Raw genomic sequence first — 112,308 nt, forward strand, 5'->3', positions numbered from 1 at the left:
AAATCCGCATGCAGGTGACGCCGGAATTCAGCCTGCTCGCTGTCGGTGCGCTGCAACAGACCAAGCGCCGCGGCTATGCCACGGTTCTGTTGAACGCCGCGCAGCTTGGCCGGGACGGGGCCGACATCTATGCGGCCGAATGGACTGCCGGGTCGACCAGCTTCACCGGCGCCACCGGCTATTATATCGACCGGGTGCTGCCCAAGGAGACCTTCAGCATTTTCGGGACCTATAAATTCCCCTTCGGCCTGAAGGCCAATGCCGGCATCAGCTATGTCGGGGAAATCAGCGGCATCGCGCCGGGTGCCGTGAAGGTTCCGGACTATGTCACGGCCCGCGCGTCGCTCAGCTACACGATCGACCGCTATACCGTCGACCTGTCTGTCGAAAACCTTACCGACAAGACCTATTTCTATCTTGGGCAGGACACCTACAGCGAAGTGGCGGCGATGCCGGGCATGGCTCGCGCATTCCACCTCCGCGTCGCAGCCCAGTTCTGACCGAGGGGCGTTCCGGGCACTGCACGGCCCGGAACGCCATTTCGTGCGGTGCAGCATAAAATCAAGAAAGCGAACGTTGCCGTCCATTCCCGAATGTCGCGCAGGATGAAACAATTCATGGCGGACCGGGAGCGGACGGCGAACGGGCCAGTCATGGAAATCTGGGATTGATCTGATGTCGAAAGTTTTGAACGACAGTTTCTTCGAGAGCATGAAAAGCTCGGTTCTGCCGGTGGACGAGGCAGAGATGCTGCCGCCCGCATGCTATACCGACCCGCAATTTTTCGAGTTCGAGAAGGATGCGATCTTCGCCAGGGAATGGCTGTGCGTGGGGCGCAAGGAATGGGTCGGCAAGCCGGGTGATTATTTCACCTCCATGCACATGGGCGAACCGATAGTCATAGCCCATGGCCGCGACGGTGAAATCCGCGCCATGTCGACAGTATGCCAGCATCGCGCGATGCTGGTCGCCGAAGGACATGGCAATACCCGTTCCTTCCTGTGCCCCTACCACCACTGGGCCTATGGGCTGGACGGCCAGCTGATCGGCGCGCCGGCGATGGAGCGGGCCTGCAAGTTCGACAAGAGCAAGATCAGCCTGCCCAAGTTCAAGGTCGAAATCTGGCTGGGCTTCATCTTCATCAATTTCGACCTGGACGCCGCGCCGCTCGCGCCGCGCCTGACGAAAGTGACGGAGGTGCTGGAACCCTATGATCTTGCCAATGCCGACACGTCCATGGACCTGGAGGAAGCAACCTTCCCATGGAACTGGAAGGTGATGTTCGAAAACAACAATGACGGCTACCACGCCAACCGGCTCCATGCCGGACCGGTGCATGACATCGCCCCGTCGGAATTGTGCGAATTTCCGCAGGATCTGCCGGAGGATACGGCCGGTTACTATCGCTACAATGGCACGGTCCACGCAGATGCGAGCTTCAATCCGACGCTTAAAGCCCTGCTGCCGACCTTCCCCAAGCTGACCGAGGCGGATCGCAATCGCCTGCTCTTCGCCAATGTGCCTCCGTCCCTGTCGCTCATCATCCGCAGCGACCTGGTCGCCTTCATCATCCTGCACGCCAACACCCACGACACCATCAGCGCCAAGCGCGGCTGGCTGGCGGCGCCGGGCGCGAGCCGGCAGCCCCTGTTCGCCGAACGGTTGAAGATCAACCTGGAAACCTCGGCCGAGATTGCCGAGCAGGACATTCATGTTGACGGATTGATCCCGATCGGCCTGCGTTCGCGCTATGCCGCGCGAGGGCGCTATTCCTGGCAGGAACAGGCCCAGCGCGAATTCAATGCCTGGCTGGTGAAGCGGTATCAGTCGGAATGGGACGCCCGCAAGGCGTGACGCGAAAGGGGACGACGCCTTCCCCGTCAGGGCAGGCGCTGGTCACATCGCCCGTTCGGACAGGCGGGGTGATGCTGGTCGGCGCCGCCTTGTTCATGGAGATGCTGGACGGATCGATCCTGACGACCGCCCTGCCATCCATGGCGCCCGAATTCGGCGTAGCGCCCGTTCAGCTCAAAATGGCCATCACCGGCTATCTGCTGGCGGTGGCGATCTGCATTCCCATGTCCGACTGGCTGGGCCGGCGGGTCGGCGGGCGAAGGTTGTTCATGGCAGCGCTTGCGCTGTTCGGTGCGACATCTGCGGCATGCATGGCCAGCCCCAATCTCGGCTTTCTCGTCATGACGCGCATAGTGCAGGGCGTGGCCGGCGCGATGATGGTGCCAGTCGGCCGGTTGCTGGTGCTGCGCGACCTGCCGAAAGGGGATCTGGTCCGGATCATCGCCATGCTGACCTGGCCAGCGCTGCTTGCGCCAGCTATCGCGCCGCCGCTCAGCGGACTGGTGGTCGAATATGCATCCTGGCGATGGCTTTTCGCCATCAACATTCCCTTCTGTCTGACCGCATTGGCGCTGGCGCCCTGGTTGTTGCCGCGATTGCCCCCTGAACGGCCGGTGTCGCTTGACTTTGCAGGCTTGGCGCTGTGGGTTGCGCTGGCGACGATGCTGGTGCTCGTGCTGGGCGATGCGACGCGCCTTGGGCCTTTGTGGACGGGAGTGGCGGTGTGCGGCACGGCGGCCATCGCCCATATGCTGTGGCGGCATCTGCGCCGCGCGGATCATCCGCTGCTGGACCTCACACTGCTCCGTGACCGCAGCTTCGCTCATGCCCTGCGGGGCGGCAGTGGCGTTCGCATAGCGATTTTTGCCAACCCTTTCCTGCTGCCGTTGATGATGCAGCTGGGCCTTGGTCTGTCGCCGGTCGATACCGGGATGCTGATGCTGATTGCGACAATGGGCAATATCGGTTTGAAGCCATTCACGACACCCTTGATGCATCGCTTTTCCTATCGCTCCATCCTGTTGGTGAACGGCCTGTTGTTGAGCGTGGGGTTTGGCCTGTTCGCCTTTCTTGACAAGGACACGCCCCGGCTGATTCTGATTGCGCTGCTGGTGGGTACCGGCATGGCCCGGTCGCTGCATTTTTCGGCGCTCAACACGCTGGCGTTCCGAACCGTTCCGTCCACGCACATGCCTGTCGCCAACATGATGTTCAGCGCCGTGATGCAGATGAACGCCGCGCTGGGCGTGGCGATGAGCGCGATGGCACTCCAGCTGTGGCCGGAATTGGCGGGCTCGGGTCATGGCGACGACATGGCGCCCTTCCGCTTCGCCTTTGCGCTGGTTGCGATCTGCACGCTTGCGGGGGTGCTTGACGTCCTGAAGCTGGAGCGCGAAGCCCGATCCACTCAACCTCTTGCGGAGATTCCATGACACCGGCACCTGCACTCTTCCTTGGCCATGGGTCACCGCGCGACGCGCTGAAGGATACGGCCAGTGCCCGGGCATGGGCCGAACTGGCCGGTCGTTTCCCGCGCCCACGCACGATCCTGTGCATATCGGCGCACTGGGAATGCAAGGGCGTGCTGGTCACGCGGGCGGAAAGCCAGCGCACCATCCATGATTTCTACCGCATGCCGGAGGAATTATACGCCATCCGCTATGACGCGCCGGGCGATCCCGACCTGGCCTTCGCTATCGAGGCGCGGCTGGAGGCGTTTCGCGCCCGTACCGATCTGGACAGCTGGGGGCTGGACCATGGCGCCTGGACGCTGCTGCGGGTGATGTATCCGGAAATGGATATTCCGGTGCTGCAACTCAGCATGGATGTCCGCCGCGACCCGGCCGGCCACCATGCCATCGGCCAGGCGCTGGCCGGGTTACGCGACGAGGGCGTGATGATCCTGGGGTCAGGCAATATCGTCCACAATCTGCGCGTGGAACGGCCGCGCGGCGATCATGTCTATCCCTGGGCACGAGCCTTTGACGATGCGGTTGTGGAGCGATTGAAGGCGGGCGACCATGCCGCGCTGATCGACTATGGTGGACTGCCGGGCGCGGCGGATGCGGTGCCGGAGAATGAGCATTATCTTCCGCTGCTCTATGTCCTGGGCGCCAGCCGTGACGGTGAGCGGCCGCATATCTTCAACCGGGAGATATTGTCGGCGGTGTCGATGACCTGCGTCGCCTACGGCATGGACTGAGGCCATTCGGGCGACGACCGGGGAACGGTCATCGCCCGCACCCCGCCCCTTATTTCTTGTCAGGCCAGATCCGTTCGCCCCGCGCCGGGAAGATGGAGCGCGGTATGCGCACATGCACGCCTTGCGTCCCGTCGACCACCTGCGTCACGGCAAAGTCGGAGGCGACGCTCATCAACGAATAGCCGTCTTCACGCGACAGATTCTGGTTCTCGGTCAGCAGACGCAGCATGTCGACGGACGCATTCTTCATCGCCGCGTCCAGATCCTCGCCAAAGCCATGGACGATCCAGTGTTCAGGCGTTTCGAGCAGTGGCGAGGGGAATTCGAAATCCTTGCGCAACACCACCTGCATCAGCACGTTCAGCGACGCCTCGATCGCGGTGCCGCTGATTTCGCCGTCGCCCTGGCTGATATGCGGGTCGCCGATGGAAAACAGACCGCCATCGACCTGCACCTTGTAGTACATGGTCGAGCCCGCGCCGATGCGCCAATTGTCGATATTGCCGCCATGCAGGCCGGGTGGGATCGTGCTGACGCGGCCATTGACCGCCGGAGCGACCCCCGCCGTGCCCAGATGCGGTCGCACCGGCACCCTGACGCCGTTCAGCGCCCTCTGACGGTCGCATTCGGGGCAGCGGGTGACGGTGCCGGGTGTCAGGTATTTTCCATTGAAATCATAGGCATAGCTTGCCATGGCGGTGTTGGTGTCGGGGTCGAGTTCATAGATGGTCACCCGTTCCTTCTCGTCAAACTCGGTATAGAGATGGCCCCAATTTGCGGCGAGGTTCGACCCGTGGCGGAAACGCGGCTGCATCGCCAGATACCGGACCTCCAGCATGTCGCCGGGCCTGGCCCCCTCGACATGGATCGGGCCGGTCATGATGTGAACGCCAGGTGTGCGGTCGGCCTCCGGCGTTTCGCGGAAGATGCGCCAAATCTTTTCGTCCATCAACAGGTCGGGATCGTCGCCGGCATGGTGGGTGACGGCCTCCGCCTGGATCAGGTCGCCCGAACGGATGCGCAGGGCAGGGGGCTGGGCCGGGTCGAAATAACCCCAATGCGTCGTTTCGGGCAGCGCCTCCAGATGATGGAGGGCGCCCGGGACGATTGTGGGGCGGACTTTGCCGGGTTCAGAGGTAAATGCCATGTCGGTTTTCCTGTGGATGGTCAGGCGGCTGCCAGCCTGAGCGTGGTCATGTCTATGGAACTGTACTGAACGAAATCGCAGGAGAAGCTGGCCGCGTCCCCCGGGTGGCGAGCGCCCAACACGTAAAGGAGCGGCAGAAAATGTTCGGTGCTGGGCAGGGCGTTGCGCATGTCCTGCCCCAGTTGTTCAAAGCCGATGACGGCGCCGCTGTCGTCACGCTCGATGGCGTCGCGTATGGCGGCGCCGAACCGGACGGCATAGTCGCGGGGAGCGGCGCTGTCGGTCCGGATCACGTCGCGCAAATTATGGACGATATTGCCCGATCCCAGGATCAGCACTCCTTCGTCGCGCAGCGGAGCGAGCGCCTGGCCGATGGCGAAATGTTCCCGCGCCGAGAGATTGGCGTCGATGCTCATCTGGACCACCGAGACATCGGCCTTGGGAAAGATCTTCATCAGCACCGACCAGCAGCCATGGTCGAAGCCCCAGCTATCGGTCTGGTGGATCATGCGCGGCGCCAGCAATCCTTCGATCCGACGGCACAGCGCGGCATCACCGCGTGCAGGATATTGGAATTCGTGCATGGCGCGGGGGAAGCCGCCAAAATCATGAATGGTCGGCGGATGCGCCTGCGCCGTCAGGCCGATACCCCGTGTCATCCAGTGGGCGGAGATCATCAGCACCGCCTGCGGCTTGGCCACGCCTTCCAGTTGAGAGCGCCAGGCGGCCGTGACGTCATTTTCCAGCAGAGCGATCATGGGTGTCCCATGACCGAAGAAGATCGTCGGCAACCGGTTCATATGTTTGCGTATCGCTCCCTGGAGGCTGGTGCTCGATGCGACGATAGAGCAGCCGACAGCGCGTGCGATTGGGATAGAACGCATTATTGCTTGACCTGAAGCGGGGCTGCATGGCCCATTCGGACCTAAGGGTCTTCTCTGATTGGGGCGTTTTGGGTCAAGCTGTTTCCTCGTATTCGTGACCGTTCCCATGGATCACTCGCTTCTCTCCGCGGTCAGCGCTGGGCTGCCGCATAATGGGGTCAGGAGAGCGGGATGCCTCAAGCTGTTTCGCGACCTTCGGCAAAGCCGAGAATCCGGACTCTCAACGAGGTCATTCCGCCCATCGTCCCCATGGGAACGACCGCTACCCGTCTCTTCAGGCGGGAACTGGTTTGTGTCTCCTCATGCTGCTGTGAACGTCGGTGACTTACCCCAGCGGAACTCGGCCTCATCGCTCCACATACGGTGCAAGATGACGGCAAGCTTGCGAGCCACGGCGACGCGGGCTTTAGCCATGCCGCGCCGCTGGGCAAGGCGCATACCCCACGCCTTTAGCGTCGACCATTTCTGGCAGCGCGTCAGCAGAGTATGCGCCGCCTCGTACAACGCGGTACGGGCGAGTTCGTCGCCACATCGGCTGATGCGGCCTTGGACATCCGTTTCGCCAGACTGGTAGCGACGGGGCGTGAGCCCGAGATGAGCGCCGACGTCGCGGGATCGTCGGAAGCGCTCGGGCAGATCGACCGTCGCCCGGAAGGTGAGCGCGGTCAGCGGCCCCACACCTGGCACCGTCATCAGCCGTCGGCATATCGGCTCAACCCTGACCGCTTCCAGCACGCGCTTCGTCAAATGCTCGATCTGGCGCACCATCACATCGAGCACCGCAAGCAGCGGCTCGATGATGTCGGAGATGGCAGGGTCGACTGACGCGAGTTCGCGGACCAGGCCGGCGAAGAGCTTGCGCGGCGGTGTTCCTAGCTTGAGTCCGACCTCGCGGAGTACGGCCCTCACCGCGTTCTCGATGTCGCGCTGCTTATTCAACATCGTCCGGCGTGCACCGAGCAGCGCGCGGGCCGATCGGCACGGCATGCTCTTCACGTGGACCACGCGATACCAACCAGTGCGGATGATCTGAGCCAGACCACGGGCGTCGTTACGGTCGGTCTTGTTGGGCATCGCACCCATTGCCGCTTTGGCCGCTCGCGTTTCGATGCACAGTGCCGGGAGGCCCGCGCGCGTCAGACCCTGATGCAGCCACGATGACAGCGAGCATGCCTCCAGACCAACGCGCTCGAAGCTCAGACCGGTAGCGGTCAACGTCTCGACCAGTGCATCGGGGTCACTGGCGGCACGAAGCTCACGGATCACTTTGCCCGTGTCATCGACAATGCAGATCGCCGTCTCTTCCAACGATACATCCAGTCCGGCATAATGGCGCATGGTTGCTCCTCCTCATGGTTGTGGCCGCTCGATACGGACCACGTCTTACCATCTGCGAGGAGCAGCCACCCCACCGACTCGGTGGTGAGCCCCAATCACCCCATCTGTTTGGAAATGCGCCTTTGGGCGCATAGCCGCACCAGCCCTCTCCCCCACCTGGCCACCCATATGATACTGCCGTTGGGTGGCCGGGTGGGGGAGAGGGCTGGTGCGGTGCCCGAAATGCGCTCTTCCGCGCATTTCCAAACAGACTCTAACTGCCTCAATTCTTGAACGGTCGCGCATGCCGCCCGCCGGCCCCTTGACCTGTGGCCGCATGCTGCAAAAGGTCGATGGGCAGCGAAAGAGGTCGTACCTTGCAGGATGTTATCGAAACCGAAGTGCTCAGCACCCGGATCATTGCCCATGATGTGAAATTGATCGAATTGGGTCGTATCGGCGGCGGGCCCTTTCCTGGCTTTGCGGCGGGTGCGCATGTCGATGTGCATCTGCCCGGCGGGCTGATCCGGCAATATTCGCTGTTGAATGCGCCGTCCAGCCTGGACCGTTATGTCATTGCCGTCGCGCGGGAGGCCAACAGCCGGGGCGGTTCGGCCTTCCTGCATGATGCGCTGGTCGATGGCGACCGGCTGACCATCGGCCTGCCGCGCTGCCATTTCCCGCTGGCCGGGGATTCATCCCACAGCATATTGATCGCGGGCGGCATCGGCATCACGCCGATCTGGTGCATGGCGCAGCAACTGATGGAGAGCGGCCGGTCGTTCCAGCTGCATTATGCCGCGCGGACCAGGGGGCATGCCGCCCTGCTGGACCGGATAGCGGCGGGTGCGCCGACCGCGCTCAATACCTATTTCAATCTGGAGGGCGACCCGCTGATGGACCTGCCCGCGATTATCGCGGCCGCGCCGGAGGGCAGCCATTTCTATTGCTGCGGTCCCATGCCGTTGATCGAAGCCTATCGCGCAGCCTGCGCCCGGCTTCCTGCCGAACGCGTCCATCTGGAACAGTTCGCCGCGACCCAGGCCGCAGCAACGGACGGCGGCTATACGGTGGAACTGGCAAAAACCGGCATCAGCATCGAAGTCACCGCCGGGGAGACGATATTGGATGCGCTGGCGCGGGAAGGGATAGCGATGAGCTATTCCTGCCGGGAGGGGATCTGCGGATCGTGCGAGACGGCGGTGATCGAAGGAACGCCGGACCATCGCGACGCCATCTTGACGCAGGCGGAACGTGCCGAGGGTCGCACGATGATGATCTGCTGCTCCGGGTCGCTGACTTCCCGGCTGATCCTGGACATCTGACCGGGGTCAGGCCGCCGCCAGCAGGTCGTCCACCTCATGCCGGTAGGGGCAGGCTTCGGCCGCGCCTTCCCGGCCGACGGCGAGGGCGGCGGCGGCCCCGGCGAAGCGTATCGCGGCGCGCATGTCCAGTCCCTGCGCCAGCGCCGCGGCAAACACGCCGCAGAAACAGTCCCCCGCGCCTACCGTGTTCACTACCGGCACCTTGATCGCGGCGAAGGCTTCATGGCCTTCCGCATCGACCAGCAGACAGCCTTGTCCGCCCAGCGTCACGATGATGTGGCGGAGCTGCCCGCCCAGAAGCTGTCGTGCAAGGGCGGCAATGCCCTGTGCATCGTGGGGCATGGTCGCGGCTCCGGCGAAGGCCTGGCATTCCGTCTCGTTCAGGATCGCGATGTCGGCCAGCGCCAGCAGCGCGCGGTGGTCGACCAGTGCAGGGGCGGCGTTCAGGATGCGGATGCCCGCGCCGGGGGACAGGAACATCGCCTCTATCGCGTCCGGCCGCGCCTCGAACTGGGTCAGCGATACCCGGACCGGCGCGGTAGCCGCGCGCAGGGCTTCGGCGCCGAAGGTCATGTTGGCCCCGGCATCGACGACGATGCTATTCTCCCCGTCTTCGCTGAGAGCGATAAAGGCCCGGCCTGTAGCGCTGTCCAGGCAGGTCGCCACGCCGCTCTCATCAATGCCGTCCTCGCGGAGCAAGGCGCGCAACGACCGGCCTGCTTCATCATCGCCGACCGCGCCCAGCATTTGGACGGATGCGCCGAAACGCGCCGCCGCGACCGCCTGGTTCAGACCCTTGCCGCCTGCCCCCTCGACCACTCTGCGCGCCGTGATCGTCTCGCCCGGTAGCGGCAGCGCCGCCACCTGCATCACGATGTCCAGATTGATCCCGCCCAAAATCGCTACGGTCACTATTGGATCCTTATCCTGCCAATATGCGCTTGTCGGGCGCGAACATGTCTTTGCGGACGATGGCATGAACACCCCAATTGCCGTCGGCCACCTGGGTTATGCCAAAGTCCACGCCCACCGAAATCAGGGAAATCGCTTCATCCTCGCTAAGACCGAAAGTCCCCATCAGAAAACGGCGCACCTTGCGAAAGGCGTCGCGCATGGCGTGATCGATCGATGATTTTCGATAGATGTCGCTCTGTGCGTTACGGCCCAGTTCTTCCAGATAATTGGGATGGCTGAACCCGGAAATTACCCATTCCTCCGCCGTTTCGATCAGCGGATAATTGATGTTGGCCAATGCCCTGCCCTGAATTTGCGTGCGCTTGTGCAGGATGATCTGGAAACGGCCGGTGAGCGAGCATTCGATGGCCGTCCCGCAGGCCTCGCCATCGCCCTGGCAGGCGTGGGGATCGCCCACGGACAGCAGGGCGCCCGGTACGGCGACCGGCAGATAGACGACAGATCCCGCCCCCAACCGCCAATTGTCCAGATTGCCGCCAAAGGAGGAGGGGGGTACGGAATCGACCAGTCCGCCATGGTTCGGCGCCAGGCCGATCACGCCGAAATGCGGCCGCACGGGAATTTCGATATCTTTCAATATGCCGAAATTCTTCAGTACCGTTGAATGGTCGACGGGCACGCCGGGATAGTCGATCCGCGGATGAACCACGCCGAAGGGGTCGGTCTGCGGTGTCCAGCGATAATTATAGACGGCACGGGCGCGCCGTCCGCCACTGTCGCGATCCAGTTCATAGATGGTGATGACTTCGCGCTCGCGCGGTTCGGTCAGCATATGCTGGTAATGGAAGCCCCAGAATGCGGCGGCGTTGCTGCCGAAAGCGCTGCCGTCAAATTCGGGATTGCGACAAGGACGCGGCTCGGTCGACAGGATGCGCACTTCCAATATGTCGCCGGGCCTGGCGCCCGCGACCGCGACGGGACCGGTGCAGATATGGACGCCAAAGCCCTCTCCCGCGCCCCGGCCGCAGGCCGACGCGTCCATCGGGCCTGCGCCGCGCCGGTCCACCGCCTTGCGTTCCGCCGTCCAGTGGAACACGTCCTCCGCCCCCGGATCGCCAGCGATCATCCGGTCATAATCATCATAGGCATGGTGGGTCAGCGTCTCTATGGTGACATAGTCACCGGAACGAATGTACAGCGCGGGCTTCAGGAAGCGGCTGAAATAACCCCAATGGACCGTTTCCGACGATATCGCGAGATGATGTTCGGCGGGGGGCTGCCCTTCCAGCTGCGCGAACTGCTTCTCTATATCCTCGATATTGTGGCCCAGCGCCTCTTCCTGCCGGTCGCCGTCGACGCTGGCGGGCTTGCCGCGCAGACGGGTGCGTCCCGACGGTTCCTCGCGCGTGTAGAGATGCGGACTCTTGCGATAGTCGCGCGGCGACACGCCGAATTCGTCGCGAAAGGTGCGGCTGAAATAGGCCGGGTCGGTGAAGCCCCAGCGATAGCATATCTCCGAGATGGAAAGTTGTTCGCAGAGCGGCGAGGCCAGGTCGTCGCGGCAATGTTCCAGCCGACGCGAACGGACATAGGTGCTGAACGTCTTGTCGAACGCCTCGAACAGCTTCTGAACGTTGCGGACGGACATGCCATATTCCTGCGCGATGTCGGACAGGCCCAGTTCCGGTTCCATCAGACGGCGTTCGATGGTCTGGGAAATGCGGTGCAGCAATCCGGCGCGCCGGCCGCTGATGCCGCCCAGCATGGTCACATTGCCCTCGTTCAGGAGATTGGCGGACACGAATTCGGCCAGCACCGTCTCTATCGTCTGGAACTGGCTTGCCTCGATCGCCCCCAGCCGCGAAGACAGCGAGACCAGCATGTCGCTGAACACTTCGGCCAGCGCCGATTCGCCGGATATGAGCTGGGGCACTTCGGGTATTGGCGCCAGCATCTGCGGCGTCAGCAGGTTCCGCGGCACGCGTAGCAGAAGAGCGCGGACATCGTCCTCGAAATGCATGCGGACGGGTTTGCGCGGGGCGCCGAACAGGAAATCGCCAGACAGCATCGCTATGGGCTCATGACCCGATAGCGTGCATGTCGCGCGGCCTTCGATCAACAACAGGACCATCGCCTTGGACGCGACCATGCGCGGGATCGTGAAAGCCTGAGCGCGCGAGGAGAGATAGGCATAATCCGTATCGCCCGGACTGGTGATCGCGGCGGCGATGCCGAAAAACTGCTGACCCGGCACGATCGACACATCGTCGATCCCGATACTGTTCAGCGCCTGGCACCAGCCGTCTTGCTTGTCCTGCTGCAGATAGGCTGCGGTTGAAAAATTCCAGAGCTGCATAGCGTCCCGTTCATGTTCTCCGCCGCTCCGCTGGTCATGGCCCCGACTGTCATCAGACCCCGGCCGTTACGGCGCGCGCATTGGCGATTCCGGCAGCATAGCGAGCCGCCAATGTCGAACACACCATCAATTGTATCTGATGGAAGATCATCAGCGGCAGCACGGCAGGGCCGACCAGCGCGGTGGGGAAGATCGCGCCCGCAATCGGCACGCCCGACGCCAGGCTTTTCTTCGACCCCGCGAACAGCAGCACGATCTCCATCTCGCGCGGCAGCCCCGCCAGCCGCGCCATGGCCAGTGTCGCCCCCAGCATGACGGCCAGCAACAGGGCATCGACGATCAATATGGCGACCAGGTCCGACAGGCCGATCTTCTGCCACAGTCCCTCGACAATGGCGGCGCTGAAGGCGGTGTAGACGACCAGCAGGATGGTACTGCGGTCGGTCCGGCCGACAAGCGAGCGGTGGCGGTCGACGAACGCGCCCAGAACCGGCCGGGCCAGATGGCCGAGGATAAAGGGCAGCAGAAGCTGGAGCGCGATCTTGCCCACCGCGTCGGCGGAGATGGCGGCCCCCGCCCCCGGCATCGAGAGCAGCCAAGCCGCCAGCAGCGGCGTCAGCACGATCCCTGCCAGGTTGGAGATGGACGCGCTGCATATCGCTGCCGGGACGTTCCCTCCCGCGATGGAGGTGAAGGCCACCGACGATTGTACGGTGGATGGCACCAGTGCCAGGAAGATGAAGCCGACGACGATCGGCGGCGTGAACCAGCCCGTTCCCATATGGCCGATGGCCACGCCCAGCAGCGGGAAGATGGCAAAGGTCGACAGGAATACCAGCATATGGGTGCGGATCGCGCCGATGCCGCTCTTGATCGCGGCGGTGGAAAGTTTCGCGCCATGGAGGAAGAAGAGCAGGGCGATCCCGGCGTCAGTGACGATATCTGCCCATTCTGCCGCTTCGCCCCGCACGGGCAACAGCGTGGCGGCGCTTACGGTCGCCAGCATGGCCAGCAGGAATGGATCGATGCGTAACGAACGGACGGACATGGGGTCTCCTATGACGCTGTGCTGCGCGGACCATCTGAATAGACGCATATCCCATCGCCTGTTTAGGGCTTAACGGATCGGTTCTTGGACCCTTGTGCCTGAATAAATGGACGGAGGCGGTCGACCCGCTCGAGGCGGCTTATCATCCCCGCCGCGCAGGTTAGGAAGCGGTGACTCGCCACCTCTCCCTCTTTGTACCTGACAGGTCAGACCATGCGCGCAGCCGTGCTTCACATGACAGGATCGCCCGATGTTCTGCGCATCGAGGATGTTCCGGCGCCCGTCCCGGCGGCCGGGCAGGCGCTGGTGAAAATCGGCGCCTGCGGCGTCGCCTTCCACGATATTGTGGAGCGCAACGGCACCTATCGGCGCGACATGCACTTCCCCGTCATATTGGGCTATGAAATCGCCGGTACGGTGGTCGAGGCCGGCGCCGATGTCTCCGGCCTGAAGGTCGGCGACCGGGTCTGTACCAAGGCCTTTGCATCCTGCGGCCGGTGTCGGCTGTGCCGCACCGGCCGGGAAACCAGCTGCCGCGAGCGCAGGGCGGTGCGGGGCGGCTATGCCGAACTGGCGGCCATCGACCAGGATGCGCTGGTGCCCATTCCCGACAGCCTGTCATTCGAACAGGCGTGCATGCTGGGGCCGACCGTGGGCGTGGCGCTCAATGCCGTGCGCGACGTCGCCCGCGTCGCCATCGGGGAACGGGTGCTGGTGACGGGCGCGACCGGTGGGGTGGGTCTGGCGGCGGTGCGGATCGCCGCGCTTGCCGGCGCGACTGTCGTTGCCGTTACGCGCAAGGCGGAGGCGCGTGAGATGCTGGAACAGGCCGGCGCGGACGAAGTGGTCGTCTGGGACGGCAGCGACAATTTCGGCAAGGCGCTTCATGCCGCGGAGCGGGCCGTGGATGTCGTCATCGACACGGTCGGCAGTCGCGTGTTCGAGGCGGGCTTCGCGGCGCTCGCGGTCCATGGCCGATATGCCTTTGTCGGCCAGCTTTTCGGCGAGGAGATCAGCATCAATCCTGCCCGGATATTCTTCAAGCGCGCACAATTGCTGGGCGTGGGCAGCGTTAGCCGCGTGCAGCTGGAGGATGCCGCCGCCCTTGTCGCGCGCGGCGACCTGACCCCGCCCGTCGCCTGTACATTTCCGCTGGAGGACATCGCGCGGGCGCATCGGCTGGCGGAGTCCGGCGCATTGACCGGACGGGCCGTCATCACATTCTGAGAGGAGAGAGACAATGGATCAGCCAAGGGGCCGGCAAAGGCTGGAAGCCATCTGGGCGCTGAGCGTCGAGAAGATGAAGGAGGTCGTGCGTGAATTGCAGGTGACCCAGGATGAACTGCATGCCGCGGGCGATTTTTTCAATCGGCTGGGTCAGAGCGGTATGTGCCGCAGCCTGTTCGACGTCGCGCTGGGCATGACCTCGGTAGAGGCGACGGGCGGGGCCGATCGCGGCACGCGGCCCTGCCTGGAGGGTCCCTATCATGCCCGCCATCCCGATCGCGCCGAGGGCAGGCTGTTCGATGGCCCCTCGCCGGAAGGCATGCCGCCCCTGCTGTTGACCGGACGCGTCACTTGCGACGACACGGGGCAGCCGGTGGCGAACGCGGAACTGGATTTCTGGCAGGCCGATTCCAACGGCCTGTACGACCGGAAGGGAGATCATCTGCGTGGCCGGCTGCGCACGGATGCGCAGGGCCGTTACGCGCTGCACACGGTGCTGCCCAATGATTATTCCGAACATGACCACGATCCCATTGGCGAACTGTTCCGCGCCATGGGCCGGCACAATACGCGGGCCGCGCATATCCACTTGAAGGCGTCGGTCGAAGGGCAGGTTCTGCTGACCACGCAGATCTTCATGTCGACCAGTAGATTCCTGGACAGCGACTATGTCGAGGGAGCCGTGACGGAGGAACTGACGGTCGGCCTGGAGCAGGATGGCGCGGGCGGCTATGTCGGCCGGTTCGATGTCCAGCTCGCCATGGCGGGGGCGGTCGTGGCATGATGAGCGCACCCGCCCGATTGCGCACCTTGATGGCGCAGGGGCCGGTGTTCGCGCCGGGCGCCTGCGACGCGTTCACGGCCAGGCTGATCGACCGGTCCGGTTTCGGCGAAGCGCTCTATCTGGGCGGCAATGCACTGGGGCTGAGCCTTGCCAAGGGGCAGCCGCTGGTCACGCTGACCGAAACGGCGATGCACGCGGCCGCCATCGGGCGGACCTCGAGCCGGCCACTGGTCGTCGATGCCGGGGCGGGCTTTGGCGACGTGCCGCATGTCCATCGCACCATCGTCGAACTGGAACAGGCGGGCGTCGCGGCCATCCATATTGATGACCAGCCCTATCCCAAGAATCCTGGCTATCACCGGGGAGAGGGCGGCATTGTCGCGCCGGAGCTGATGGCCGACCGGCTGCGCGTGGCGGCGTCGGCGCGGCGCGACCCCGCGCTGACGCTGATCGCGCGCACCGACACGTTGCGCGAAGGGGCGAGCCTGGAGGAAGCCATGGCACGCGGGCGCCTTTATATGGAGGCGGGTGCCGACGCGCTGATGATCCTGGACCTGACGCCCGACCGGCTGGCGGAGGTTCGCCGGGCCATGCCGGACGTGCCGCAGGTCTGGATCGGCGGCGTCGTGCCGCCCGTCCCGTCGCGCGATGATCTGGCGCAGGCGGGTTTCGCGCTGTCGCTCTACCCCTTCAACAGCATCGCCGCGATTGCGCAGGCGGTGGGCGACCTCTGGTCGCGGGCGGCGAGCGATGGCCGGATCGCACAGGAGGACGAACTGCTGCTGCGCATGCGCCGCGAACTGGCGGAGATCGCCGGGATGGAAACTTATTGGAACATTGCCGACGATCTGGCGGGTCGTCCCCGCCGCGGCGGGACAAGGAAAACACAATGATCGCTCCTCCCAAGGGGAAGACACTGGCCACCGTCGTTGCCGAAAAGGCGACGGCAAATCCCGCGCACCCCGCCATCCTTTATGGCGAAGAGGTCATCGGCTACGGCGCGTTGCGGGATATGGTCGAACTGCGCGCGCTGGCGCTGGATGCGTCGGGCATCCGGGCGGGCGACCGCATCGGCATCCTGATCGGCAATGAGCCGGAATGGGTCGCCATGGCGCTGGCTGCCGCAGCCGTCGGAGCAACGCTGGCGCCGCTCAACACATGGTACAAGGCGGGCGAACTGGCCTGGACCATCCGCCATTGCGGCCTCAGCCTGGTGGTCGCCGCCAGCCGCTTCCTCAACGCCGATTTCGCGGCGATGCTGACAGAGATCGACCGGGAGGGATCGGCGCCTTCCCTACGCAAGCTGGTCTTTCTGGGCGATGCCGTGCCGGGGTACGAGCGTCATGACGCCTTCGTCGACCGGGGCAGGGCCGCGAAGGCGGCGGGCGTGATGCTGGACCCGGAGGCCGTCGATCCGGACAGCCCGGCCTATGTGCTCTACACCTCCGGCAGCACGGCCGAGCCGAAGGGCGTCCTGCTCAACCATCGCGGCGTGGTGGAAAACGGGTTCGAACTCGGCCAGCGCCGGGCGATCGGGCCGCAGGACCGCACATGGCTGGGTACGCCGCTCTTCTACGCGCTGGGGGCGACCAACGCGCTGCCCGCGACCTTCACCGCCGGGGCCACGCTGGTCCTTCAGGGTGCTTTCGAGGCGGGGGCCGCCATCGACATCATCGAGCGGACGGGCGCGACCGTCTATTACGGCACCGGCAATATGAGCCGCGCGATCATCGACCATCCCGCCTTCACCCGCGCGCGCATCGCGACGCTGAAAAAGGGCAATGCCGGGCTGGGCGCGGAATATAAGCGGCTGACGCTGGTGGAAATGGGCATAGAGCAGGCGGTGCCCGCTTATGGCCTGACCGAAACCTACGGCAATGCGGCGGTCGGCCGCTTCGACGATCCGCTGGAGGTCAAGATGGCGACCGACGGCGCCGCCTTGCCGGGGCAGGAGATCCGGATCGTGGACCCCGAAAGCGGCGCGCCGCTGGCGGCGGGTGAGCTGGGCCTCATTCTGGTGCGCGGCAATGTGACGTCCGGCTATCTCGACAATCCGGAGGAGACGGGCAAGGCGCTGCGCCCGGACGGCTTCTTCGACACGGGCGATTTGGGGACACTGGACGGGGAGGGACGGCTGCGTTTCCACTCGCGGCTCAAGGAAGTCATCAAGTCGGGCGGCATCAACGTGTCGCCGGTGGAGGTGGAGCAGTTGCTGACCACCCATCCCGATGTGCGCGATGCCCATGTGGTCGGTCTGGACGATCCGGTGCGCGGCCAGCTGATCGTCGCCTTCGTCGATCCCTTGCGCCCCGTTGACGAGGCGGCGTTGAAGGCCTTCGTCAAGGAACGAGCCGCTGCGTTCAAGGTGCCGCATCATGTCTTCCTGCGTAGCGAGGCGCAATTGCCGCGCCTTGCCACCGGCAAGATCGCCAAGGCGCGGCTGAAGCAGGAAGCGGCGGAGATGCTGGCGTCATGACCCTGGCGGGCAAGACGGCGGTGATCGGTGTCGGCACGTCCAGCCTGGAGCGCGATCCGGACCGATCGGTGTTGCAGATGGCCGGTGCCGCGCTGGAGCAGGCTTTGGTCGATGCGGGCCTGGAAAAGAGCGCCATCGATGGCCTGTGCGTGCAGATCGGCAGTCCGCGCGGCGCGGATTACGACACGCTGGCCCAGACATTCGGCCTTGACCTGCGCTATGCCAGCCAGACCTGGCCGCATGGCCGCTTCACCGCGACGGTGCTGACCCATGCCGCCATGGCGATAGAATCGGGACTGGCTACGCGGGTCGCCTGCATATTGGCGATGAAGAACAGCGATATCGGCCGCATCGGGGAAGCAGGCAATCCCTTCTTCTACGAACAGTTCCGGGAAAATGGCGGCCCCCATGGCGAGGAAGGCCATATCGGCATGGCGTCCCCCGTGGCGGGCGCGGCGATGGCGTTCGACCTCTATTGCCGCCGCTATGGCAAGGATCGCGAACTGCTGGCCGCCATTCCCATGGCTTTTCGCCGCCATGCAGCGCTGACGCCCGACGCGGTGATGCGTGCGCCCATGACGCTGGACGATTATCTGGCCAGCCGGCCCATCATCGATCCGTTGCGCCTGCTTGACTGCTCGCTGGTGGGGGATGGGGCAGTCTGCGTGGTGCTGAGCGCGGCGCGGCTGGCAAGCAGCCTCGCGCGACCAGTGCTGCTGACCGGGATGCAGGGCGTGCGGGCCAGTCGGGAAAGCTTCGTCTTCGCGCCCGAAGGCCTTGGCATGGCGCAGCAATCGCACCGCCGCCGCCCTCTCACGGAGACGCGCAGCCAGCCTGTGCACGCCATGGCGGGCAGCGGGCCGGAAGGCTTCGATCTGGTCGGGGTCTATGACAGCTTCGCGCCGCTGGCGCTCTACGCCCTGGAGGAGTTCGGCTTTTGCGGGCCGGGCGAAGGGCTGGACTGGATACAGGGCGGCCGGATCGAACTGGGCGGAGAACGGCCGGTCAATACGGCGGGCGGCCAACTCAGCCATGCACAGCTCAACGGCTGGGGTCAGGTGGCAGAGATAGTACGGCAGTTGCGCGGCGAGGCGCATGGCCGGCAGGTCGATGGCGCGCGCCGGGGTCTGTGGTGCAGCATAGGCGGTGATGCCATCGCGTTCGAAAGGGTCTGAGGATGACGGAAACGGTCACGCCCGTTCGCAACCGGCTGAACGAAGCTTTCTGGGAAGGGGCGGAGAGGGGACAACTGGTCCTGCCGCATTGCCATGACAGCGGCCGGGCCTTCTGGCCGCCCAGCCCGATCAGCCCCTTTACTGGTGGCGCGGTGGATTGGCGCCAATGCGATCCAGCGGGTCGGGTGGAAAGCCTGATCGTCTATCGTCGTGCCTTCCAGCAATCCTTCGCACACCTCATCCCCTACGGCATTGCACTGGTCGCGCTGGATGCCGGGCTGCGACTGATGGTCCATGTGGAAAATCCCGACGATGCCGGTGCGCCCTGCGTCGGCGCGGCCGTGACCGTCGGCTTTCGCGCCATCCTCCCGGACAGCATGCCGCTGCCCGTCATTTCCAACCCAATCTGATCGGAGAACACAGCATGCCCAGAACCGTCATCGTCGAAGAACTCGGTGCCGCCGACGCCATGAAGATCGTGGACCTCGACCCTGGCATGCCGGGGCCGGGCGAAGTCCGCATCCGCCAGACCGCCATCGGCGTCAATTTTGCGGACGTACATTATCGCCGCGGCACCGCGCCCAAGCATTCGATGGCAAAGCTGCCCATCCCCTTCACGCCGGGACTGGAAGGGGTGGGCTTTGTCGAGGCGGTGGGGGAAGGCGTGGACCAGTTCAAGGTCGGTGACCGCATAGCCTATGCCTCCGCCTCCCTGACCATCGGCGCCTATGCCGAGGTACGCCTGTTTCCGGCTGAACGCTGCTTCATCCTGCCCGACGACATTCGCGACATCGATGCGGCCGCCCTGTTATATCGCGCAATCACCGTGCAAGGGATCATCCGCCAATGCTATCCCGTCAAGGCCGGCGACTGGATATTGCTCCACGCGGCGGCGGGTGGGATCGGCACGATCCTGTCGCAATGGGCCAGCCATCTGGGCGCGTCGGTGATCGGCACGGTCAGCGCGCCGGAAAAGGCGGAACTGGCGCTGTCCAATGGTTGCGCCCATGCCATCGTCCACACGCAGGAGGATTTTGTCGCCCGCACGCTGGAAATCACTAACGGCAAGGGCGTGGACGTTTGCTTCGACGGGGTCGGTATTGCCGTGTTCGTGGATTCGCTGCGCGCCATCCGCCGCTATGGCACCATGGTGTCCTTCGGCCAGGCATCCGGGCTGGTCGATCCCATCGACCCCATCGAATTGCAGCATGAAGGGCTATACCTGACCAAGTTCAGCGGCGGCACCTATAATGACGATGTGGACGAATATCAGGCACGCGCCGCCGACGTCGTCGCCGCGATCCGTGCCGGCGTGTTCAAGCTGGGCAATCACCTGACCTACAGTCTGGAGGATGTGGTCCAGGCGCATATCGATCTGGAAACCCGCAAGACCACCGGGTCGCTCGTGCTGGTACCCTGACGGCCGCCGTCCTTCCCTTCCCCCTGACCGTTTGCTGGAGTATGACATGAAGAAGAACTGGATCGTCACAGGTGCCAGCAGCGGGCTGGGGCAGGAAATCGCGCGGCTGGCCGCCGCGCGGGGCGACGGCGTCGTCGGCACGGTGCGCAGCGCGCAGCAGGCCGCAGCGCTGGAACGGGACATTCCGGGCATCGTCGCCGTGATCGGAGACCTGACGGTTCCCGGCACGCCCCAGGCGCTGGTGCGGCAGGCGATGGACCGGCTGGGCGATATTGACATTCTGGTCAATAATGCCGGCCGGGGTTTCACCGCCGCGGTGGAGGAGGCCAGCGATGCCGAGATACGGTCGGTCTTCGAACTGAACTTCTTCGCTCAGATCGCCATGATCCAGTCCGTCCTGCCCCAGATGCGGCAGCGGCGCAGCGGCACACTCGTCAATGTCACATCCATTTCGGGGTTCAAGCCCTGGTCAGGCACGGGCATATATTGCGCCAGCAAATTCGCGATGGAGGGGCTGGGCCAGACGCTGGCGCAGGAAGTGGCCAGCATGGGCATCCGGGTGATGAACGTCCAGCCCGGCGGATTGCGGACCAATTTCAATGGCGCGTCGCTGGGTGCATCGCAGGTGATGATCGAGGATTACGACCAGACCGCCCATATCGCGCGACGGGCTCTGGCCAATGCGCATGGCAAGCAGCCCGGCAATCCCCATCTCGCCGCGACGATTGTTCTGGCGGCGCTGGATGCCGAGAAACTGCCACTCAATCTGTTGCTGGGAAGCGATGCCTATTCCATGGCGCGGAGCAGAATCAACGAACTTCTCGGTGACATGAACGGCTGGGAGGAATCGGCGGCGGCGATCGGTTTTACTGCGGAAACGGCAATATAGGTTTTTAATCTGGTCACCAAGAAACTGAAACAGGCATCATTATATTGATCCAGCTGGAGCAAGGCTGAAGGGATTTCGCGCGTGTCACGCGTGCGCAGAAACTGCAATGCGCCTTGGCGCTTTCGCGAACACGCGGTCGGCCCGCTTATTCCACACCCAGAGACGATCCTTCTCGTCCACGAACCGTCTCCAGATGGAACTGCGGAACATAGTGGTGAGGTTTCGGGGCTGTCATTTGGTGCTAGCGGTTTCGTGGCCCGCGTAGCTCCGGGGGTGGCCGATATGGCAGCGAGAAAATACGGGAGAATATCGCGCCTTACCATCGCCGCGAGGTAGGTTTGGTCGATCTTACGGCCGATCCCATCCCCTTGTTCTAACCCGCTATATCATCGCGTCGGGATATAACTTTGAGGAGCGGCCCTCCGAGGGCATCAGCCAGGCAGTGAAGCTTACTGGTAAACCCGCCCCGCGAGCGGCCAAGAGCGCGTCGATGAGTCCCCCTTTCCCGCCCGCTGCCGAAACGTGGGCGCGAACGGTGGTGCTGTCGATGCTGTAGTGGCCGCTGTCCGCCATGATCTCGGCGAGCGTCACCGCCACTGTCTCCCAGACCCTCGCTTCGCTCCATCGCCGGAACCGCCGATAGATGGTGTTCCAACTGCCGTATTTGGGCGGCACATCGCGCCACGGAGCACCGCACCGGAGCCGCTAGAGTACGCCGTTGATGATTGAGCGGTTCTGCTCGGGCGGCCTTCCTCGGCCACGGTTCTCAGGCTCCATCGGCAGCAGTCCTTTGAGAATGCGCCATCCCGCTTCGGTGAGATCGCCCCGGCTCAAATCTGCCTCCAAAAGACAGCCTTGAATCAACCCTCTTGCTCAGCGTCAACGCCTATCCCGTATCTCCACTGGACCAATGCCTTGCTGGCCCTCATGATTTTGCTTCAAATGGTCAAAAGATCGATTGAGCAGAGCGACACTAATGCTGCAACGGGATGATGATGAGCAAGAAGTGCCATTGCATTGGCGCGGGCTCTTTGGACAAATTGTCAATGCCCCTGCTGAACGACTTCCTACTCTCCAATCACGTAATCGACCGCGTGCAACCGACCAGCCCTGCAACGGCGGAAGCCATCTTGAACAACCTGATCAAGGCCTTCAGTTAGCGTCCATTCTTGTCTACTGATGTCAAGAATGATCTATAAGACACTGAAATTGCTATCAGCAAGATAAGTTTCAAACAGCAATGGATATGGGTGGATTCAGCCTCCGTGGTAGACGGGTGGTAGACGGGCGTGGTAGATTTTGCCCCATGGTGATGCGCAAAAAGAGCGCCCTGGCGAGGCGTTGGCAAACAGCATGTTTCCCGGTCTGAAGAGGACCAGCGTCCGCTTCACCTGCAACTCAGTGAGTCCGAAAGTCAGCGAAATATTCTCGGGTGACCGGCCTTCCTTCACCAGCCGGGTAAAGGTCTCCCAGCGCGTCACCTCGTCAGGATCGAGCCGGGCGATATTCTCGATCAGCGAAGCCTCCAGCGCCGCCGCATCGTCGCCTGCCTCCATGATCGCGCAGGGCAAGGGATCGACGCTCCCCTCCTCCTGCGCCACTATCAGCGCGGCATGATAGCGCCGCTTGGCCGATGGCGGCCAGTGGCGACTGCTCGCTCTCGGCAAACAGGACCAGTTGCCTCTGGCAGGGTTCGGAATGTCGTGAATATCCGTTCCTATGGGTTCGATGGCAGCGAACGGCTGCTGGAGGTCAAGACCACGCTTGGGCATGCCCGGACGCCCTTCTATCTGTCGAGCAATGAGCTCTCATTCTCGCAGGAGCGTCCCGAGGCCTTCAGGCTGCTGCGCATCTATGATTTTGCGGGGTCGGCCAAGGCTTTCGAGCTGGAGCCGCCGTTGACCGACCATGTCGGGCTGCAGCCGACGGCCTATCGGGCGAATTTCTAGACCGGAAGGTCGTCCTCTCGCTTGGCTTGTTCAGCCGTACCATTTGAACCCGCAATGCCTGGCATCACAGGAGATCGATATGCTCCTTCAGCATGGAGGCCAATTTGGGCAGGCCTTTGCGCTGGAGTTCGAAGATGAACTCGCCGGGAGAAAATGGTGGGTTTCTATAGTCTTGCCGCATGGTTCGCAGGGTGGACAGCGCGTCCCCCGGATAAAGCTCGAACGTGCTGCTCAGGAAATCGTCGGGCGTCACGGCGGTGATGCCGAACGGGGCGAGTGCTTCGTCCGGGAAATCCTTCAGATTTTCAGTGACGATATGCTCGGCGTCCGTCCGGATGGCCGTGGCCAGCACATGGCGATCATCGGGGTCGGGCAAGCTGAGCGCCGGGATGAGCCCTTCCGCGCCGCTGACGCAGCTTTCAGGAAAGGCGCGTTCCATCGCAGCGACCTGGGATTGAATGCTGGGCTCCATGTCCGGCCGCCTGTCGAGCAGATTGCGCGTCCACTCGTCCATGATGGTCGGGGACCAGCGCGCGCGGAACAGCCCTGCTTCGGCGAAGCGAAGCAGGGCATCCCTGACCCGGAAGGGGTAAAGGACGTTGGCGTCGAGAACGACGACAAATCTGTCGGCTATGTCGCTCAATCGGCGTCAAACTCCTGGCCGAGACGCTGCAGCTCGCTCAGCGCGCTGCGTCGCTCTTCGTCCCTTCTGGCCTTGTAGGCCAGCAGTTCGCTCGCCCTTATCCTGCGGTGGGAGCCGACCTTGTGATGGCCGATCACCCCTTCGTCGAGCAGCTTCACTAGGAAGGGGCGAGACACGTTCAGCAGATCGGCGGCCTCCTTCGTGGTGAGTTCCGCCCCATAGGGGACGAGCGTGATCATCTCGCCGCGACCGACATGGGTCAGCACGTCGAGCATGAGCTGTCCCAGTGGCGCGGGCAGCTCGACCTGGACCTGGTCGCCATTCTTCTGCACGCTGAAAGGGAGGCCGTCGGGGGTCAGAGCCTTGGCCAGAAGACGTGCGGCTTCGGAGGCCGCGCGGACCTCATCGTCCGTAGGCGGCCGCTCGGAAAGCGCTTGCTCGCTCATGTCAGTCTCCATTTGGGCTCGGGGTGGATGATAGCTACATAGTGATTTGCCGCCGTAAACGCAATAAGTGCATTAAATGAAATATCTGTAACTGCATATGTTGCCCTATCCGGGGGCGGGTAACGGAATATTCCCGTTCGGGAAATTGCCGTGCCGAGGGCGTCCCCCGTGCTGGGCCGCGCTCTATTCCGCTTCGCTCCACCGAGCCTTCACTTCGCTTGTCTCGGTAGGGTCGGCGCGGAACGCCTCTTTCGAGGACGTTCCAGCGCCTCCCCCCGAACCGTGCTTGCACCTTTCAATGCACACGGCTCTCCATTCCGCTAGTCAACCGGCCGCCGTGGAGGTGGACATGGCATGAGCGACACAGGACGATAGTCCCGCGCCGCCGAGCCGATTGTTTCCACGCCGTCATCGGGCCGCGCCGCTTGTCCTTCAGTCTGTTGGGATGATGCGCTTCAAACGGACCATCGACATCGCCGCAGCTCTCGCATTCGCGAGCGCTGAGGCGCGTGATGATATCGTTCGTGCTCAGCGCAAGGCGTGAGCCGACCGTGGTGTTATCCACGACCGACTGTTGCCAAGGCCGAACGTTCAGGTGCTTCAACCGCCAGAGCATCTGGACCCTCAGTTCACCCCGAACCATGGTTTTCACGCCATAGTCCGTCCCCAATTTCAGATTTGCCATGGCCCGCGCCCGCGTTATGCGCTGCCGCGCCGCGATGGTCGCCAGCAGGCTCCTGAACATGACGAGTTCAAGGCCGTCGAGCGAGCTTTTCACGCCATCGGCGATCGCATAATAATTGGCGAGGCCACGTAGCTCCGAGTTGTAGGCAATGACCATTTCCGCGACACTGGAGTCGAGGAACTGCGGACGTACCCGGCCATTCCTCAGGTCGAGGTTGCCGAGTTTCTTGCGCCTGCAAAACCCATAGACCCGCGACCTCGGCACCCACAGCTTGATATTGCCCCGCGTTGGCCGGCGACGGACACGACGTGATCCGCCACCGACCTTCGACCGCCCTGCCATTGATCCGGCAGACCGCAACGTGAAGGCGCAAACGTGGAAGCCAAGGAACGGCGATCCCTTCGATGCATCACTGACCCGCGTCTTTTCCGGTGACACCTCAAGGTTGAGCCGATCATGAAGGAACGCTTCGATTTCAGCCCTGATCCTTTTTGCATCAGCCTTGCTGCCGATTACACCGACGAGGAAGTCGTCGGCGTAGCGACAATAGCGCAGGCGCCGGAAGTCCGGGTCCATCGGATCGACAGACGAACATGCCTGCCTTTCCTTCGTGACTGCCTTGATCCGTTTCAACAGGTTACGGACCTCGGCATCGTCCGCGCCACCGGCGCGGAGCGCATCGATCTCGGCACGATAATCGGCGATCTGGCGAGATAGACGCGTATAGGCAGGATTTGCCCTGCGCGTTTTTCCCTGATCGAAGCCGACCCGCATTTCCTCCATGAACTCATCAAGCTCATGGAGATATATGTTGGCCAGCAAGGGCGAGATTACGCCGCCCTGCGGGGTGCCGCTATAGGTCCGCTCGAACGTCCAGTCGTCCATGACGCCCGCCTTCAGCATCCTTTCGATCAGACCGATGAACCGAGGATCATCGATGCGTTTCGAGAGAAGCCTGAGCAGGATGTCATGGTCGATGTTGTCGAAGAACCCGCGAACATCCACCTCAATCAGCCATTTCATACCTGTCCAGGTATTACGGCTCTCTTCGAGCGCCGTATGGCAGGAGCGCCCCGTGCGGAACCCATGGCTATGTTTTGAGAACACAGGATCATAGATTTGCGCGAGGACGATCCGAGCCGCTTCCTGAACAATGCGATCATCGACCGTAGGGATGCCCAATGGGCGCATTTTGCCATTGCCCTTGGGGATATAGACCCGTCTGACCGGTCGGGGGCGGTAAGTGCCATCGGCCACCTGCCGGGCGAGATTGGCTAACCTCTCTAGCGTCATGCCGTCGAAGCTTTGCCCGTCAACGCCCGGTGTCGCGGCACCCCGGTTCCGGGACACTTTGACATAGGCCCGTTCGTAGAGATGCGACGATCTCAACAGACGGTGAAGACCATTGACCCGCTTTCCCGCCCGCGACAGGGCCGGAAGAGTTTCGAGCCTTCTCAGGATAATAGCGGTCTGCATCAGCAGTTCCTTTCCATCGATTGGTCGAGTTACGCAGAACTGCCGTCCTTCCCCCGCACTGGGCGGATTTCACGGGCGATCACTCGCCGCTTATACCGCCGGTCCGTCCACCTCGCGGTGGCTGTCCCGGTCATTACACCGGGCATTTGAGTACTATGACGGCTCCGTCGCCATGCAGGTCCGATACGCTGGCCTGTTTAGGCGATCCCGTAGTTGCACGAGGAGGAGTCGCGATGCATTTAGGTGTCCCGTTCGTTTCCTTGATCCCCTGACCGGGGCTGCGCCGTGCAGACTGGCGGCGATTCACTGGGCCGTGCTCCTCGCCCTGCACGAAATGGCGTGTCATCCGCGTTCGCCATCGCTTACCTATTAACCGCTGGAACCTGGGATTCAGACAATCCAGTCTTCACCATGCGCACCTTACCCGGAGGTCAGCCGCCCGACTGCGGAGTCAGGCTTCGATCCTTTCACCGACATGCTATGGTCCCGTTTCCCTTTCGGAATCTCAGCCGGTTCATCACCGGCACCGGTAAGTCGGTCGGGTAGAAACTGTGCCAGTAAGTTTCGTCCGGTAGAACACTCCTTTCTTCTCGCGCCACAACGGCGCACTCCCTGCCGGGCAACGATCACTGACGCGCGCCCTGACGGATCGCCAGTGGACATCGCTTGGGCAGCGATGGCGTCGGCCGGTCCCGGCTAGGCGGTGTGGGTTTCGTGTAGAGGGTGAACTGATACTTGTCGTTGAGCGGTGTGGTGGCGGTCAGTCGACAGTAGGTTGCGAGATGCGCCATGAGGCCCTGGAAGCTGTGGACGGGGAGGCCGCTGGTGGTCTTGTGGGTGGCTTCCTTCTGCTTGGCGGCCGGGAATCGCTGGGCCTTTGTGACGACGTCCTGGCACAGAGCCTGGGCGGCCACGGGGTCGGTTTCGCGGTAGAGCATGGGGGCGAGCTTTTCGAGCATGTGGTGCTCGACATAATAGGCCAGCATGCAGAGCAGGACGTGGGCCTTGCCCAGATATCTCTCGGCTTGAGTGGGCGCTTCGGCCCTATATTCTGCCCTGCATTCCAAGGGCGCCGATCGTGTATGGCGGGGTCGAGGTCCGAATGTCCCATGATAGTTCTCCGATGGCCAGAATTGGCCGATCGGAGGATATCGGAACGGTGCCGTGTACGGCGATTTGCCCCCCGTGACATCTTGCCAAATTTTGCCAAACCCGTTATATCACAGTCCATGTCGACGATGAACATCTCGCTTCCGGATGCGCTCAAGGCGTTTGTGGATCAGCAGGTTAACGTGCGTGGTTACGGCACGAGCAGCGAGTATGTGCGGGAATTAATCCGCAAGGATCAGGACATTCAGCGCCTTCGCGAAATGCTCCTGGACGGCGCCAGTTCTGCAGCCACAGCGCCAGCCGACGCCGGATATTTCCAAGGCCTTCGTGACCGTGTGACGCAACGCACGAGGTCGTGACTGGAAAACCGGTCATACCGCGCGCCAAAGCGCGGGCGGATGTCGACCTTGCGGTCGAGCATTACGCGGCCGAAGCTGGCGCGGATGTGGCTTTCAGTTTCATTGATGCGCTTGAACAGGCCTATATCTTTATGGGGGAAATGCCGGCGGCAGGATCTCCGCGATGGTCTCATGAGCTGAACTTACCCGGGTTGAGGACCATAGGGCTGAAAGGATTTCCTTGGCTTGCTTTCTACCTTGAATTGGAGACCCATGTGGATGTCTGGCGCGTGCTTCATGCCAAGCGGGACATGCCAGCTTGGTTGGCCGATGTAGGCGATTAAAACGCCGACAGAACTGCCGTTTACGTCTTCGAGGCTGATTTCTGAAATCCGCACTCTCGCGCGTGTCTCGGTAAATGGTCAGGACGCCGGAGCCTATCTCGCAGGTCTGGGACTCGCCAGGTGGTGGCGGTAAGAGGCCGCGACCCCCCAATCCTTCGAGCCATTATGTCCGGTTCCGACCAAGATACATCGTTTTTCGGCGACCCTGCGGATGTCTGCAGTCGACAGAAGCGGCCGTTGCAATATAAATCGCACGAGTGCGCGCTATGTTAGGATGGTGGTGCGATGGCGTGCCATTTCAGCGCATCAAGATGAATCTGGAATGTTGTGATCTGCCGGGGCGATCGTCCAGTCGCCGATCCGCGAAAGTGGGGCTGTCAGGAATTTCGTGTGCGGCGAGGCGGTTGACCATCAGGCCGTCATGGCCCTGATGAAGCGTTCGCCGAAGAGAACGGCAAATTGCGCCTTCGCCATGTTCCACTCGCGCGGCGGCATTTTCCACTCTTTCTCCGATCGGTTCAAGATCAGATAGAGCAGCTTGGTGGCCGCCTCATCATTGGGGAAATGGCCCCGCGCACGAACAGCGCGACGAAGCTTGGAGTTCAAGGCCTCGATGGCATTGGTGGTGTAGACGATCCGCCTGACTTCGTCGGGGAAGGCGAAAAATGGGATGACCTCGGGCCATGCCCGACGCCAGCTCTGGCCGATGGCAGGATAGCGCTGCCCCCAGAAGCTCGCTTCGAAGGCCGTCAGCGCTTCCTCGGCGGCCGCGGCATCGACAGCACGGTAGATGGCCTTCAGGGCCGTTCCGAGCGCCTTACGGTCTTTCCACGCCACGAAATCCATCGAGTTGCGCAGCAGATGGACGATGCAGGTCTGGACCATCGCTTCGGGGAAGACGGCGGTGATGGCGTCGGGGAAGCCCTTCAGACCGTCAACGACGGCCAGCATGATATCCTCGACGCCGCGGTTGCGTAGTTCGTTCATGACGCGCAGCCAGAACTTGGCGCCTTCATTCTGTTCCAGCCATAGCCCCAGGACCACCTTGGTGCCGTCGGCCATGACGCCCAGGGCAATATGGATCGCCTTGTTGCGGACCATGCCTTCGTCGCGGATCTTGACCCGGATCGCATCGAAGAAAACCAGCGGATAGGCTGGGTCCAGCGGGCGTTGCTGCCAGGCTGCAACCTCTTCCAGCACCGCGTCGGTGATCGTGCTGATCAGATCGGGCGAGGCGTCGATCCCGTACAGATCGCGCAGATGCCCGGTGATCTCCCGGGTACTCATGCCACGCGCGTACATCGAGATGATCTTGTCATCAAAGCCAGGGAAGCGTCGCTGGTACTTGGCGATCAGCTGCGGATCGAAACTGCCGGCCCGATCACGCGGCACCTCGATCTCGATCCGTCCCCCGTCGGTCGTCACCGTCTTGCGGCCATAGCCGTTCCGGCTGTTGTTCCCTTGCTCCTCCTGGCCAAGATGGTGATCCATCTCCACATTGAGCGCCCGTTCGGCAAATGCCTTCTTCAATGTATCGAGCAGGCCGCCCTGGCTGAGCGCCGCGGCCGCGTCAGTGCCGGCAAGCAGCTGATCGAGAATGTCGTTCGGTATCGAGGGTTCTTTGCGTCGTGACATACCGGGTCTCCTTGTTCCCCATTATGCCTCGTCGCACACGAAATTCCTGACAGTCCCGCGAAAGTGGCCCTTAACCGCGACCCCGCCGCACTGTTCTATTTAATCGAATAATAGGGCATGTTTTATCAGACTGCGCAGCAGTAAGAGACCCCGCTAGACCTCCAATCACACCGGAACGAACCGAGTGAACGAATTTCGATTGGAGACCCGAAATGACCGTCAAAGCGACCCCCACCCCCGGCAAATCCCTGATCTCGCCGACCGACCACACTCTCATCATGATCGACTTCCAGTCGCAGATGGCCTTCGCCACCAAGTCGATCTCGACCGAGCTTCTGCGCAACAACGCCGCGCTGGTCGCCAACGCCGCCGCCGGCTTCAACGTCTCCACCATCCTGACCACGGTCGCCGTCGACAGCTTCTCCGGCCCGATGTTCAGCGAGATCACCGACGCCTTCCCGAACCAACGGCTGCTTGACCGCACGTCGATGAATACCTGGGAAGACTCAGCGGTCATCGACGAAGTGAACCGCATCGGCAAGGAACGCATCATTTTCGCAGGGCTCTGGACCTCGGTCTGCATCGTCGGTCCCGTCGCCTCGGCGATCGACCAGGGCTTCGACGTTTACTTCATCTCTGACGCCTGCGGCGACATCTCCCAAGAAGCCCATGAGCGTGCCGTCGAGCGCATGATCCAACTGGGTGCGAAGCCGATGACCTCGCTCCAGTATCTCCTCGAGTTGCAGCGAGACTGGGCGCGCACGGAGACCTACGACATGACGACCGGTTTCGCGAAGAAGTGGGGCGGCGCCTATGGCCTGGGCATCACCTACGCCAAGACCATGTTCAACGCTTCCGAGGGCGCCCACTAAGCTCTCAACCCTTCGGCGTCCGGGTGCTTCCCTTTCCGCGCCCGGACGCCGTTCCTTCCCAAAATCCCGCATCCAGGATCCCGCCATGACCCGCTTCGTCACCACCGCCGATGGCACGCAAATCTTCTACAAGGACTGGGGCAGCAAGGACGCCCAGCCGATCATGTTCCACCATGGGTGGCCGCTCTCGTCAGACGACTGGGACGCACAGATGCTGTTCTTCCTCTCGAAGGGATATCGCGTGGTCGCCCATGACCGCCGTGGCCACGGCCGCTCGGCTCAGGTCGACGCCGGTCACGACATGGATCATTATGCCGCTGACGCCGCCGCGGTCGCAGAGCATCTCGACCTGCGGGGCGCCATTCATATCGGCCATTCAACCGGCGGCGGCGAAGTCGCAGCCTATGTCGCCCGTTTCGGTATCCCGCAGGGCCGCGTCGCCAAGGCTGTGCTAGTCAGCGCCGTGCCGCCGATCATGCTCAAGACCGAGCGCTATCCGGGTGGCCTGCCCATGGACGTGTTCGACGGTCTGCGCGCCGGCCTCGCCGCTAACCGCGCGCAGTTCTTCCGCGACGTCGCAGCAGGGCCGTTCTACGGCTTCAACCGCGAGGGCGCGAACGTGAAGCCGGCAGTCATCGACAACTGGTGGCGTCAAGGGATGATGGGCTCCGCGCTCGCCCATTATGAAGGCATCAAGGCCTTCTCTGAAACCGACCAAACCGACGATCTGAAGGCAATCATGGTGCCGACGCTGGTCCTGCACGGCGATGACGACCAGGTGGTTCCATACCAGAACGCCGGTGTCCTTCAGGCCGAGATCCTGCCGAACGCCACGCTCAAAATCTATGAAGGCTATTCGCACGGCATGCTGACAGTGAACGCCGACGTGCTGAATGCCGACATTCTCGCCTTCATCCAGGGCTGACCCGGACAACGCTGGAGAACGGACATGAAAGCCTATATCCTCTCCCTCGGCGCCGGCCTGATCGTCGGTATCGTCTACAGTCTGATGGGCGTCCGTTCTCCCGCACCGCCGGTTATAGCGCTCGTCGGGCTGGCGGGCATCTTGCTCGGAGAACAGCTGATCCCGGTCGCCAAGCGCGTCGCCAGCCTTCCTGAACTGACCCGCTTCGTGCGCCAGGACTGCGTAAATCATGTACTGGGCAAACTGCCCTCTCACGGAGAACGCGACGCATGATGACCCGTCGCCAGCTGCTTGCCAGCGCCGCCGCCACAACCGCCCTGACTGCCACCACGGAAAGTTTCGCCATGACCCAGACCGATCTCATCCTCACCAACGCCAAGGTCACGACGCTGGACCGCGAGAATCCGCAGGCGCAGGCGGTAGCAATCCGCGACGGCAGGTTCCTCGCCGTTGGTACCGAGCAGGAAGTGCGGGCCGCCGCCGCGCCCAATGCCCGCCTCGTCGACGCCGGCGGCCGTCGCCTGATCCCCGGTCTCATCGACAGCCACATCCACGTCATCCGCGGCGGTCTGAACTATAATATGGAGCTGCGCTGGGAGGGCGTTCCGACGCTCGCCGAGGCCATGGCCATGCTGAAACGCCAAGCCGAAAATACCCCGCCGCCGCAATGGGTGCGCGTGGTCGGCGGCTTCACTGAGCATCAGTTCGCCGAGAAGCGCCTGCCGACGATCGCGGAGATCAACGCCGCAGCGCCCGATACGCCGGTCTTCATCCTGCACCTCTATGATCGCGCGCTGCTGAACGCCGCCGCGCTGCGGGCGGTGGGCTATATCAAGGATACGCCCAACCCGCCGGGCGGCGAGATCGTCCGCGATGCGCAGGGCAATCCCACGGGTCTGCTGCTGGCCCAACCCAATGCGACGATCCTCTATTCGACGCTGGCGAAGGAGCCCAAGCTACCGCAGGACTATCAGCTCAACAGCACGAAGCATTTCATGCGCGAGCTGAACAGCTTGGGCGTCACCAGCGTCATCGACGCGGGCGGCGGATCGCAGAACTATCCCGACGATTATGAAGTGATCGACAAGCTGCACAAAGATGGCGAACTGACGCTGCGCATCGCCTATAACCTCTTCACGCAGAAGCCGAAGGAAGAGCTGAAGGACTTCGCCAGCTGGTCGATCCAGATCAAACCGGGCGATGGCGACGACAGCTATCGCCACAATGGTGCGGGCGAGATGCTGGTCTATTCGGCCGCCGATTTCGAGGATTTTCGCGTCGCCCGTCCCGACATGCCGCCGGAGATGGAAGGCGACCTGGAGCCGGTGATCCGCCTGCTGGCCGAGCGCCGCTGGCCCTGGCGGCTGCATGCCACCTATGACCAGACAATCGGCCGCGCGCTCGACGTGTTCGAGAAGGTGAACCGGGACATTCCGCTACAAGGTCTGAACTGGTTCTTCGACCATGCCGAGACGATCAGCGAGCGCAATATCGACCGGATCGCCGAGCTGGGCGGCGGTATCGCAGTCCAGCACCGTATGGCCTTCCAGGGCGAATATTTCGTCGAACGCTATGGCGCGAAGGCCGCCGAGGCGACCCCGCCGATCAAGCGCATGATGGATGCGGGCGTGCCTGTGGGCGCCGGAACCGACGCCACCCGCGTCGCCAGCTACAATCCCTGGGTCTCGCTGAGCTGGCTGGTGACGTCCAAGACGGTGGGCGGTCTGACGCTTTATCCGACCCGCAACCGGCTCGATCGCGAAACCGCGCTGCGCCTGTGGACCGAGAAGAACACTTGGTTCTCGAACGAGGTTGGGAAAAAAGGGCAGATCAAGGCTGGCCAGCTGGCCGACCTGGCGCTGCTGTCCGATGATTATTTCAGCGTGGCCGAGAGCGAGATCGCGCATCTGCGCTCGGTGTTGACCGTGCTGGGCGGCAAGATCGTCTATGGCGAGGGCAGCTTCGGCCCGCTCGCGCCCGAAGCGCCCAAGGCAATGCCCGACTGGTCGCCGGTCGCGACTTTCGGCGGACATTGGCGCCGCGATGATACGGCCAAGAAGATGGCGTCGGCATGCGGCTGCGCCTCGTCGTGCAACGTCCACGGCCATGATCATGCGGCGGCGCTTTGCGCCGACGTGCCCGCCGCCGACGTTCAGAGCTTCTGGGGTGTCATGGGCTGCGGCTGCTGGGCCGTTTGAGAGGAGGAGCGCCCCCCGATCGGAGGGCGCTCCGTCTTTGTTCGATAATCTGGAACGCTGCCTCTGATTTTATTCGGATCGTTGGAGCGGTTCTGGCCGCGTAGAACATACTCGCGACCTCATCGGACGGCCGACTTACCCAAACGGAGATACTAAGATGAACCGCATCGTCCTCATGATGGCGACCGCCCTGGTCGCCTGCAGCCCTGTCGCCGCGCTTGCGCAAACCACGGCACCCGCGCAGAACGCGGTGACTGATTTCTCCGTCGGTCCGCAATATGACACTACCCATGTCTATGTCGCGCCGGAGGATTTCGACCGCTTCGTCACCAGCTTCACCGCCACCTTCGGCGGCACCGCGAGCAAGCAGGGCGTCTTCCAGGTAACGCCAACAGACAGCAAAACGAAATCACAGCTTGCGCTGACCCCCTCCGGCACCGTTTCCGTCTTCGGTTTCGTCACCCCGATCCCGGTCCCGTTCGGTGCCGAACGCACTGGCTATCTCGTGACCGACTTCGATGCCGCCGTCGCTTCCGCCATGCGGCATGGCGCGGCGCGTCTTATCACCAGCTTTCCCGATCCCATCGGCCGCGATGTCGTGGTGCAATGGGCGGGCGGCGTGAACATGCAGTTCTACTGGCACACCGCGAAGCCCAACTATCCTGCCCTCGGGACCGTGCCGGAGAACCGCATCTACCTGACCGCTGATGCTGCAGACCAGTTCGTGAAGCAGTGGCGCGGCTTCGCCCATGCGACGGTCACTTCCGACGACAGGGCCGCACCGGGCGCGGAGATCGGCCAGCCAAGCAAGAGCTATCGCCGTATCCGGATGACGTCGGGCTATGGCAAGATGGCCGTGATCGTTTCCGACGGCCAGCTTCCCTGGCCCTATGGCCGCGACATGACGGAATATGAGGTTAGCGATCTGCCGGCGACGCTCGCCAAGGCGACAACAGCAGGCGTCGAGACGCTCGTGCCCGCGCATGCAGAAAGTGATCGCCAGTCTGCGATCGTCCGCTTCCCCGGCGGCTACATCGCCGAGATCCATGCGCTGGTGAAGCCGTGACCGGCGCGGATGAACCCCGCTTCGTCGACGCGATCCTCGACTGGCGCCCCACCTGGTTCCTCGCGCGGCTCGCGCTGGTCGGCGCCTATCTGCTGGGCGGCGTCGTCAAGGCGACCGATTGGCCAGCAGCCGTCGCCGAACAGGCCCATTTCGGCATGAGCCCGCCTGCCTTCTGGGCGGCGCTGACCATCGGCATAGAGATTGTCGGGCCGATCCTGATCTTGACCGGTCGCTTTGTCTGGCTGGGTGCTGGCATGCTGGGCGTCTTCACGCTGCTCGCCGCCTTCACCGCCAATGCCTTCTGGGCGATGCCGGCGGGGCAGGAGCGCTTCATGGCGACCAATGCCTTCTTCGAGCATGTCGGGCTGGTCGGCGGCTTCGTGCTGGTGGCACTCGTTGCCGAACGGGAGCGGCGACGTGCTTAGGAGTCTCATCGCTGCCGGGCTGCTGGCAGGCGCCTTGGCGGCGCCGGCCAGCGCCCAGCAGCGCGAGGCATGGCAGGCCCCCACGCTCAGCATCACACGCTATGACGAGGACTGGTCCGATCTCGCCGATGCGCAGAAACGCGCGCATCACTGGACCGGTCCGCTCAAATATATCCCGCTCGGCGACGACAGTTGGTTGAGCACCGGCATCGAACTGCGCGCCCGCACCGAGAATTATCAGAATAATCTCTGGGGCGGTGCGGGCGTGCCGGATGACAGCTATCTTTGGTTGCGCGCGCTGCCCTATGCCGATCTGCATGTGGGCAAGGTGCGAGCTTTCGTGCAGCCGATCCTGGCCTACGCGCTCGGCGTCTCCCCATCGGCCAGCCCGATAGATCAGACGCGGGTCGATCTGCTCCAGGGGTTCGGCGAGGTCGACCTCGGCCCGGTCACAGTGCGTGCCGGCCGCCAGATGCTGTCGCTCGGCACCGAACGGTTAGTCGGGACGCGCTACGGCCCCAATGTCCCGCTCGCCTTCGATGGCGTGCGGGCAGACGGCACGGTCGGGCGTGCCAGGATCAGCCTGCTGAACATGCGGCCCGTCCAGCCCGGTCCCGGCAGCTTCGACGACGCAACCTCTCAAGACAAGGCGTTATGGGGCGCCTATGTCACGCTCCCGGAGCTGGACCTTTACTACCTCGGCTACCGTAACCGGCTTGCGCGCTTTGGTGGACTGACAGGGCGCGAAATTCGACATAGCATCGGCCTGCGATCAAACGGCGTGCGTGGCAACTGGCATTGGAATGTCGAGGGGGTGGCGCAGTTCGGCCATTTCGAAGGGCAGCGGATCTCGGCATGGACGCTGGGCACGGAGGTCGGCCACAGGTTTGCCGCGCTCACCTTCGCTCCGGACGCGACATTGCGGGTCAATGTCGTCAGCGGCGATGGCAAGGCGGGCGATGGCAAGATCGGCACGTTCAACGCGCTCTTCCCCAAGGGGAAGTATTTCGGCGAGCTTTCGCCGGTCGGTCCGACCAATATCATCAGCGTCAATCCGCGCATCAACGGTACGTTGGGTGGTGGTGTGTCAGTCAGCCTCGCCGGCATGGCGTACTGGCGGTACAGCATTGCGGACGGCGTGTACGACATACCCGGCAATCTGATCCGCGATGCAGGCGGCAGCAAGGCACGCTTCATCGGCAAGGAGGCCGAAGCGACGATCGCCTGGCAGGCGATGCCCGAGTGGGAATTGTCGGCATCCTTGTCCGCCTTCGCACCGGGCGCCTTCATCCGTGAGACCGGTCCTGCCAAGACGATCGCCATGCTGGGCATGGAAAGCAACTTTCGCTTTTGACTTTGCTATTCGATTTTATCGAAAGACAGGATCGATCTTATTCCACTGCATCGATGTGGTGACAGCGGTTAGACGGAGGTCATAGACATTCACGGAGACCGTCATGACCCTCGAAAAGCCCGCCGCATCGCCGCTTCCCTGGCTGTTACTGCTCCTCTCGGTGACGACGGGCCTTGTCGATGCCATATCGGTGCTGGGCCTGGGCAAGGTCTTCACGGCGAACATGACTGGCAACGTCGTCTTCCTCGGTTTCGCTGCCAGCGGCGCGCCGGGATTCAAGATCGCGCCTTATGTCTTTGCCATCGCGTCGTTCATGGTCGGCGCGCTGATTGCCGGCCGCGTCGGCAAGCGCCATGCCCGCTCACCCCTTCGCCGTTGGTTGCTCGTCGCCGCCTCCGCCGAAGCCGTCCTCCTCTGGATCGCTGCGGGCGTCGCAGTCGGGTTCGACATCGCCACGCAAACCCCAGGGTCGAGCGTGTATGTCATCATCGCGCTGACCGGGCTCGCCATGGGCTTCCGCAATGCGACCATCCGCCAGTTGAAGGTTCCCGACCTCACCACGACCGTCCTCACGCTCACCATCACCGGTCTTGCTGCCGATTCCAGCGTCGCTGGCGGTGCCAACCCCAACTGGGCACGCCGCATCGCTAGTGTGGCCGCCATCTTCCTCGGTGCGGCGATCGGCGCCTATCTCGTCACCCATGGCGGGCTGGTTGCCCCGCTCATCCTCGCCGGCGGGCTGATCTTCGCGGGCACGATCGCCTGCATGCTTCACCCGGCCGCCGCCAAGCCCCTCTAATCCTCCAGTGCGCGCTCGATCCTGCGGTCGGGCGCGAGCCAGAACAGCAGCACTGCGACATAGAGAATGATCGCCACCGGCCGAGCGAAGAATGCCGCGGGCACAGCGACGGCGTAGAGGGCAAGGCTGATCTTGCCCTTCCAATCGCGCCCGATGGCCTTCGCCACAGCCGACTGATGGCCATTGCAGGCGATGATCGACCACTCGGTGAGTTCATAGCCAATCGCTGCCATTCCCAGCACGACGCCATAGCAGCGCGGTGACGAAGTCGGTTTTCAGCCGGGTCTGTCAGCGCCTTCAGGGGTAAAAACGATGAGGAGCATGGCCCTTTCTCCGTCGAACTCGGCGACGAGGGCGATGACGAGCGCAACATCGGTCTGAACTACGAACAAGAATGCCTTGGATGCGCCCCTGGCGCCCCTCGGAGTGCCGCAACCGAACAGGGCGCGCATGAGAATGCCAAGATTGAACCCGGCGACGTGGATCAAATAACGCTTGTGAACATTCTCGCGCCCGCGCAGCCACGCGCGGCGCATGCCGCCGCGATCCAGGACGTGGGCAAAGCTACGCTCGACCATCTCACCACGCTTGCGCATCGCCTTGCGTCCGACGGCGGATTTCAGGCGAGACCGATTGGCGTAGACGGCCTTCTGGGCAGCCTCGTCGCCGTGCCAGCGCAGATATCCATTCGGCGGTGCCGGCTCGGCGATGCGCGTCTTCCAGATGTCGCCGTCGAGACCCTTGAGGAGCTCGCGCGAATGATAGCCTTTATCGGTCACAAGATCGCAGGGATCCCCGGACGTCGGCGCCAGGCCAATGTCGGCGAGGTTGCGTGCTGCCGTCTCCAGCGTGGCGTCGAGCGTTGTCGTGTCGCCCTTGTCGGCCGGGTGGATCGGCGCTGCCACGATAACACCCGTGTCGAGATCGACCGCGTGTTCGGGCTTGTAGGCCAGACGCGTCGAGCCGTTCTTCATCCGCGCGACCTTCGCGTCGGGATCGGTCTTGCTCGCCCAGTCCGCATTCGACAGCTTCTTGCCCTTGCGTTTGCGATCGAGCCGGACAAGGTCGTCGATCGTCGGCGTGTCGATGCCGCTCTCTTGCGCCATGCGCACCAGCATCTCGCGGTAGGTCTCGCCATTGTCACGCCGCACGATGGTACGCAGCGCGGCGTTCGCCTCCATGGTCGAGCCATCGACGCCGATCCGCTCGCCTTTCACCAGATCGTGCCCGGCGACGAGGGCCAGTACCCAGCCGAAGATCTGGTCATGTACCTCGTGCGGCAGGCGGCTCCGCGTCTTCGACAACCAGCTATGATCAGGGACCTTGTCGCGGCTCGACAGTCGCAGGAACTCCCGCAGCGACAGCGAATCCGAACAGCGCCAGACAATCCCGCGTTCGCTGTCGATGCCCTCGAAATAGCCGATCAGCAGCATGCGGAAATAGCGGCCCGGCGGCAGCGACGGGGCTCCCATCCGCGGCGCATAATAGGGCTTGCACGTCTTCTCGACAAAGCCATCGAAGCCCGCCTCGGCCAGCAGCTTCTGGAGCTTGTCGTAGAAAACATGCCCCGGTGAACGCGGTATCTCCGCCCACGTCACGATCAAATCGGACTGGACCTCGCTATCACGCCCCATCGCCATCGCCGCTAACCCGCCAGACAATCCCACTGCCGCACTGAATCAGCCACCGCCGACTTCGTCAACGGCCTGATAGGACGCCGTCGCCATCGCCGAGAAGCTGCTGGCATCGAACCACCGGATGACGAAAGGCACAAGCGACAGCCAGAACAGCAGGAAGAGGTTCGCCCACAGGACGCGACCGTCAATTCGCTGGGTCGCCTGCATCAGGTGGTGATGGTTATTCCAATACAGGCCGACATTGATGAAGGACAGGACGTAGGCGAGCAGGATCGGCATGCTGTCCGACAGCGCCGCGAGCGTGCCTTCCTGCGGCACCTTCAACTCGAGCACCATGATCGTGATGATGATCGCGACCACGCCATCGGTGAAGGCCTCGAGTCGGCCCGACCGCATGCCGCGCTTCGGCCTGCCTTCGGGATGATCAGACATCACCCATACCCTCCAGTTCCTTGTCGTTCGCACCCAGCGCGACGAACTGATCGAGCAGCCAGGAGGCGGCAGGTCCCGGTGGCGCATCTCTGCGCCACACACCCGCGAAGCGATAGGTTCCCCCAATGTGATCCGGCATCACGAGGCGGACCAAGGTGCCATCGACAAGGTCGGGTTCGATCATCGGCAGCGGCATGTTGCCCCACCCAATTCCCTCGCGCAGCAGCGCATGCTTGGCGCCCAAATCGGCCAGGCGCCAGGTCTTGGGACTCATCACCGAATAATCCTGCCCCTCGGTGAAGCGGGAGCGATCCGTCAGCACTAACTGGGTATGCTCGCGCCCGGCGCCGGGAGGGATGCGTTCCATCCGACCAAGCGGATGATCGGGCGCTGCGACCGGGACCATCGGGACCGAACCGGCGGCAATGCACTCGACGCCCTCGACGCCGGCCGCCAATGGCCCGGAAATCCCGATCGCCGCGCCACGATCCAGTACCATGGCGGTGATTGCGCCCAATGCCTCGACATGCAGGCGAAGCTGAACCGTCGGAAACTCCGTCGCAAAATTGCGCAGGACCTTTCCCAGCCGCTCGGACGGCACCATGACGTCGACCGCCAGGTCGACCTCCGCCTCCAGCCCGTCGAGCAAGCCCTTCACCTTTGCCCGCAGTCCATCAAAGCCATGCGATATGCTGCGCGCCTCGGCGAGCAAGGCGCGGCCCTCCACGGTCAACTGGGGCTTGCGGGTACCCTCCCGATCGAACAGCGTCAGCCCGAGCTGCGTCTCCAGGTTGGCGATGCCATAGCTGATCACCGACACCGCGCGATTGAGTTTGCGCGCGGCAGCAGCGAAGCTGCCAAGATCGACGATGGTGAGAAAAATCCGGATCTGGTCGAATGTCGGTGTGCCGGGTGAGTTCATTGTTCTACTTTCTCGAACGAATGCGCCGACTTTATCTATCTGCATCGAAGTTCTCGCAAGGCCTAAAACAGCTCCAACGACAGCCTGACGCTGTTCGAAAGGAGACATCACATGATCGAAGTTCGCCCCTTCGCAGACCTCGGCGGCGCCAACCACGGCTGGCTCGATGCCAAGCATCACTTCTCTTTCGGCGGGTATCACGATCCCGCGCGCATGAACTGGGGCAACCTGCGTGTCTGGAACGACGACACGATCGCGCCCAAGACCGGCTTTCCGCCGCATCCACACCGCGACATGGAGATCATCACCTATGTTCGCGAAGGCGCCATCACGCATGAGGACAGTCTGGGCAACAAGGGTCGGACCGAAGCTGGCGACGTTCAGGTTATGAGCGCCGGATCCGGCGTGCGCCACTCCGAATATAATCTCGAGGATGTCACCACGAAAATCTTCCAGATCTGGATTGTGCCGACCAGGAACGGCGATGCGCCAAGCTGGGGCGCCCGTCCGTTCCCGAAGGGCGATCGCGCCGGCCATTTCATCACGCTGGCGTCCGGCTACGAGAACGACAATGAGGCCCTGCCGATTCGTACGGACGCTCGCATCGTTGCCGCTTCCCTGAAGGCTGGAGAGAGTGCCGAATATCCGATCGGCAAGGACCGCAAGGCCTATTTGGTTCCCGCTACCGGGGTGATCAAGATCGACGAGGTACAGGTTAACGCCCGTGACGGTGCCGCGATCAAGGATGTCGATGTGATTCGTGTCACTGCGGTGGAGGATAGCGAGATCGTCATGGTCGACGCTGCCTGAGGAAATAAGGGGAGGGCTTACCGGGCCGATTGTGAGCGCTTCGGCTGGGATGCGGCCTGTGATGAAAGCGAACGCCTATGAATATCCTGTGCGCGCTGGAAAGCACCTTGATCCTGATGTCGGCGCCAGACCAGACCGCGTTGATGTGGAAGCTGGCCGGCGTCGAAGCGATCGTCACGGATGCGGAGCGGGAAAGGGCGGCGAGCGACGAGCAACTGCTGATCGAAGTCGCCAAGGTTCTCGCGAACGACAATCAGGATGCCGAGCGACTGCGCGCTTTGCTGAAGCTGTTCGCCGCCTGATAGTGGCCGTCCTCGTTGGGACGGCGTCGAGCTGTCGAGCCCCCACGTGTAAAGGGGGCGTTTGCGGGAGGGGGCGAAAACCTACGCTAAGGATTTTGGCCAGCGATATTCGCCGGTGAGGTTGATGTGTTCCCAGCCCAGTGGTGAGACATGGGCGAGGAGATCGGGCGCGACGGCGGCGCCATTAGCGGCTCGGCTGCTGACGACCTCTCCGAGCTTCATCGTATTCCAGAAGATGATGATGGCGGCCAGCAGGTTCATGCCGGCGATGCGATAATGCTGACCTTCTCCCGATCGATCCCGGATTTCGCCGCGCCGATGGAAGCTGATCGCGCGCTTCAGCGCATGATGGGCTTCGCCTTTGTTGAGGCCGATCTGGGCTTGGCGCTGCAAGCCGGCGTCGAGAATCCAGTCGATCATGAACAGAGTCCGTTCGACACGGCCGACTTCCCGAAGAGCAAGGGCCAATTCATTCTGGCGAGGGTAGGAAGCCAGCTTGCGGAGAATCTGGCTGGGGGCGACCATGCCGGCGGCGATCGTGGCCATGACGCGAAGGATGTCGGGCCAGTTCCGCTCGATAAGCGGCTCTTTGATTTTCCCGCCGACCAGGCCCCGCACATTGGCTGGCGTCGCACCGGGGGTGAAGGCATAGAGCCTTTTTTGCGGTAGGTCGCGGATGCGCGGCGCGAACCTGTAGCCGAGAAGTGAGCAGGCGGCGAAGACGTGATCGGTAAAACCGCCGGTGTCAGCGAAATGCTGACGGACATGGCGGCCTGCGTCGTTCATGAGCAGCCCATCGAGAATATAGGGTGCCTCGCTGACGGTCGCCGGAATGACCTGGGTAGCAAACGGTGCATATTGATCGGAGACATGGCTGTATCCTTTCAGGCCTGGGATATTGCCGTATTTGGCGTTGACCATGTTCATCGCTTCGCCCTGCTCGGTGGCGAGGAAGAATTGTCCATCGCTGGAGGCGGAGTGCCCCTGTCCCCAGAATGCGGCCATGGGAAGCGTACCATGCGCCTCGACTATTATGGCAAGTGCCCGATCATAGGAACTGCCTTCGACATGCCAGCGTGCGATCCGCAGCAATTCCCAGAAACTGTGCGTGTTGGTCGCAGCCGCCATCTTGCGCAGGCCAAGATTGACGCCCTCCGCCAGCAGAACGTTCATCAGCCCTATCCGGTCCACGCAGGGCGCGCCGGTGCGCAAATGGGTGAAGGCTTCGGAAAATCCGGTCCGCTCATCGACTTCCAATAACAGGTCGGTAATCCTTGCGGGCGGAAGCTGCCGGTATAGATCGAGCACGAGATCCTCTGCACCTTCCGGCGTGTCGGCCTTGAGCTTGTCGATATGAAGCCTGCCATTCTCGATGATGCCGCCGGGGATCGCCCCGGCCCGGGCCGCACGACCCAGTTCCTTCAACCGTTCATCCAGTCGGGCCTTGCGTTCCGCCAGCCATTCATGCGGTCGCAGCGGCACGGTGAGGCGAGCGGTCTGTTCTATCAACTGGGCCGGGACCAGTATTTGCTTGAGGTCGGCATAGCGACGCGACCCCGCCAGCCATATGTCGCCGGACCGAAAGGCATCGCGGATATGGAACAGCACCGCGATCTCCCACAGCCGGTGGTCGCCGACGGGTTGAGCGCGAAGATGGCGATGCCATTTCGAGTTCGGGCGGAGGAAGTCGATTGGCGGCGCGGCTTTGATCCCGCGTTGCAGGATTGCGACTGCCGCCAAAAGGGGCGTGGCAATCGGCGCCGCCTGCATGTTGAGCAGGCGCAGCATCCGGGGTGCGTAGAGGCGGAAGCGGTGATAGCCGTCCAGCACGCGGCTGAGCGGATCGGCCGCAAGTACGTTGGTCAGTGCGGAGGCTGTGGCGACGAGGGTTCTGAACCGCTCCCAGCCAAGCCCCATGGCGATGATCCCGTCCAGCGCCGCGCCATCGTCCTGTGCCCCCAGCAATGCGCCGCCGATTTCGGCAAAGGATTTCAGCGTGTCCCGCACGGCCGCCTTTTCGTCGGCGATCCTGGTGCTGCAAAGGCGCTCGGACGCTCGATAGAGGCGACCGACGATGCGGTCATGGGTTTCCACGACGACATCGGCCAGCGATGCCCGCCATTCCAGCGCACACACCGCGAGGATCGCTAGCCGCCTTTCTTCGGGCAGGTCGCGCATACCATCTGCATAATAGCGCTCGCCCTGCCGGCGCAACCGGGCCACTCTGTGCGGCGGCACACCGGACACGAGGTCTGCGGGAAGATCGACGTCCTGGAGATATTCCAGTCGATCCATCAGCCGGTTGGCAGCGGCGGAGTTCGCGCCCACCTCAAATTGCCGCAGCCAGACAAACCGGGTAATACGGCCGTCCACCGTATCCTCCAGCAGGCAAGCCAATTGCTCGCCGAGGGCGGGCGAGATCCGTCCAGCGATACGCTCCTCAATGCGGCGCTCGGCATCGACCAATGCGTCGGCGCACAGCCGCTCGAACGTTGAGGGCGCCGGAAGAATCGTGCGGGTGCGGCGGCATTCCACGACAAAGCGGCGGGCGAGATCCTCGTTCGATGTTGCCGTCTCGGCCTCTCGCGCGATCCATTCACGCAGATCCCGCGCGCCGCGACCTGAAAAGGCCCGGTAGCCATAGATTCTGCGCAGGTCTGCCAGATGCTCGTGCCGCGTTTCCTCGCGCGTGGCATAGGGCAGCAGATCATCGCCACTCAGCCCGAGTTGGGCTGCGATAAAATCTGTCACTGGCGCCGGGATCACTTCGCCCGGTGCCAGCACCCGACCGGGAAAGCGTAGCACGCACAGTTGCAGTGCGAAGCCGAAACGGTTGTGGTCGCGACGACGCTGCCGGATATGCCCGAGATCCTCATCGCTGAGGGTGTAATGACGCAGCAACTCGCCCTGATCGACCGGCAAACGGAGTAGCGCGTCGCGCTGGCGATCGGTCAGGGTCACGCGACGGGGCATGCATGTTCCTTTTCTTTCCGACTCAATGTTTGAGATAGCTTGATTGCGATGCTGGTTGAGATACACAATGGCGTAGTCAAATGCCTATGCTCGCCCCGCCACCTCAAACCTTCGTTTGTGATCCATGCTGATCGGCTATGCCCGCGTCTCCAAAGCCGATGGCTCGCAGTCGCTCGACCTGCAGCACGACGCCCTCCATGCCGCCGGCGTCGGGCCGGATAAAATCTATGATGATCGCGCGTCCGGTAGCCGCGATGACCGCCCCGGTCTCGCCGCCTGCCTCAAATCGTTGCGCGCTGGCGACGTCCTGATCGTCTGGAAGCTCGATCGGCTCGGCCGAACGCTCACCCATCTTGTCAACACGTTGCAGAACCTGTCCGATCGCGGCATTGGCTTGAGGGTTCTCACCGGCAAGGGCGCGCAAATCGACACCACGACGCCGTCGGGCCGCATGGTGTTCGGCATTTTCGCCACGCTGGCGGAGTTCGAGCGGGATATGATCCGCGAGCGCACCATGGCTGGCCTGGCCGCTGCTCGCGCGCGCGGCCGAAAGGGAGGCCGCAAGTTCGCCTTGTCCAAGGCTCAGGTGCGTCTCGCCCAAGCCGCTATGACCCAGCGCGACACGTCCGTCTCCGACCTCTGCAAGGAACTCGGGATCGAGCGCGTCACTCTCTACCGCTATGTCGGCCCCAAGGGCGAACTCCGGGACTATGGAAAGCGCGTCCTCGGCTTAGCGTAGGATTTCGCCCCCTCCCGCAAATGACCCCTGTAAACTCCTGTATTTATCTCACAAGAATTTTATTAAAGTTATGGCTTTATCAAATAGCTTATAATATCAAGTCTCAGCTTGATGGATTGACAAGGATTATAAAGGCAGGACCTTATGAAACCTGCAATTCGAAACCGAGCCCGAGAGCGGCTCGACAGTAAACTGGCCTCGATCAAGCCGATCGAGCGCTTTGCCATGCCCCCCAAAGGATGGGTACGCGCGATCCGCGATGCGATCGGCATGACCGGGGCGCAGCTGGCTCGAAGGCTCGGCATGACGGCGCAAGGCATCGTCAGCCTCGAGCGCTCGGAAGCAAGTGGCAAGATCCAGCTCAACACGCTGCGCCGGGCGGCCGAAGCGATGGACTGTATCCTGGTCTATGCCCTGGTGCCCAAAACGAGCCTTACAGAGATGGTGGACCACCGGGCGCGTGACATTGCCCTGCGGGCGCTGCGGCGCGTCTCTCACTCGATGGCGCTCGAGGATCAGCAGGTCGACCGCGATCTGGAGAAGCGAGTCCAGACCTATATCGACACGGCCCTGCGCGATCGTGACCTTTGGGAGTCGCTGTGACCGATCTGTTCGCGCAGCCCGATGACGCGACACCTCTCGACGCCGAAGAGCGCGAGGGACTGCTGCAGACCTGGATCACGACCCGCGCGGATCTGAACGAAGCCGAACAGGCCAATATTGATGGCGCGGTTGCCTGGACCGAACGACGCCGCGACGCTGACATCCTGACCGAAGGGTTTGTATTCGAGCTGCACAAGCGGATGTTCGGTGACGTCTGGTCGTGGGCGGGTTCGACCCGGAAAACGGGTAAGAATATCGGCATCGATCCTGTGCAGATCCACATTCAGCTTGGGGGTTTGCTGCGAGACGCGCGTTACTGGGTGGACAATGGGTCCTTCCCGCCGGACGAAATCGCGGTCCGGCTGCACCACGGGCTGGTCGCGATCCACCCCTTCCCTAACGGCAACGGCCGACACGCTCGGCTGGTGGCGGATTCGCTCATCGTCCAGCTCGGCGGCGCGCCCTTCAGCTGGGGCGGCGGGACGCTGCGCGACATCGGCACTTTGCAGGCCGAATATATCGCTGCGCTCCGCGCGGCCGACCAGCACGACTTCGCGCCGCTGCTGGCATTTGCGAGAAGCTGATGGCGAGCGTTTCACTCCCGGCCGGCGACGCCAGCTTCCGGCCGCTGCATAGCCATGACATTATAAAATGTCAGATATGACAAACTGAGGTGTAGTGTTTACCAAATATGGAAATTAAAGACAAAGCGCTATGCCTGCTTCGTCGTGAACGAAGGCTGGTTCGTAATGCTTGGCGAGCGCGCCGGTGATGCCTGTCGCGCGGAGTGCGTCGCGCCACGTGGCGGCTATCCGCTGCGCCATGTCGCGGATGAGTGCGCGCGCGTCCGCGTCGGCGATCTCGAAGAATTCCGCAGCTTCGAGCGCTCGCAGGATGGACCGTTCGTGACCGCCGCCTTCGAAGATTGCTGTTTCGAGGTGCGGGTTGCGATCGGGCGCGGGATTGACGTCGAACATGGGGGAGAGGCGCCATTTGTCCGCGCCAACGTAGAGGAAACCGTGGTTCTTGAGATGGTCGTCCTTGTTGGAGACCAGGATGGTGAAGATGAGGCGCCGATAGATTTCGAGGAAGTCTTCGACCGGATTGGGTCCGGCTTGCCGGATGAAGTCGGCGATTTCGGTATAGGAGCCAAGCTCGACTCCGGTTTTGCCAAGGGCCGTGCGCGCGGAGATATAGGGGATGCGGCCCGCACCCTGCCGGTCGAACCGCTTGATGAGAGCGACTGGGAAGGGCGTATCGACGAGTTCGAGGCGGACGTCGGGCACGCGGATGCCGCAGGAAGCGGCGAGGCGGAGCGTTGTGACCTCGACCCGCTCGACGGGCTGCTGGTCGTGGACCGAGGTAAACTTGGCGAGCCAAAGCGTGCCATCGTCGATAACATTGGCTTTCGGGCGGGCACCGCCCGAGCCGCCGGCGCCCGCGAGGGCCTGCATATCGGCCGCGGAGACCTCCTTGCCCTGCTCATAAGCGCGGGCGATGCCTGTAATCGCTTCGAGATCGACAAGGCGCGGGACCGCTTCGGGCGCGCCGCCCTGAATGACCGTGCCCTGATCGTCGACGAAGCGCAGCGCGCCCTGCCGGCAACTGTCGTCGGAAAGAGTGAGATATTCGAATTCCGAAAGGCCCGCGCCATAGGTCCGCTCGAGCAGCGTTCGCCCCCATGTGTCGGGCGCGGCGTCAGCGATGCCGCCGGCAAGCGCGTCGCGGACATTGCCGGACTGGCTCGAGGCATGGAAAGGGCCGCCTTCGAGCGGGAGGTCGGGCTGCAGCGCGAAGGCCGCCGCGCTCGCCGCCCAGGCCGGATCATAGGAAAAGACCGAGAACTGGCGCGGACCCGTGCGGGTGTAGCGCAGCTCTCCGACCTGGATCAGCTTCTCGCCGAGCGCGACCTTCGCGAACCAGTCGGCCATCAGAAGGCGACGCCGTCAGGATTAACCTCGGCCCCGCCGGACGCGGACTTCGTCTCGCCCTTCTTCTTTTGGCGGCGAAGGGTCGAGGCAAAGGTGCGGCCGCGCTGCGGCAGCTTCTCGGCGGCCAGCGCGAGGCCAAGCTCGTCGTGACGGACATCGACAAGATCGGCGAGACGATCGATCAGGCCCAGCGCGACGAGGACATCGGCAAGCGTGCCGATGCCTACGCCCGGATCGCCGCTTTCCAGCCTCACGATCGTGCTCGCCGAGGTGCCCGCGCGCACCGCAAGGTCCGCGCGCGCGATATTGCGGCGCAGGCGCGCTGCGCGCATATCCCGGCCGAGCCTTGCGAGCGCGGATTTCGACTTGGGCGAGCTCATCTCAATTATCCATATATGACCGCTGACACCGCTTAGTGCGTCATATATGATAAATTAAGGTCAATTTCAATCCGAACCCGATGTAACACGTCCAGCATGTGGATCGGCGCCGATGCGTAACCCTGCCTGTGGATCGGCGCCGATGCGTAACCCTGCCCTTGCGCAGCACAACTATCTGAAATAACGTGCGAAATTGAGATAGTGCTGGGGTTCGAACCGGCGCCGATCGGGACCCCGGCGCCGTAGCATTTTTAGTTCACTTTCAGCGGCTTGGCCGAAATCTAAGCGGGTTCCGTCTCCAGGCCGATCCACACCCTTGCGCTTTAATCAACCGTTTTTCGTTGATGATCTTGATGCTGTTGTTAATCCGTCCGCGGATGTGGTGCATCACTGAGGGTCTCTATTTCTTGCTTCGCTCGGTGTGTATCTGACACATATTAAGGTTATACCAAAGCTATCTCTGAGCTGCATCGAACCATCTCTTGCCGGTCAAATGAAGATCCCCTGGACCAGCGGCGCCGTCGGGCCTTGTGCGTCTGCACGAGCATTTCGGCCCGGTCGCACCTGACGCAGCTGCGCGCGTGGTCCAGCAGTTCGCCCCGCACTGGAACGGTTGCTCGATTATCCGAGTATCGGTGAGAAGTTGGAGACCTATGAGCCGAGTGAGCTCCGCCGGATCATACGAGATCGCGGCCGGGATCATCTTTATCCCACGTCTCTGGCGCTGCCGCGGGAACCGCAGCTTCGAATCGGCCGGGTGAGGATGGGACCGACCGAAAAAGCGCTGTGATGTAGCTGGAGGATTTCACCGGACGCAGGTGCACTCCGATGGTCAATTTCACTCGGTGGTAGACGGGTGGTAGACGAGCCGAAAATGAAAAAGGCCGCCAAACGGCGACCTCTTTAACTTCTTGATTTCTCTAGGAAATCTGGAGCGGGCGAAGGGATTCGAACCCTCGACCCCAACCTTGGCAATTCGCCCGAGGCGTTTTCGCCGCACTATCCGACACTGCTCAGAAACACGATAAAGCACGGTATATAGGGAATTTTCTTGCCAACGCGGCACGACAACCATAACCTGCCCCACGCTAGATTTTGATCTACAAAGCTTATAAAGTAAGCAAAATGGGGCTCTCTTGCGGGAAAAGTAAGCAGATTTTCCGGCCTATCGGTAAGGTGCTGAGGACATGCCAAAAATCACAAAAACGCTCGTCGAAGCTCTGAAACCTCTGAAAGATGGGGTCAAAGGTTCGAGTCAGTTTGTGTGGGACAATGAGCTCCGCGGCTTTGGTGTCACGGTCGGACAGAAAGGCACCAAAAGCTTCGTGGTCCAGTACCGGAGTACCACTGGGCTGAGCCGCAGAAAGGTCATCGGCCGCTTCGGCCTAATGACCGTCGAGGAGGCCAGGCGCAACGCTCGCGCGATGCTTGGTGATGTTGCCAAAGGCGCAGACCCTATCGAAGAAATAAAGCAGCAGCCAATTGGCCATACCGTAGGCGAGATCTGCGATTGGTATCTCGAGCGCGCCGAAGCTGGCAAGATCATCGGCCGCAGTCGCAAGGCGATCAAATCATCGACCTTGGCCATGGACCGCAGTCGGATTGAGTCCCACATCCGGCCATTGCTGGGGCATCGCATCATCGAAACGCTCAAGCTGGGTGATATCGAAGCGGCTCAAGCCGACATCGCAGCAGGGGCGACCTCAAAGCCACGGGTTGGAAGCCGTGGCGGCGCGACAAAGGGGGGCGAAGGCGTCGCTGCTCGTACTATGTCGACCTTGCATTCCATTTTGGAACATGCGGTCCGACTTGGGGAGATCGAGAAGAATCCTGCCCGAGGCATCCGGCGGATTGCCAGCCCGCCTCGCATGAGGTGGCTTTCCCAGGCAGAAATTCGCAAGCTTGGTGCGGCACTTCGGGAGGCGGAAGCCGATCTCGAGCATCCCAAGGGGATCGCGGTGATCAAGCTGTTGTTGCTGACGGGCTTCCGGCGCTTGGAAGCTCTGGGACTTGAGCGGAAATGGCTCCTCGAAGAGGAGAATGCGGTTCATTTCGTAACGACGAAAACAGGTGCACAGCGCAGGGTCATCGGCGCCGCCGCCGTCGATCTGCTCCTGGCCCAGCCCAACATGGGTTCGAAATACTTCTTTCCGGCGGATTGGGGCGACGGCCACTTCATAGGGGTCGTCCGCGTGCTTGAAAGGGTGTGCTTTAAGGCTGGGCTTGAAGATGTAACGCCTCACGTCCTGCGCCATACCTTTGCCAGCATCGCCGGCGGGCTTGGCTATTCCGAGCTGACGATCGCGGCGCTGCTAGGGCATGCGTCACGTGGCATCACCCAGCGTTACATCCACATCGACGAACCGCTCCGCGCAGCAGCGACCGCAGTGTCGGACCACATTATGCATTTGCTGAACGGAACCGGGCAGCCGGGGCCGAAGCGTTAGCACTACCACAATCGACCTGATTGACCCATTATCTTACTCACAGCATTGGTGGCATTCAGGTGGATTGGCGCCAGTCTAACGAACCACTTTGTACCGGCATTCGGAATGAGCCCTACGACAAATCCGTAATTGTAGATCGAAAACGTGTTTTCAATCCGAAGTTTGCATCAACGCCCCGGCTTAAAGGCTTTCAATTGCGCTGCGCAGTTTGTCGCGCACTCGCTCAGCTGCACGCTTCAGTTCCGGATTATCGATAGCCATCATCGAGGCTACCGGATCTATCGCTGCAACCTCGATTTTCCCTCCACCTGCGTCCTGAACGACGACATTGCATGGCAGCATGGTGCCAACCTTGTCCTCGATCTGGAGCGCTTCGTGCGCCAGCTGCGGATTGTACGCACCGAGGATGCGGTAATTCCGAAAATCGACCCCAAGCTTGTTCTTGAACGTATCCCTGACGTCGATCTGGGTGATGATCCCGAAGCCATGCGCTTTCAGCGCTTCGGTAGCACGTTGCACCGCACCCTCGAAATCAGTCTCCAGCGTCGTGGCAAAATAATAGCTCATCGTGCTTTCCTCAGCAAAAAGGGAGGCTAGGATCTCCATTGGCAGCCGAAATACCAAGATTCAGGGCGTGCTCGACAGGAAATCGGCAGCCGGTGGTAACGATGAGCTCGACGTTCGCCTTTACCGGCGGGGTGTGTGCGCAGGCCCAACTGAACGAAACACTCCTGGAGATTGGCACCAGTCTCGTCATCCGTCCGCAGATCTTGATCGGTGAGGTCCATACCAAGGTGCAGGATGGTAGCCTTACCGACAAGGCCAGCCTCGACTTCGCAATGGCGGCCGTGGCCTATCCCTCGTGCGATCCATCGAAGCATCTCGGGAGCCTGCATCCGCTTGAACTTCAAAGTCTGCCGGGCGATCATGAGACCGCTCGGCAGACTGCTTGCGAAAGAGACACTGGCCGTGATCGAACTCGTCATCGACAAGCGCATTCGTGATCTGGGCGGCGGCTTCGAAGTGGGCCGCGTGCTGCCTTTCGCCCGCCGCCGGATGATCGGTCCTTTCATCTTCTTCGACCAGATGGGCCCGCTGGATCTTGCGCCCGGCATACCTGACCGACTGGACGTGCGCCCCCATCCGCATATCGGTCTTTCGACCGTGACCTATCTCTTCAGCGGTGCGTTGACCCACCGGGACAGCCTTGGCTTTCATCAGGAAATCCGCCCCGGCGAGGTGAACTGGATGGTCGCGGGCAGCGGCATTACTCATAGCGAGCGGCTGGAATATGCCCGCGCCCACGGTGCGCACATGCATGGCATCCAGGCCTGGGTCGCCTTGCCGGTGGAGCATGAGGAAACTGCGCCCGCCTTCTACCACCACGAGGGTGCAGATCTGCAGGAATGGCAGGACGCAGGCCTGCGCGGACGCCTGATTGCCGGTGCCGCCGATAGCCTTGCCGCAGGGGTTCCGACCCATTCCCCACTATTCTACCAACACCTCGAGATGGAGCCCGGCGCGCGCCACTTGGTCACTATGGCTTATCCGGAACGCGCGGTATACGTGGCGAGCGGGCAGGCGGAAGTCGCGGGCCAAGTGCTGAACGCAGGACAAATGGCCGTGCTCACCCCCGCCAGTGCGGCCGACATTCAGGCGTTGGAGCCCTCGATCATCATGGTGTTGGGCGGCGAGCCGGTCGGCGAGCGGTTCATGTTCTGGAATTTCGTGTCCTCGTCGAAGGAGCGACTAGAACAGGCCAAGGAAGACTGGCGGCAGCAGCGCATGAAGCTGCCCGTTGGCGATGATCTGGAATTCATTCCCCTGCCGGAAGACAAGCCGGCCGGGACCGGAGCGAGCAAATGACTGACGTTACCATCGCCCACGTATCCGATGCGCCCCCGACTCAGGCGCAAGGCAGCCCGTTCGCCATGGCTATCGAAGTTTCAGGGCACCAAATCCTCGGCGACGAACCGCCCGCAATGGGAGGACTCGACCTTGGACCTGCGCCATACGACCTGCTCACCGCGGCCCTGGCGGAATGCACGGCGATGACCGTGCGCTGGTTTGCGCGTCAGAAGGACTGGCCGCTCGATCATGTCGAAGTGGTGGTGTACCATGAAAAGGCCGAAGTGGAAGGCCACCCCGGCAGGATCGACACCTTTCGCAAGAGCGTGTCGGTTTCAGGCGATCTTTCGGAAGATCAGCGGACCCGCCTGCTGGAGGTCGCTGCCCGGTGCCCGGTCCACAAGACGCTGGAAGGGGCCGTCCAGATCGCCACGGTTTCCGACATCGCATAGTTCGCCTTCGGACCGGCGAGGCAGCGCTGATCAGTATTCGATTTCCGGGCCCAGTGGCACTATCCCGGTCGGATTGATGGTACGGTGGCTCTGGTAATAGTGGCCCTTGATGTGCTGCATGTTCACCGTTCCGACTACACCCGGCAGATGGTAGATCTCACGGGTGAATCGCCACAGGTTGGGATAATCGACAATCCGTCGCAGGTTGCACTTGAAATGCCCAACATAGACCGGATCGAACCGGATCAGCGTGGTGAACAGGCGGATGTCCGCCTCGGTCAACCGATCTCCCAGCAAGTAACGCCGAGTTTCCAGCCGCTCTTCCAGCCAGTCCAGCGTTTCGAACAATGGACCGATCGCCTCGGCATATGCGTCCTGCGTGGTGGCGAAACCCGCCCGGTACACTCCATTGTTCACCGTGTCGTAGATCCGCTGGTTCAGCGCGTCGATCTCCGCCCGATGATCTTCGGGATAATAGTCGCCCGGTCGCGCGCCGAGATGATCGAAGGAAGTGCCCAGCATACGCATGATTTCCGACGATTCGTTGTTCACGATGCGCCCGGTTTTCTTGTCCCACAGCACGGGAACGATAACTCGCCCGGTATAATGGGGGTCTGCCGCGGTGTAGATTTGGTGCAGGCACTGTGCGTGATGAATGGGGTCGGCAATAACGCCCGGGGCATCGTCGAAGGTCCAGCCGCGCTCCAGCATGACCCAGTTGACGATCGATATATCGATCATCTGTTCCAGCCCCTTCAGCACCCGCATGAACAGAGTGCGGTGTGCCCAGGGACAGGCGAGACTCACATAAAGATGATAGCGCCCGGCCTCCGCAGCAAAGCCGCCATCCCCGCTGGGACCCGGGGCACCGTCAGGCGTCACCCAATTGCGGTAAGCACTGTCCTTGCGGACAAAGCGGCCGCCGGTCGACTTCGTATCGTACCATTCGTCATGCCAGATGCCGTCGATCAACAGACCCATGGCGCCTTCTCCTGAAGCAGTGTCTTAAAGATCTGCCTGGTATCGATCCTTGCCCTGCAGCATCATGCGCAAGGTGTGATCCCGGTCGATGATATGATGCTTTAGCGCCATCATCACATGCCCTGCCACCAGTATTCCCGCTGTCCAATGCCGCCGTTCCCCTTGGGGTCGGACTGTATGTCACGATCTTGGCCTGGCAGCATTTGCCGCCCTCGACAAAGCCAAGACGGTGCCGGTGCCTCACCATCACTTGCGCATCGGCGTAATGCGTACCCAAGGCCCACACGATCCGCCTACCCTGGAAATTCAGGGCTTCTTTTTCGACTGCAAGTTTCAAAACTCGGTGCATGCTGCTTCCGAACGTCTTGAAGCTCATGCTGTCGGCAGTCAGTCCAATGGGGAAAAGAGCGCCCAGTCATCGAACATGGCAAGTCCCGCAAATCACTCCGACGCTCTCGATATTACCTGTCGCCGGGACATTCCCAAGCCAGCGTGTCCAGCAGCCTGCCTGTGAGGCCGGCGCAATCCGCGCCGGCGAACGGGAAAGCTCCGTCGAGAGTCGGCCTGAGTTCGGGTTCAAGTTCGTGTTGCAGGAGTTGGCGAGCACGAAACAGCCGGGTCTTCACGGTCGCCGGCACGACATCGAGCGCCTTTGCCGCTTCATCGACCGACATGCCCTCGATATCTCGCAGGACGAAGACCAGACGGTACTGTGCCGGCAGTCGGGCGACTGCCTGTTCGATCATCTGCCTGACCTGCTTCAGGGCCAGTTCCCGGTCGGGATCGTTTGCAGTCGCCGAGCCACGCATCAGTGCCTCTCTGTATTGCTCCAGATCGATGACGGAATCTGGATCGAGCCGCGTACGCCTGCGCCGGTCTGACCGGAGTTTGCCCAGCGCCTCATTGATGACGATCCGCGTCAGCCAGGTCGAAAGCGAGGACGCACCTGTGAACGAGGTTATCGCGGCGAAGGCCTTGAGATAGGCAGACTGCACCGCATCCTCAGCATCGGCGCGAGACTTGAGGATAGACCATGCTGCGCGAAACAAGCGCTGGTTGTTGAGCGCGGTCACCTGCCGGACAGCATTGGCATCGCGGGCGGCGATGAGCGCGGCAAGCGATCTGTCGTCCATTGCCGCATAGTCGATCCGGCGCAATGCAGTCATGCCAGCCTCCTTTTACGACACGGTCTGTATCCGTTCGGCTCGCTTCATCTGCTTGGATACCACGGGCTGGCAAAGGTTCCCATCATGGGCCACGAGGAATGGCACCACTGACCGGAACCTTTGCGAACAGATGGCATCAAAGGGAGTACGGTCGCAGATGACCGGTGCGGCCCGCTCCACCAGCCCACCAGCCGCATGAATCCTGAAGGAGGATTTACGCACATGGAACACATTGTCTCGTCGCGCCGCAGCATGATCGGAATTGCCAGCACCGGACTGCTGTCGGTCGCAGCCATTGGCATTCTGGGCAATGCCCCTGCCCTTGCCCGCACCCACGGTCGGAAGCCAGGCACGGCGGCCCATCAGGGCGACATCGATATACTCAATGTCGCCCTCGGGCTCGAGCTGGAGGCAATCGAAGCCTACCAGATCGGCGCGGAAAGCGGACTATTGCAGAAGCCGGTGCTTGATGTCGCACTGCTGTTCCAGGGACACCACAAGGGACACCGCGACGCCTTGGCCAGTGCGATCACTCAGCTCGGCGGTCACCCGGTGTCCCCCAAATCGCGGGCAGAATACCTGACCAGTCTGAACATCGCCGCAATCAAGACGCAGGAAGACGTACTGAGGTTGGCTCAAGCGCATGAGAAGGGTGCGGCCAATGCGTACATCGGCGTCATCCCCTCGTTCGGAAGCCGCGATCTGGCGCAAGTGAGCGCCAGGATCGCTGCCGACGAAGCGGCCCATTGGGCGCTGCTATCTTCGACGCTCGGCGAAGGTTTGCCCAAGGCCGCACTGATGTTCGGCTAGGGTCGCACCGCCAGCCGGTTTCCTAGCCTGCTCCCCCTCACCGGTTGGGAGATCGGCTGGCAAGTGTCGGGAGACATGGATCATGAATGCTCACCATGCCCTGATTCCAAGGGCAAGGTTCCTTGTAGCAGCGAGTTTCGCACTTTGCGGGACAACGGTTTTCGCCGCCCCCGGTGACGCGGTACGTGGGGCGACAATCTATACCGCCAATTGCGGCAGTTGCCATTCACTCGACGCCAACCGCGTCGGACCTGCTCACCGAGGTATTTATGGCCGCAAGGCCGGATCGGCGCCCGGCTACGCCTATTCGACGCCTGTCAAAAATTCTCGTATCATCTGGAACGCAAACAATCTCGATCGCTGGCTTCGGGATCCCCGCAGCGTAATTCCGGGCACGAAAATGGCGTTTCGTTTGACTGATGCCCAGAAGCGTGCCGATGTCATTGCCTATTTGCGCCAGCAAAGCGCCGGAGTTCGATAACGGGACCGGTCTCATCAAAGTGTAAATCAGATCAGGTCGTAGCGTTGGGTGAACATTCGTGTTCAGCCAGGTATTCCGCCAAGACGCGAGCATGATTGATGTGAGGGTCCCGAGCAGCGTAGACCAGCGTCACGTCATGCTGGCGCACCATGTCGCATAACTGTGCGACGGCTTCCGGGTTTTCATCCAGTTCCTCGCGATATCGCTCGCTGAATTCAGCAAATCGGGCAGGGTCGTGTCCGAACCATTTGCGCAGCGGCACAGACGGCGCAATTTCTTTCATCCAGCAGTCAATTGCAGCCTCGCTTCGACTGACGCCGCGCGGCCAGAGCCTATCGATGAGAAGCCGAATGCCATCGTTTGGGTCAGGCGGTACATAGGCCCGTTTCAGGCTTAGAGTGCCCATCACAAGACGCCGCGATGCCTGCGCCCAATCCATGCGGGCGGGTCGCTTGCCGGGAAGGACTCGATCGAAGCTTCATCGACCAAGTCGGAAACGATGTCCGATTCCAGCAAACGACGAACCTCGAAGCTGACATCCGCAGCGAGGACTGGGGGCGCCGCTCCTTCCACGCAATATCGCTGGATCGCCTGTCCGACGAGATCTTCCAGTCTGTCCTCGCCGGCCCGATAACGCATCGCGATTTCGCGTGCGATCCGCATCAACAGGTCGTTGCCGCCAGTGTCAGTCATGGAAGGCTCTCCTGCTAGGCGAGACTGAACAGCGTCACCATTGTTCCCAGTGCAATGCCGAAGACCATGATCATGGTTCCGGATATTCTAAGGACATACGTTACCGGATCGCCTTCGCCGCGAACAGGCCGTGAACGCGGCGCGGACCACCCGAACAGGCGCCTGACAAATGATTGCCGAAACGCCATGGCGAACCCGCTCAGCGCAAGTACCAACCCAAACGCATCGACGATCAGCACCCGGGCAGACATGTCGCCTCCTCACGAACCTGCGCCATTCTTCGCTGGTTCAACCACCACATGCTGCCAACCCTTGTCCCAGTCCGACAATGAGATCCTGCTCGGCCTCTATGCCGACAGACAACCGCAGCAGATTATCGCTGATCCCGGCAAGAGCACGCGCCTCGGCGCCCATGTCGGCATGGGTCATGGTTGCCGGGTGGGCGACAAGGCTTTCGACCCCACCCAGCGATTCCGCGAGCGTGAAGCAACCCACCGCGGCGATGAAGCACTTCACGGCCTCGATCCCACCGACCAGTTCGAAGCTCAGCATCGCGCCGAAGCCGCGCTGCTGGCGGCTCGCCACGGCATGGCCCGCGTGCGAGGGCAGCCCCGGATAATGGACCTTCGCTACTGCTGCATGGGATTCGAGATAGTGCGCAACGGCCATTGCGTTGGCCTGCTGCCACTCCATTCGCGGGAACAGCGTACGCAATCCGCGCAGGGTCAGCCAGGCGTCGAATGGCGCGCCAGTACTGCCCACGACGTTAGCCCAATGGCGCAGCGCCTCGACCTGCACGGCATCGGCCGCGACAACGGCGCCGCCGATCACATCGGAATGGCCGTTCAGGTATTTCGTGGTGGAGTGGATGACGTAATCGGCCCCCAGCGCAAGCGGCTGCTGGATGGCCGGCGAAAGAAACGTGTTGTCGACCGCCACCTCGGCTTGCACCTCGTGTGCCATGGTACAGATTGACCGGATGTCGACGATCCGCATCAGGGGGTTGCTGGGCGTTTCGACGAGCACCAGTCTCGGCCGCTCCCGAAGTGCCGACGCGAAAGCCCCGGCGTCAGCCTGATCGACAAGGCGAAGGCCGATCTGGCCAAGCTCGGCGCGGGCCTTGAGCAGGCGGATCGTGCCGCCATAGCAGTCGTGCGGGGCCACGACCTGCGCGCCGGCGGGCAGGCGGCTGACGAGGAGATCGACCGCCGCCATTCCACTCGCAGTGATTACCGCGCCTGCCCCACCCTCGAGCTTGGCGATAGCCTCCGCAAGGAGATCCCGCGTCGGGTTGCCGGCGCGTCCATAGTCGTAGGCTCGCGGCTGCTCAAATCCGGCAAATTCGTAGGTCGTAGAAAGATAGAGTGGCGGCGCGACCGCTCCAAACGCTGGATCACTGGCGACCCCGAACGCGGCGGCAATCGTCTCAGGGCAGCTATCGGCCTTGTCGTCAGTCATTGAAGAAACGTCCTTCCGTCACCTCGCGGACGATACCTGCGCGGATGGTGAAATCACCGAAGCGCTCGTCCGGCTTCCGTTCGCGGGAATAGCGGCCAATCACATCGTCCAGGAGTTCGAGGATCGCCGCCTCGCCCACATTCTCGCGCACCATGCGATTGAGACGCTGGCCGTGGAAGCCACCACCGAGATAAAGGTTGTACTTGCCCGGCGCCCGGCCGGTCAAACCGATCTCGGCGATGTAGGGCCGCGAACAGCCGTTCGGACAACCGCTCATGCGGATCGTGATCGGTTCGGCAGACAGACCATGGCTCGCCAGGATGCTCTCGATCCGGGCGATCAACGATGGCATGTACCGCTCGCTTTCCGCCATGGCGAGGCCGCAGGTGGGCAGGGCGACGCAGGCGATGGCATTGCGGCGCAAGGCAGAGAATGTGTCGGTGCCAAGGCCGTGATCGCCCAGAACCGCGTCGATGGCTGGTCGGTCCTCCGGCTTCACGCCGGCGACGATCAGGTTCTGGTTGGGAGTCAGGCGGAAGGTGCCACGATGGATTCGCGCCAGGTCACGAAAGGCATCCAGAAGTTTGCGATCGAGCCGGCCATTCTCGACGAATATGGTGCGGTGCTGCCGCCCATCAGGCGTGGCACTCCAGCCAGGCGTATCGCCGTTGGAGGTGAAGATGAAGGATCGCGGTTCCCCGAACGGCGCATCCATCACGCGCTCAATCTCTGCCTTGATCCAATCCTGTCCCTTGTCGTCGATGGTGTACTTGAAGCGGGCGCGCTGGCGGTCCTTGCGGTCGCCATAATCCCGCTGCACCGCCATCACCGCATCGGCGCAGGCGATCACCTGACTTGCGGGCACGAAGCCGATAAGGCTGGCGAGGCGCGGATAGGTTTCCGGTGCCTGATCGGTGCGCCCCATGCCGCCGCCGATGACGACGTTGAATCCTTCCAGCCCGTCCGGTCCGCCGATGGCGATGAACCCCAGGTCTTGCGCATAGACATCGATATCGTTCGAGGGCGGCAGCGCGAAGCCGATCTTGAACTTTCGCGGCATGTAGGTGCGGCCATAGAACGGATCCTCCGGCCCGGAGGACGCGATCCGTTCCTCACCATACCATATTTCGTGGTAGGCCCGGGTTTTCGGGATGACGTGATCGCTCACCCGCTTTGCCATGGCAGCAACCTCGGCGTGAAAGCGGGAGGCCTGGGGATCGACCGTGCACATCACCCCGCGGCTGTCGTCGCCGCAGGCGGCGATGGTGTCGAGCAGGGCGTCGTGAAGCCCCTGGATCACCGGCTGCAGGCGGTTCTTGAGTACCCAGTGGAACTGGAACGTCTGGCGGGTGGTGACCCGCAGGGTTTCGCCGCCGTGGGCCCGGGCGAGTTCGTCGAGTTTCAGCCACTGCGCCGGCGTGCAGACACCACCCGGCAGTCGTACGCGGATCATGAACTGGTAAGCCGGTTCAAGTTTCTGTCGCCGACGCTCGTCGCGCAGGTCGCGGTCGTCCTGCTGGTATATCCCGTGGAACTTCATCAACTTCACGTCGTCGGCACAAGGCATGGCCCCGGTTATGCGATCGAGCAGACCCTCGTCGATTGTGCCGCGCAGGTAATCGCTCGCGTCCTTCATGCGCTCATCGGCGCTCAGACGATCAAGCGGCTGGGAAAGGTCGCGGCTTCGGTCGATGCTCCTCGTCATGATCAGTCCTTCAATAGACGTCGCGCTGGTAGCGGTGATCGGCCTGGAGCGAGCGGACATAGTCCTCGGCTGCCTCGCATCCTGTGCGCGCTTCGCTCGCCACGATCTCGACTAGCGCCGCATGGACATCGGGAGCCAGATGAGCAGCATCGCCGCAGACATAGACGTGCGCGCCGTCCTCCAGCCACGCGAAGATGTCACGAGCGCGCTCGCGCATTCGGTGCTGGACATAGACCTTCTCCTGCCCATCGCGCGAAAAGGCGACATCCATCCGGCCAAGCGTGCCATCCTTCAGCCAGGCCTGCCATTCGGTCTGGTAGAGAAAATCGGTGCGGAAATTGCGTTCGCCCAAGAACAGCCAGCTCTGGCCCGCGGCTCCCCTCGCCTCGCGCTCCTGCAGAAAGGCGCGATAGGGCGCGACACCCGTGCCTGCTCCAATCATGATGATCGGGACATCGTCTGCAGGCAGACGGAAATGCGGATTGGCCTGGACATAGATCGGCAGGACAGTGTCGGGGTCGGCGCGGTCGGCCAGAAGCCCGGAAGCCACCCCGCTGCGCTGCTCCCCGTGCAGCGCGTAGCGCACGGGCGCCACCGTCAGATGTGCTTCGTCAGGCGCTGCCGACAAACTCGATGCGAGCGAATAGAGCCGCGGCTGCAAGGGGCGCAGTGCCGACACCAGGCCTTGCGGCATGACTGCGCCAACAGGAAACCGGCGGACGATATCGACAATATGATGCGTCCGCAGGAATACCGCGCGTTCGCCCGGCCTGTCCGCATCCTGCAACTGCCTGAGCGCAGTTGCCTCGCTCAACATGGCCCAGTAGTCGAGAAAGCGCGGGGTTGCGGCCGTGATTTCAAAGCGCCGGGTCAGCGCCTCGCCTAGAGTCAGGGTCTGCCCCTTGATCTCCAATGCAGCGTCGGGGGGCAGGGATAGCGCGCCGAGCAGCGCGGCGACCACTGCCGGATCGTTCTCGGCGGCGATGCCGAGCGCATCGCCGGGTTCGTAAGCGAGCGCGGAGCCGGCGAGCGAGAATTCAACGTGGCGGGTTTCCTTGGTCGATCCGCGCCCGACGATGGCGATGTTCTCGATTACCGCGGCAGGAAACGGATTGCGCTTGTCGTGCCTGGCAGCGGCGATAGCGCTGCCGGGCAGGACCGCGGCGGGTATCGCTCCTTGCGGGGCCACAGCGGCAATCTGCGCGATGACGGCCTGCGTCCACGCGGCGGCGGCATCCTCGTAATCGACATCGCAATCGACCCGGTCGCTGATCCGCCGCGCGCCCAGTTCCTCTAACCGCCGATCGAGCCGTTTGCCCGCCTGGCAGTAGTGTTCGTAGGTGGAATCGCCAAGCGCCAGCACGGCAAAACGCAGGCCCGGCAGCTTCGGTGCCTTGCGGCCCTCGACGAATTCGAAGAAGCCCGCCGCCGGCTGCGGCGGGTCGCCTTCGCCGTAAGTGCTGACAACGATCAGCAGGTCTTCCTCGTGCACCAGTTGCCGCACCTTGTAGTCGGCCATGTCCACCGCCGCAGCCGCCAGCCCCCGCGCAAGCGCAGCCGCCTCGGCGGCCCTCGCCACGTCGGCTGCATTGCCTGTCTCGGTCCCATAGAGGATCGTAAGCGAACGCGACGCCGGCCCAGGACCAGTCCCGCTCGCCGCCGCGGCAGGAAGCACCGCGCCAAGGCCGGCGAAGTAGCCGCTGAGCCATTGCGCCTGCGGCGGCGCCAGGCCGGCCGCCAATGCCTGGACCAACTGCCATTGTCTGGCGGCCAAGACCGCACCGGGCACTTCATTTACCGCCATGCCTGCAATCCCTCGACGACCGCGCCATACTTCCTGTGCGGGAGCCCCGGAGAAGTGGTCTACGCGGGTACTGTCGTCAGAAGCATTCGGTCAGGAGCGCGGTTGTCGCGCAGGCATTGACATGTTACAAATGCATATTATTGCATCTTCAATGCAATAAATTTTATTCTATTTCCGGGATTGCAGTCGCCCCAGAAAATCTTCGGCTGCCGCTACGTTATCACGATGCCTTTGCGCCATCTCGGCCAGATCGGCATGAAGCCGGTCATCGCGTATCCGGGGCATCAGCGCCTCCAGCTTGCGCACCACCCACTGCTGTCCGCGGTTGAGAAAGGACAGCCGTTCGACCGGATCGGCAATGGCCATCGCCCTGGCGTGAAAGTCTCCGGTGCTGTGCGATGGCGATCCGTCAAGACACCGGATATGCCGATCGAGCATCGCGCACCAGTGCGCCTCGTCTGCACGCACGTGCCGCATCAGTTCGGCAAATCCGGCAGGTGATCTTGTTTTCGCGCTCTCGGCCGCGACCCGCGCACCGGCCCTTTCTGCCTCCAGCAATTCGTTGAGGGCGGCGACAATTTCGTCCCTCCCCGCATATCCCATGTAGACGTCGTCGGCATCGGCCGCACCGCAGGGTGGGGAGGTAGGTTCGTTCATGGCATCACCTCATTTCCTTCATGCCGCGATCGCCGCAGCCGCACGCAAGCCCGCGCGCACCCGGTCCATGACCCCCGGGTCAGCCTTGGTCGAATGGACTGCATAGGCGGAGTAGGAAAACTCGGGGCTGCCGGGGACAAGGGCGAGCCGCCCTTCCTCAAGGTAGGAACGAATGAAACCCTTGCGGAAATAGCCCGCCCCGCCTGTCGCGAGGATATAGTCGAGCGCGAGCGGCCCATAGCTGATCGACACTACTGCATTGGGCTGATCGGCAAATGCCGCCTGGTAACTCGCCGCGAATTCCTCTCCCCAGTCGATGAGGACATGGTCCTCCGGCGCCAGCGGCTTGGTCGTCGGCGTCGTCCGGGCAAGGACGAGCTTCTCCTCGAACAGCAGTTCGGCAATCATGCCGGGCCGGCTCGGGGCGGCATAGAGCACCGCCACATCGAGCGAACCATCCTGAACCTGCTCCATCAGCCGCTCGGAGGTGTCAATCTGCGTGCTGACAGCGATCTCCGGACATTCGCGGCGCATCCACAGGAGCCAGTGCCGCAGGAGCGGGCTCCACAGGCTCAGTTCTGCCCCGATCGTTACAACCGTTTCGCGCCCCGGTGGCAGGGCCACCGCGCGCTGTGCCCTCGCCCAGACCTGGACAAGCGTGGTCGCAAACCGGTGAAACTGCTCACCGGCCGGAGTCAATCTGGCGCCAGCCTTGTTACGAATGAAGACGGGGCGATCCAGTTGCTCCTCCAGGACGCGAATCCGCGCGCTGACCGCCGTTTGCGTGAGGTTCAGGTTTTCGGCTGCCCGAACGAAGCTGCCGGTCTTCACGACTTCGAGAAATGTCCGGGCAACCGCAATATCCATACCCTAGGATTCCTTCTGACAATCGCCGAATATGACAGCGTTGATGATGGCCCTGCGCCGCCTGTCATGGCGCACGGCGACTGCACAGCACTTCCGGAACTATAATATCAAATTTCTTGTTTCCAAGCATGAATATCATTCGTTTGCTTGGTTATCAACCTGACCCCAAAATGGGTGAGCATTCCGACAGGAGCCGCTCATGACCATTCATCTCGGGCAGATCGCCCCCGATTTCGAACAGGACACAACCCACGGCCGCATCCGGTTCCATGACTGGCTGGGAACGAGTTGGGGCGTGCTGTTCAGCCATCCCAAGAACTTCACTCCGGTCTGCACCACCGAACTGGGTGAAGTGGCCAAGCTTCGTTCCGAATGGGACAAGCGTGATGTCAAACCGATCGGCCTTTCGGTGGATCCGGTTGAGGCGCACCACAAATGGGAACACGACATCGAGGAAACGCAAGGCGCCCGCCTCGATTTTCCGATGATCGCGGATCCGGACGGCCGGGTTTCCAAGCTATACGACATGATCCACCCCGAGAGCGATCCCACGGTCACGGTCCGGTCGGTCTTCGTCATCGATCCAACCAAGAAAATTCGGCTGATCCTGACCTATCCTCCAAGCACGGGCCGCAACTTCGCCGAAATCCTGCGTGCGATCGACAGCCTGCAGCTCACAGATGCTCGCAGTATCGCAACTCCGGTCAACTGGACGCCAGGGGAGCCAGTGGTCATTTCACCCAAGTTGTCGGACGAGGAGGCCGCGCGCCAGTTCCCGCAAGGCTTCCGCACCCTGAAGCCCTATCTGCGGATTGTCGATCTGCATGCCGGCGCTTCATGACCGGTGGCTTGCCTGAACCTGGAATTCCGGCCGCGCCGCAAGAGGACTGCGCGCTCACCGAACTTTTCGACCGCAACCGGGAATGGGCGAGCCGCAAGACAGCGAGCGATCCGGGCTTCTTCAAGAGGCTCGTTGGCCAGCAAAAGCCGCGGTACTTCTGGATAGGCTGCGCCGACAGCCGTGTGCCCGCCACCGAAATCGTCGATCTCGATCCGGGCGAGATGTTCGTACATCGCAACGTCGCCAATCTCGCAAATCCGGATGATCCCAATTTCCAGGCCGCCCTGCAGTTTGCGGTCGAGGCACTCGAAGTCGATCACATCATCGTGGTTGGCCACTACGGATGCGGCGGCGTGGATGCGGCAATGGCCGGGACCGAGCCCGGCGGCGCCATCGGCCTGTGGCTTGCCCCCCTTAGGAAGCTGTACCGGAACACTTGCGCCAGCCATGACGCCAGCCGCGACGGGCGCGCGGTTTCATCCGAGGAACTCTGTCGGCGCAACGTCTCGGCCCAGGTTGCCGCGCTGGCCGCAAATCCCGTCGTGCTTGCGGCCTGGAGCCGCGGCACGCCGCTCATGCTCCATGGTTGGGTCTACGCCATCGGTGATGGCTTGCTCGAGGCCGTCCAGCCGCCGGTCGTTTCAGCGCAGTGGCTGCCGGCAGGGAAGCTGGAGTGATGGCCTGTCATGCACCACTTCCGGCTAGGACGGGTACTGCGCTGGCACCGCTACGCGGCGCGATCGCGTCTTGTCTTGCCGCCACCGCGCCGTCACGCGAACTGGACGCAGCAATCGGCAAGTCCATCTTTCCCGCATTGGCCGACCTTGAAGAGCTCGAACCGGGCATCTGGCGCCAACAGGATGGCAACCGTGTCCGGGCGCTGAACTATACGCGGACCTGGTCAGCGGCAGCCTCGTTGGTGCCCACTGGCTGCTGGATCGAGCATGACTGCCTGGACGTCATCGTCATGAGTGCCGAGGACCGGTCGCGGGGAACGCATGACATCCTGCCCATTGCGCTGTGCCTGGCCGCGCTGCGCGCCCGAATGCGGGCTGCAGATGCCGGAATGGCACCCGCGAACCAATCCGAGGAGATATGAAATGCCTGAAAGGAGCCCATCCTTGACAGCTACCGCAGCGTCGTCTGCACCCGCGACCTTCACTCTGCCGCCGTTACCTTACGGCTATCAGGATCTTCAGCCCCATCTCGGTGAAGAGACCCTCCACGTTCATCACGATCGCCATCACGCCAAATATGTCGAAAACCTCAACCGCCTGCTATCCGAGCAGAGCCTCGCCCCGACCAGCCTTGAGGACGTGATCCGGTCTGCCGCCAGGACGGGCAACGCCGCCTTGTTCAACAACGCGGCGCAAGCGTGGAATCACAGCTTCTTCTGGGAAAGCATGACGCCCGGGACTGCGGGGCCGGAGGGACGGCTCGCCGAGGCCATCGTCAAAACCTTCGGCAGTCCGGAGAAGCTGCGGGAACGCTTCATCGCCGTAGGGCTAGGGCAATTCGGTTCGGGCTGGGTCTGGATCGTCGCCCGCAACGGCGTCCTCGAAGTGCTGTCGACCCATGATGCCCAGACGCCGATCAGCGATGCCACGACGATCCCGCTGCTGACCTGCGATGTCTGGGAACATGCCTATTACATCGAGCATCGGCAGGACCGAGCCGCCTGGCTCACAGTCTGGTGGAGCAAGCTCGCCAACTGGCGGTTCGCCGAAAAGCAATTTGCCGCCGCCACCGGACAAGGCGCCCTCTGGAGTTTTCCTGCGGCAACGCATTGAGCACACGCTCTGGAAAGGATGGATAGACATGCTGGTAGACATATTCCTGGGCCGGAACCGGCAAACGGCAACAGCCGAAGGAAGCTTCCATTTCTCCAACCCGCCGGTTCCCGGCGAAGAGGTGGAACTGGCCGGTGTGCGCCTCAAGGTGATGGAGGCCTGGCACAGGCCGGACATCTATTATCGCGGAGCCAAGTTCGCGATCCTTGTTGCAGACGCGGTCGAAATGCCACTGACGCTCCAGCAAATGGATGATGCAGGCGCCTTTGCCTGATTTGCGGGGAAGGGGCGCCAATCAGACCAGCATATTTGACTTGTCGATGCGGTCGTTGCACGCTCGCATCATGTGGTCTCAATCCATCCAACCGCGTTTTCGCGTTCACGCAGGTCAGCTTCTCGCGGGCAACTAGCCCCGGGATCCGGTGCGGTGTGCTCCGGTCTCGGGGCGAAAATCCTCTCCATCGCCGCGATTTGATCGCGGACCCGCGATACAAGCTCCGGATTTTGCATTGTCATGACCACGAAGAAGGCCACACGGCGGCCGCCGATACACATGATAGATGTCGAGGCTGATACACTGACTGATCTCGCGTTGAGTGCCGAAGCGCGGGTCCCGGAAGTCAGTCGGCAATTGCTCGACGAAATTGCACGCGCCACCGTCCATGACGCGGCCAGCCTTCCGCCCGATGTCGTCACGATGCATTCCACAGTGGAATTCATCGACGAGGCGAGCGGTGCCGACCGGACAGTCAAACTCGTTTTTCCCCGGGACGCCGATATCGCGGCCGGGCGTGTGTCCATTCTCACGCCTGTCGGCGCCGGTTTGATCGGTCTGCGCGCGGGCCAATCCATCCTGTGGCCTGACCGCGACGGGCGTGAACGCAAACTCACCATCGTCAATGTCTGCAAGAGTGCAGACAAGACCTGACATGGCGCGAGGCGGCTCCAAACGGTTGCCTCGAAAATCGACTTGGCCCATGTTGGCATCGTGCATCTCAGCCTGCAAACCGATTACGGCCTGCGCATCCTCATGCTGCTCGCCTCAGCCGACCGGCAAATGTCGGTCGATGAGATCGCACGCAGCTATGGCATCTCGCGCAATCATCTGGCCAAGGTGGCGCAGCGCCTGCAGCAATCGGGCTACGTCGACACGGCTCGCGGGCGCAGCGGCGGCTTGCGCCTGGCCGTTCCGGCAAGAGATCTGAACGTTGGAACCATCGTCAGGGATCTCGAAAACCTCGAAACCTTCGTCGAATGCATGTCGCCGGCGCGGAACATGTGCCCTGCGTTCGGCGTCTGCGGCCTCCAGAGTGCCCTGGGGCTGGCCCTTGGCGACTTCCTTAAGCGACTGGATAGCTACACCGTCGCCGACCTCGTGCCTGACACTGCCTGGTTCAACGAACAGCTCAGCCGGAACCTTCCGGCCACAGACTGACGCCGATTAGCCAGCCTGACGGGCAATCAAGCAAAATTATTACACTAAAAAAACAACATTTTTCACTTTCCACTACGCACAATCCGCCCATAAATGAGGTATTAAACATACCTATTTAAGGGGCGGGGACATGCCAAAGCTTACCAGACGCGATGCGGTTCTGACCAGCCTGGCGGCGGCGGGCGCGCTTCCCGTTCTGAGTTCGGCCTCTGCGTCGGCCGCCAGCGCCCCCTCGACATCGACAAGCACAGGCCGCGCTTCCCACAAGTTCGAAATGAACATCGAGGACACGCGGATCACGCTGGTCGGCAACCAGACGTTCCACACCTTCGCCTTCGCCGGCCAGGTTCCCGCCCCCCTGTTCCACGTCGGCGAAGGCGACCTTGTCGAAGTCACCGTGAACAACCTCACCACCCTGCCTCATTCGATTCACTGGCACGGCATTCTCCAACGCGGCACCTGGCAGATGGACGGCGTGCCCGACATGACCCAACTGGGCATCCAGCCCGGCGACAGCTTTACCTATAAGTTCGTCGCCGAGCCGGCCGGAACGATGTGGTATCACTGCCATGTCAACGTAAATGAACACGTCGCCACCCGCGGTATGTGGGGGCCATTCATTATCGACCGAAAGCGCCCCACGCCAATCGAGCGCGAAATCACCGGCGACTACATCATGATGTTCTCCGAGTGGGCATCGGCCTGGGCGGACAAGCCTGGGCAGGGAGGCGTGCCGGGCGATGTCTTCGACTTTTTCACCATCAACGGGAAATCGTTCCCCGAAACGCAGCCACTCCGGGTGAAGGAAGGCGATGTCCTGCGTCTGCGCCTGTTCGGAGCAGGTGGCGGATTCCATTCGATCCACATCCATGGCCACGTCTTCGAAATCGCCTTCAAGGACGGCCATCCGCTGCCAGCGCCAATCAAGGCCGATACCGTGCTGGTCGGTCCCGGAGAACGCTACGACATCATCCTTCGCTGCGACAACCCCGGCCGATGGATGATCCATGATCACATCGATCACCACACCATGAACGGCCACACGCCGCACGGCGGGGTGATGACCGTCATCGAATACGACGGCATTCCGCGCGACCAGCCCTGGTATCACTGGGGCCACAAGCAGTTCGTGCCCGACTTCTACTACGAGCAGAGCCTGAAGAAGCCCCACGGCATCCACACCAACCCGACTTTCAAGGGCACCCCGATCACCTGAGGAGGCGGCACGATGCGCATTCCCCTGTTTCTTGCCGCAGGCGCGACCATTGCCGCCCTGATGTTCTCGGCAAGGCCAGCTCCAGCGGAGCCGGCTGCCGCAGCGGATGCAGCAAGCGCCATTCCAGCCAGTTGCGCCTCGTGTCATGCGCTGACCAAACCCGACAATCCCACCGTCGAGCGTCTGTGGAACCGCAAAGGACCGGACCTGTGGTATGCCGGCGACAAATTCAACCGCGACTGGCTGGTGAGCTGGCTGCAGAATCCCACGCCGATACGTCCGGGCGGCGTGCTGTGGTTCAAGCATGCGAAGCCGGGGAGTCCGCGCGATACGCTGGACACGGCCGCGATCGAGAAACATCCGCCGGTCGATGCCGCTTCTGCTCCCCGGATCGCCGACGCCTTGTCGCAGCTCAAGAGCGCAGGACTCGTCAATCCCGGCGAGTTCAAGCCCGAGGGCGTCAACCTGACGATGGGCCAGATGTCCTTTGGCAAGCTGCGCGGCTGCACTTCCTGTCATCAGGACAAGCCCGGCCAGGGCGGCCTGTCCGGCCCCGAACTCTATGACGCGGGCAAGCGGCTGAAGCCGGACTATGTCCTGGCCTATACCCGCGACCCGCAGCAATTCGACCGCTTCATCTGGATGCCGCGCCTGACGCTGACCGACGCCGACCTCCAGCGTCTCACCGGCTATGTCGCCTCACTCGGCAAGGAGGGCAAGTGATGGTCCGTTTTGGAATCCTCGCGCCAGCCGTCGCACTGCTCGCAGGCTCGCTGGCGCTTCACCAGCCCGCCTCCGCAGGCGCCGAAAGTCCGAAGATCCAGGCGTCCGCCCGGCTCTACGACACCTATTGTGCGCAATGTCACGGCGTCCAGCGCAACGGCAAGGGCATCAACACGGTCGGGCTTTCGGTGCAACCGCGCGATCACAGCGACACGGTCGCCATGGCCTCGCTGCCACGCGACCAGATGATCCGCGCAATCACCGATGGCGGCGCTTCGGTCAACAAATCGGCACTGATGCCATCGTGGTCTTCGGTCCTCACTCACGAACAGATCGAGGACATGGCCGACTACCTCCACTTCGTCTGCAAATGCGGAGAGGCGAAGTGACCCGCTCCATCAACCAGGGGGAACCTTATGCGTAAAACCATGTTACTGGCCGCTTCGGCACTCGCGGCTCTCATCGCACAGCCATTGCTTGCGAAAGAGATCAATCTGCGGCTGACCGCCAAGGAGGTGATGCTGCCCATCGACAACAAGGGAACCATGCAGGCATCCTGGACCTATGAAGGCCAGATACCGGGACCGGTCCTGCGCGTGACCGAGGGTGACCGCGTTACCATCACGCTGACCAACGATCCCGCCAACAAGAATTCGCACTCGATCGATCTGCACGCTGCCCGCGTTGACGTCGTCAAGGACTTCGAAGCGATCAAGCCCGGCGAAACCAAGACTTTCAGTTTCGTCGCCACTTATCCGGGCGCCTTCTACTACCACTGCGGCTCGGACCCGATGTACCAGCACATTGCGCGCGGCATGTTCGGGGTCATCCTGGTCGATCCGAAGGATTCCAAGGCCTTGCCCAAGGCCGACCGCGAATATGTGCTCGTTCAGTCGGAAATCTATGCCAACCCGGATGACCTTCACTCGATCATGAAGAGCAACTGGGAGCATGTTGCGTTCAACGGCATGGCCTTCAAGTATGATCCCGTCCACGATCCGGCGGCCACGCGGATGTTGGTCGCCAGGCCCGGCGAGCGGGTCAGGGTCTATTTCGTCAACGCCGGCCCGAACGAATATTCGACGCTGCATCCGATTGCAGGCATCTGGGACGCCGTCTATCCCAGCGGCAATCCCAAAAACCGCAAGACCGGGCTGCAGAGCCTTACCGTCGGACCCGGCGATGGTGCTACTCTCGACATCGTCTCGCCGGTCGCGGGCGCGAATGTGATTGTCGATCACTCCATGTCACATGCCCATACCGGGGCGATGGCCGTGCTCATGTATTCCGATGACGCGGATCCCAAGATGGGTCGGGGCGACCTCATCCTTGTGCCCTAGGCACAAGCAAGCCCCCCCTCTGGTGCGTGGTCGCACCAGCGCCGTGGTTCCCGGGACGACCCCTTGGCTCCTGCCGGGCCGATGAATGCGGCAGGAGCCTCGTCTCGGGAACCACGACGGAAACGACTTGTGAGATCGACGATGAAACGGCCGGACATGACATATGCAATCACTTTGGGATTGCTGGCCCTATCATCGCCAGCCCTGGCCGATAACGAGCCGGAAGAAAATCGACTGGTCGCTAACTTCCGTCCGACGCCCGGCGACGAAATCCTCGTTATCGGCCAGAAGCACAACGACCGGATCGAAAACGCGCCGTCCACGCGCGTCTCCATCGACGAAAGCCGGATAAACGCCACGGTCAACGCCGCAAGCGTCGAAGACACGATCAAGTATCTGCCAAGTCTGGTGGTACGCAAGAGGCACATCGGCGACAATTTCGCACCCATCGCAACGCGAACATCGGGGCTCGGCGCCAGCGCCCGCAGCCTGATCTACGCCGATGGCGCGCCGCTATCGGCACTCATTGCCAACAACAACGGCAGCGGCAGTCCGCGCTGGAACATGGTAACGCCCGAGGAAATCTCGCGGATCGACGTCCTTTACGGCCCCTTTTCCGCTGCTTATCCGGGAAACAGCATCGGCACGGTCGTCAACATCGTCACACGCATGCCCGATGCGCTGGAGGCGCGGCTGAGCGTACTGAGCAACCTCCAGCGGTTCGACCAGTACGCCACCAGCCGGACGCTGCCGACATGGCAGGTCGCCGGCTCGATCGGGGACCGCTTCGGACCACTTGCCCTGTTCGCGAGCGCGACGCACACCACCGCCAACAGCCAGCCGCTGGCCTACATCACGGCTGCCAGCGCCCCGGCAGGCGCCACCGGCGCCTTCGACGATCGCAACCGCACCGGCACTCCGATCAAGGTGCTCGGCGGCGGCGGGATCGAGCATCACCTTCAGGACAATTTCAAGCTGAAGGCCGCACTCGAACTGAGCCCGGATGTGCGCATCACCTATATATTCGGTCTGTGGCGCGACGACAGCCGAGGCACGGTAAAATCCTACCTGAGCGATGTGACCGGTGCGCCTGTCTACACCAGCGCGTTCTCACCGAACGTCTATACCCGCGATGCCTTGCATTGGTCGCACGTGGCGACCGTTCATGGCGAAGGAGACCACTTCGACTGGCATCTAGTCGGCACGGTCTATCGCTATGGTCACGACATACAACGCACGCCCGGCGGAGCGCTCCCCGCCGCCTTTTCCGGCGGGGGCGGCAACGTCCAGCGGCAGGACGGAACCGGATGGACCACGTTCGACGCCAAGGCCGCCTGGCGCTCATCGGACGGTGCACATGTCCTCGGCTTTGGCGGCCACTACGACCGCTACCGGGTCGAAGCCGACCGTTACACCACCGCCGACTGGACCGGGGATCAGCAGGGCGCGCTCAACCAGTCCTCGCGCGGCAAGACCCGCATGCTGGCGCTCTGGGTGCAGGACGCCTGGACGATCAGACCGGGCCTGACGCTGACGCTGGGCGGCCGCCATGAATGGTGGCGCGCCTACGAAGGCTACAACTTCTCGGCTACTCCGGCGCTTGTCGTCAATCAGCCGGAGCGCGCAGCCCAGGGGTTCTCGCCAAAGGCCACGCTCGAGTGGCAGCCTAGGGCGGGTTGGAGCGCAAAACTGTCGTTCGGCCAGGCCTACCGTTTCCCGACAGTGGGCGAGCTTTATCAGACCGTCACCACGGGCACTGTGCTGAGCGTGCCCAATCCGGACCTCAAGCCCGAGCGCGCGCGATCCGCGGAACTGGCGCTGGAACACCGCGACGCCCGCGGCACACTGCGCCTGTCGCTGTTCAACGAGGTGGTCGATAATGCCCTGATCGCCCAGAGTGGCCCGCTACCGCCGATCACCGGTACGTTCAGCTTCGTCCAAAACGTCGATCGCACCCGCGCGCGCGGCATCGAAGTGGCGGTCAACCACCGCGACATCGTGCCGGGAATCGACCTGTCGGGCAGCGTGACATACACCGACGCCAGGACAGTCAGAGATGCGATCTTTCCTGCCGCGGTCGGCAAGCTGCTGCCCAGCGTCCCACACTGGAAAGCCAGCGCAGTCGTTACATGGCATGCAAGCAAGGCGATCTCACTGGCCACGGCCGTGAGATATGCCAGCCGTAACTACGCGACGCTCGATAACAGCGATAGTGTCGGCAACACCTATCAAGGTTTCTACAGGTATTTCGTCGTCGATGCGCGCGCGCTGTTCCAGGTGTCGGAACATCTCGAATTCGCGGTCGGGGTCGATAACCTCAATAATGACAAATACTTCCTCTTTCATCCGTTTCCGCAAAGATCGTTCACCATCGAAGCAACGTGGAAGCTGTGAGGAATCAAGGAGGCGTCGAGATGAACTACGACCAGATTTTCGACTCGGCGATTGAGCGCCTTCATTCGGAAGGCCGCTACCGGGTCTTCATCGACATCCTGCGCAACAAGGGCGCCTATCCCAACGCGCGCTGCTTTGCCGGGCACAATGGTCCCAAGCCGATCACGGTGTGGTGCTCGAACGATTATCTCGCCATGGGCCAGCACCCCAAGGTCATCGCCGCGATGGAGGAAGCGCTCCACAATGTCGGCGCGGGCTCAGGCGGCACGCGCAACATCGGCGGCAACACGCATTATCACATCGAACTGGAAGCCGAACTCGCCGACCTTCACGGCAAGGACAGCGCGCTGCTGTTCACCTCGGGCTATGTCTCGAACGACGCCACGCTCTCCACCCTCGCCAAGGTCCTGCCGGGCTGCGTGATCTTTTCCGACGAGCTGAACCACGCCTCGATGATCGCCGGCATCCGCAATTCGGGCGCCGAAAAGAAGGTCTGGCGGCATAACGACGTCGAACATCTCGAACAGCTGCTGGCGGAAACCGATCCCGCCCTGCCCAAGCTGATCACCTTCGAGAGCGTCTATTCAATGGACGGCGACACCGCGCCGATCCACGCGATCTGCGACCTGGCCGACAAGTACAACGCCCTCACCTACATCGACGAGGTCCACGCCGTCGGCATGTATGGCGTACACGGCGGCGGCATCTCCGAGCGTGACGAGGCCGCCGGCCGGGTCACCATCATCGAGGGCACGCTGGGCAAGGCCTTCGGCGTCATGGGCGGCTATATCGCGGCCGACAGCCGGATCATCGACGTGATCCGCTCCTACGCGCCCGGCTTCATCTTCACCACCTCGCTCTCGCCGGTGCTGGTCGCCGGCGTGCTCGCATCGGTCCGCCACCTCAAGGCCTCCAGCGTCGAGCGCGAGGGCCAGCAGGCGGCTGCCGCCTTCCTCAAGGCCAGCTTCGCCGCGGCCGGGCTGCCGGTGATGGACACGGTCACCCACATCGTCCCGCTGATGGTCGGCGATCCGGTCAAGGCCAAGCGGATCAGCGACATCCTGCTCGCCGAATACGGCGTCTACGTCCAGCCGATCAACTTCCCCACCGTCCCGCGCGGGACCGAGCGGCTGCGCTTCACCCCCGGCCCCTCGCACACCGAGGAGATGATGGTGGAGCTAACCAAGGCGCTGGTCGAAATCTGGGAACGCCTGGAGATGAAACAGGCCGCGTGAGGGCGCAACGTTCGACGATGGAACCCAATCGGAGATAAGACATGACGGACAATGCCGCGATCGAGATGCTCGGCAGGGAGCATGAGATTATCCTGAGGGTCGTTCTCGGCCTGCATGGTCTTGCGCGGCATCTCCGCGAAGGCCGCAGTACCGATGCGGATCTGCTGCTTGAAGCAGTCATTTTCATGCGTGAATTCGCCGACAAATGCCATCATGCCAAGGAAGAGGAAATCCTGTTTCCCGCAATGGTCGCGCACGGCGTCCCCCTGCACGGCTGCCCGCTGGATGCGCTGCTGCATGAACACAAGGAAGCAAGGCATCTCGTCGGACAGCTGGAGGAGGCTGCCAAGGCTTATCACGCAGGTGAGCCAGGCTCCGAAGGGAAGGTCATAGCGGCCATCGAGCCCATCGAGCGCCTTTATCCGGAACACATCTGGAAAGAGGACCAGATGGTCTTTCCGATGGTCGAACGATTGGTGCCTGCCGAAGCCCGCAGGCAGATATTTGCGGAGTTTGAGGAAGTGGAGGCGCGCAATGCTCCTGGAACCCACGAGCGCTTCCATCACTTTGCAGCCCGCCTGTCGACCGCTGCCGGGCAATGATTCCAGGTTGCTCATACCCCGGCAGTCTCACTTGCAGCCAGGGACACCAGCAGATCCGCTGGCGGCTCGGCAGCTCCGGACCACATTCGACGCTTGCCCCCGCTGGATTGGAGGCCGTGCATTGTCGCTGCTGGACCTCGCCCGGTATTACCACAAGAAATTGCTGCAAAAGCAATTTTGCAACAATAAGCGGTATGTCAAATGCATCTTCTGTGATAATTCCTGGCATGTCCTTTGAGGGAGTTCGCGCGTGATCTCAGGTCTCACCTTAAGCGAACGCCAGGCGGCGATTGCCATTCTGACCGTGGGAATGATGATTGGTATCGTCATGGCTGCGGCGGCGGCGATGCGCGCCGATGCCATGGAAATTCACGGCTATATCGTAGCGCTGTACAGCCTTGGCCTCCTCGCCGTGGTCCTGCGCGGATATTTTGCGCCGGAACCGGACGATACGCGACTGGCCTCATATTACGATGACCCGAGCAAGGCCGGGATCATCCTGTCCATGGCGTGGGCCGTGTTCGGGATGTTCATGGGCGTCTGGGTGGCATTGTTGCTGGCCTTTCCCGACATGACCTTCGACACGGCATGGGCCAGCTTCGGGCGCATGCGACCGGTCCACACCACCGGCGTGATCTTCGGATTTGGCGGCAATGCGCTGATCGCCACCTCCTACCATGTCATGCAGCGCACATCGCGCGCGCGGATGCCGGGCCAGTTCAGCCCGTGGTTCGTTCTGCTGGGCTACAACCTGTTCTGCATCCTTGCGGTGTCGGGCTATTTCATGGGCATTACCCAGTCGAAGGAATATGCCGAACCGGAATGGTATGCCGATATCTGGCTGGTCGTGGTCTGGGTGACCTACCTCGTGCTCTACCTGCGAACGCTGGCGCGCCGCAAGGAGCCGCATATCTACGTCGCCAACTGGTATTACCTGGCGTTCATTCTCGTCGTTGCGATCCTGCACATCGTCAACAACCTGGCGGTGCCGGTGTCCTTTGCCGGCGCCAAGAGCTATTCGGCGTTCTCTGGCGTGCAGGACGCGATGACGCAGTGGTGGTATGGCCACAACGCGGTCGCCTTCTTCCTCACCGCCGGTTTCCTCGGCATGATGTACTATTACCTGCCCAAGCGGGCTGGGCGGCCGATCTATTCCTACCGCATGTCGATCATCGGCTTCTGGGGGATCACCTTCTTCTACATGTGGGCGGGGTCGCACCACCTGCACTACACGGCGCTGCCGCAGTGGGTGCAGACGCTGGGCATGACCTTCTCGCTGATGCTGCTTATCCCTTCGTGGATCGCGGCGGCCAATGCGCTGCTGACGCTGAACGGCGCGTGGGACAAGGTCCGCGACGACGCCACGCTGCGCTTCATGATGATGGCCGCCGTTTTCTATGGGCTGTCGACATTCGAGGGATCGTTCATGGCAATCCGTCCGGTCAATTCGCTATCGCATTATACTGACTGGACGATCGGCCATGTCCATTCGGGCGCGCTGGGCTGGGTCGCCATGATCACCTTCGGCTCGATCTATGCGCTGGTGCCATGGTTGTGGAAGCGTGAGCGGATGCATTCCCCGGCGCTGGTCGAGGTGCACTTCTGGCTCGCCCTGGCGGGAACGCTGATCTACGTCTTTGCCATGTGGAACTCGGGCGTTCTGCAGGGCCTGATGTGGCGCACCTACAATGACAGCGGCACGCTGACCTACTCCTTCCTCGATACGGTCGTGGCGATGCATCCCTACTACATCGCGCGGGCCATCGGCGGGCTGTTCTTCCTGACCGGCGCGTTGGTGGGCAGCTACAACATCTGGATGACGATCCGCCAACCGACGTCCGCCGTTGCGCCGCCGGGAGATGAGCCCGTCCTCGCCCACCTCCAGCCTGCGGAGTAAACGGCGATGTTCGGAATCCACTACCGGCTTGAACGCAAGTCTATCACACTCGTGCTCGCGATCATGGTCGTCGCAAGCATTGGCGGCCTGATCGAGATCGCCCCCCTGTTCACCATCGACGAAACGGTGGAGACCGATCCGGACATGCGGGTCTACACGCCGCTCGAACTGGCCGGGCGCAACATCTACATCCGCGAAGGCTGCTATGCCTGCCATTCGCAGATGATCCGCACGCTGCAGGACGACGTGGATCGGTATGGCCATTATTCGCTGGCGGTGGAGTCCAAGTACGACCACCCGATGCTGTGGGGCTCAAAGCGCACCGGTCCCGATCTCGCCCGCGTCGGGGGCAAGTATTCCGACGCCTGGCAGGTGGCGCACCTCACCAACCCGCGCAGCGTGGTTCCGCAGTCCGTCATGCCGAAATACGGCTGGCTTAATACCACAGAATTGCAGACCACCTATCTTGGCGAGCACCTGAAAGCGCAGCGCGACGTAGGTGTGCCCTATACCGACGCGATGATCGCGAATGCGCCAGCCGACGCTGTCGCCCAGGCCTCGCCCGATGGCGACACGCAGGGGCTGATGAAGCGCTATGGCGCGGCGACGCAGGTCCGCTCATTCGATGGCGACAAGCGCACCGTATCGGAAATGGATGCGCTGGTCGCTTATCTCCAGGTTCTGGGCAAGCTTAGCAACGCGGCCCAGGCACCCGAACCGGCAGGAAAGTGACCCGATGGACATAGCCCATTCCACGCTGGTCGGTTTCTCCAAGTCGTTCGGGCTGGTCTACTTGCTCGCGATGGCGGCGGTAGCTCTGGCTTACGCCTTGTGGCCTCGGAACCGGGACCGGTTCGACAAGGCAGCCCGGGACATCATCGAGGACGAGGACAAGCCATGGCTGTAACCGAACGCGATCCTCACACCGGGCACCAGACAACCGGCCATGAATGGAACGGCATCAAGGAACTGAATACGCCAGTGCCCCGGGCGGTTTGGTTCTTCCTGATCCTCAGCGCCTTGTTCGCCGTGGGCTACTGGATTCTCATGCCGGCCTGGCCGCTTGGCCGCACTTATACGCACGGCCTGCTTGGCGTGGATCAACGGACGACCGTGACCCGGATCGTTGAACGGGCCGCGCAAGAACGCAGCGCCTGGACCGGCCGGATCGCCGCGCTCGATTACAACCAGATCCGCGCCGACCCGGCCTTGATGAAGATCGTCCGGGAAGACGGCCACCGCTTGTTCGGCGACAATTGCGCGGCCTGCCACGGCGTCAATGCCACCGGCGGCAAGGGCTTTCCCAACCTCACCGACCGGGACTGGCTGTGGGGTGGCAGCCCCGGAACGATCGCGCAGACCATCGCGGTTGGCGTGAACAGCAGCAAGAGCAAGGATACGCGCGTCAGCCAAATGCTGGCGTTTGGCCGCGATGGCATTCTCGACAACAACGCCGTTCTGGCGGTGACCGATTATGTCCTGTCGCTGTCGGACCCGGCCCATGCATTGGGCAGAACCGCGCAATCGGTCGCTGCGGGGCAGGCAGTCTTCGCGGCCAATTGCGTCGCCTGCCACGGGCCGGAGGGACGCGGCAACCAGGCGCTGGGCGTCCCCAATCTCACCGATCACACATGGCTTTATGGCGGCGATGCAGAGTCGGTCTATACGTCGGTGTACGGTGGCAGGCAGGGCGAAATGCCCGCCTGGCAGAACCAGCTCAGTCCGGTCGATCGCAAGATCCTCGTGGTCTATCTCCTCGACAAGGGGGCCGGACGGTGATGACCGCCCCTTCCCGCCGCTCGATCGTGATCTTGTGCGGCATCGCGCTCGTCGTCGTGCTGCTTGCCAATGCCCATCTGGTCTATGTCGCCACCAGTTCGCAACCGCGATGCGTGGCGCATGCCAAGGCCGGCGAACAACCCGTAAGCCCCGGCGTCTTCACTGCGGCCCAGCCGTCATGCTGACATGATCAGGAGACGATGATGACCACCATCCCCCCTATCGTCCCGCCGCTCCCTCGGGTCAGTCCCTATGCCCGCAACCTGCCAGCCAGCAGTGCTGTCGCCTGGCTGCGCGCGGGATGGCACGACCTGACGCGCGATCCATGGCCAAGCCTGCTCTACGGCCTGTTCGTGTTCTTGCTGTCCGCCGCGATCATCGTGGGGCTGGTGGTGCTGGAATGGGACTTTGCCATTTTCCCGGTGCTTGCCGGCTTTCTCATCCTTGCGCCGGCGCTGGCCATCGGTCTCTACGCCAAGAGCCGCTCGTTGGAGGAAGGTCGACCGGTGTCGCTGGGGCACATGCTGATGCCTCGGGCGCAGTCGGGCGGCCAGATCCTGTTCACCGGCGCGATGCTGTGCGGGCTGCTGCTGCTGTGGATGCGGGCGGCGGTGCTGATCTACGCCCTGTTCTTCGGGGTGCGGCCGTTTCCGGGGTTCAACCATATCGTGCAGATGCTGTTCGCCACGCCGACGGGGCTGGCGATGTTGCTGGTCGGCTCGGCAGTCGGCGGCCTGTTCGCCGCCTTTGCCTTTGCCATCTCGGCCTTTTCGATCCCGATGATGCTCGACCGGCGGCTCGACAGCCTGACTGCGATGGGCACGAGCTGGGCGCTGGTCTGGAACAATCTGCCGGCCCTGCTGGTCTGGGGTGCGGTGGTGCTGGCGCTGTTTGTGCTTTCGGTGGCGACCGGGATGATCGGCCTGATCATCGTGTTTCCGTTGCTGGGCCATGCGACATGGCATGCCTGGCGCGCGGTTCGCTGACGATGTCGCCCGAGATGCGTCATCCTCTTCCCCAGACCAATCGTGACATCACCCGATGAGTGCGCTGATCTTCCTGATACCTCTTTCGATCGCTCTTGGCGGTCTGGGTCTCGCTGTATTCTTCTGGGCATTCCGGACGGGTCAGTACGAGGATGTTGCCGGAGCGTCGGAGCGGATTTTCCTGGACGAGGATGACAAGCCGCTATGACCGGGCCAGACTCCACGCCCAGCCAGACCCAAACACCCCTGGAGCATGGCCATGGATGACTTCATGATCGCCCGCGTGATCCACATAGCCTCCATCGTGCTGTGGATCGGCGGCGTCGCCTTTGTCACCACGGTCGCCATGCCGGCGATCCGGCGCGACACTCTGCCGGATGAGCAGCTCTCGGGATTTCATCGGTTCGAAGGCGGCTTTGCCCGGCAGGCGCGCGTCTGGGTGGCGCTGGCCGGCCTCAGCGGCTTCTGGATGGTCTGGCGCGCCGGCTTGTGGGAACGGTTCGGCCAACTCCAATTCTGGTGGATGACGGCTATGGTGGCCGTTTGGACGATGTTTGCCATGATGCTGTTCGTGCTCGAACCGCTCGTCATCCATAAGCGCATGCGCCATTCGTCCACGCCAGCCGCCGACTTTCGCCGGATGGAGATCATGCATCGCATTCTGCTGGCGGCCTCGCTGATCACAATCATCGGCGCTGCTGGCGGGAGCCATGGCTTGTGGTAAAAGCCCCCGTCGTCCTTGCGACCCCGCACCGGCTGCTGTTTCTCGTCGGCGCGGTCCAGTTCGCCTTGGTCATAATATGGTGGGGCGCAATGCTGTTCGCCCTCGGCGGGATGGGGCCGCACCTTGAGCAACCCATCCCCGCAAGCCTGCTGCATGCCCCGATCATGTTGTTTCTCGTGCTTCCGGCGTTCTTTTTCGGCTTCCTCCTCACGGTATTTCCGCGCTGGACGGGCTTTCCTGATTCGGCGCCGATCATCTACGTCCCAGTAGGCCTGGCCTTCCTGCTGGCAGCGATCATGCTGTGGACGGGCCTGCTTGCCGCTGTGCCCCTCGCCATTGTCATTGCATTCGGCGCGGCGGCGACAGGCTGGATCTGGGCGCTGGGCTGGATGCTTGGCTGGCTGGTTCGCGAGTTGCGCGCTGGCCGGTCGCCAACGTGGCACGGCTGGTCGATCTTCGGCGCCGTCTGCGCAGGCTTCGGCTGCCTGATCGGGGTTATCGCGGGATTGCGATCGCTGGATGGTATGCTGATCCACGTGTCCAACGTTGCCGGCCTCGCCCTGTTCATCCTCCCGGTCTTCATCACCGTGTGTCACCGCATGGTCCCGTTCTTCGCAGGCAATGTGGTGACGAACTATTCGCGCTGGAGGCCTTTCTGGGTCCTGGCTGCCTTCTGGATCGCCAGTCTTGCCGAGACTGGCGCCTATTACCTTTCCGCTTCTGGCGTGGCTGCGGCATGCAATGCAGTGCTCGCGTGCCTGACCGGCCTCATGCTGTGGAAGTGGTGGCCCGGAAGGCGTGCACCCGGCTTGCTGTGGGTTCTCATCCTGGGATTTGCCTGGGCGCCTCTTGGCTTCGCCTGGACGGCCTGGTCCGGCCTGTTCGCACCGGAGAGCGCCAGGGGAGGCATCCACCTGCTCACGATCGGCTTTGCTGGCAGCCTGGTTATCGCCATGGTCACGCGCGTGAGCCAGGGGCATTCGGGCCGGCCACTGGCCATGCCCGCCCTCGCGTGGTTAGCCTTTGCCCTGGTCCAGGTTTCAACCGTGCTGCGATTGGCTGCGGCGCTGTCCGCTGAAGCTCTCCCCTTGCTGATCCTGTCCGCCTTCTGCCTCGCGGCAGGCCTATTGCCATGGGCCGTGCGGGCGATGGCGATTTACGTTCAACCTCGCGTGGACGGCAAAGCAGGATGACTCCATGGCGCAAGTTGGCCTTGTCGCGCTCCATGGCGTTAATTTTCAGACCATGAGCATCGCCTTCACGACGTAGAAACCAGAGAATAGCGGGCCGCAGCCAATCTCCACGCCAGTGCCCAACCCGCACCAAGCGCCCAGCCAGCCGCGACATCGCTAGGCCAGTGGACGCCGAGATAGAGCCGCGACAATCCGATCAGGATCGTCAGCGTCATGGCCACAGCCATTATGTAGATTCGCGCCGAACGGCCTGGTTCCACATCGCTGGCGAGCGCGGCGATGGTGAGATAGACCAGCGCGGAATTTGCGGCATGGCCGGATGGAAAGCTCATCGATTGGGCCGCCACCAAATGATCGACAAGTTCTGGCCGGGGCCGTCCGAAGGCATTCTTGAGAAAAAATATTGCACCAGCGCCGCTGAGAGTTGCGGCCGCGAGCATCAACGCGCGGATGCGTGCCCCTTTGATGACGAGATATCCGCAGGCGGCAAAAATCAGCAGGCCAAGCAGGGTCGTCCCGCCGAGGCTCGATACCTCAATCATGCTTTGCTTGAGCCAGGTCGGACCGATCGGAACGTCCGGATGCCCTGCCACCCGCAACGACAGCAGAATTGCCGCATCAACCGCACGTGCATCTCCTTCAGCCACTTCGGCCCAAATTTTGAGAAACACGAAGAAAAGGCCGGCGACAGTGGCCAGCCCGGCAAGTAGGCGCAGGGGCAATCCCAAAGAGTCCCGGAATCGGGGGAGTTGCAGTGATGCCATTCTCAAATCCTGCTCCGATTGCATGGGATACCGTCTCCATGACCATGAACCTCGGCTATCTCGTCGACACAGCCATATTCGCCAGTCTGTTGGTGCTGCTCGTATGGTTGCAGATGCGCGCCCGAACCTTCCCACCCTACGCTCTATTGGACGACGATCATCGCATCGACCAAGGCGGGCAGCACCATGGCCGATGTTGCCACCCGTTCGCTCGGCATCGGTTATACCGGGGGCTCAACCCTGCTCCTTGGCTGCATCGCCATCCACGCGTAGCCCAGGTATCAACATTTCTGTGTTGATCGGGAACACTCAGGGCAGGAAGGCCTTGGCTACAGGCTTTCGATCGCTCCGTGAAGCTTCTCGCGAACCTGTTCAGCGGCGCGCTTTAGTTCTGGGTTTTCGATGGCCATCATTGAGGCGACCGGGTCAATCGCGGCGGCCTCGATCTTTCCATGGCCCAAATCCTGAACGACGACGTTGCACGGCAACATGGTGCCAACTTTGTCCTCGATCTGGAGCGCCTCGTGCGCCAGTTGCGGATTGCAGGCACCCAGAATGCGGTAGTCGCGAAATTCAACCCCGATCTTGTTCTTGAACGTATTTTTGACGTCGATCTGGGTGATGATCCCGAATCCGTGCTGCCTCAGTGCCTCGGTGGCACGTTGCACCGCACTCTCGAAATCCGTCTCCAGGGTCTTTGCAAAATAGTAGTTCATCGTGCCATCCTCGTCCGACAAGGTGAAAAATGCCTGACCAACCGGTCCTCGGTTGTGCACCCGCGCGGATATACTAGCACTACTTTGGCAGAAGTGTAATTTTTGGGATTCCCCTTCGGAGGAATGCGTGATTCATAGGGAGCCAGCTTTTGTGGAGGCTGGCGATGGAAGAGGATTGGCGGCGGGACCTCGAACAGTGGCTTGAGCCGTATTTGCAGGCTCTGGCCAACAAGACGCGGCGGCGGATGTGTCCGGCTTATATCGCCGGATTGATAGGCCCGGGCGATCGCAAGAGTATCCAGCCGATGGCAGCACGCATCGACGCGCTCAGCTATGACCGGCTACACCATTTCGTCGGAGCAGGGATCTGGGACAGCGCGCCGCTGGAGGCGACGTTGTGGCGACAGGCTGATGAGCTGGTCGGCGGCGACAAGGCCTGGCTTATCATCGACGACACAGCGCTACCCAAGAAGGGCAAGGCCTCGGTCGGTGTCGCGCCGCAATACGCCACGGTGTTGGGCAAGAACGCCAACTGCCAGACCTTGGTATCGGTGACGTTGGCCTCGGGAGAAGTTCCGGTCATGCTGGGTTTGCGGCTGTTCCTGCCGGAAAGCTGGACCAGCGACACTGCACGGATGGCCAAGGCGGCTGTGCCCGAAGCATTTCGGGCCTATCGCACAAAGCCTGACATCGCGATTGAGGAGATCGACCGCATCATCGCTGCCGGCGTGCGCTTTGGCTGCGTCCTGGCCGATGCCGGTTATGGCCTGTCCGCACCGTTCCGGCAGGCGCTCAGCGCACGGGGCCTCTGCTGGGCGGTCGGCATCCCCCGCCACCAGAAGGTCTATCCCTCAGACGTGCAGTTGATCTTCCCGGTGGCGGGACGTGGACGACCGCGTGTCCGGCACGTACCCGACGTCAAATCCCTGGCCGCCCATACCATGCTGGAGGAGGCGAAGTGGCGGAAGATCAGTTGGCGCCGCGGAACCAAAGGCCGTCTGAGCGCCCGCTTCGCTGTCATGCGCGTGCGGATCGCTGATGGCGCGCCACAGCGGATCGGTGCTGCTGGCGCACAGCACATGCCAGGCGAAGAGGCTTGGCTGGTGGGCGAGCATCGCTCCAGCGGCGAGCGAAAATACTATCTTTCCAACCTTCCCGCCGACACGCCAGCCAAAGATGTCGCCGGCGCCATCAAGGCGCGCTGGGTCTGCGAACAGGCGCATCAGCAACTCAAGGAAGAACTTGGTCTCGACCATTTCGAGGGCCGCTCGTGGACCGGGCTGCATCGCCATGCGCTCATGACAATGATCGCCTATGCCTTCCTGCAAACACGAAGGCTCGCTCAGACGGGGCGGAAAAAAAAGAGTCTCCGGTCCGCCCCCTCAGCCGAGCCTACCGGCTGTACGCCAAGCTATCCTTGACCGCTTATCGCGCGCGCCGCCGCGCCATTGCCCTCATTGCGGAGGATGCCTGGCAACTGCACATCCTGCAATTCTGCCAAAGTAGTGCTAGGTCCTGTTGACAAAGTTGGTCACTACGGTGACTTTGCTTGAATGAAGTTTCGCAACGTCATTGAACCTTATACGGAAGGACGGGCCTTCAGGTGTCCCTGCTGCCGCTTCGCGACGCTCTCGGAGCGAGGCGGCTATGAGGTTTGCCCCGTGTGTTTTTGGGAAGATGATGGCCAAGACGACCACGATGCCGAGTTGGTCCGGGGCGGTCCGAACGGCTCGCTATCATTACGTCAGGCGCGGGTGAATTTCGCAGAGTGCGGTGCCTGCGATGTTCGCCACCGCAAAAATGTGCGTCCACCCGCAGACGCTGAACTCTGACGATTCACAAATGGGTTGATCTCTGATTCAAGGCTGCCTTTTGCAGGGAGCGGCGATGGCGCGTGGAGATCTGACGGACGAGGAATGGGACGTGATCGAGGGACTGCTGCCCTCGGAACGCGGTCGAAAGGCGCGCCCTGCCCATGACAATCGGCGATTTCTGAATGGCATGCTTCATGTGCTGCGTGTTGGCTGCCCGTGGCGGGACATGCATGAACGCTACGGCAAGTGGAACTCGGTCTATGTGCGGTTCCGGCGATGGGCCGAGCAAGGCGTCTGGGATGCAATCCTGGCGACGCTGGTCGAGTTCGGACTGACCGACAACTGGCAGCACATGATCGACAGCACCACGGTTCGCGGCCATGTTTCGGCAGCGGGCGCTAAAGGGGGACTCATAAGGAGGCTTTTGGTCGATCACGCGGCGGCTTTTCGTGCAAGGTCCACGCCCGCTGCGACAATCAGGGACGCCCTCTCGGCTTCATCCTGACCGGCGGCGAGGCCTCGGATTACGGGGCGGTCGATGACCTCATGGCATTGCCCGTCAACATGCCCAAGGCTTTGCTGGCAGACAAAGGATATGATGGCGATGCGGTCCGGGCGAACCTGCTGATGCGCGGCATCCTGCCAATCATCCCGCCAAAGGCCAACCGGCGCGAACCTATCGCCTGCGACTTCCGTCGCTACAGGGACCGCAACCGCATCGAACGCATGTTCGGTCACCTCAAGCATCAACGGCGCATCGCAACCCGCTACGACAAGACTGCGCTCTCGTTCGCCAGCTTCCTTAATCTCGCCGCCATCCGTCGATGGCTACCGAACTTTGTCAACAGAACCTAGCCAATGCCGGCGTCATCGGTCCGGGCGTTACCGGATTCACCATACCCGAGGTGCTGGATATCCTGAGGGTCCCCAGCCGTCCGCAAACTAACTTCCGCCCACTCGTCGGGCAATCATCAGCAGACTGCCTGCTACCAGAACAAACATCGCCCCGACCAGGAACGTGGCAGCGGACCCGATTGTTGACCAGAGCACGCCTGCCAGCAAGCTGGCGAATAGCATCGCAATCCCAGTTGCCAGATTGAACAGGCCAAATCCTGAGCCACGCAAATGCTCAGGCGTTGCGTCCGCCACTAACTTGGCAAGTATCCCTTGAGTCAGTGCCATGTGCGCGCCCCACAGGGCGATGCCGGCGAACGCTGCGAATAGCCCAACCCCGAACGCCAGCATGAGGTCTGCGAGAATGAGACACACGAGTCCCCAGGCCATCGGCCATGCCGAATTCACCCGATCTGCAATCGCGCCCGCGGGATAGGATCCCAGTGAATATACGAGGTTCATCACCACCAGTACCAGCGGCGTCCAAGCCAGCGGTAGTCCTTCGCCGTTGGCTTTGAGTACGAGAAAGGATTCACTGAACCGGGCAAGTGTGAATACTACTCCCACCGCCACGACCATCCAGAACCCGCGGTCGAAGGACTTCAGTTCCGCCAGTCTGAGTGGCGGTGGCTTTGCCATGCCCTGCGTCTTTCGTTCGGCCTCGCCGACGCCGAAAATCACCAGCAGGACCGAGAGCAGCGCCGGTATCAGTGCAATCCAGAAGATCGCGCGCATATTGTCGGCCAGCGCGAACATGAGTGCGATGGCGGCCAGCGGTCCCAGGAAAGCTCCGACCGTGTCGAGCGCCTGACGTAAACCGTAGGCTCGTCCCCGAATTTCAATCGTGGTTACGTCGGCAACAAGCGCATCGCGCGGCGCACCGCGCAGGCCTTTGCCGATCCGGTCGGCAAACCGTGCACCAAGCACCGGCATGGGGCCCGTAGCTATGGCAAAGAGTGGCTTGGATACCGCCCCAAGCCCATATCCCAAGAGAATGAGAGGCTTCCGGCGTCCGATCCGGTCCGAAATGTAGCCCGAGAACATTTTGGTGATTGATGCGGTCGACTCGCCGATGCCATCGATCAGGCCCACAAGGGCGACGCTGGCGCCGAGCGTCGTGGTCAGGAACACCGGCAAGAGCGCGTGAATGATCTCGGATGATAGATCCATGAACAGGCTGACGAGGCCCAGCACCCAAACCGTGCGGGGAATTCCGACCCGAGCGTCGGCCAGGGTGGTTGTCGCTGCAGGGCCGGTTTCGCTCACGACGCCAAGTCCGGCGCGGGCAAGGGCTGCCCAGTCCGCGCATGCTTGCCGAACCGGAGAATCAGCGCTGGGAGGAACAACAGACTCATGATTGTCGAGGTGATGAGGCCACCGAGAATGACCAGTGCCATCGGTCCCTGCACCTCGCGACCAGCCTGACCACTTTCGAGCGCCAAAGGCAGGAGGCCGAGCGCCGTGACCAGCGCAGTCATCAGGATCGGGGTTACGCGCTCCTCGGCTGCCCTGAGGACAGTGGCGATGCCAAAGGCTTCGCCCTCTTCGCCGACCAGGTGATCGAGATGCGAAACCAGCAAGATCGCATTGCGCGCGGCGATGCCAAACAGCGTGACGAACCCGACCAAAGCACCGAGCGACAGCACGCCACCTGTCAGTCCAACCGCGACGACACCACCCATCAGCGCGAATGGAGTGCCGGCGAGGATCAGCGCGGCCGACCGCAATCCGCCGAAGGCGAGAACCAGGAGCCCGACGATGGCAACCGCGGCGATGGCCACGTTGAACATGACCTGGCGCGTTGCAGCGGCTTGCCCCTCGGCAACGCCGCTGTAGGCAAGCGTCACCCCGACCGGCAGCTTGACGTTGGCCGCGATGGCGGCGCGCGCATCGCGGCCAAAGCCCGCAACATCGGAGCGCGTCGGATTGAGCGTGACAACCTGGCGGCGCTGGCCGCCTCCACGATTGACGCTGCTGCGGCCCTCTTCGAGATTGATCCTCGCCACGTCACCCAGCCTGACCGACGACCCGTCCATCGATCGCACCAGTATGTCGCGGACGCTTTCGGGATCGCGGCGCAATTCAGGGGGCAGAATCAGCGCCACATCGGTCACCCGGTCGGCTTCGGCAACCTGCCCTGCAACATGGCCTTGATTGGCTATCTCGATCGCGTCGTTGGCGTCGGCCGGGGTAACTCCGTGCGCAGCCATGCGCGCCGGATCAAGTTCGATGGTCAGCACTGGCGTTCCCGGCGGCGACTTCACGCGCACGTCCGCAGCCCCCGGAACCTTGGCGACAACCGCGGCCACTTCTGTTGCGACGCGATCGAGCGTGTCGAGATCTGCACCATAGATGCTGACCGCAAATTGCGCCGTTTCGCCCGAAAGCGATTCGCCAATGCGGTCACCCAGAAAGGTGAGTGTTTCTGATTGGAGCGATGGATAGTTGCTCAGCGTTCTGCGGATGGCTGCCAGGGTAGCCTCCTGGGACCGCGCGCCGCCAGATTTCAGTTCGACATGCATTTCGCTCTGGTTGGGCGGGAACGGATCTTCGCCGGCTTCGGCACGCCCTATCTGCTGCTCCACCGTAGCAACGCCCGGTATGGCCAGGAGATCGCGCGAGAGCCGTGTTCCTGTTTCGCGCATCCAGCCTATTGACGCGCCGGGAGGGCCGTTAACCTTGAGCACGTAGTGGCCTTCACGAAACGCTGGCAGCAGTTCGCCGCCAAAGACCAGCAGGCCAATGACCCCGACGATGCCGGTGATGGCGGTGACACCCAGCACAAGCTTGGGCCCGCCGCAAATCCGGGTCAGATAATTCCTGTGCCAGGCCTTGGCGCGCGCAAGCAAAGCCGGTTCGTCGTGAGGCGTGGTGCGAGACAGCAGCAGGAAGGCAAGCGCCGGGGTCAGGGTGATCGCGACGGCGAGCGAGGCCAATACGGCAAGCAGGATCGCCAGCGCGAGCGGCGAGAAAAACGCGCCCTGCAGGCCGGTGAGAAACAGGATCGGCGCGATGGTCAGCGCCAGCACGTAGGTCGCGTAAACCACGGGCGCGCGCACTTCAACGCTCGCCGCGGCAATGATTGCCCGGCGGTCACCGCCCTGCGTTCCGCGCAGCCGGCGCACGATATTCTCGACATCGACAACGGCATCGTCGACGACAACGCCGAGCGCAACTGTCAAACCTCCAAGCGTCATGGTGTTGATCGTCTGGCCCAGAAGGTCGAGCACGATCAGAGCAGCAATCAGCGACAGCGGGATGGCCAGGAACGCGATCAACGCGATCCGCATGTCACGCAGGAAGGCCATCAGGATAAAGCCGATCATCGCTGCGCCCACGGCTAGGTCGATCGACATGCCATGCAGCGCAGTCTCGATGAAGTTTGCGGGGCGATGGAGGGCGGGATAGACTTGCACCCCCTGCGCGGCGAGAGAGGGGCGCAGGTCCTCGAGCGTCCTTTCCACCGCGCGCGTCGCTTCGAGGGTGTTAGCGCCGTACTGGCTGAACAGCGAGACCAGCACGCCGGGGCGGCCCATGATGAGCGCGTCGCCCATCTGCGGCCCGGCCACCAGGGTGATGTCGGCGACGTCGCGCAAGCGAATTGCCGGCCCACCGCCACTGGCAATCAGTGCATCCCCCAGTGTCGAGGCATCGATGCGTCCGTTGGTCGGTCGTATGAGAATACGCTGGTTGGCTGTCTCCGCAAAGCCGCCGCCGCGAACTGTTGTAAGCGCCGATACCGCCGCAGAGACATCCGCCAGCGAGATTTGCCGGGCAACCAGTGCTTCGGGTCGCAAGCGCACTTCGAATCGCGATTCGGCCGAGCCATAGATCACCGCGCCCGCAACGCCGCGTGTTGCCAGCAGACGCGGCTTGAGGGTCCATTCAGCGAACGCCCTCAGTTGGCGCTGGTCAAGCCGGTCGCTGACCAGTCCAATCTTGAGCATGTCCATTGTCGAGGAGGTCAGCGGCGAGAGCGCGGGCGTCGCCACGCCGCTCGGTAACTGGCCCGAAACCCGAACCAATGCCTCAGCCACGACCTGCCGAACCCTTAACGGGTCCGACCCTTCCTTGAAGGTCACCCGGATGATCGACAGGCCCTGAGCCGATTCCGAGCGGACGGTTTCAACTCCGTTCGCCCCGTTGATGGCGTTTTCAAGCGGGCGGGTCACCAGAGCCTCGACCTGCTCGGCGACCAGGCCGGGGGATTCGGTCTGGACGGTCACTTGTGCGGGAACGAACTCAGGAAACACATCGTAGCGCGCACGCTCGACCACGACGATCCCGTAAGTGAGCAAGATGGCAGCAAGACCAAGAACCAGCCAGGCGTTGCCTACGCACCAGCGAACAACCCGATCAAGCATGGCCCTAGTCGTCCCCGCCAGAGGACTGCGCCGGCCGCGTTTCGAGCGCGAGCAGTCCAGCACCGCCGTGGACGACCACGATCTCACCCGGTCTCAATCCGCTGAGTACCAGCCAGCCTCCGCTGACGGGCACGGGTTCGACCAAGACTTCCCGCTCGAACTTCGCGCTTTCGCGGTGGTAGACCCACATCTGTCCCTGATGCCGCACAATGGCATCGCGCGGAACGAGAACGCCCGAAACCGAAGCGCCGGATGCCGTCTGCACGGCAAGCACGCGTCCGGCGAGAGCCTGACGGACGGCAGGGCCGGTCACGACCGCAAGCACTCCTGCCGACTGTAGTTTGCTGTCGCTCGCGGCTGCCGGCCCGAGCACCCGGACGTCGACCGAAACCTCCCTGTCGCCGATTCGGACAACCGCGCCAGCACTGAGCAGAACCCCCGGCACGTCAATCCGGACCAGCGCAGCATCACCACTGGAAATTCGCGCGACGAGTTGGTGCACGCCGACATCGCCGAGCCTTGCAAGACCAGGACCGTATTCCAGCCCGATCCGCTGCCGAGCAAGTCGTAGCCGGGCTAGGTCCGCCCCCGCCTGCGCCTTCGCTGTCTCGACCGCGCGGCGCGATGCGCTGACATCGCTGCGATAGAGCATATCGAGACGCGCAGCTTCAGCCTGCGAGGCGGCAGCGGTGGCGCGCGCGGTGTCAATCTCGGCAACGATGGCGGCCAGCGTGCTGGCATCGAGCCCTCGGGCAAAGCCGCCGGCCTGCTGCGCCCCGGAATATGCGGCGAGCGGCGCCTCAACGATCCCGAGTCGCTGTCGCAGTGCAGGATCGCGAACCGGATCGGGACTGGCCGCCGCTACGGACTTGTTGCGATCCGCTTCAGCCGCATTCTCCCCAAGTTCGCCCGTCAGATAAAGGGTAAGCGCGAGGATCGATGCGCCCGCTGCCGCGCCCATGGCGACCAGCGCCGCTCCCTTGCCGCCGCTCACGATCCTGCTCCCACAATCAGTGTTTCCGGTCCCGAGAGCGGGCGCCGCAATGCTTCTTCCAGCGCCGCATCGGCGGATAGAACCCGCGCCAGGGCGTCGAATTCGGCGAGGCGTGCCACTTCGAGCCCGCCTTGCGCCGCCGCCCAGTCGCTGCGATCGATCGCCCCCGCCGAGAGTTCGTGGTCGGCTTGCGCGGCAAGCTGGGCTGCGATGGGAAGGTCGAGCCCGCGCGCCTGCGCCAGCGCCCGGCGCGCGGCCGCAGCCTCGGCCACGGCCTGATCGATCCCGGCGACCGCACCGGCGTAGAGTGCCTCGAGTTCGGCACCGGCTTGCGCACGGCGCGCTTGCGCTGCGGCAATCGCGCGCCGGTTGAGATCGAGCGGCGGTAACGCCAGCCCGATGTTGAAGGGAATCTTCACCAGGCCGTGGTCCCAGGTAAACCCCGGACCAATGCTCAGCGCGGGGTATTGCTTGGCGACTTCGCCCCGCAGGTCGAATTCGGCCTGATCGTAAAGGGTCATTGCCTTCAGCAGATCGGGGCGTCCTAGCAGTGCCGCAGCGCGGCCTGCGGCAGAAGAGGCAACGGTCGGCGCAGGTGTTTCAAGGCCGGGCCAACTCGCAGCCAGCGTACGCACCTGCTCAAGCGGCAGTCCAAGCGCCGAAGCAATCTGGACGGTTGCGGCTTCATGTCGAGCCTGGGCCGCCGCGACCCGAGTGCGCGCATCGGCCAGATCGATCCGTGTACGTTCGAGTTCGGCGCGCGATGCCTCGCCCTGCGCGACCCGCCGTTCAAGAATGGTGAAGCGTCGGTTCTGAAGGGCCTCCAGGCGCCCGGCGATGGCGGTCTGCCGATCCGCCACCAATTGCTCGGCAAGCCCCCGTACCAGCGCCATCCGGGCGGTCCAGATCGCATCGGCCAGATCGTAGCGGGCGGCTGCAACCGCAAGCTCGGCTGAGCCGATGCGCGCTGCCCGACGCCCACCCAAATCCAGTGGGATGTCGGCCGCGATGCCAAGCAGCCATGGCTGCGAGTCGGCACCGGCATATTCGCTGCTCAGCGTCATGGTAGGGCCGCCCGGTGCATGCGCCGCCCGACCGGCAGCTTGCGCCGTCGCCACCCTGGCGCGGGCTGCGGCGATTGCAGGATTGTTTGCGAGGAGAACGTCGAACAGGACGAGCCTGTCGGGCCGCGCCGGATCGCAAGGGGCACTGGGTGCGCGAGCACGGCAAGTTGCTGCTGCCGTGCCGAGATCGATGGTGTGGGAGGCAAAGCGCGTCGCTGTGTCTGCGACACTGACCGGCTTCGGCGCGTACCGGACGCAGCCTGAAATCGCGAGGGCGGCAGCTACGGCACTGGCCGCCTGAAGCAGGCTGCGCCGGCTCACGCGACTATCCGCCGCGGAAAGCGAATTTCGGCATAAAGGCCCGGACGGGCGTCGGCGAGCGTGAAGGACGCATCATGGGCCTGCGCCACAGCCCGGACCAGGCTGAGCCCAAGGCCGTATCCGGACGTCGCGCGCGACGCTTCAAGCCGCACGAAGCGTTGTTGCACCCGCTCACGCTCGGCCGCGGGGATGCCCGGACCATTGTCGCTCACCGCGACAAGCGCCCCGCCGTCGTCAAGGCGAACCTGAAGACCGATCCGTGATCCCGACGGCGTGTGGAGCAAAGCATTCTCGACGAGATTGATCAGCGCCTGCGCAATCAACTCGCGATCACCGGAAACACGCACTCCGGCGCCCACGGCGACCTCGAGAATGTGCCCTTCATCCTCAGCCAAAGGAGCTAGAGTTTCCCCGAGTTCATGGACCAGCGCCGATAGATCGACTGGCTTGAAATCGCGGCGCAGGCTGCCTTCTTCGACCTCTGATATCCGCAGGATCGCGCCGAACAGCGACAGCACGCCATCGGCCTGGTCCACGGCTTGATCGACCGACGCGGCCGTGGCTGCGCCGCCGCGCATACGCTCGAGATGATTACGCAGACGCGACAGTGGAGTGCGCAGATCATGCGCCAAATCAGCCGAGACCTGCCGCAGGTTCGCGATCAGACCCGCGATCCGGTCGAGCATGGTGTTGAGCGAAAGCGCCACGCGGTCGAACTCGTCGCCTGCCACGCCAACTCTCGCGCGCTGCTGCAAGTCGCCGCCGATGATGGCGCTGGCAGTCGCCTCGATGCTTTCAAGACGACGGCGCAGATATCGGGCGAGAAGGACGGCACCGCCTAGTCCCAGCAGCAACAGGGCGAGAACCGCACTCCCGAACATCGCCAGGATGGTGTGATCCATCGCCTTGAGCGATTCGAGGTCGGCCGCCACCACAAGTCGGTAGCTTCCCGGCAGTGCCGTCACTTGCGCACGGGCTTGCTCACGCCCTTCGCCGGGATCTTCGAACACGATGTTGTGCCAGCCCGGCGGTGCGAGCGGGATCGCGAGATTGCCTGCAATTCTCTCTCCCCTGGCATCGAACAGAGCGGTCCCGAGCCCGATCGGGCGGGTTCGTCCCTGCTGGTCGAGCGCGGATTGCACGCCTCTGACCCCATCATCGTGATATTCGATCAGCAGCGCGTTAGTCGCTTGCTCGATCCGGGCATCGATCTGCCGGGCAAAGGCCAAATGGGTCGCGGCGTAGACGCCTACGCCCAGCAGCAGGGTTGCCGCGGCAAAGGTCATCCAGCCCAAGAGCGCGATCCGGTTGGCGGCGCTGCGGCGAGCGAACATCATGAAGCCCGGACCCGGTAGCCAGCACCGCGCGTGGTCTCGATGAGGTCGGGAAGACCGCCCTCGTTGAGCTTGGCACGCAGCCGGCTCATGTGGGTCTCGACGATCTTGGTCTGCGGATCGAAATGGAAATCCCAGACCTGCTCAAGCAGCATGGTCCGAGTGACGTATTCGCCGCCCTGACGCATCAGAACTTCGAGCAGCCTGAATTCACGAGGCTGGACGGTCACGAGCCGCCCGTCGCGCCGCACCTCACGCGCGATCAGGTCGATCTCCAGAGGCCCTGCCCGCAGCTTCGTGGCGATCCCGCCTTGGGCATTTCGGCGGCCGAGGGCCTGGATCCGTGACACGAGTTCTGCGGGCGCGAACGGCTTGAGAAGATAGTCGTCGGCACCGGCGTCGAGACCGTCCACGCGGTCCTCGATCCGCCCGAGCGCGGTGAGCATCAGCACCGGCGTAGCCACGCCGCAACCGCGCAGGGCCTTAAGGAGCGTCAGCCCGTCGAGTTCCGGCAGCATGCGATCAAGAATGATGACATCCCACGTCGACGCGCGGGCAGTCTGCAAGGCTACCTGTCCTCTGCCTGCTGACGTCACGACATGGCCCAACTCACCGAGACAGGTCTCGATGAACTGGACCGTATCGACATCGTCTTCGGCGAGAAGGATGCGCATGCTGCGTTTTGTACCCCGAACCATTGTTTGCCGCGGGTCGCGGCAGTCCAATGCTCTCTCCATAGCCGCGTCGCGTCGGCAAAGGGGGATACAATTCCGTAACCAGGCCTTTTAGTTTGATCTCGGGCCTGTCCGCGATGTCTGAAATTTACGCATGAACACCATCGTCAAAATGCCGAATCTGCAAGTGGTGCGCTCTATTCACGCGCCTTTTCGATCGCGGCCACCACATCCACCAGTTGCTCCCTGAGCCCGAGGATAACTGCGGCCAGAACAAGGTCCGGGTGATCGGCACGGCAGTTGCTCAGCAGAGCCTGCGCAGCGTGCTGGGCTTCTGCAACTCGCCCCAGATGAATGCGCCGGAAGCCTAAATCCAGTTCACGCCGGGTCTGATCATCGAGGACGGCGAAGTCACGGTGGAATCAACCGAAAAGTCCTGCGCACCTATATGCAGGAGTTTCACGACTTCATCGCCCGGGTGCTGTAGCCTTGCCCAAGGACGCCTGATTCCAAGCCAGGCACGCGAGAGGAAACCCAGATGAGCAGCGGCGCCGATTTCAGCGACAGGGTCAGCTCGAGGGTCGAGATCGGATATCCCGATTTCGCCACACTACCTGCACAGGTGAGAGAGAAGTTCGAAAACCTGCCCACCAAGGTGAATTTCTTCCGGATGATGGGCTACAGCCCGGGCACTTTCGTCGAGATCATCGATCTCACGAACGCGATCTTCAAGAACCTGACGCTGAAGGATTACCACAAGGAACTGCTGGTGCTGAGCGTCGCAGCTTATGCCGATGCCACCTATGAATGGGAGCAACACGTCTCCGTCGCCCAAGCCGCAGGGGTTCGCGAGGAGCAGTTCGTCGCGATTGCCGAGGCGCGCCTCGACGACCGGGATGCATTCGTCGAAGATGAGCGCATACTGCTGCGGTTCGCGCATGCCATCCTCGACAAGGGCAAGGCTCCCGGCGTCCTGTTCAAACGGGCGCTCGACCACTTTTCGGTCCAGGAACTGGCGGACGCGATGATCGTCATTGGATACTACCGGATGCTGTCGGGCTTCATCCAGACCTTCGACCTCCCAATCGATCCGCAGCAAGACGGCACCTGGACGAAGGGCCTGTAACAACCCTTGTTGCACTGTCAGTTAGGAAGAACTCATGGGCAAGAAAATAGGTTTTGTCGGCCTCGGCACGATGGGGTTCCCGATGGCGGTCAACCTCAAGAACGCCGGCTTCGAGGTCATCGGCTACGATGCGTTCAAGGGCGTCTACGAGAAGGCGCACGCAGCCGGCCTGACAATGGTGGATACCTTGCGCGAGGTAGCTGACCAGGCCGACGAGGCGATCATCTCGATGGTGCGCGACTATGCGCAGAACGTCGACGTGATCCTGGGAAACGAGGGCCTGCTGACCGCTCATTCCAAAGGCAAGACGATCGTTGTCATGAGCACTCTCGATCCCGAATCGATGAATGAGCTGGGGAAGAAGGTCGAGGACGAAAGCGATTTCAAACTGATCAGCGCTGCGGTCAGCGGCGGTCATACAGGGGCTGAAGCGGGCACGCTGTCGATCATGACTTCCGGCTCGAAAGCTATCGTGGACGCGTGCCGCCCCTATTTCGAAGCGATGGGATCGAACATCTTTTTCTACGGCGAGAAAGCGGGCAACAGCCAGGTGGCCAAGCTGGTCAACAACATGATCCTGGGCATCAACATGAACGCCGTGGCTGAGGGACTGAAGCTCGGCAGCCACTACGATTTGCCCCAGGAGGCGTTGTTCGACCTGCTCAAGGTGAGCACGGGCGACAGCTGGGTAGCCAGGAACTGGGACGACATCGCGGAATGGACCGCTGATACCGCGCTGGGCGTCTTGCTCAAGGACTTGAAGGCCGCTCACAACGAAGGGATCAAGCACAGTGTCGCCTTGCCCTTCAACGCCCTCTCATGCGTGTTCTTGTTCAATGCGATGGGCAAGGACAAACCTGACGAACACTGATCCCTAATGGCCAACGTCGAGGCGGGAGCGCCATTCAAGGGGTGCCCGGTCCGACTCAGCGACGCCGAAGTCGATGCCGCGTTCGAGCAGACCTGCCACTAGCTCGAGCTCTGTGTGAATGCGCAGCTGGTGCTTCTCTTCAAGACCATGAATTGCAGAAGCTGCACGCAGAGCTTGCGCAGATCGGTCGGCTGGAAGGTTGGGGTCCACTGCTTGGCAGCATCAACTCACACCTCTAGGCTCGCCCGATGAGTAGTTGTGGTTGTAGCCCGCATCACCTCTCAGGAAGACATCGACAGTGGCTGACCCGCAGCTCCCGTAAATGCGATAGTGCCGCGCTTCGAAGTAGACGTCGTCCGCATCTCCTCTGAACATGTTGCGCGATAGGCGTGATGGCGAAAAGGAAAGTGACCAATCGCTTTCTTTGTGGCAGAACGCTCACATGAACCGCCCTTATCTCTCTGCCAAAATTCGCCGGGTTGGGGCCGTGGAAGCCGTCATTGAACTCGCGGCGGACAATGATCCGGCCACGATCACGACCGGCCAGATTGCATCGGCCATGGGCGTATCGCAGGGAGCACTGTTCCGTCATTTTCCGAACAAGACAGCAATCTGGACAGCCGTGCTCGAATGGACCCGGGCCGAATTGGACTGCCGGTTCGATGCGCTCGATGCCGGCCGACCTCTGGCCCGATTGGAGGCGATATTGGCCGCGCATGTTGATTTCGTGATCGCCAGTCCCGGCGTCCCGCGTATCCTGTTCGGCGAACTTCAGCGCGCTGGCGAGACGCCCACCAAGGCCATCGCCCGCGACCTGATGGCCGGATACCGCGCCAGAGTGGCGCGCGAACTTTGCGCCGCGCGCGATGCTGGTGAGATTGTTGAAGGCACCGATATCGAGGCGGCGACCGTGATGTTCCTTGCCATGGCCCAGGGCATGGTCATGCAGGCACTTGCCGCAGATGATTTTTCGGTCATGCCCACACTTTCGCGCCGCCTGTTGGGTCTTTTCCGACAAGGTTTGGGAGCCGCCTCATGAAGATATCCTTGCCACAAAGCCGAAGGGTTTGGATGCTGCTGGCCGTGCTTGTGCCGCTGGCGCTTCTGCTCTTCTGGGTGGCAATCCGTTCTGGTCCGCTGGCCGCGGTCAAGGTCACTGTCGCTCAGGTGGATGAGCGCGCGATAACGCCGGCCTTGTTCGGAATTGGCACGGTTGAGGCGCGCTACATCCATAAGATCGGACCAACCGCGCCGGGGCGAGTCGCGCGCATTGCGGTCGATGTCGGGGACCGGGTGGAAGCCGGGCAGTTGCTTGCCCTGATCGATCCCATCGATCTGGACCAGCGCATCGTCGCGGCATCGGGCAGTGCCGGCCGTTCAGCGGCACTCGAGCAGGCGGCAACCTCGCAAGTGGCGGATGCCAGCGCGCGGCTTGCCCTGGCACGAAGCGAGGCGGCGCGCGGCGAGGAGCTGTTCCGGGGCGGATGGCTGACCCGTGCGGCCCTCGATCAACGGCGGCAGTCCCTGGCAGCAGCCGAAGCCGGTCTCGCCGCCGCGCAGGCGAACCGGGCCGCAGCCACGCAGGATCGCGGGCGCACCGGGGCGGAACGCGCGGCGTTGCAGGAGCAGAAGACCAATTTGCGCCTGGTCGCGCCCAAGGCCGGGCTGGTCGTCCGCCGCCTGGCCGAACCGGGGACGACCGTAGTGGCAGGGCAAGCCGTTGTCGAAATAGTCGATCCGGCGCATTTGTGGATCAACGCACGGTTCGACCAGACTCGCGCGGGCGGCCTTGCCGCAGGCTTGCCGGCGCGCATCGTGCTGCGCTCGAGGATCGACGCGCCCCTGCGCGGCGCTGTCCTGCGGGTCGAACCTGTCGCCGATGCCGTGACCGAGGAGGTGCTGGCGAAGGTGGCATTCAACGGCCACACGGCGCACCCACCCATTGGCGAACTGGCCGAAGTGACGATCAGCCTTCCGTCGCGACAACGCACGCTCGCGTTACCGAACGCCGCTGTGCATCGAACAGGGGGCAGAGTCGGCGTCTGGGCCATGCGTGACGGCGATCTGGAATTCGTGCCTGTGCGCCTTGGCGTGGAAGATGCAGATGGCTGGGTGCAGGTGCTGGAAGGGCTGGCGAAGGGCGACCGCGTAGTCGTCCACAGTGCCCGGCCTCTGACAAGCTCGAGCCGGATTTCCGTGGTCGAAAAGCTGCCGTGAAGGTGCCGCGATGATCAGTCTGGCCGGACGCGACATTCTGCATGGCTGGGGCAAGTTCGTGCTCACTGGTTTCGGGCTAGGTCTGCTGATCGGCGTCACCCTGTCCATGGCGGGCGTCTATCGCGGGATGATCGATGATGCTCAGGCGCTGCTCGACAACAGCGGCGCGGATCTATGGGTGGTCCAGAAGGAAACGCTTGGCCCCTATGCCGAACCGTCGAGCCTGAACGAGGATACCGAGCGCCCGATCCGGGCGATGGCCGGCGTCGACCGCGCGGCCGGCGTTACCTATCTCACCATGCAGATCGCGCACCGGGGCAAGGATGTGCGGGTCATGGTGGTGGGGGCGGAAGTTGGCCAGCCGGGCGAGCCGGGCCAGCCGCCGCACCTCCTTGCCGGGCGCCGGATCGTGCGGGGACATTACGAGGCAGTGGCTGACGTGAAGACGGGCTTCGCCATCGGTGACCAGGTGAAGGTCCGGCGCAACACCTATCGCATTGTCGGCCTGACCAGTCGGATGGTCTCGTCCGGTGGAGATCCGATGCTGTTTCTCTCGCTCAAGGATGCGCAGGAGGCTCAGTTCCAGAAGGACAGCGATGCCATCGTCCGCCAGCGCGCGCGCACGGCTGCAAGTCCGGTGCTGAACCCGCCGGGCAATCCGGCCGTGAGCGAAGCGGTGAATGCCGCACAGGCCAGTAGCAACAATGTCAACGCCGTGCTGGTGACCGTCGCGGCCGGTGCCGATGCCGAAGGCGTCGCCGCCGCGATCCGGCGGTGGCAACGGGTGACCGTTTATACCCGCGCGCAGATGGAAGAGATCCTGGTCGACAAGATGATCGCCACTTCGGCGCGGCAGATCGGAATGTTCCTGGTGATCCTCGCCATAGTCAGCGCCGCCATCGTCGCCTTCATCATCTATACCATGACCATCGGCAAAATCCGCGAGATTGCCGTGCTCAAGCTGATCGGCACGCGCAACCGCACTATTGCAGGCATGATCCTGCAACAGGCGCTGGGGCTGGGCCTCATCGGTTTTGCCGTCGGCAAGATCGCCGCGACTTTCTGGGCACCGTTCTTCCCCAAATACGTGCTGCTGCTGCCGTCCGATGCCGTCCGGGGATTTTTCGCGATCATGGCGATCTGCGCGTTCGCCAGTCTGCTTGCCATCCGTGCGGCACTGAAGGTCGATCCTGCGGAGGCGATCGGTGGCTGAAGGCATCCGCATCGAGAACCTGGCCAAGACCTATGGCAGCGGCGACACCGCCGTTCATGCCCTTCGCGGCGTCAATATGTCGGTTGCCAAGGGTGAAGTGGTCGGCCTCATCGGACCATCGGGTTCGGGCAAGAGCACCTTGCTCAAATGCCTCGGCGCCGTGATCGAGCCGACATCCGGACGCATGACCATCGGCGATACCGTGATCTACGAGAATGGCTGGAAAGTGGACGATCTGCGCGCGCTTCGCCGCGATCTTATCGGGTTCATCTTCCAGGCGCCCTATCTGATTCCGTTCCTCGATGTGACCGACAATGTGGCGCTGCTGCCGATGCTGGCCGGCAAACCCAACGCCCAGGCGCGCAGGGAGGCGCGCGACCTGCTGGAGGCGCTCGACGTGGCGCACCGTGCTGCGGCCATGCCATCGCAGCTTTCCGGTGGCGAACAACAGCGCGTCGCCATTGCTCGCGCGCTCGTAAATCGGCCTCCGGTAATCCTGGCCGATGAACCTACCGCCCCGCTCGACGGGGTCCGCGCCTTGGCAGTGGTCAAGCTGCTTAATGACATGGCCCGGCAATTCGATACCGCGATCATTGTCGTCACGCATGACGAGAAAATCATCCCGACCTTTGGACGACTGTACAACATCCGCGAGGGCATAACTGTCGAGGAAACGGCAGCCGCATAATTCGCCGCGCAGGAAGGCGTTCAGTTTGCGGTCCAGAGAAGGTTGGAACCGGGTCGACTTCCCCCCGCCAGTGGGCCGCAGCAACCCTTCCGCCAACGAACGGGACAACAACAAGCAAGCAAAAATCATAGCTGCCAGCAAACGCCTGCATACTTAATGCGCGAGCGCCCTTTGCAGACCGCGTGCCACGCAATGGGCGTGGTTGTCAGCCACCGTCACAGACAGCCCCGTGACGTCGACAATGGCCCGACCGACAAGACCGATTTCTGCGCTTCCACCGGTTAGGACAATGCCGCCATCGTGAATGTCTCGGCTCAGTTCGGGCGGTATCTGACTGAGAAGGTTCAGCACCATTGCGGCAATTCCCGCTACGTGCTTCTCCACGACCGGATGCAAGTCGCTGACGGGAATACTGATTGCGCCAGGCAGGCCGTTAGCCAGATTACGGCCCTTGATCCGGATAGAGACGCTGGCGTCTACTCCATCATGAAACATTTCAACCAGCTCGCGCTTGGCCTTCTCTGCCGTACTTGCGCCGATGAGGAACTTGTGACGGAAATGGAGATGGTCGGAAATCGCGCCATCCAAGGCATCTCCGCCGCCGCGAAGCGATGCCGTCGCGCAAATCCCGCCAAGCGAGAGTATGGCTGCTTCCGTGGTGCCTGCTCCGCATTCAACGATCATGGTGCCTTGGGGCAGCTCGATCGGAAGGTCTGCACCGAGCGCAGCCACAAGTGGTTCTGCGAGCAACTGGACTGATCCGAGGCCAGCGTCATTCGCAGCTGTAAGCAGAGCGCTGCGTTCAGCGTTGGTTGCATCGGCAGGAACGCCAATGATTGCGCGGAAGGAGCGCAGCCGACGTTGGCCGACGCTCGACTGCACGGCATAGGCCAGATAATCACGCGCAGCAGCGATGTCGCTCAGAACCCCGCGTTTGAGCGGACGGGCGACCATCATCGCTCCGGAGGTCCGATCCAGCATGGACCTGACAGCAGAACCTGCGGCCACCAGTTCGCCACGATCAGCCTGCCCCATAAAACAGCACAGGGATGGTTCGTCGAACAGAATACCGCCGCCGGACGTTACGATGCGCGTGTTCGCTGTGCCAAAATCGATTCCGAAATCGGGCTTGCCCATGCCTTGAAACAGTCTTTTCATTTCATCTTGGTAGCAGTTGAGGCTTGGAATGTCTTCCGGACGCAGTTTGTACAGCATCTGAAGCGTCCCGGGTTTACCAGAGGTAGTTTCAATTGGGTCGCGATACCATATCGAGGGTCTCGTTGGCTGCATAGTCGTTGGCATCGGCTTCGGCCGGCCGGATGTGTCCGGTGGGGCCGAACAGGCGATGGTGGTTGAACCAGTCGACCCCAGCGCAGGGGCGCCATTTCCACGGCTGAGATGCCGAGCCATGACCGTTGCCGCCAGATGACCCCGGCCTTGTAGAGGCCGTTGATCGTCTCGGCCAAGGCGTTGTCGTAGCTGTCGCCGACGCTGCCCGCCGAAGGCACAAGATTGGATTCAGCCAGGCGAGGCAGTTCATCGGCGGGATTCCGGAACATCGGACCAAAAATCTTTTTGCCGAGTGTTGCCATACCCCAATCTATGCCTGACTTTCGTTGCGCCAAGTGCCGCCAGCTCTCCGGCGACGCACGAGCAGGCCATTGAGATAATGCCAAACAAAGATAGCCGGCAAGACGAGGCCAACGATCCAATGTACCATGCTGGTCCATTCGCGCATGCTGTCGTCGCCAACATAGTAGAGCATGTACCCACTGGCGACGAGCACGGCCAGGACCGCGCACAGGGCAACACCCGCGACACGCTGATGCACATGGTCCCAGCCCTTGGGGATATGTGCGACGAACATCCCGCCAATGCCGAGCAACACAGGGATCAGGACCAACCCATGGAGCTTCATCATCCAGGGTTCGAGCGGATTGATCTCTGGTCCAAACTGGCCTTCCTTTTGGCCAAAATAGTGCAGCAAGAGCCAGGCCCCGCCACTCAGCCATAAGCCCGCGCCGCCCAGGCTGACGAGCCAGATCTGCCAGCCCGCAAGTCGAGCCGTGCGGCGATGGACCATCAGGCGGCCTTTCCAAGGTCAGATTGGGGGAGGATGTATCCACCGTAACGCTTGATCATTTCCTGCGCCGTTTCTGGGCAAGCGATTGCAACCTTGGTCAGGGCATCGGCCATCACGCAGCGATCGGCGATGACACTGACCCGGCCTGGTACTGCTACAGGTGAGCGGCCGGCACCGATGTGCGGAGTATGAACACGGTCCAGTCGCCTGCGGCGGTTAGCAAAATTGGATGAGCTGGCGATGGCGCAATCGGCAAGGGCAATAGACGTGCGAACAGCGCCATCGCCATCGCGCAGTTGCACTACCCATTCGCGGTCCCCGTACATCCGCAGGTCACCGCCAGCATTGACCAGCCCCTCCATGGCTCCAGCCGACTGTAAAGCCGCGACTGCCCGATCAACGGCAAAGCCCTTGGCGATCCCACCAAGGTCGATCAGTATCGCCTTGTGGCAGCGCACGCGGCGGTCATCGAGAATTTCAATGTCTGCCGAGGTGCCCGAATGGCGAGACCACATTGGGCCTTCCGGTCGCGGCAGGAATCCGGAGCGGACCAGTTCCCGGCCGATTGTCACATCGAACAGACCGTTCGATTCCCTGTGGAGATCGAGCGCGATGCGCAGCACTTCAACCGTCTCGGACGCGACCTCGACGGTCATGCCGGGGGGCGCCTTCCTGAGAAGCGCCAGATCGCTGTCTTCGGCATGAAAGGACATGCGCGCATGAACCTCCGCGATTGCCGCGAAGGCACGGTCCACCGCACCTGCCGCAGCTTCCGGAACGGATATCTCGACCAATGTGCCGAGCAGAGGCTTGCATCGGGTCAGCAAGCTTACCTCGCCTGAGCCAAGGCGACGGCGTGAATGGCGAGAAGGCGCTTCACCCCATCAGTGACGTTGCGCGACGACAAGGTGGCGCCGGAAATGTTCGGTATGTCCTGATTGAGCTTGAACTTGTCGCGCACCGTCTTGCCCCGGAAAAGGCCACGCCACCGTGCGTCGCGCACTTGACCGCCCTTGCTCTCGCGATAGCTCAGGATTTCGACGCCCAGCACATGGCCATCGGGCGAGATGCCAGTGGCATAAGTGATGTACTCGTGCTTGCCGATCACCTCGTCGACGATCACCCAGCCGAGCAGCCTGCCGCCGACGGCGGCGCGCCACACGCGCGGTTGGGCTGTGCGCTGCGGGACGCCGGAAATCTGACGGATCTGCGCAAGCTGCGCCGGGGAAAGGGCAACAGGAAATGGCGTGAAAGCATCCGCTTGCGGCACGAGGATATGCTGGGCCTCGGCCACAGTCAGGTAATCGGCGGCGACCGCGCTCGATGAGGCCGCAAGCACCGGCGTGGCGAACATACTTGCCCAGTTGAATCTTGTCATCGCAAGCTCCTGTCAGAAGTTCATGCCAAGTTTAAGCCGAAACTCGTTCCTGGTCTTCTCGATCAGGTGCAGATTGGTGTCGGTCTGCCCGTTATAGCGCTCGCCGCCGCCCTTGATCTGCGGAAACCAGGTGAGCGTGGCCCAGAATTTCTTGCCGCCATAGTGGATCGTCGGGCCGGCAAACAGCGACCAGCGCTCCTGGCCGACCTCGGTCTCATATTCCGATGTATATTGAGTCTCAGCACCGATGAACCAGTTCGGCGCGACACGATAAGTGAGGCCCGTGCCGGCGCTGAGTTCGATTTCCATTTCGGGTGTGGTTGGCCAGTCGAAATCGGCAGGCAGATTGGCAATTGGTGCACGCTTTTCATGCCCGGCCTTGAGGCCGAGGTTGCCGACCCAGACGATCTGGCCCTGGCGGAAATATTTCTGCGCAGCCAGTACGACCCTGCCTTCATATTCCGTCTTGCGCTGGCCGCTATGCGGGTCGAGCCGCTTCCATTCGACCGAGGTGATGACGGCGAGCCCAAAATCGTCGAGGGCTGGACTGAGGACGTTGAACTTCGATTTGAGTTCGAGACCCGAAAAACGCGGCCCCTTGTCGATGGGCGCCGGGAGATAGCCATCGATCAGCAAGCCATGGGTGTCGATGGTGAGGAAGCTCGCGGCGGCCGACACGGTGATCCTGTCGGTGACGCCGTATTCACCTTCAATCTCGGTATCGATCGCGCGGTAAGTGCCTTGCCCCTTGTCCGAGCGCAAGGTGTTGAACACATAGATTTCGCCCGAGCCCTTCGGCAGGGTTTCGGCGCCGGTGTTGTAGCCGAACAGGTTCTCGTCAGCATGGGCCACGCCGGGGAATGCGGTGGCAGCCCCCAGAGCCAGGGCGCAGAAAAACAGGCCGCCAGAGCGGCTGGAAAATGGACGCATTTGAGATCAACCTGATTGTTAGAACATGTAGCCCAGACCAAGATTGATCCGGTCGTTGTCCTTGTTTTCGAAGAATTTCTGGTAATCGACCTTGACCACCACTTCACGCAGCGGATGGAACGAGAGGCCCGTCGTGAGCACCCGGTCGCGGTTGGCCAGATCGGACATCAGACCCAGCGGCAGGCGCGCCTGCGTGTCGAATTTCTCATAGCGGACGAACGGATCGAGGGTCGCAGTGCCCCCGAGTGCAAAGCTGTAAGCGCCCTGAACATACCAGCCATAGAACGCTGAAGGAGCGACCGGCAGTTCGGTGCCGTTGGTGTCGTTGAAATTTTCGATCACGGTGCCCAATGCCGCCGACCGGCTGATCGTGCCGCGCGCATAAAGTGCCTGAAGGTCGAGGCCACGATGCTGCCAACGACCGTGAACGTCCCACAGGGTGACGCGGGAAGTAATGCCCGAAAAGTCTGGCAGGCTGTGGTCGGCCTTGAAGTCAGCATTGTTGTGGGTGGCATTGCCGGTGAAGACCGCGCCGCCGATCAGCAATCCCGGAATACCCTGATATTCAAGCGAACCGTAGAACGAGAGGCTTGAAGCCTTCGCGAGCTGGAGCTCCTGGTGCGATCCTGCCAGCGGAGCGCCAGGATCATCAAATTTGGCGACATCGAAGCCGGTCGTTACCCCGACATCGTAGCTGAGCCCAAATGGCGTGCTGCCATAGAGGCCCATCCCGCCCTCGCGCCATGTCGAAGGGATAATGCGCGTTTCGACTTCGTTGCGCTCGACGCCATAGAAGACCGGCGGCTCGTGATTGCGGTTGAGGAAGCCGAATGGCATCAGGAACAGACCGGCCTTGAGGTTCGCCGCTTGGCTGAATGAGTAGTCGAGGTAGGCCTGCTCAATTGCGACCTCGCCCTGGTCGCCCGAACTGGCAACGGCATGCTCGACCTCGATTTCGCTGTTGAAGCTGAGTTTGTCACTGAAGCGATGGCCGACAAACAGCACCAGGCGCTTGAGGTCGGCCTGATTACGGCTGCTGTCCTTGAGATACCCATTGTAGGTAATCTCGCCATAGCCGCCGATCGTCGTGTCCCCGCCACTGCCTTTGCCGACACCGACGGTGTTGGCTGCAACAGCCGTGGGCGAGGCAGTCGCTCCAGAGGCCTTACTCGTAGATTCCGCCAGGGCCGCAGGAGGAGTGGTCGGTGTCGCAGTGGCCTGCAAACGGGCCTCGACTTGTTCCAGGCGCGCAGCTTGTGCCGCGAGTTGCTCTTTTTGCGCCGCGATCTGCGCCTTCAGCAAAGCGACTTCCGCTTCGAGGGAGGTCTGATCGGCAAGGGCCGGTGTTGCGGTCGACAGGGCCGTCGCCGCCAGAAGCATTCCAAATTTCCGCATAGGTCCCCCGATTCGTGTGACGGGCCGCTGCTACATAAAATGCGAATGGTTCGCAATAGCAATTTACTAAGGGGTGATAGATCGGCACTGACGTTTACCTGACCCCAGTCGGCATTCCCGCCATCCGGGTCCTGACTCCGAATTGGCTTTCCCGGCGCGCATCGCAGACCCTTCAGCGTCGGCGGGCCTCGCCCCGTCCGCCGGAGATGAACGCCAATCATCTCCGCCATTCAGCCATCATGCAGAGCAATTGTATCAAACAGTCGCAGGGGCCTGATTGGAAGGAGCGCATCGTGAAACGAAATTTGGTTCCCCTTGTCGGAGCGGCCGCATTTGCGGCGATGGCACCGACTGCGGCTTTCGCGCAAAGCAGCTGGTCGATCTCGATCGGCTCGGGTGGCGGCTATTATGGCACCCCCTATTACAACGGCCATTCACGGCACGATGACGAGCATGAAGAGCTCGATGCTGAGCACGGCGACGTTCATGATCAGCTCGACGAAGAGCATGCCGAAGCACACGAACAGGGGCTGACGCCCTGGGAGCATGCACAACTGCACCGGCAATTGCGATACGAGCACCGATACGGGCACGATCAACTCGATCGTGAACATGACGGATGGCATCGTCGCGATTGGCGACGCCGTTACTATCCCCGCTATGGCTATTATGGCTATTGAAACGCAGAGACGACGGGCGTGAATGTGGTGAATGTGCCGTCGACGTTGATGGCACCAGAGCCGACACTTGGCTTGGCCCGGGTTGGACGAGGAATTCCAACCCGGGCTTGTTGACCTGCTGGAATAGCGTTCCAGCGTGCGCCTCGATCCGCCATTCGCGCTCTAACCAACCCGCCGCGAGGTACCGAGCCTGGTCCAGTTCGAGCGCTTTCGCGAGGAGAAGCAGAATGATACCGATCCGAACCATTGCGACGTCACTTGCCGCTATCGCCGTTGCTGCGGCCACTCCAGCCCTGGCACATCCACGACTGTTGCGCGCCGTGCCAACGCAATCCGGAACTGCTAGCAATGTCCGCGAAGTTCGACTTACATTCAGCGAGACGTTGATCGCCCCGCTTTCCGGCTTTGATGTAGTGATGACCGGCATGCCTACCCCGTCACCATCAGGGAAACACATCGCAATGAAGGTGAGCGGGATCAGGGCTTCCCTTGCCCCGGATCGCAAGACGCTGAGAGCATCGCTTGCCCGCCCCCTTCCGGCTGGCAGATACGACGTCAATTGGCACGCGGTTTCGACGGACACGCATCGGATTTCCGGCAAGATATCCTTCACGGTCCGCTAGACGTGGGCCTTGAGGCGATACATCTGGTAAGCGGGGCGCTCTATGCCGACCTCGGGTTGCTCTTCGGTGCCCCGCTGTTCGCGATGGTGTTGGCCAAGCCTCACGCCGAGCCATTGCAGCGGGGAACTCTCGCGGTTCTGGCGGTGACCGGCTTGTGCCTGAGCCTTGCAGGATTTGCCCTAACTGCGGCCGCGATGGGGGGAACCAGCGTCATCGAAATGGATCCCGATCTCTTCACATTTGTGGTGACCGGCACTGCGGTGGGCTGGGCGTTTCTGGTTCGGCTGGCCGCTCTGGTCCTGATCCTTGTCTCCACCGCAATTTCAACGAGCAGCACGACCACGAGACCCATTCTCGTTGTAACTCTGGCGGCTGTTTCTGTGGCGTCCCAGGCTTGGTCAGGGCATGCGGCAGCATCTGATGGCGCGGCCGGATTAGTCCGGCTCGCTGGGGACATCGCTCACCTGTTGACCGCGTCAGTTTGGCTGGGCGCCTTGGTGATCCTGCTCCGGCGGCTTTTGGCGAAACTGCCGCAGGACGAGGAGCATAGAATTCGGACATGGCAGATGCTCGCCAGCTTCGGCAGCGTTGGAACGATTGTCGTCGCCACGTTGATACTAACGGGACTTCTGAACGCGGCTTTCTTGCTCAGGCCTGTCGATCTGCGCCTGCTGCCATCCACACAGTATGGCCAGTTGCTGCTGCTCAAACTGACGCTCTTTGGAGTCATGCTCGGCCTTGCGGCGCTGAACCGCTTCAGACTTTCGCCCGCGCTTGCGCGAGCGGACAAGGCAAGCAATGGTTCTGCAGCCGTGCTCGCATTGCGTGTGAGCGTCGGGTTGGAATTCACTCTCGCCGGCGCGATTCTGCTACTTGTTGGATGGCTAGGGACGCTCGAGCCGACGTTCGGGGGGTGAGATGAAAGGGCAACCCAGCCCGGATTTGGCAGGCTAACGACGTAACCGGACTGAGTGGACGCCGCTTTTGCAAATCCGCCTTTATGTTCCGACGCGGATCGCCACCACTCGTCGGGCCAGGATCAACAAGGCTGCAATTGCTGCGAACCCGCCACCGACGATAAATGTTGCCGACGGTCCGGCATAATCCCACAACACCCTCGCGAGCACACTGGCCGCCAGCATAGTGATTCCGGTTGCCAGATTGAACAGGCCAAAGGTCGCCCCTCGCAATGCCTCGGGAGCACGTTCGGCGGCGAGCTGGGCCAGCAATCCCTGGATCAGCGCCATTTGCCCGCCCATAGCGCGATCCCAGCAAATGTGCCGATCAGCCCCAGCCGCGATGCCTTCTACAAGTTCAAGTACCTTGAAGAGCAAGCGGCGCCATGCGATGCCTTCGCCATGCCGATGTCGATCAGCCAGGCCGCGCGTCACGCGGGATGTTCCACGCCGACGGTCCGCTATTACGAGGCGTCGGCCTCATCGCGAACGCGGCAAGGACCGCTGGCAGGCGGAGTAGTTATGGCTGACCCGATGTGAAACGCCTGCAATTCGTTCGCCACGCGCGCGATTTTGGCATGTCGATCGATCAGACCCGCGAATTTCTGGTTCCCGAAGCCGATGGTCCCGGAGGATGCATCAAGGCTCGCGAAATCGTCCAGCAGCGCATCGACGAGGTCAAGGAGAGGCGGTTGGAACTTGCCCGTCTCGCGGCCTCGCTCGATGCCATGGCCAGGCGCTGCGATGCCACCTGCAGTCCGTCGCCGGCGTTACCGTGCACGATCTTCGAAGACATCGCGGACGCTGCTGCGTGAAGCTCTGGGCAATCTACGCCGCAGCTGCCTTCTGCGAGATCGCGGGCTGCTTTGCCTTCTGGGCCTGGCTGAAGAATGGGAAGCCGGTTCTTGTCGCCATTCCCGGGGTGGTGGCGTTGGTCGCGTTCGCGTGGCTGTTGACACGGGTCGATGTCACCTACGCCGGGCGCGCCTATGCCGCTTACGGCGGGATCTACATTGTCGCTTCGCTGGTTTGGCTCGGCCTGGTCGAAGGACAGAAACCAACGGCAACCGATATCCTCGGCTCCCTGATCTGCCTTGCCGGCGCTGCAGTCATACTCGCCGGTTCAAGCGCCCTTACGGCTGGAAAATAGCGACTTCGCCCAAAGACAATGCAACACGACCCGCTGAAATTTTGATATTGCGGAGTGCCAGTTGATCGCCTCGGCCGTCATTCTCTTCCTATTCCCAGGGGGTGCAACGGCTGGCTTACCGCCATTCTGATTACTCGCAGCAACCGTCTTTGGCTTGCGCCGAAGTTGGCGGGCACTGTTTCGCACCTGAGGCAGGACTGCTGCGCGACGTTGTACCCTCGGCCGGCGACGATGCTGAAGCGATCATCTGACTGGCCGCCATCAACCCGGCTTTGATGAACTGTTCCTCCGGGATCGTCTCGTAAGTGCGGCCACCGACTTCGAGCGTTCGGCAATCCGAGTCGCCGCACACAGAACAGCAGCGGTTCATGCCAACATTGGCGCCGAGCCACTCCTCGATCGATTTGCCGGCGATCCACACGCGGTTGGACTCCGCAGCATTTGCCTTGAATGTTGTTCCATCGATTTCCTGGGTTTCAAGCACGGGCTCAATTCCCAGCGGTCTCAGCGCGGCCGCAAGTTTTGCCACCGCCGCCTTGAGTTCGTTTCCGGTATCCCCGCAGCGAGTGCAAGTCTCACCGTCCTTAACGAGGCGCTTCCACAAGATCCGCATCGACTTCATCACACGTTCCTGAATGCCATCCACACGTAGTTGACTATGCAGAGGCGCATTCAGGCGCACTGCTTACCAGGCCAATTGTTCAATCCTAACATAATATAGATCCACTTATCGAAGGCAGTGGAGTCCCCGAGACTTCAAGTCATATATCCTGACTTGGCAGCTGGACGCTGTGGCTCTGCTTCCTCTACCTGGCAAACTGTGCCGTTAAGGCGCCTCAAGCACGTCTATTCACTTTGCTTGGGTCAGCCGTGGTATGCCTCGACATCGCCAGGTTTGCGCAGCATCTTGTTGACCTCGTCGAGATGCAGTTCCTCGAGCATGATCATCTCTCGGGCATACTCCTCGAGCAAGACCGACTTGTCGGCAGCAGTTTGAAGCAGCTCGTAGTAAAGTCCGAGAGTGAGCTTTTCATGCTCAAGGCTCTCTCGCAAAATGTCACCGATGTCGTGCTTGGCTGTTTCCAGCAGCGAGCCGATTTGCAGCGAAGGATGTCCGCCGAGCAGCGTAACCAGTTCTCCGGCTTTTCGCGCGTGGTTGAGGCCTTCCGAGGCATTGCCTTCGAGCCAGGACACAATGGGAATGCGATTATAGCCGTAAACCATGAGCGAATAATGCGTGTAACGAACGACGCCCGCCAATTCTGCTTCCATGATCCGATTGAGAATGGCGATCGCAGACTTCTTGTCGATTTCAGTCATCGCTGCCTCCTGAACTGGCCGAATGGGCGCCTCAAGGAACCGGCGGATTTCGGCACCAACCCATAATACCGCATCCTCGCCGCCGACGCGATTCATTCAGAATTCCGCACATGGCAAATCAACGATGTCATGCTGTGTCCGCCGGGGGGCCGGCACAGACTGCAAGATCGGGGGATCGGGCGACCCGGTCCTTGCAACAAACCCGTGCAGTTCGCTGGACAAGGCGTGCTAGGATTTGGGCCAAGCTTTTGCGGAGATCCGATGAGTTGGTCATTTTCGATCGGAAGCATCAGCGGCATCCGCATCCGGATCCATCTGACCTTCGCCCTGTTCTTTATCTGGATTGGTGCCGCTTTCTGGAATGAAGGCGGCATGGCAGCCATGGCCAATGGCCTGGCTTACATCCTGTTGCTGTTCCTTTGTGTCGTCCTCCACGAATTCGGCCACATTCTGACCGCACGCCGCTTCGGCTCACAAACGCTCGACGTGGTCCTGCTACCGATTGGTGGTGTGGCGCGCATGAAGTGCATTCCAGAAAAGCCCGGCCAGGAATTGGCCGTCGCCCTCGCCGGCCCCGGGGTAAATCTGGTGATTGCGGCGGTGTTGTTCATCCTGCTCGGTTCGCAAACCATCATGCAGGATGTCGCGCAACCCGCGAAGAACGTCTCACTGTTGTCGCAACTGGCCGTCGCGAACATCGCCCTGGCCGTGTTCAATCTTGTGCCTGCTTTCCCGATGGATGGCGGAAGAGCCCTGCGGGCATGTCTGTCCTATCGGATGGACCGGGCCGCTGCGACGAAGCTCGCGACCCGGATCGGTCACATCCTGGCATTCGGATTTGGCCTGTTCGGCTTCGTCAGCGGCTACCCCCTCCTGATGCTCGTCGCGCTCTTTGTTTTCATGGGAGCAAGTGCCGAAAACAACAGCACCCAGCTCCATCAGTTGGCCCGGCGGCTCAGGGTGTCGGATGCGATGATCACGCAGTTCTCGACATTGCCTGTCACGAGCCGCATCGCCGACGCTGTCGCGCTTCTGATCCACTCGACGCAGCACGACATCCCTATCGTCGATGGGGTGGGCAAGCCGATCGGTCTGCTGACGCGGGCCCGGCTGCTTCGTGCACTTCACGATCTCGGCGCTGACGGTCAGGTTGCAGATGTAATGCGCACCGATGTTCCTACTGTCTCCGACCGAGCCGAGC

Annotated in this window: 118 protein-coding genes and 5 pseudogenes (2 of these 123 only partly in view); 74 read left to right on the forward strand and 49 right to left on the reverse strand. The window is 62.4% G+C overall.

What is annotated here, in order from left to right; translation table 11 throughout:
- From K426_RS02635 to ygiD (K426_RS02650), 4 genes are all read left to right on the forward strand, one after another.
- Window positions 1–500, forward strand: the end of a protein-coding gene (locus tag K426_RS02635) for a TonB-dependent siderophore receptor (protein ID WP_066553381.1). Its footprint begins 1,927 nt before the window's first position; the window shows 500 of its 2,427 coding nt (coding positions 1,928–2,427); its start codon lies beyond the left edge, outside the window; its stop codon occupies window positions 498–500.
- Window positions 501–675: 175 nt separating this feature from the next.
- Window positions 676–1,854 (forward strand): aromatic ring-hydroxylating oxygenase subunit alpha, encoded by a 1,179-nt coding sequence (locus tag K426_RS02640; protein ID WP_066553384.1) that lies wholly within the window; start codon window positions 676–678, stop codon window positions 1,852–1,854.
- Window positions 1,851–3,287, forward strand: coding sequence for an MFS transporter (locus tag K426_RS02645; protein ID WP_158511720.1), 1,437 nt, complete (start codon window positions 1,851–1,853; stop codon window positions 3,285–3,287). Before K426_RS02640 ends, K426_RS02645 begins: the two co-directional genes overlap by 4 nt.
- Window positions 3,284–4,057, forward strand: a complete 774-nt coding sequence (gene ygiD, locus K426_RS02650) for a 4,5-DOPA dioxygenase extradiol (RefSeq protein WP_066553389.1) — start codon at window positions 3,284–3,286, stop codon at window positions 4,055–4,057. Before K426_RS02645 ends, ygiD (K426_RS02650) begins: the two co-directional genes overlap by 4 nt.
- 49 nt (window positions 4,058–4,106) lie before the next feature.
- On the opposite strand, the gene K426_RS02655 is transcribed toward ygiD (K426_RS02650), so the two are convergent.
- The 3 genes from K426_RS02655 to K426_RS02665 all read right to left on the reverse strand — a co-directional run bounded on the left by K426_RS02655 (window position 4,107) and on the right by K426_RS02665 (window position 7,426).
- On the reverse strand, window positions 4,107–5,204 hold the full coding sequence (locus tag K426_RS02655) for an acetamidase/formamidase family protein (RefSeq protein WP_066553391.1): 1,098 nt from the start codon (window positions 5,202–5,204) through the stop codon (window positions 4,107–4,109).
- A 20-nt stretch (window positions 5,205–5,224) separates the two neighbouring features.
- On the reverse strand, window positions 5,225–6,004 hold the full coding sequence (gene ygiD / locus K426_RS02660; protein WP_066553393.1) for a 4,5-DOPA dioxygenase extradiol: 780 nt from the start codon (window positions 6,002–6,004) through the stop codon (window positions 5,225–5,227).
- Window positions 6,005–6,388: 384 nt separating this feature from the next.
- Window positions 6,389–7,426 carry an IS110 family transposase gene (locus tag K426_RS02665; RefSeq protein ID WP_066553395.1) on the reverse strand — a complete coding sequence of 346 codons (1,038 nt, stop codon included), beginning with the start codon at window positions 7,424–7,426 and terminating at the stop codon, window positions 6,389–6,391.
- Between the two features lie 356 nt (window positions 7,427–7,782).
- Here K426_RS02665 and K426_RS02670 point away from each other — a divergent pair, with 356 nt between their 5' ends.
- The gene (locus tag K426_RS02670) at window positions 7,783–8,730 is read left to right on the forward strand and encodes a PDR/VanB family oxidoreductase (RefSeq protein ID WP_197672747.1); all 948 of its coding nucleotides are present in this window, start codon (window positions 7,783–7,785) and stop codon (window positions 8,728–8,730) included.
- Between the two features lie 6 nt (window positions 8,731–8,736).
- Here K426_RS02670 and K426_RS02675 read toward each other — a convergent pair whose 3' ends face one another.
- The 3 genes from K426_RS02675 to K426_RS02685 are packed head-to-tail and all read right to left on the reverse strand — an operon-like array spanning window position 8,737 to window position 13,049.
- Window positions 8,737–9,642, reverse strand: a complete 906-nt coding sequence (locus tag K426_RS02675; protein WP_158511721.1) for a ribokinase — start codon at window positions 9,640–9,642, stop codon at window positions 8,737–8,739.
- A 10-nt stretch (window positions 9,643–9,652) separates the two neighbouring features.
- Window positions 9,653–12,001 (reverse strand): acetamidase/formamidase family protein, encoded by a 2,349-nt coding sequence (locus K426_RS02680; RefSeq protein WP_066553400.1) that lies wholly within the window; start codon window positions 11,999–12,001, stop codon window positions 9,653–9,655.
- 52 nt (window positions 12,002–12,053) lie between these two features.
- Window positions 12,054–13,049 (reverse strand): bile acid:sodium symporter family protein, encoded by a 996-nt coding sequence (locus tag K426_RS02685; protein WP_066553401.1) that lies wholly within the window; start codon window positions 13,047–13,049, stop codon window positions 12,054–12,056.
- Between the two features lie 213 nt (window positions 13,050–13,262).
- Here K426_RS02685 and K426_RS02690 point away from each other — a divergent pair, with 213 nt between their 5' ends.
- Genes K426_RS02690 through K426_RS02725 form a run of 8 tightly spaced genes read left to right on the forward strand, consistent with a single transcriptional unit; the run spans window position 13,263 to window position 21,020 of the window.
- Window positions 13,263–14,276 (forward strand): quinone oxidoreductase family protein, encoded by a 1,014-nt coding sequence (locus tag K426_RS02690; protein ID WP_066553404.1) that lies wholly within the window; start codon window positions 13,263–13,265, stop codon window positions 14,274–14,276.
- 13 nt (window positions 14,277–14,289) lie between these two features.
- Window positions 14,290–15,060, forward strand: coding sequence for a dioxygenase family protein (locus K426_RS02695; RefSeq protein WP_066553407.1), 771 nt, complete (start codon window positions 14,290–14,292; stop codon window positions 15,058–15,060).
- Window positions 15,057–15,953, forward strand: a complete 897-nt coding sequence (locus K426_RS02700) for an isocitrate lyase/PEP mutase family protein (RefSeq protein ID WP_082748374.1) — start codon at window positions 15,057–15,059, stop codon at window positions 15,951–15,953. Before K426_RS02695 ends, K426_RS02700 begins: the two co-directional genes overlap by 4 nt.
- On the forward strand, window positions 15,950–17,536 hold the full coding sequence (locus tag K426_RS02705) for a class I adenylate-forming enzyme family protein (protein WP_066553411.1): 1,587 nt from the start codon (window positions 15,950–15,952) through the stop codon (window positions 17,534–17,536). Before K426_RS02700 ends, K426_RS02705 begins: the two co-directional genes overlap by 4 nt.
- Complete coding sequence (locus K426_RS02710; RefSeq protein WP_066553414.1) at window positions 17,533–18,711, forward strand: thiolase family protein; 1,179 nt, start codon at window positions 17,533–17,535, stop codon at window positions 18,709–18,711. Before K426_RS02705 ends, K426_RS02710 begins: the two co-directional genes overlap by 4 nt.
- A 2-nt stretch (window positions 18,712–18,713) precedes the next feature.
- Window positions 18,714–19,121 carry a Zn-ribbon domain-containing OB-fold protein gene (locus K426_RS02715; protein ID WP_066553416.1) on the forward strand — a complete coding sequence of 136 codons (408 nt, stop codon included), beginning with the start codon at window positions 18,714–18,716 and terminating at the stop codon, window positions 19,119–19,121.
- Window positions 19,122–19,135: 14 nt separating this feature from the next.
- The gene (locus K426_RS02720) at window positions 19,136–20,131 is read left to right on the forward strand and encodes a quinone oxidoreductase family protein (protein WP_066553418.1); all 996 of its coding nucleotides are present in this window, start codon (window positions 19,136–19,138) and stop codon (window positions 20,129–20,131) included.
- Between the two features lie 46 nt (window positions 20,132–20,177).
- A complete protein-coding gene (locus K426_RS02725; RefSeq protein WP_066553420.1) occupies window positions 20,178–21,020 on the forward strand; it encodes an SDR family NAD(P)-dependent oxidoreductase in 843 nt (280 codons plus the stop codon).
- A gap of 381 nt (window positions 21,021–21,401) precedes the next feature.
- Here K426_RS02725 and K426_RS31145 read toward each other — a convergent pair.
- Both K426_RS31145 and K426_RS02735 read right to left on the reverse strand, forming a co-directional pair.
- Window positions 21,402–21,713: pseudogene (locus K426_RS31145) on the reverse strand (transposase); the annotation flags it as partial.
- A 656-nt stretch (window positions 21,714–22,369) separates the two neighbouring features.
- Window positions 22,370–22,654: pseudogene (locus tag K426_RS02735) on the reverse strand (chromosome partitioning protein ParB); the annotation flags it as partial.
- A 69-nt stretch (window positions 22,655–22,723) separates the two neighbouring features.
- On the opposite strand from K426_RS02735, the gene K426_RS02740 reads away from it, so the two are divergent.
- Entirely contained in the window at window positions 22,724–22,969 is a 246-nt protein-coding gene (locus K426_RS02740) for a DUF3883 domain-containing protein (RefSeq protein WP_066553425.1), read from the forward strand.
- Between the two features lie 64 nt (window positions 22,970–23,033).
- Here the strand turns inward: K426_RS02740 and K426_RS02745 are convergent, their stop codons facing one another.
- The 4 genes from K426_RS02745 to K426_RS31775 all read right to left on the reverse strand — a co-directional run bounded on the left by K426_RS02745 (window position 23,034) and on the right by K426_RS31775 (window position 27,286).
- Complete coding sequence (locus K426_RS02745; protein WP_066553427.1) at window positions 23,034–23,612, reverse strand: PIN domain-containing protein; 579 nt, start codon at window positions 23,610–23,612, stop codon at window positions 23,034–23,036.
- Window positions 23,609–24,058, reverse strand: coding sequence for a helix-turn-helix domain-containing protein (locus tag K426_RS32370; protein WP_082748744.1), 450 nt, complete (start codon window positions 24,056–24,058; stop codon window positions 23,609–23,611). The genes K426_RS02745 and K426_RS32370 overlap by 4 nt, the downstream gene beginning before the upstream one ends.
- Before the next feature lie 295 nt (window positions 24,059–24,353).
- Complete coding sequence (gene ltrA, locus K426_RS02755) at window positions 24,354–26,219, reverse strand: group II intron reverse transcriptase/maturase (RefSeq protein ID WP_066553431.1); 1,866 nt, start codon at window positions 26,217–26,219, stop codon at window positions 24,354–24,356.
- A 626-nt stretch (window positions 26,220–26,845) separates the two neighbouring features.
- Window positions 26,846–27,286: a hypothetical protein gene (locus tag K426_RS31775; protein ID WP_066553439.1), complete on the reverse strand. Its 441-nt coding sequence runs from the start codon at window positions 27,284–27,286 to the stop codon at window positions 26,846–26,848.
- A 162-nt stretch (window positions 27,287–27,448) separates the two neighbouring features.
- Between K426_RS31775 and K426_RS02765 the strand changes: the two genes are divergently transcribed.
- Together K426_RS02765 and K426_RS02770 are read left to right on the forward strand one after the other, a co-directional pair.
- A complete protein-coding gene (locus K426_RS02765; RefSeq protein ID WP_066553442.1) occupies window positions 27,449–27,688 on the forward strand; it encodes a ribbon-helix-helix domain-containing protein in 240 nt (79 codons plus the stop codon).
- Window positions 27,685–28,011 (forward strand): type II toxin-antitoxin system RelE/ParE family toxin, encoded by a 327-nt coding sequence (locus tag K426_RS02770; RefSeq protein WP_066553445.1) that lies wholly within the window; start codon window positions 27,685–27,687, stop codon window positions 28,009–28,011. The genes K426_RS02765 and K426_RS02770 overlap by 4 nt, the downstream gene beginning before the upstream one ends.
- A 411-nt stretch (window positions 28,012–28,422) precedes the next feature.
- Here K426_RS02770 and K426_RS02775 read toward each other — a convergent pair whose 3' ends face one another.
- Window positions 28,423–29,646, reverse strand: a complete 1,224-nt coding sequence (locus tag K426_RS02775; protein WP_066553447.1) for an IS256 family transposase — start codon at window positions 29,644–29,646, stop codon at window positions 28,423–28,425.
- A 212-nt stretch (window positions 29,647–29,858) separates the two neighbouring features.
- Here K426_RS02775 and K426_RS02780 point away from each other — a divergent pair, with 212 nt between their 5' ends.
- The 8 genes from K426_RS02780 to K426_RS02815 all read left to right on the forward strand — a co-directional run bounded on the left by K426_RS02780 (window position 29,859) and on the right by K426_RS02815 (window position 37,285).
- Window positions 29,859–30,518, forward strand: a complete 660-nt coding sequence (locus K426_RS02780; RefSeq protein ID WP_066553450.1) for an isochorismatase family protein — start codon at window positions 29,859–29,861, stop codon at window positions 30,516–30,518.
- An 85-nt stretch (window positions 30,519–30,603) separates the two neighbouring features.
- A complete protein-coding gene (locus K426_RS02785; RefSeq protein ID WP_066553455.1) occupies window positions 30,604–31,443 on the forward strand; it encodes an alpha/beta fold hydrolase in 840 nt (279 codons plus the stop codon).
- A gap of 24 nt (window positions 31,444–31,467) precedes the next feature.
- Window positions 31,468–31,716 (forward strand): XapX domain-containing protein, encoded by a 249-nt coding sequence (locus K426_RS02790; protein WP_066553457.1) that lies wholly within the window; start codon window positions 31,468–31,470, stop codon window positions 31,714–31,716.
- Window positions 31,713–33,641 (forward strand): amidohydrolase, encoded by a 1,929-nt coding sequence (locus K426_RS02795; RefSeq protein WP_066553460.1) that lies wholly within the window; start codon window positions 31,713–31,715, stop codon window positions 33,639–33,641. Before K426_RS02790 ends, K426_RS02795 begins: the two co-directional genes overlap by 4 nt.
- Window positions 33,642–33,798: 157 nt before the next feature.
- On the forward strand, window positions 33,799–34,707 hold the full coding sequence (locus tag K426_RS02800) for a glyoxalase (protein WP_066553463.1): 909 nt from the start codon (window positions 33,799–33,801) through the stop codon (window positions 34,705–34,707).
- The gene (locus K426_RS02805) at window positions 34,704–35,132 is read left to right on the forward strand and encodes a DoxX family protein (protein WP_066553469.1); all 429 of its coding nucleotides are present in this window, start codon (window positions 34,704–34,706) and stop codon (window positions 35,130–35,132) included. Before K426_RS02800 ends, K426_RS02805 begins: the two co-directional genes overlap by 4 nt.
- Window positions 35,125–36,486, forward strand: a complete 1,362-nt coding sequence (locus K426_RS02810) for an alginate export family protein (protein ID WP_066561261.1) — start codon at window positions 35,125–35,127, stop codon at window positions 36,484–36,486. The genes K426_RS02805 and K426_RS02810 overlap by 8 nt, the downstream gene beginning before the upstream one ends.
- Window positions 36,487–36,589: 103 nt before the next feature.
- Window positions 36,590–37,285 carry a YoaK family protein gene (locus tag K426_RS02815; RefSeq protein ID WP_066553473.1) on the forward strand — a complete coding sequence of 232 codons (696 nt, stop codon included), beginning with the start codon at window positions 36,590–36,592 and terminating at the stop codon, window positions 37,283–37,285.
- Here K426_RS02815 and K426_RS02820 read toward each other — a convergent pair.
- Genes K426_RS02820 through K426_RS02835 form a run of 4 tightly spaced genes read right to left on the reverse strand, consistent with a single transcriptional unit; the run spans window position 37,282 to window position 40,276 of the window.
- Window positions 37,282–37,518 (reverse strand): hypothetical protein, encoded by a 237-nt coding sequence (locus K426_RS02820; RefSeq protein ID WP_237229905.1) that lies wholly within the window; start codon window positions 37,516–37,518, stop codon window positions 37,282–37,284. The two genes, K426_RS02815 and K426_RS02820, sit on opposite strands and share 4 nt — an antisense overlap.
- 42 nt (window positions 37,519–37,560) lie before the next feature.
- Window positions 37,561–38,925, reverse strand: coding sequence for a transposase (locus tag K426_RS02825; protein WP_013039168.1), 1,365 nt, complete (start codon window positions 38,923–38,925; stop codon window positions 37,561–37,563).
- A 39-nt stretch (window positions 38,926–38,964) separates the two neighbouring features.
- On the reverse strand, window positions 38,965–39,354 hold the full coding sequence (locus K426_RS02830; protein WP_237229906.1) for a TMEM175 family protein: 390 nt from the start codon (window positions 39,352–39,354) through the stop codon (window positions 38,965–38,967).
- Complete coding sequence (locus K426_RS02835; protein ID WP_066553476.1) at window positions 39,347–40,276, reverse strand: LysR family transcriptional regulator; 930 nt, start codon at window positions 40,274–40,276, stop codon at window positions 39,347–39,349. The genes K426_RS02830 and K426_RS02835 overlap by 8 nt, the downstream gene beginning before the upstream one ends.
- A 111-nt stretch (window positions 40,277–40,387) precedes the next feature.
- Between K426_RS02835 and K426_RS02840 the strand changes: the two genes are divergently transcribed.
- Complete coding sequence (locus K426_RS02840) at window positions 40,388–41,086, forward strand: pirin family protein (RefSeq protein ID WP_066553479.1); 699 nt, start codon at window positions 40,388–40,390, stop codon at window positions 41,084–41,086.
- Between the two features lie 77 nt (window positions 41,087–41,163).
- Window positions 41,164–41,388, forward strand: coding sequence for a hypothetical protein (locus tag K426_RS02845; protein WP_066553482.1), 225 nt, complete (start codon window positions 41,164–41,166; stop codon window positions 41,386–41,388).
- An 81-nt stretch (window positions 41,389–41,469) separates the two neighbouring features.
- On the opposite strand, the gene K426_RS02850 is transcribed toward K426_RS02845, so the two are convergent.
- The gene (locus K426_RS02850; RefSeq protein WP_066553494.1) at window positions 41,470–44,361 is read right to left on the reverse strand and encodes a Tn3 family transposase; all 2,892 of its coding nucleotides are present in this window, start codon (window positions 44,359–44,361) and stop codon (window positions 41,470–41,472) included.
- Window positions 44,362–44,485: 124 nt separating this feature from the next.
- On the opposite strand from K426_RS02850, the gene K426_RS02855 reads away from it, so the two are divergent.
- The 3 genes from K426_RS02855 (at window position 44,486) to K426_RS02865 (ending at window position 46,287) form a co-directional block, all read left to right on the forward strand.
- Window positions 44,486–45,100, forward strand: coding sequence for a recombinase family protein (locus K426_RS02855; RefSeq protein WP_066553497.1), 615 nt, complete (start codon window positions 44,486–44,488; stop codon window positions 45,098–45,100).
- Between the two features lie 144 nt (window positions 45,101–45,244).
- Window positions 45,245–45,703 (forward strand): mobile mystery protein A, encoded by a 459-nt coding sequence (locus K426_RS02860; protein ID WP_066553499.1) that lies wholly within the window; start codon window positions 45,245–45,247, stop codon window positions 45,701–45,703.
- Window positions 45,700–46,287 carry a mobile mystery protein B gene (locus tag K426_RS02865; RefSeq protein ID WP_066553502.1) on the forward strand — a complete coding sequence of 196 codons (588 nt, stop codon included), beginning with the start codon at window positions 45,700–45,702 and terminating at the stop codon, window positions 46,285–46,287. Before K426_RS02860 ends, K426_RS02865 begins: the two co-directional genes overlap by 4 nt.
- A 114-nt stretch (window positions 46,288–46,401) precedes the next feature.
- On the opposite strand, the gene K426_RS02870 is transcribed toward K426_RS02865, so the two are convergent.
- Both K426_RS02870 and K426_RS02875 read right to left on the reverse strand, forming a co-directional pair.
- The gene (locus tag K426_RS02870; RefSeq protein WP_066553503.1) at window positions 46,402–47,634 is read right to left on the reverse strand and encodes a type II toxin-antitoxin system HipA family toxin; all 1,233 of its coding nucleotides are present in this window, start codon (window positions 47,632–47,634) and stop codon (window positions 46,402–46,404) included.
- A complete protein-coding gene (locus K426_RS02875; RefSeq protein ID WP_066553506.1) occupies window positions 47,634–48,014 on the reverse strand; it encodes a helix-turn-helix domain-containing protein in 381 nt (126 codons plus the stop codon). Before K426_RS02875 ends, K426_RS02870 begins: the two co-directional genes overlap by 1 nt.
- 1,187 nt (window positions 48,015–49,201) lie before the next feature.
- Here K426_RS02875 and K426_RS02880 point away from each other — a divergent pair.
- Window positions 49,202–50,461 (forward strand): site-specific integrase, encoded by a 1,260-nt coding sequence (locus K426_RS02880; protein ID WP_066553508.1) that lies wholly within the window; start codon window positions 49,202–49,204, stop codon window positions 50,459–50,461.
- A 180-nt stretch (window positions 50,462–50,641) separates the two neighbouring features.
- Here K426_RS02880 and K426_RS02885 read toward each other — a convergent pair whose 3' ends face one another.
- Window positions 50,642–51,028 (reverse strand): DUF302 domain-containing protein, encoded by a 387-nt coding sequence (locus K426_RS02885; RefSeq protein WP_066561264.1) that lies wholly within the window; start codon window positions 51,026–51,028, stop codon window positions 50,642–50,644.
- A 101-nt stretch (window positions 51,029–51,129) separates the two neighbouring features.
- On the opposite strand from K426_RS02885, the gene K426_RS31160 reads away from it, so the two are divergent.
- Genes K426_RS31160 through K426_RS02895 form a run of 3 tightly spaced genes read left to right on the forward strand, consistent with a single transcriptional unit; the run spans window position 51,130 to window position 52,761 of the window.
- The gene (locus K426_RS31160; protein ID WP_145907158.1) at window positions 51,130–51,465 is read left to right on the forward strand and encodes a hypothetical protein; all 336 of its coding nucleotides are present in this window, start codon (window positions 51,130–51,132) and stop codon (window positions 51,463–51,465) included.
- A complete protein-coding gene (locus K426_RS02890; RefSeq protein WP_066561267.1) occupies window positions 51,431–52,327 on the forward strand; it encodes a pirin family protein in 897 nt (298 codons plus the stop codon). The genes K426_RS31160 and K426_RS02890 overlap by 35 nt, the downstream gene beginning before the upstream one ends.
- A complete protein-coding gene (locus K426_RS02895) occupies window positions 52,324–52,761 on the forward strand; it encodes an OsmC family protein (RefSeq protein WP_066553510.1) in 438 nt (145 codons plus the stop codon). Before K426_RS02890 ends, K426_RS02895 begins: the two co-directional genes overlap by 4 nt.
- A gap of 30 nt (window positions 52,762–52,791) precedes the next feature.
- On the opposite strand, the gene K426_RS02900 is transcribed toward K426_RS02895, so the two are convergent.
- Both K426_RS02900 and K426_RS02905 read right to left on the reverse strand, forming a co-directional pair.
- On the reverse strand, window positions 52,792–53,742 hold the full coding sequence (locus K426_RS02900) for a glutathione S-transferase family protein (RefSeq protein WP_066553513.1): 951 nt from the start codon (window positions 53,740–53,742) through the stop codon (window positions 52,792–52,794).
- A gap of 461 nt (window positions 53,743–54,203) precedes the next feature.
- Window positions 54,204–54,908, reverse strand: coding sequence for an RNA polymerase sigma factor (locus K426_RS02905; RefSeq protein ID WP_066553516.1), 705 nt, complete (start codon window positions 54,906–54,908; stop codon window positions 54,204–54,206).
- Between the two features lie 222 nt (window positions 54,909–55,130).
- On the opposite strand from K426_RS02905, the gene K426_RS02910 reads away from it, so the two are divergent.
- Both K426_RS02910 and K426_RS30105 read left to right on the forward strand, forming a co-directional pair.
- A complete protein-coding gene (locus tag K426_RS02910) occupies window positions 55,131–55,718 on the forward strand; it encodes a ferritin-like domain-containing protein (RefSeq protein ID WP_145907160.1) in 588 nt (195 codons plus the stop codon).
- 82 nt (window positions 55,719–55,800) lie between these two features.
- Window positions 55,801–56,199: a c-type cytochrome gene (locus tag K426_RS30105; RefSeq protein WP_082748382.1), complete on the forward strand. Its 399-nt coding sequence runs from the start codon at window positions 55,801–55,803 to the stop codon at window positions 56,197–56,199.
- A 31-nt stretch (window positions 56,200–56,230) separates the two neighbouring features.
- On the opposite strand, the gene K426_RS02915 is transcribed toward K426_RS30105, so the two are convergent.
- From K426_RS02915 to K426_RS02950, 8 genes are all read right to left on the reverse strand, one after another.
- Window positions 56,231–56,605, reverse strand: coding sequence for a DUF488 domain-containing protein (locus K426_RS02915; protein ID WP_066553525.1), 375 nt, complete (start codon window positions 56,603–56,605; stop codon window positions 56,231–56,233).
- The gene (locus K426_RS02920; protein ID WP_066553528.1) at window positions 56,605–56,892 is read right to left on the reverse strand and encodes a hypothetical protein; all 288 of its coding nucleotides are present in this window, start codon (window positions 56,890–56,892) and stop codon (window positions 56,605–56,607) included. Before K426_RS02920 ends, K426_RS02915 begins: the two co-directional genes overlap by 1 nt.
- A 14-nt stretch (window positions 56,893–56,906) precedes the next feature.
- Window positions 56,907–57,143 carry a hypothetical protein gene (locus K426_RS02925; RefSeq protein WP_066553530.1) on the reverse strand — a complete coding sequence of 79 codons (237 nt, stop codon included), beginning with the start codon at window positions 57,141–57,143 and terminating at the stop codon, window positions 56,907–56,909.
- Between the two features lie 37 nt (window positions 57,144–57,180).
- The gene (metB, locus tag K426_RS02930; RefSeq protein WP_066553534.1) at window positions 57,181–58,350 is read right to left on the reverse strand and encodes a cystathionine gamma-synthase; all 1,170 of its coding nucleotides are present in this window, start codon (window positions 58,348–58,350) and stop codon (window positions 57,181–57,183) included.
- Complete coding sequence (locus tag K426_RS02935; RefSeq protein WP_066553537.1) at window positions 58,343–60,055, reverse strand: NADPH-dependent assimilatory sulfite reductase hemoprotein subunit; 1,713 nt, start codon at window positions 60,053–60,055, stop codon at window positions 58,343–58,345. Before K426_RS02935 ends, metB begins: the two co-directional genes overlap by 8 nt.
- Before the next feature lie 10 nt (window positions 60,056–60,065).
- Entirely contained in the window at window positions 60,066–61,859 is a 1,794-nt protein-coding gene (locus K426_RS02940; protein WP_066553539.1) for an assimilatory sulfite reductase (NADPH) flavoprotein subunit, read from the reverse strand.
- Between the two features lie 168 nt (window positions 61,860–62,027).
- Window positions 62,028–62,516, reverse strand: coding sequence for a DUF6306 domain-containing protein (locus K426_RS02945; protein ID WP_066553541.1), 489 nt, complete (start codon window positions 62,514–62,516; stop codon window positions 62,028–62,030).
- A gap of 18 nt (window positions 62,517–62,534) precedes the next feature.
- Window positions 62,535–63,383, reverse strand: a complete 849-nt coding sequence (locus K426_RS02950; protein WP_066553543.1) for a LysR family transcriptional regulator — start codon at window positions 63,381–63,383, stop codon at window positions 62,535–62,537.
- A gap of 199 nt (window positions 63,384–63,582) precedes the next feature.
- Between K426_RS02950 and K426_RS02955 the strand changes: the two genes are divergently transcribed.
- From K426_RS02955 to K426_RS03065, 23 genes are all read left to right on the forward strand, one after another.
- Window positions 63,583–64,224, forward strand: coding sequence for a peroxiredoxin (locus K426_RS02955; RefSeq protein ID WP_066553545.1), 642 nt, complete (start codon window positions 63,583–63,585; stop codon window positions 64,222–64,224).
- Entirely contained in the window at window positions 64,221–64,901 is a 681-nt protein-coding gene (locus tag K426_RS02960; protein WP_066553548.1) for a carbonic anhydrase, read from the forward strand. Before K426_RS02955 ends, K426_RS02960 begins: the two co-directional genes overlap by 4 nt.
- Entirely contained in the window at window positions 64,901–65,323 is a 423-nt protein-coding gene (locus tag K426_RS02965; protein WP_443018218.1) for a hypothetical protein, read from the forward strand. The genes K426_RS02960 and K426_RS02965 overlap by 1 nt, the downstream gene beginning before the upstream one ends.
- 22 nt (window positions 65,324–65,345) lie before the next feature.
- Window positions 65,346–66,014 carry a superoxide dismutase gene (locus tag K426_RS02970; RefSeq protein WP_237229908.1) on the forward strand — a complete coding sequence of 223 codons (669 nt, stop codon included), beginning with the start codon at window positions 65,346–65,348 and terminating at the stop codon, window positions 66,012–66,014.
- A 28-nt stretch (window positions 66,015–66,042) separates the two neighbouring features.
- Window positions 66,043–66,288, forward strand: coding sequence for a hypothetical protein (locus tag K426_RS02975; protein ID WP_066553557.1), 246 nt, complete (start codon window positions 66,043–66,045; stop codon window positions 66,286–66,288).
- A gap of 240 nt (window positions 66,289–66,528) precedes the next feature.
- Window positions 66,529–66,942, forward strand: a complete 414-nt coding sequence (rnk, locus tag K426_RS02980) for a nucleoside diphosphate kinase regulator (protein ID WP_066553560.1) — start codon at window positions 66,529–66,531, stop codon at window positions 66,940–66,942.
- Window positions 66,943–66,984: 42 nt separating this feature from the next.
- Window positions 66,985–67,449 (forward strand): RrF2 family transcriptional regulator, encoded by a 465-nt coding sequence (locus tag K426_RS02985; RefSeq protein ID WP_257721806.1) that lies wholly within the window; start codon window positions 66,985–66,987, stop codon window positions 67,447–67,449.
- Between the two features lie 130 nt (window positions 67,450–67,579).
- A complete protein-coding gene (locus K426_RS02990; protein WP_066553562.1) occupies window positions 67,580–68,665 on the forward strand; it encodes a multicopper oxidase domain-containing protein in 1,086 nt (361 codons plus the stop codon).
- 12 nt (window positions 68,666–68,677) lie between these two features.
- Window positions 68,678–69,388, forward strand: a complete 711-nt coding sequence (locus K426_RS02995) for a cytochrome C (RefSeq protein ID WP_066553564.1) — start codon at window positions 68,678–68,680, stop codon at window positions 69,386–69,388.
- On the forward strand, window positions 69,388–69,777 hold the full coding sequence (locus tag K426_RS03000; protein WP_066553566.1) for a c-type cytochrome: 390 nt from the start codon (window positions 69,388–69,390) through the stop codon (window positions 69,775–69,777). The genes K426_RS02995 and K426_RS03000 overlap by 1 nt, the downstream gene beginning before the upstream one ends.
- A gap of 27 nt (window positions 69,778–69,804) precedes the next feature.
- Window positions 69,805–70,728 carry a multicopper oxidase domain-containing protein gene (locus K426_RS03005; protein WP_066553568.1) on the forward strand — a complete coding sequence of 308 codons (924 nt, stop codon included), beginning with the start codon at window positions 69,805–69,807 and terminating at the stop codon, window positions 70,726–70,728.
- Between the two features lie 141 nt (window positions 70,729–70,869).
- Window positions 70,870–73,122 (forward strand): TonB-dependent receptor, encoded by a 2,253-nt coding sequence (locus tag K426_RS03010; protein WP_237229910.1) that lies wholly within the window; start codon window positions 70,870–70,872, stop codon window positions 73,120–73,122.
- A 20-nt stretch (window positions 73,123–73,142) separates the two neighbouring features.
- On the forward strand, window positions 73,143–74,357 hold the full coding sequence (gene hemA / locus K426_RS03015; RefSeq protein ID WP_066553570.1) for a 5-aminolevulinate synthase: 1,215 nt from the start codon (window positions 73,143–73,145) through the stop codon (window positions 74,355–74,357).
- Window positions 74,358–74,398: 41 nt separating this feature from the next.
- Window positions 74,399–74,959 (forward strand): hemerythrin domain-containing protein, encoded by a 561-nt coding sequence (locus K426_RS03020; RefSeq protein ID WP_066553573.1) that lies wholly within the window; start codon window positions 74,399–74,401, stop codon window positions 74,957–74,959.
- Between the two features lie 250 nt (window positions 74,960–75,209).
- Window positions 75,210–76,856: a cytochrome-c oxidase, cbb3-type subunit I gene (ccoN, locus tag K426_RS03025; RefSeq protein ID WP_066553575.1), complete on the forward strand. Its 1,647-nt coding sequence runs from the start codon at window positions 75,210–75,212 to the stop codon at window positions 76,854–76,856.
- Between the two features lie 6 nt (window positions 76,857–76,862).
- Entirely contained in the window at window positions 76,863–77,588 is a 726-nt protein-coding gene (ccoO, locus tag K426_RS03030) for a cytochrome-c oxidase, cbb3-type subunit II (protein WP_066553578.1), read from the forward strand.
- A gap of 4 nt (window positions 77,589–77,592) precedes the next feature.
- The gene (locus K426_RS03035; RefSeq protein ID WP_066553581.1) at window positions 77,593–77,763 is read left to right on the forward strand and encodes a cbb3-type cytochrome c oxidase subunit 3; all 171 of its coding nucleotides are present in this window, start codon (window positions 77,593–77,595) and stop codon (window positions 77,761–77,763) included.
- The gene (gene ccoP, locus K426_RS03040) at window positions 77,754–78,635 is read left to right on the forward strand and encodes a cytochrome-c oxidase, cbb3-type subunit III (RefSeq protein ID WP_066553584.1); all 882 of its coding nucleotides are present in this window, start codon (window positions 77,754–77,756) and stop codon (window positions 78,633–78,635) included. Before K426_RS03035 ends, ccoP begins: the two co-directional genes overlap by 10 nt.
- Entirely contained in the window at window positions 78,635–78,820 is a 186-nt protein-coding gene (locus tag K426_RS03045; RefSeq protein WP_066553587.1) for a hypothetical protein, read from the forward strand. Before ccoP ends, K426_RS03045 begins: the two co-directional genes overlap by 1 nt.
- Before the next feature lie 18 nt (window positions 78,821–78,838).
- Window positions 78,839–79,621 (forward strand): DUF2189 domain-containing protein, encoded by a 783-nt coding sequence (locus K426_RS03050; RefSeq protein WP_066561275.1) that lies wholly within the window; start codon window positions 78,839–78,841, stop codon window positions 79,619–79,621.
- 55 nt (window positions 79,622–79,676) lie between these two features.
- Window positions 79,677–79,829 carry a cbb3-type cytochrome oxidase assembly protein CcoS gene (gene ccoS / locus K426_RS03055; protein ID WP_066553590.1) on the forward strand — a complete coding sequence of 51 codons (153 nt, stop codon included), beginning with the start codon at window positions 79,677–79,679 and terminating at the stop codon, window positions 79,827–79,829.
- A 51-nt stretch (window positions 79,830–79,880) separates the two neighbouring features.
- Entirely contained in the window at window positions 79,881–80,345 is a 465-nt protein-coding gene (locus K426_RS03060) for a hypothetical protein (protein WP_066553593.1), read from the forward strand.
- A complete protein-coding gene (locus K426_RS03065; RefSeq protein WP_066553595.1) occupies window positions 80,339–81,538 on the forward strand; it encodes an NnrS family protein in 1,200 nt (399 codons plus the stop codon). The genes K426_RS03060 and K426_RS03065 overlap by 7 nt, the downstream gene beginning before the upstream one ends.
- Window positions 81,539–81,603: 65 nt before the next feature.
- Here the strand turns inward: K426_RS03065 and K426_RS03070 are convergent, their stop codons facing one another.
- Complete coding sequence (locus K426_RS03070) at window positions 81,604–82,302, reverse strand: phosphatase PAP2 family protein (RefSeq protein WP_158511722.1); 699 nt, start codon at window positions 82,300–82,302, stop codon at window positions 81,604–81,606.
- A gap of 26 nt (window positions 82,303–82,328) precedes the next feature.
- On the opposite strand from K426_RS03070, the pseudogene K426_RS30110 reads away from it, so the two are divergent.
- Window positions 82,329–82,560, forward strand: a pseudogene (locus K426_RS30110) (hypothetical protein); the annotation flags it as partial.
- Window positions 82,561–82,631: 71 nt separating this feature from the next.
- Here K426_RS30110 and K426_RS03075 read toward each other — a convergent pair.
- Window positions 82,632–83,018: a DUF302 domain-containing protein gene (locus K426_RS03075; RefSeq protein ID WP_066561278.1), complete on the reverse strand. Its 387-nt coding sequence runs from the start codon at window positions 83,016–83,018 to the stop codon at window positions 82,632–82,634.
- A gap of 164 nt (window positions 83,019–83,182) precedes the next feature.
- Between K426_RS03075 and K426_RS03080 the strand changes: the two genes are divergently transcribed.
- From K426_RS03080 to K426_RS33030, 3 genes and pseudogenes are all read left to right on the forward strand, one after another.
- Entirely contained in the window at window positions 83,183–84,439 is a 1,257-nt protein-coding gene (locus K426_RS03080) for an IS701 family transposase (protein WP_021243113.1), read from the forward strand.
- 132 nt (window positions 84,440–84,571) lie between these two features.
- A complete protein-coding gene (locus K426_RS33025; RefSeq protein ID WP_082748385.1) occupies window positions 84,572–84,850 on the forward strand; it encodes a CPCC family cysteine-rich protein in 279 nt (92 codons plus the stop codon).
- A 55-nt stretch (window positions 84,851–84,905) separates the two neighbouring features.
- Window positions 84,906–85,687 (forward strand): annotated as a pseudogene (locus K426_RS33030) (IS5 family transposase).
- 87 nt (window positions 85,688–85,774) lie between these two features.
- Here K426_RS33030 and K426_RS03095 read toward each other — a convergent pair.
- From K426_RS03095 to K426_RS03120, 6 genes are read right to left on the reverse strand one after another with little or no spacing between them, the layout of a single operon-like run.
- The gene (locus K426_RS03095; protein ID WP_197672749.1) at window positions 85,775–86,992 is read right to left on the reverse strand and encodes an MFS transporter; all 1,218 of its coding nucleotides are present in this window, start codon (window positions 86,990–86,992) and stop codon (window positions 85,775–85,777) included.
- Window positions 86,989–90,090, reverse strand: a complete 3,102-nt coding sequence (locus K426_RS03100) for an efflux RND transporter permease subunit (RefSeq protein ID WP_066553606.1) — start codon at window positions 90,088–90,090, stop codon at window positions 86,989–86,991. The genes K426_RS03095 and K426_RS03100 overlap by 4 nt, the downstream gene beginning before the upstream one ends.
- A gap of 4 nt (window positions 90,091–90,094) precedes the next feature.
- Window positions 90,095–91,084, reverse strand: a complete 990-nt coding sequence (locus K426_RS03105) for a hypothetical protein (protein ID WP_066553608.1) — start codon at window positions 91,082–91,084, stop codon at window positions 90,095–90,097.
- A complete protein-coding gene (locus K426_RS03110) occupies window positions 91,081–92,469 on the reverse strand; it encodes a TolC family protein (protein ID WP_066553612.1) in 1,389 nt (462 codons plus the stop codon). The genes K426_RS03105 and K426_RS03110 overlap by 4 nt, the downstream gene beginning before the upstream one ends.
- The gene (locus K426_RS03115) at window positions 92,466–93,806 is read right to left on the reverse strand and encodes a sensor histidine kinase (protein WP_066553614.1); all 1,341 of its coding nucleotides are present in this window, start codon (window positions 93,804–93,806) and stop codon (window positions 92,466–92,468) included. The genes K426_RS03110 and K426_RS03115 overlap by 4 nt, the downstream gene beginning before the upstream one ends.
- Window positions 93,803–94,477 carry a response regulator transcription factor gene (locus tag K426_RS03120; RefSeq protein WP_066553615.1) on the reverse strand — a complete coding sequence of 225 codons (675 nt, stop codon included), beginning with the start codon at window positions 94,475–94,477 and terminating at the stop codon, window positions 93,803–93,805. The genes K426_RS03115 and K426_RS03120 overlap by 4 nt, the downstream gene beginning before the upstream one ends.
- Window positions 94,478–95,015: 538 nt before the next feature.
- Here K426_RS03120 and K426_RS03130 point away from each other — a divergent pair.
- From K426_RS03130 to K426_RS03155, 6 genes are all read left to right on the forward strand, one after another.
- Complete coding sequence (locus tag K426_RS03130) at window positions 95,016–95,603, forward strand: carboxymuconolactone decarboxylase family protein (RefSeq protein WP_066553617.1); 588 nt, start codon at window positions 95,016–95,018, stop codon at window positions 95,601–95,603.
- A 34-nt stretch (window positions 95,604–95,637) separates the two neighbouring features.
- The gene (locus K426_RS03135) at window positions 95,638–96,474 is read left to right on the forward strand and encodes an NAD(P)-dependent oxidoreductase (RefSeq protein ID WP_066553620.1); all 837 of its coding nucleotides are present in this window, start codon (window positions 95,638–95,640) and stop codon (window positions 96,472–96,474) included.
- 487 nt (window positions 96,475–96,961) lie between these two features.
- Complete coding sequence (locus tag K426_RS03140; RefSeq protein ID WP_237229912.1) at window positions 96,962–97,513, forward strand: TetR/AcrR family transcriptional regulator; 552 nt, start codon at window positions 96,962–96,964, stop codon at window positions 97,511–97,513.
- Window positions 97,510–98,691 carry an efflux RND transporter periplasmic adaptor subunit gene (locus K426_RS03145; protein ID WP_066553627.1) on the forward strand — a complete coding sequence of 394 codons (1,182 nt, stop codon included), beginning with the start codon at window positions 97,510–97,512 and terminating at the stop codon, window positions 98,689–98,691. Before K426_RS03140 ends, K426_RS03145 begins: the two co-directional genes overlap by 4 nt.
- Window positions 98,692–98,701: 10 nt before the next feature.
- Window positions 98,702–99,904, forward strand: coding sequence for an ABC transporter permease (locus K426_RS03150; protein WP_066553630.1), 1,203 nt, complete (start codon window positions 98,702–98,704; stop codon window positions 99,902–99,904).
- Window positions 99,897–100,592 carry an ABC transporter ATP-binding protein gene (locus K426_RS03155; RefSeq protein WP_066553633.1) on the forward strand — a complete coding sequence of 232 codons (696 nt, stop codon included), beginning with the start codon at window positions 99,897–99,899 and terminating at the stop codon, window positions 100,590–100,592. The genes K426_RS03150 and K426_RS03155 overlap by 8 nt, the downstream gene beginning before the upstream one ends.
- Before the next feature lie 153 nt (window positions 100,593–100,745).
- Here the strand turns inward: K426_RS03155 and K426_RS03160 are convergent, their stop codons facing one another.
- From K426_RS03160 to K426_RS03185, 7 genes and pseudogenes are all read right to left on the reverse strand, one after another.
- Complete coding sequence (locus tag K426_RS03160) at window positions 100,746–101,807, reverse strand: rod shape-determining protein (protein ID WP_237229913.1); 1,062 nt, start codon at window positions 101,805–101,807, stop codon at window positions 100,746–100,748.
- A gap of 31 nt (window positions 101,808–101,838) precedes the next feature.
- Window positions 101,839–102,121 (reverse strand): annotated as a pseudogene (locus tag K426_RS30125) (IS3 family transposase); the annotation flags it as partial.
- 71 nt (window positions 102,122–102,192) lie between these two features.
- Window positions 102,193–102,675 (reverse strand): hypothetical protein, encoded by a 483-nt coding sequence (locus K426_RS03165; RefSeq protein ID WP_066553640.1) that lies wholly within the window; start codon window positions 102,673–102,675, stop codon window positions 102,193–102,195.
- Window positions 102,675–103,502 carry an FAD:protein FMN transferase gene (locus K426_RS03170; protein ID WP_066553644.1) on the reverse strand — a complete coding sequence of 276 codons (828 nt, stop codon included), beginning with the start codon at window positions 103,500–103,502 and terminating at the stop codon, window positions 102,675–102,677. Before K426_RS03170 ends, K426_RS03165 begins: the two co-directional genes overlap by 1 nt.
- Window positions 103,503–103,504: 2 nt before the next feature.
- A complete protein-coding gene (locus K426_RS03175; protein WP_066553647.1) occupies window positions 103,505–104,053 on the reverse strand; it encodes an FMN-binding protein in 549 nt (182 codons plus the stop codon).
- Window positions 104,054–104,065: 12 nt separating this feature from the next.
- Entirely contained in the window at window positions 104,066–104,983 is a 918-nt protein-coding gene (locus tag K426_RS03180; protein ID WP_066553655.1) for a DUF6662 family protein, read from the reverse strand.
- 18 nt (window positions 104,984–105,001) lie between these two features.
- Complete coding sequence (locus K426_RS03185; protein WP_066553658.1) at window positions 105,002–106,363, reverse strand: porin; 1,362 nt, start codon at window positions 106,361–106,363, stop codon at window positions 105,002–105,004.
- 308 nt (window positions 106,364–106,671) lie between these two features.
- Between K426_RS03185 and K426_RS03190 the strand changes: the two genes are divergently transcribed.
- From K426_RS03190 to copD, 3 genes are all read left to right on the forward strand, one after another.
- Window positions 106,672–107,058, forward strand: coding sequence for a hypothetical protein (locus K426_RS03190; protein WP_145907166.1), 387 nt, complete (start codon window positions 106,672–106,674; stop codon window positions 107,056–107,058).
- A 227-nt stretch (window positions 107,059–107,285) separates the two neighbouring features.
- Window positions 107,286–107,681, forward strand: coding sequence for a copper homeostasis periplasmic binding protein CopC (gene copC, locus K426_RS30130; RefSeq protein ID WP_082748388.1), 396 nt, complete (start codon window positions 107,286–107,288; stop codon window positions 107,679–107,681).
- Complete coding sequence (gene copD, locus K426_RS03195; RefSeq protein WP_237229915.1) at window positions 107,618–108,598, forward strand: copper homeostasis membrane protein CopD; 981 nt, start codon at window positions 107,618–107,620, stop codon at window positions 108,596–108,598. Before copC ends, copD begins: the two co-directional genes overlap by 64 nt.
- Window positions 108,599–108,679: 81 nt before the next feature.
- On the opposite strand, the gene K426_RS03200 is transcribed toward copD, so the two are convergent.
- A complete protein-coding gene (locus K426_RS03200; RefSeq protein WP_145907170.1) occupies window positions 108,680–109,072 on the reverse strand; it encodes an MFS transporter in 393 nt (130 codons plus the stop codon).
- Between the two features lie 101 nt (window positions 109,073–109,173).
- Between K426_RS03200 and K426_RS32375 the strand changes: the two genes are divergently transcribed.
- Together K426_RS32375 and K426_RS03215 are read left to right on the forward strand one after the other, a co-directional pair.
- Window positions 109,174–109,452 (forward strand): MerR family DNA-binding protein, encoded by a 279-nt coding sequence (locus tag K426_RS32375; protein WP_066553674.1) that lies wholly within the window; start codon window positions 109,174–109,176, stop codon window positions 109,450–109,452.
- Window positions 109,449–109,787 (forward strand): YnfA family protein, encoded by a 339-nt coding sequence (locus K426_RS03215; RefSeq protein ID WP_237229917.1) that lies wholly within the window; start codon window positions 109,449–109,451, stop codon window positions 109,785–109,787. Before K426_RS32375 ends, K426_RS03215 begins: the two co-directional genes overlap by 4 nt.
- A 130-nt stretch (window positions 109,788–109,917) precedes the next feature.
- Here K426_RS03215 and K426_RS03220 read toward each other — a convergent pair whose 3' ends face one another.
- Together K426_RS03220 and K426_RS03225 are read right to left on the reverse strand one after the other, a co-directional pair.
- The gene (locus K426_RS03220) at window positions 109,918–110,409 is read right to left on the reverse strand and encodes a DUF2703 domain-containing protein (RefSeq protein WP_082748392.1); all 492 of its coding nucleotides are present in this window, start codon (window positions 110,407–110,409) and stop codon (window positions 109,918–109,920) included.
- 242 nt (window positions 110,410–110,651) lie between these two features.
- Window positions 110,652–111,203, reverse strand: a complete 552-nt coding sequence (locus K426_RS03225) for a ferritin-like domain-containing protein (RefSeq protein WP_237229918.1) — start codon at window positions 111,201–111,203, stop codon at window positions 110,652–110,654.
- Between the two features lie 165 nt (window positions 111,204–111,368).
- Between K426_RS03225 and K426_RS03230 the strand changes: the two genes are divergently transcribed.
- Window positions 111,369–112,308, forward strand: the 5' portion of a protein-coding gene (locus tag K426_RS03230) for a site-2 protease family protein (RefSeq protein ID WP_066553679.1). 143 nt of this gene lie beyond the right edge of the window; 940 of the gene's 1,083 nt are visible here — the first part of the coding sequence; it begins with the start codon at window positions 111,369–111,371; the stop codon falls past the right edge of the window.

Origin of the sequence: Sphingobium sp. TKS, from assembly GCF_001563265.1 — a bacterium.
GTDB lineage: Bacteria > Pseudomonadota > Alphaproteobacteria > Sphingomonadales > Sphingomonadaceae > Sphingobium.

Coding starts and splice junctions, on each gene's coding strand:
- K426_RS03160 (WP_237229913.1), bottom strand. CDS start 101,807: ATGCTGTACAAACTGCGTCCGGAAGACATTCCAAGCCTCAACTGCTAC.
- K426_RS02975 (WP_066553557.1), top strand. CDS start 66,043: ATGCTGGTAGACATATTCCTGGGCCGGAACCGGCAAACGGCAACAGCC.
- K426_RS02870 (WP_066553503.1), bottom strand. CDS start 47,634: ATGGCCGACTGGTTCGCGAAGGTCGCGCTCGGCGAGAAGCTGATCCAG.
- K426_RS02995 (WP_066553564.1), top strand. CDS start 68,678: ATGCGCATTCCCCTGTTTCTTGCCGCAGGCGCGACCATTGCCGCCCTG.
- K426_RS03180 (WP_066553655.1), bottom strand. CDS start 104,983: ATGCGTCCATTTTCCAGCCGCTCTGGCGGCCTGTTTTTCTGCGCCCTG.
- K426_RS02875 (WP_066553506.1), bottom strand. CDS start 48,014: ATGAGCTCGCCCAAGTCGAAATCCGCGCTCGCAAGGCTCGGCCGGGAT.
- K426_RS31160 (WP_145907158.1), top strand. CDS start 51,130: ATGAGCTCGACGTTCGCCTTTACCGGCGGGGTGTGTGCGCAGGCCCAA.
- K426_RS02880 (WP_066553508.1), top strand. CDS start 49,202: ATGCCAAAAATCACAAAAACGCTCGTCGAAGCTCTGAAACCTCTGAAA.
- K426_RS02845 (WP_066553482.1), top strand. CDS start 41,164: ATGAATATCCTGTGCGCGCTGGAAAGCACCTTGATCCTGATGTCGGCG.
- K426_RS02815 (WP_066553473.1), top strand. CDS start 36,590: ATGACCCTCGAAAAGCCCGCCGCATCGCCGCTTCCCTGGCTGTTACTG.
- K426_RS02960 (WP_066553548.1), top strand. CDS start 64,221: ATGACCGGTGGCTTGCCTGAACCTGGAATTCCGGCCGCGCCGCAAGAG.
- ccoP (WP_066553584.1), top strand. CDS start 77,754: ATGGCTGTAACCGAACGCGATCCTCACACCGGGCACCAGACAACCGGC.
- K426_RS03175 (WP_066553647.1), bottom strand. CDS start 104,053: ATGACAAGATTCAACTGGGCAAGTATGTTCGCCACGCCGGTGCTTGCG.
- K426_RS33025 (WP_082748385.1), top strand. CDS start 84,572: ATGAAGTTTCGCAACGTCATTGAACCTTATACGGAAGGACGGGCCTTC.
- ygiD (WP_066553393.1), bottom strand. CDS start 6,004: ATGAACCGGTTGCCGACGATCTTCTTCGGTCATGGGACACCCATGATC.
- K426_RS02790 (WP_066553457.1), top strand. CDS start 31,468: ATGAAAGCCTATATCCTCTCCCTCGGCGCCGGCCTGATCGTCGGTATC.
- K426_RS02680 (WP_066553400.1), bottom strand. CDS start 12,001: ATGCAGCTCTGGAATTTTTCAACCGCAGCCTATCTGCAGCAGGACAAG.
- K426_RS03080 (WP_021243113.1), top strand. CDS start 83,183: ATGGAAGAGGATTGGCGGCGGGACCTCGAACAGTGGCTTGAGCCGTAT.
- K426_RS03075 (WP_066561278.1), bottom strand. CDS start 83,018: ATGAACTACTATTTTGCAAAGACCCTGGAGACGGATTTCGAGAGTGCG.
- K426_RS03005 (WP_066553568.1), top strand. CDS start 69,805: ATGCGTAAAACCATGTTACTGGCCGCTTCGGCACTCGCGGCTCTCATC.
- K426_RS02830 (WP_237229906.1), bottom strand. CDS start 39,354: ATGTCTGATCATCCCGAAGGCAGGCCGAAGCGCGGCATGCGGTCGGGC.
- ccoS (WP_066553590.1), top strand. CDS start 79,677: ATGAGTGCGCTGATCTTCCTGATACCTCTTTCGATCGCTCTTGGCGGT.
- ygiD (WP_066553389.1), top strand. CDS start 3,284: ATGACACCGGCACCTGCACTCTTCCTTGGCCATGGGTCACCGCGCGAC.
- K426_RS02710 (WP_066553414.1), top strand. CDS start 17,533: ATGACCCTGGCGGGCAAGACGGCGGTGATCGGTGTCGGCACGTCCAGC.
- K426_RS02785 (WP_066553455.1), top strand. CDS start 30,604: ATGACCCGCTTCGTCACCACCGCCGATGGCACGCAAATCTTCTACAAG.
- K426_RS02840 (WP_066553479.1), top strand. CDS start 40,388: ATGATCGAAGTTCGCCCCTTCGCAGACCTCGGCGGCGCCAACCACGGC.
- K426_RS02945 (WP_066553541.1), bottom strand. CDS start 62,516: ATGAACGAACCTACCTCCCCACCCTGCGGTGCGGCCGATGCCGACGAC.
- K426_RS03225 (WP_237229918.1), bottom strand. CDS start 111,203: ATGAATCGCGTCGGCGGCGAGGATGCGGTATTATGGGTTGGTGCCGAA.
- K426_RS02895 (WP_066553510.1), top strand. CDS start 52,324: ATGACTGACGTTACCATCGCCCACGTATCCGATGCGCCCCCGACTCAG.
- K426_RS02950 (WP_066553543.1), bottom strand. CDS start 63,383: ATGGATATTGCGGTTGCCCGGACATTTCTCGAAGTCGTGAAGACCGGC.
- K426_RS02900 (WP_066553513.1), bottom strand. CDS start 53,742: ATGGGTCTGTTGATCGACGGCATCTGGCATGACGAATGGTACGATACG.
- K426_RS03185 (WP_066553658.1), bottom strand. CDS start 106,363: ATGCTTCTGGCGGCGACGGCCCTGTCGACCGCAACACCGGCCCTTGCC.
- K426_RS32370 (WP_082748744.1), bottom strand. CDS start 24,058: ATGAGCGAGCAAGCGCTTTCCGAGCGGCCGCCTACGGACGATGAGGTC.
- K426_RS02655 (WP_066553391.1), bottom strand. CDS start 5,204: ATGGCATTTACCTCTGAACCCGGCAAAGTCCGCCCCACAATCGTCCCG.
- K426_RS03060 (WP_066553593.1), top strand. CDS start 79,881: ATGGATGACTTCATGATCGCCCGCGTGATCCACATAGCCTCCATCGTG.
- K426_RS02940 (WP_066553539.1), bottom strand. CDS start 61,859: ATGGCGGTAAATGAAGTGCCCGGTGCGGTCTTGGCCGCCAGACAATGG.
- K426_RS02690 (WP_066553404.1), top strand. CDS start 13,263: ATGCGCGCAGCCGTGCTTCACATGACAGGATCGCCCGATGTTCTGCGC.
- K426_RS03035 (WP_066553581.1), top strand. CDS start 77,593: ATGGACATAGCCCATTCCACGCTGGTCGGTTTCTCCAAGTCGTTCGGG.
- K426_RS02920 (WP_066553528.1), bottom strand. CDS start 56,892: ATGACTGACACTGGCGGCAACGACCTGTTGATGCGGATCGCACGCGAA.
- K426_RS03130 (WP_066553617.1), top strand. CDS start 95,016: ATGAGCAGCGGCGCCGATTTCAGCGACAGGGTCAGCTCGAGGGTCGAG.
- ccoO (WP_066553578.1), top strand. CDS start 76,863: ATGTTCGGAATCCACTACCGGCTTGAACGCAAGTCTATCACACTCGTG.
- K426_RS03010 (WP_237229910.1), top strand. CDS start 70,870: ATGAAACGGCCGGACATGACATATGCAATCACTTTGGGATTGCTGGCC.
- K426_RS03000 (WP_066553566.1), top strand. CDS start 69,388: ATGGTCCGTTTTGGAATCCTCGCGCCAGCCGTCGCACTGCTCGCAGGC.
- K426_RS03120 (WP_066553615.1), bottom strand. CDS start 94,477: ATGCGCATCCTTCTCGCCGAAGACGATGTCGATACGGTCCAGTTCATC.
- K426_RS02850 (WP_066553494.1), bottom strand. CDS start 44,361: ATGCCCCGTCGCGTGACCCTGACCGATCGCCAGCGCGACGCGCTACTC.
- K426_RS02715 (WP_066553416.1), top strand. CDS start 18,714: ATGACGGAAACGGTCACGCCCGTTCGCAACCGGCTGAACGAAGCTTTC.
- K426_RS02910 (WP_145907160.1), top strand. CDS start 55,131: ATGGAACACATTGTCTCGTCGCGCCGCAGCATGATCGGAATTGCCAGC.
- K426_RS02820 (WP_237229905.1), bottom strand. CDS start 37,518: ATGGCAGCGATTGGCTATGAACTCACCGAGTGGTCGATCATCGCCTGC.
- K426_RS02795 (WP_066553460.1), top strand. CDS start 31,713: ATGATGACCCGTCGCCAGCTGCTTGCCAGCGCCGCCGCCACAACCGCC.
- K426_RS03045 (WP_066553587.1), top strand. CDS start 78,635: ATGACCGCCCCTTCCCGCCGCTCGATCGTGATCTTGTGCGGCATCGCG.
- K426_RS02825 (WP_013039168.1), bottom strand. CDS start 38,925: ATGGCGATGGGGCGTGATAGCGAGGTCCAGTCCGATTTGATCGTGACG.
- K426_RS02990 (WP_066553562.1), top strand. CDS start 67,580: ATGCCAAAGCTTACCAGACGCGATGCGGTTCTGACCAGCCTGGCGGCG.
- rnk (WP_066553560.1), top strand. CDS start 66,529: ATGACCACGAAGAAGGCCACACGGCGGCCGCCGATACACATGATAGAT.
- K426_RS03070 (WP_158511722.1), bottom strand. CDS start 82,302: ATGGCATCACTGCAACTCCCCCGATTCCGGGACTCTTTGGGATTGCCC.
- hemA (WP_066553570.1), top strand. CDS start 73,143: ATGAACTACGACCAGATTTTCGACTCGGCGATTGAGCGCCTTCATTCG.
- K426_RS02955 (WP_066553545.1), top strand. CDS start 63,583: ATGACCATTCATCTCGGGCAGATCGCCCCCGATTTCGAACAGGACACA.
- K426_RS02935 (WP_066553537.1), bottom strand. CDS start 60,055: ATGACGAGGAGCATCGACCGAAGCCGCGACCTTTCCCAGCCGCTTGAT.
- K426_RS02695 (WP_066553407.1), top strand. CDS start 14,290: ATGGATCAGCCAAGGGGCCGGCAAAGGCTGGAAGCCATCTGGGCGCTG.
- K426_RS02775 (WP_066553447.1), bottom strand. CDS start 29,646: ATGTCACGACGCAAAGAACCCTCGATACCGAACGACATTCTCGATCAG.
- K426_RS02780 (WP_066553450.1), top strand. CDS start 29,859: ATGACCGTCAAAGCGACCCCCACCCCCGGCAAATCCCTGATCTCGCCG.
- K426_RS03150 (WP_066553630.1), top strand. CDS start 98,702: ATGATCAGTCTGGCCGGACGCGACATTCTGCATGGCTGGGGCAAGTTC.
- K426_RS02720 (WP_066553418.1), top strand. CDS start 19,136: ATGCCCAGAACCGTCATCGTCGAAGAACTCGGTGCCGCCGACGCCATG.
- K426_RS02765 (WP_066553442.1), top strand. CDS start 27,449: ATGTCGACGATGAACATCTCGCTTCCGGATGCGCTCAAGGCGTTTGTG.
- K426_RS03050 (WP_066561275.1), top strand. CDS start 78,839: ATGACCACCATCCCCCCTATCGTCCCGCCGCTCCCTCGGGTCAGTCCC.
- metB (WP_066553534.1), bottom strand. CDS start 58,350: ATGACTGACGACAAGGCCGATAGCTGCCCTGAGACGATTGCCGCCGCG.
- K426_RS02725 (WP_066553420.1), top strand. CDS start 20,178: ATGAAGAAGAACTGGATCGTCACAGGTGCCAGCAGCGGGCTGGGGCAG.
- K426_RS03220 (WP_082748392.1), bottom strand. CDS start 110,409: ATGAAGTCGATGCGGATCTTGTGGAAGCGCCTCGTTAAGGACGGTGAG.
- K426_RS02835 (WP_066553476.1), bottom strand. CDS start 40,276: ATGAACTCACCCGGCACACCGACATTCGACCAGATCCGGATTTTTCTC.
- K426_RS03135 (WP_066553620.1), top strand. CDS start 95,638: ATGGGCAAGAAAATAGGTTTTGTCGGCCTCGGCACGATGGGGTTCCCG.
- K426_RS30105 (WP_082748382.1), top strand. CDS start 55,801: ATGAATGCTCACCATGCCCTGATTCCAAGGGCAAGGTTCCTTGTAGCA.
- ltrA (WP_066553431.1), bottom strand. CDS start 26,219: ATGCAGACCGCTATTATCCTGAGAAGGCTCGAAACTCTTCCGGCCCTG.
- K426_RS03165 (WP_066553640.1), bottom strand. CDS start 102,675: ATGGTCCATCGCCGCACGGCTCGACTTGCGGGCTGGCAGATCTGGCTC.
- K426_RS02705 (WP_066553411.1), top strand. CDS start 15,950: ATGATCGCTCCTCCCAAGGGGAAGACACTGGCCACCGTCGTTGCCGAA.
- K426_RS02860 (WP_066553499.1), top strand. CDS start 45,245: ATGAAACCTGCAATTCGAAACCGAGCCCGAGAGCGGCTCGACAGTAAA.
- K426_RS03020 (WP_066553573.1), top strand. CDS start 74,399: ATGACGGACAATGCCGCGATCGAGATGCTCGGCAGGGAGCATGAGATT.
- K426_RS02855 (WP_066553497.1), top strand. CDS start 44,486: ATGCTGATCGGCTATGCCCGCGTCTCCAAAGCCGATGGCTCGCAGTCG.
- K426_RS02800 (WP_066553463.1), top strand. CDS start 33,799: ATGAACCGCATCGTCCTCATGATGGCGACCGCCCTGGTCGCCTGCAGC.
- K426_RS02885 (WP_066561264.1), bottom strand. CDS start 51,028: ATGAGCTATTATTTTGCCACGACGCTGGAGACTGATTTCGAGGGTGCG.
- K426_RS02685 (WP_066553401.1), bottom strand. CDS start 13,049: ATGTCCGTCCGTTCGTTACGCATCGATCCATTCCTGCTGGCCATGCTG.
- K426_RS02925 (WP_066553530.1), bottom strand. CDS start 57,143: ATGTCTGCCCGGGTGCTGATCGTCGATGCGTTTGGGTTGGTACTTGCG.
- K426_RS03115 (WP_066553614.1), bottom strand. CDS start 93,806: ATGATGTTCGCTCGCCGCAGCGCCGCCAACCGGATCGCGCTCTTGGGC.
- copC (WP_082748388.1), top strand. CDS start 107,286: ATGATACCGATCCGAACCATTGCGACGTCACTTGCCGCTATCGCCGTT.
- K426_RS03100 (WP_066553606.1), bottom strand. CDS start 90,090: ATGCTTGATCGGGTTGTTCGCTGGTGCGTAGGCAACGCCTGGCTGGTT.
- K426_RS02700 (WP_082748374.1), top strand. CDS start 15,057: ATGATGAGCGCACCCGCCCGATTGCGCACCTTGATGGCGCAGGGGCCG.
- K426_RS02965 (WP_443018218.1), top strand. CDS start 64,901: ATGGCCTGTCATGCACCACTTCCGGCTAGGACGGGTACTGCGCTGGCA.
- K426_RS02640 (WP_066553384.1), top strand. CDS start 676: ATGTCGAAAGTTTTGAACGACAGTTTCTTCGAGAGCATGAAAAGCTCG.
- K426_RS02665 (WP_066553395.1), bottom strand. CDS start 7,426: ATGCGCCATTATGCCGGACTGGATGTATCGTTGGAAGAGACGGCGATC.
- K426_RS02905 (WP_066553516.1), bottom strand. CDS start 54,908: ATGACTGCATTGCGCCGGATCGACTATGCGGCAATGGACGACAGATCG.
- K426_RS03145 (WP_066553627.1), top strand. CDS start 97,510: ATGAAGATATCCTTGCCACAAAGCCGAAGGGTTTGGATGCTGCTGGCC.
- K426_RS02915 (WP_066553525.1), bottom strand. CDS start 56,605: ATGGGCACTCTAAGCCTGAAACGGGCCTATGTACCGCCTGACCCAAAC.